This window comes from Frigoribacterium sp. CF331 (genome assembly GCF_057787905.1).
Genome location: NZ_CM173545.1, coordinates 1,190,563 through 1,303,973, shown reverse-complemented (window position 1 = coordinate 1,303,973; position 113,411 = coordinate 1,190,563). Strand labels below are relative to the sequence as shown.

Below are 113,411 nucleotides of genomic sequence, written 5' to 3'. Positions count from 1 at the left end.
CGCCCCAGCCGGTACTGCGAGTCCGACACCCTCAGCCCGACGGCCCGAGCCGAGTTCGGCGGCCTCGAGGGGCGCGAGCTGCTGGCGGCGGTCGCGACCTGGGTCGGTTCGCACCTCGCCTACGTGCCCGGGGCGAGCGCGCCGACCGACGGTGCCGTGCAGACCCTGCTGGACCGGCAGGGCGTCTGTCGCGACTACGCCCACCTCGTGATCGCCCTGCTGCGGGGGCTCGACGTGCCCGCCCGGCTCGTCAGCGTCTACGCGCCGGGGCTGTCGCCGATGGACTTCCACGCCGTGGCCGAGGCCTTCGTCGACGGCGCCTGGCACGTGGTCGACGCCACCGGGCTGGCCCCGCGCCAGACGTTGCTGCGCATCGCGACCGGCCGGGACGCCTCCGACACCGCGTTCCTGTCGAGCCACGGCGGCCGCGTCACGGTCGCGGGGATGCAGGTCGGCGCCGTCGCCGACGTGCTGCCGCGCGACGACGTCACCACCTTCATCAGCCTGGGCTGAGCGCCCGCCGGCGCCGCGCCTCCTGCGCTCGCCTCGTGACCTCGCCGCCGCGGCTATGTCGCCACGATGTACACAACCCGCCACACGATTGCGTGGCGGGCTGTGTACTTCGTGGCGGCGTGGCGGCGTGGCGGCGCGCCTCAGTCCTCGCGGTGGGCCAGCTTCGCGCCTTCGCGGGCGCGCACGGCCGGTTCGTTCTGGTGCACGCCGGCCGGCCACGACGTCGGCCCGGCCGACCCCGCCGGGTACTCGTCGATGGCGACGTCGCCCAACGTCCAGGCCTTGACCACCGGGGCGACGATGCGCCACCCCTCTTCCGCCGAGTCGCCGCGCACCGACAGCGTCGGGTCGTCGTCGAGGATGCCCTCGAGCACCTCGCCGTACGCCGTCAGGTCGGCCGCGCCGAAGTCGGCGTGCAGGGAGGCGCGGGACAGGTCGTACGAGTCGCCCGGCCCGTTGACGTTGAGTTCGAGCGACATCTCGTCGGGCGAGATGGCGATGCGCAGCCGGTCGGGGGTGCCCCCGCCGACGAACTCCTTCGGCACGTGGGTCGGCGGGCGGAACGTGATGACGATCTCGCGGCGACGCGAGGCGAGGGCCTTGCCCGACCGCAACAAGATCGGCACCCCGGCCCAGCGCCAGTTCGCCACCTCGACGACGACCTCGGCGAGGGTCTCGGTCTCGAGCGACGGGTCGACGCCGTCCTCGTCGACGTAGGCGGGCAGGGTGCGGCCGTCGACCTTCCCCTTCGTGTAGCGGGCGCGACGGGTGTTGGCGACCGCGTCGTCGTCCCAGACGTGGGTGGCGCGCAGCACGAGCTCTTTCTCGTCGCGCAGGTCGGCGGGGCCGAGCGTCGCCGGGGCGTTCATCGTGAGCACGGCCATCACCTGCAGCAGGTGGCTCTGGATCATGTCGACCATCGCACCGGCGTGGTCGTAGTAGCGGGCGCGGTTCTCGAGGCCGAGCTCCTCGTCGTAGACGATCTCGATGCTCTCGACGTGCTGGTTGTTGAGCATCGGCTCGATGAGGCGGTTCGCGAACCGCAGGCCGAGCAGGTTCAGCACGGTCGACCGACCCAGGAAGTGGTCGACGCGGTGCACCTGGTCCTCGGGCACGAGCTCGAGCACCTCGCGGTTGAGCTTCTTCGCACTGGCGAGGTCGGTGCCGAACGGCTTCTCGAGGGCGAGCGCGGTGCCCTCGGGCAGGTCGACCTCGCGCAGGGCGGTGCAGGCCTTCTCGGTGATGGCGGGCGGCAGGGCGAAGTAGATCGACGGAGGCGCGTCACAGGCCTCGACGAGGCTGCGGAGGCCGTCGGCCCCCGTCACGTCGGCCGTGACGTACGTCGTCGACTCGAGCAGCGCGTCGACGGCGGGCCCGCTCGCGTGGACGCTGTCGAACGACGTCTTCACGCGGTCCTTCCACTCGGCGTCGGTGTACTCCTCGACGCCGGCGCCGATCAGCTGGACGCGGCGCTTCGGCTCGAGCGCCAGCAGGCCGCCGAGGCCGGGCATGAGGAGGCGCGCGGCGAGGTCCCCGCTCGCTCCGAGGATCAACAGGGTCGCGGGTGCGGGAGCCTTCTTCGCCGTCATGCCGTGCACGGTAGTGGCTCGGCTCCGGCCGTGCCCGGGGGAGGGCGCACACCGCCGGGAGCCGCCGCGGCGTAGCGTCCACGCCATGAGCGACCAGACCTACACCGCCCGCTTCGTCGGCCACGACGAGACCACCACCGAAGAACTCACCCTCATCGACGGCCTGCCGCAGAAGAGCGTCACCCGCCCCGGGGCCTCCGACGGCGAGGACCTCATGTGGGAGCTCGACGACGACGCCAGCGAGGGCGGCGAGTACGTCTACCGCTCGCTCGGCGTCTCGGGCCACGACTACAGCTAGATCCCACCACGGCCGGATCCCACCGCCGGGCCGGTCAGGCTCGGCGGGTGGGGCGCACCGAGACGACCTCGGCCGTCGCCCCGTGCGGCAGGTCGACCACGAGGCGCACGGCGTCCGCGACCGACCCCGGCTCGAGGTAGAGCGACGCGTCGTAGGTGCCCCCCTCGGCCGTGACCAGTTCGTGCTGCATGTCGGTGTCGACGCGGCCCGGGTGGACCGAGCTGACCCGGACCCCGTGCGGGCGCTCCTCCTCGCGCAGCGCGTCGGTGAGGGCCCGCAGCGCGAACTTGCTCGCGGCGTAGGTGCTGCCCTTCGGCCCGGCGGTGAAGCCCGAACCGCTGTTGATCGCGACGACCGTGCCCTGGGCGGCCCGGAGCGCGGGCAGCAGCTGGCGGGTGACCTCGGCCACGGCGAACACGTTGACCTCGAACACGCGGCGCCAGTCGTCGCGCGACGTGTCGGCGACGGCCCGGCCGCCGATCACGCCGGCGGCGTGCACCAGCACGTCGAGCCCGTCGAGCGGCGGCACCGTGAGGGCCGGGCCCGAGAGGTCGGCGGCCCACGCCGTCGCGGACGGGAGGTCCGCGGTGATCGCCCGCAGCGCCTCCTCGTCCCGGCCGTGGACGATGACGTGGTGCGTGCGGGCGAGGTCGCGGACGACGGCGAGGCCGATGCCCCGCGAGCCCCCGGTGACGAGTGCGGTCTTCATCACCCCAGTCTGCCGCTCGACGGGCGCCCTCAGGCCAGCGGGTCGTGGCCCCAGTTCATCAGCGACCAGCGCCACTTCGTGTCGGTGACGTCGCCCGAGGGGCGTTGCTTCGAGTGACGCGCGACGTAGCCGTGGACCTTCTCCATGTGCTGCCAGTCGGCGTCGGTCAGGTCGGCCTTCTTCTTCTCGAGGATGCGCACGATGTGCCGACCGCTCTCGTGCCCGACGGACTCGCCGCCGTCCTTCTGCCCCACCTCGCGTGACTCGTCGGTGTCGAGCCACTCCTTGAGCGTCGAGGCCGTCATGTTCACGTCGTCGTGGAACTCGTCCCAGGTCTGCTGCCGGTCGTCGTCTGCCATGGGACGAGCCAAGCACGCCCGCCCTCGTCGAGCCCGGGAGCCGCGGGTCGCGGCCTCGCGCCCGGCGCGTCCTCGGGCGCCTCGCCTCGGCACCACGGCCCGCCCGGATCGGCGAAGATGGCACGGTGCGCACCCTGACCGCCGGCACCGCCGCCCTGTTGCTCACCGCCTCGCTCGCGGTCACGCTGACCTCGTGCTCGGCCGACGGCACGAACCCGACGGTGGCCCCGCAGGCGAAGGTCCCCGCCGGGCTGGCCGTCGAGGGCTACGCCATCGCCTCGCCCGACGCGACGACCGCCGCGGTCGACGCCTTCGACCGCAGCGAGGCGGCGATCGACACCGTCGGCGTCTCGGGCGTCGCGATCACGACCGGCGGGGCCGGGGTCGCCCCGAGCGACGAGTCGGCCAACTCGCTGCGTGAGGCCGCGCAGTCGGCGGGCAAGAAGGCCGAGCTGCTGGTCGTCAACGCCGGGCAGGACGGGTTCAGCGGCGAGCTCGCGACGCAGCTGCTGTCGAGTCAGGCGAACCGCGAGTTCGTCGTGTCGGGCCTCACGGGCGAGGTGGTCAACGGCGGCTGGGACGGCGTGCAGGTCGACTTCGAGTCGCTGGCGGCGGGCGACGCCCCGGGGCTGGTCGACTTCGCCGCCGAGCTGCGCGACGCCCTGCCCGACGACGCCACGATCTCGATGGCCGTGCAGCCCAGCACGGACGAGGCCGGATACCTCGACCTCGGCTACGACCTCGCCGCCCTGTCGGACTCGGTCGACCGCTTCGTGCTCATGGCGTACGACCAGCACGGCGTCGGCTTCAGCGAGCCCGGGCCGGTCGGCGGCCTGCCCTGGGTCGGCGAGGTGCTCGACGCGGCGCTCGGGCTCGTCCCGGCCGACCGGCTCGACCTCGGCGTGGCCGGCTACGGCTACCGGTGGACGGGCGAGGGCACCGCAGGAGGCGCGGTGTCGGTCGGCGAGGCCCGCACCGCCGCTCGGTCCACCGGTTCGTGGGACGCCGACCAGGCCGAGTACACCGCGTCACCCGGCGACGGCTCGACCCTCTGGTGGTCGGACGGCCGGTCCATCACGGCCCGGGCCGAGCTGGCCGAGTCGAAGGGGCTGCACGGGGTCGCGATCTGGCAGCTGACGACCGGCGACCCGATCCGCCGCGGCTGATGCGGTTCGCCCGCCGCCGCGGCTGACGCGGTTCACCCGCCGCAGCAGCGCACCGCGTTTCGTGCAGTGCGACCCGACTAGTCGGGGTGCGCTGCACGAAACGCGGTGCAGAGGCTGCCGCTAGGGCTGGACGACGCCGATCGGGCCGGTCAGCTGCGGGATGTCGCGGTCGCTCAGCAGCCAGTGCTCGCCGCCGCCGGTGATCAAGAACGCGAGGGGGCCCGGCCGGCAGACGACGAGTGCGCCGCCGTCTTGGTGCAGCACGCCGTCGAGTGCGCCGCCGAGGTCGCGGTCGTCCTCGGAACCGGTGGCCGACAGGACCGCGCAGCGGCCCTCGGCCCCCATCGCCTGCAGCAGGCGGCGCATGCCCTCGGGGTCGCTGCGGTCGGGACCGAGGGGATGCGCGACGGCCATGTCGACCCACTCGACCGAGCCGGTCAGGTCGGCGAGGGTGTGTTCGGCCGGACCCGACGGGTCGACGGCGAGTTCGTGCACGGACTGCTTGCGATCCGGCGCGGCGAAGGCCTCGAGCGCGGTGATCACGGAAGGGGGGAGCGACGCCACGGGGGTTCTCCTGTCGAGCGGTTCCGACCATCCTCCCACCCGGGGTGCCCTTGCAGGTCCGTCCCCGGGCGGAGAACCGAGCGGGCGTCGGGTGCAGTCGCCGCACTACGCTGCCGGAGAGCCGCGCCTCGCGCGCCACCCCGACCCGGACCGACACCCATCACGACGACGACGGAGACACCGTGAGCGACGCCCCCGGCCAGCAGCCCTGGCAGAACCCGCAGCACCCGCAGCAGCCCCAGCCCCCGCATGGCCAGCCGCCCCACCCGCAGCACGGCCAGCAGCCGTACCCGCAGCAGGGCCAGCAGCCGTACCCGCAGCACGGCCAGCAGCCGTACCCCGGCCCCGGCGGGCACTCCGACCCCCTCAAGAACACCAACCCGGGCCTCGGCACGTCGACCCCGTTCATCTGGGTGATCGCCGTCGCTCCGCTGCTGAGCCTGATCGGCCTCACGTTCTTCGACCTCGGGGACTACCTCGAGCGCATGGCGACGATCACCCCCGGCGTCTACCAGTCGCCCTTCACCCCCGGTTACGCGGCCTACATGGGCTTCTCGTTCGCGGTGTACGCCCTGACGGTCGTGTTCGCCTGGCTCGACCACCGCGCCCTGACGGCCCGCGGCCTCGTCCGGCCGTTCCCGTGGCCGTGGGCGTTCCTCAGCATCGTCTACGTCATCGGCCGTTCGGTCGTCGTGAAGCGGCGGACCGGCGGGGGGCTCGCACCGTTGTGGGTCTTCGTCGCCGCCTACGTGGTGACCGTGGTCGTCGCGTTCGCGGTGTTCGTCTCGGCGTTCGCCCAGTTCGTGCAGTCGATGCCCTCGCTGCCGACCGCGCCGTAGCCGTCCCGACTGCGAGGATGGACCCGTGACCTCCTCCACCGCACCCCGCCTCGGCCTGCTGCTCGACGTCGACGGCCCGATCGCCAGCCCCGTGACCCGCAGCATCGCGCTGCCCGAGATCACCCGCGACCTCGTGGCGCTCGCCGCGCTCGGCATCCCGATCGTGTTCAACACCGGCCGCTCGGATGCCTTCATCCGTGACGAGGTCGTCGCTCCGCTGCTCGCGGCCGGCCTGCCCGAGGGGGCCCGCGTGCACGGCGTCTGCGAGAAGGGCGCCGTCTGGTTCACGATCGGCCCCGAGCACGGTGCCGACGGCGTCGGCCCGATCGAGGTCGACCGGTCGCTCGCCATGCCCGCGGACTTCGGCGACGAGATGCGGGCTCTGGTGGCGGACGAGTACGCCGACCTGGTGTTCTACGACACCACGAAGCACGCCATGGTCTCGATCGAGCAGCTCACCAGCGTCGAGTCGTCGACCTACCTGGCGCGGCAGCGCGCCCTCGACGAGCGGGCGATCGAGGCCCTCGTCCGGCGCGGCTTCGGCGTGCGGCGCCTCGACGACGTGCGGCCCGACGCGTCCGGCGACGTGCAGTGGCGCGTCGACCCGACGATCATCTCGACCGACATCGAGTCGGTGCGGCTCGGCAAGGACCTCGGCGCCGAGCGGGCCCTCGAGCTGCTGGCGACCGACGGCGAGCCCCCGCTCGCCTGGCGGACGGTGGGCGACTCGCGCAGCGACTACGCGATGGCCGACTGGCTGCACGCCCGGGGGCACGCGGTCGCCCACGTCGACGTCCGGCCCGCCGACGGCGTCCCGACGACGCCCTACCCCGTCCTGACGAGCGCCACGGGCGCGATCCACGACGAGGCCGGTGCCGAGTTCCTCGCCGCGTGGCTGGCCGACCTGACCGCCTAGGCCGGGTGACCGTTCCGACACGCCCGACCCGCGCCTCCTGGTCGGGCGTGTCGCGCCCCTCGGCGTGGCCCCCGGACGGGTGATACGGGTGAGCCTGCGCCGCGGACGGGTGTCACCTGCCCGCTGACCGAGCGGGTTGTGACCCGTTCGAGGGGACGCACCCCCCGAACGGGTGTCGCGGTGGAGCCGGATCGACCCTGTACTGTTCCACACGTCCCCGGAACGGTCCCCCGAAAGGCCCACACCGGTGACGAGCCCGTCGATCGAGACGACTGACCCCTCTCGCAGTCGACGGACCCGAACAGGGAGACCCTGGCTCCCACCCGACCGCCGCCCACCCCGGCGCGTCACTCGAGTCGCCGCTGTCGCCGACGCCCCTCCGGACGTCCGACGGCGGCTCTCACCGCCTGCCGGCGTCCGGTCGTCTCTCAGACCCGAACCCGGAGAGAACACGCATGTCCCGAACCATGCGCGTCCGCGACAGCGACGCCGAGAACCGACACACCCCCGGTGCACCCGACACCGGCCCCGCCCTCGACGCGGCACCCCGCTCGCGAAGCGAATTGAGGCGCCTGGCACAGCGCGACGAGGAGCGGGGCGCGCGTGCGCGCCCCTCGACCCGCATGACGAGCGACCACCACGCGTCGGTCGTCTCGCGGACCGAGGGGCGTGCCCACTCGCCGTTCATGGTGCTGCTGGTGCTCGCCTGCACCATGGGCATCCTGCTCTACGGGCAGTTCCTGCTGAACCCGGCGAACCGCGGCGACCTGCTGCCCTACGTCGCCGTGATCATCGCCGAGGCCGTCCTGGTCCTCCAGGCGCTGCTGGCCATGTGGACGATCCTCTCGGGCGGCCAGAACCCCCGCGACTTCGACTTCCACTCGACCCAGGACACCCTCTACGACGAAGAGGCCATCGACCGCCTCGGCGTGCGCGACCAGCCGCACCTGTGGCCGATCGTCGTCGACGGCAAGCCCGTGGTGGTCGACGTCTTCGTCACCGTCTACGGCGAGGAGCTGTCGAAGATCGCGATGACGGTGCAGGCAGCGCTCGCGATGCAGGGCGAGCACCGCACCTGGGTGCTGGACGACGGTCGCAGCGACGAGGTCAAGGACCTCGCGGCGACGCTCGGCGCCCGGTACATCCGCCGGTTGACCAGCAACGGCGCCAAGGCCGGCAACGTCAACTACGCCCTGTCGGTGGCGAAGGGCGACTACTTCGCCATCTTCGACGCGGACTTCGTGCCCAAGCCGATGTTCTTGCACGAGACGGTGCCGTTCTTCATCGACGAGAAGGTCGCCTTCGTGCAGACCCCGCAGTCGTACGGCAACCTCGTCAGCATCGTCAGCCGCGGCGCCGGCTACATGCAGGCCGTCTTCTACCGGTACATCCAGCCCGGCCGCAACCGCTTCAACGCGGCGTTCTGCGTCGGCACCAACGTGATCTTCCGTCGAGCGGCGATCGACGAGGTCGGCGGCATCGACACGGACTCGAAGTCCGAGGACGTCTGGACCAGCCTGTTCCTGCACGAGGCCGGCTGGCGCTCGATCTACATCCCGATGACGCTCGCGATCGGCGACGCCCCCGAGACCATCGAGGCCTACAGCAAGCAGCAGCTGCGCTGGGCGACCGGCGGCTTCGAGATCCTCTTCCGGCACAACCCGCTGAGCCCCCGTCGCACCCTCACGATGGACCAGCGCTTCCAGTACACGCTGACGGCGACGCACTACCTGACGGGCATCGCCCCGCTGCTGCTGATCATGGTGCCGCCGATGGAGATCTTCTTCGACCTGCGCCCGATGAACCTGCACATCTCGGTGCTGCAGTGGCTGCTGTTCTACTCGGGCTTCTACCTGCTGCAGATCGCCCTGGCCTTCTTCACGCTCGGGTCGTTCCGGTGGGAGGTCCTGATGCTGGCGTCCGTGTCGTTCCCGATCTACGTCAAGGCGCTCTGGAACGTGCTGAGCGGCAAGGACACCGCCTGGCACGTGACCGGCGGCGGCAAGGCGGCGAGCCCGTTCAACGTGCTCGTGCCCCAGGTGCTGTTCTGGCTCTTCCTGACGCTGACCTCGCTCGTGGCCATCTGGCGCGACTGGGACAACCGGGTGCTCACCCTGGCCACGGTCTGGAACCTGATCAACACCGCCGTGCTGTCCGCCTTCCTGCTGGCGGCGCTGCGCGAGGCCCGCGCGATCAAGCGGGCGGCCCGCACCGGGTCGAGCGCCCGCACGACGATGACGGGTCCGATCGGCACCGCGTCCGTGCCGGACCGCACGCTCCGCACCCAGGTCGCCCGGCCGTTGCCGCGCAGCCACGACGAGTTCCTCGAGCTGTCGGCCGAGCAGCGTGCCGAGCAGCTGCGCCGCGACGACGAACGGCGCCACCTGCTCGAGGCCGAGCTGGCGATGGTCGACGAGCACCACGTCGACGAGCACCACGTCGACGAGCACCTAGCCGACGAGCGCCACGCCGACGAGGCGGGGCACCACGCCGCCGCCCCCCGACCCGACCGACACGACACGAACGACCGAGAGAAGGTGGTCTCATGACCTGGGGCAACAGGATCAAGATGACCGTGGGCATCCTCGTGGTGCTCGCCCTCGTGGCCGTCTTCACCGTGATCTTCACGCAGCGGCAGGCGCAGGTCATCAGCACGAGCGCCGCCATCGCCAGCCAGGACTTCCCGGTCGGCACCGACTACAGCGGCACGGTCACCTCGACCGACGCCGAGGTCGGCGACGTCGTCTCGAAGGGCGACGTGCTGTTCGCGCTGCAGAGCCCCTCGCTGCAGAAGGACCTCGCGGACGACGTGGTCGTCCCCGACACCGAGGCGTACACCGTGGCGGACGACGGCACGATCACCTTCCTGGCCACGGTCGACGGCACCCTGTCGCGCATGGACGTCCGCGAGGGCGGGTTCCTCGGGTCGGGCACGTCCGTCGCCACCATCGAGAAGGCCGGCACGCTGTTCGTGGACGCCGACTTCACCCTGACCCCCCGCGACTACGAGCGCATCCAGGACGGCGCGACCGTCGACGTCATGCTGCCGAACCAGGTGGTGGTCGAGGGCAGCGTCGACCTGGTCAGCGTGCAGACGAAGGACGGCGCGGCCGCGGCCACCGTCCGCGTCGTCAGCGACCAGCTCACCGAGGGCTCGTACAACGGGCTGGTCGCGAGCGGCACGCCCGTCGAGGCCACCATGCACCTGCGCGACGACGGCATCCTCGCCGGGCCGGTGGACACCATGCAGGACTTCCTGCGCCAGATCGGGGTCTGACGATCCGCGGCGCAGCGCGAGAGACGACGGGTCGGTCCGGCCGACGGCATCGTTCGGGATCACCGATCGACGCCGGGCCGGCCCGTCACCCCCGGGAGGCGCGGGTCGGCATCCGACGCGCCCCGCGCCTCCCGGCCCTCCGCCGCCTCGTCGCCGGGGTCGCCCTCGGCACGGCCGGCGCGCTCGTGCTGGCCGGCTGCACCGGCGGCTCGGGCACGGACGGCGACGGCGACACGACCGGGCGACCCGACGCCGCGGGCGACGTGCTGCCCGCCTCGCAGGTCGACCCCCTGGTCGCCGCCCTGCCGCAGGAGTCGGTCGGCGCCGTGCCGACCACGCGCCTCGCCGACGGGCTCGTCCCGCCGACCAACACCTGGTTCTCGGGGCTCGCGTTCGGCGACGAGCCGCAACCGGTGTTCCCGTTCCCGATCTCGTTCCAGCTGACCGACGGCGGCTTCGCGGCGGGGCTGCCCACGCCCGTGGCCTCGGAGAAGGCGATCGTCGGGCCCGCCCTGCCCGACGTCACCCTCGACGTCGGCGCCACCGCGACCGAGGTCAGCGCCTACGACAAGGTCTCGGTGACCGTCGCCCACCTCGACGGCGACACGGTGCTCGGTCACACGACCGTCGCCGAAGGGTCGCCGCTCGTCTCTTACACCGCCGCCACGGCGCAGGCCGACACCCTCGGCATCGCCGTGACGAGCGTCGGCGAGGGGCGCGGCACGCTGACGGTCGGCGACGCGACCTGGGGCGTCGTCGTCACGGGCGGCGACCTCGACGGCACGGCCGTCCGACTCGACGAGGGCGGTTCGGTCGTGCTCGTGCCGGTGCCCGACGGAGCCGACGCCGACCAGGTGGGGACGGTGCTCGACGCGGCCGCCTCGCCGCTGGTGTCGGTGACCACCGGGCACCGCGCCTCCGGGTCCGGGTCGTCGGCGGTCTCGACCACCGAGCTCGGCTACGAGACCGCGGCCGGCGGCGACACCCTGCTGGTGTCGGCGCCGCACATGGGCGACTCGGCGACGGGCGGCGACACCGGGCTGAGCTACGAGACGATCTACGGCACCGTGCCGGTGGCGGTCGGCACGTCGCTCTCGTTCGACGCGCCCGTCACGACGGCCTCGCCCGAACTCGACCTCTCGGGCCTGAGCGACGACCAGCGGCAGCAGCTCGGCGACCAGGTGAAGGCCGACGTCTCCTCGACGACGGAGCCCGCGGCCGACACCTACTTCGGCGGCAAGGCGCTGTACCGGTCGGCCATGCTGATGCAGCTCGCCGAGCAGCTCGGCGACGACGCCTCGGCCGACACCCTCCGCGCGTCGATCGTCGACCGGCTCGACACCTGGACCGACCCCTCGGGCTGCGAGACGCGCGATCAGGAGTGCTTCGTCTACGACCCCGCCGTTAAGGGCGTCGTCGGCAAGGTCGCGTCGTTCGGCTCGGACGAGTTCAACGACCACTACTTCCACTACGGGTACTTCCTCTACGCGGCCGGCGTGGTCGCCGCCGACGACCCCCAGCTGGCCGAGCGGTGGCAGCCCGTGATGGACCTGCTGGCGGCCGACATCGGCTCGGGCTCGGGCAACGGGTCGTTCCCCGACCAGCGGGCGTTCGACCCGTACTGGTCGCACAGCTGGGCCTCGGGCTACGCGCCGTTCGCCGACGGCAACAACCAGGAGTCGTCGTCCGAGGCGGTCACCGCCTACGCCGGGCTGTCGCTCTGGGCGGCCGCGACGGGCGACGAGGCACTCGGCGGCGAGGCGTCGTGGTTGCTCAGCAGCGAGGCGTCGTCGGCGCTCGCCTACTGGCTGAACCCCGACCTGAGCGGCCCGACGGCGGACGGGTACGACCACGCCATCGTGTCGCTGACCTGGGGTGGCAAGCGCGACTACGGCACCTGGTTCTCGGCCGAACCGTCGGCGATCGCCGGCATCCAGTTGATCCCGCTCAGCCCGTCCTCGGTGTCGTACCTGACGTCGTCGGCCGCCGGCGGTGCCGAGCAGATCGCCGCCGTCGTCGACGAGGCCGCGGCGTCGGGCTTCGACGCGCCCCTCGGCGACTACGTGCTGATGTACTCGGCCCTCCAGGGGCCCGACCAGGCGACGGCGGCCCTGGCGGCACTGGCCGACCTGCCCGAGTCGGGCATCGACGACGGCAACTCGCGGGCCTACGCGATGGCCTACGTCATGAGCGCCGAGGCCCGGTAGCCGGAGCCCGGCAGGCAGAGGAGGCGCGGGTCCGGTCACGACGACACCGCCGAGTGGACGAGGCACCGCGGCACGCGGCGGTGCCCTGTCCGCTCCGCGGCGTCGGAGCGGCGTGGCCTCAGCCGACCTCGCGCACCGGGTCGACCAGCCGCACCGGGTCGACGAGCCGTCGCACGCTGCCGTCCGGCTGGTTCGCCACCAGCACGCCGCCCCAGAAGCCGAGCTGGTCGCTCTCGCTGTCGAGCTGCCACAGGCGGTGGCCGTCGGCGAGGTCGAACGCCGTGACGACGGAGGTGCGGCCGCCCGACGGCGAGGTCGTGGCGTAGCCGGTGGTCCGGCCGACGAGCGCGATCTGCGACTCGCCCGGAACGGCCGCGCGGGCGACCTCGTCACCGGTCGTCGCGTCGAGCAGCCGGACGGTGCGCTCGTCCGCCTCGTCCGACGTGAGGTCGCCGGACGCCGCCGCCGCGCCTCCCGGCTCGAAGGTCTGCGCGAACACGAGCGAGCCGCGGTCGCCGGCCGGGTCGGTCGTCACGCGGGCGAGGCCGTGGCGCCGGTCGCGTGGCGGGGTGGTCCAGAGCTCGGCTCCCGTGCGTCGGTCGACGCAGACCACCCCCGGCGTGGTCGAGAAGACGAGGCAGGCGTCCGTCGGCTGCACGCCGCGGTCCTGGCGGTAGCCGTGTCGCCACCGTTCGGTCCCGTCGAGCGAGAGGGCGACCACGGTGCCGTCGGTGTCGCCGGTCGAGGTGGGGATCGCGGGGTCGAGGCCGACCACGACGAGGCCGCCGTCGACGGTGAGCGTCGTGGCCGTGGGCAGGTCGGGGCCCCACGGCGTGGTCTCGCCGGTCCGCCCGTCGACCGCGGTGATCACGCCGTCGTCGAGGAGCAGCAGGCCGTCGGGCGTGAGCGCCTCGTCCTGGCGGCCCGACGTCTCGCCCGTCCAGACCGGGGTGTCGAGGTCGTCGGCGCGGTAGAGCGCGAACTCGCCCGTGCCGGGCTCGGAGTCGTAGTACACCGCCGAGTCCTGGTACGAGAACTCGGGGTCGCTCGAGACGAGCACCCAGGAGGCGGTGGCGTCGGTCAGGCGGGCGCGCCCGTTCGCCGACGTGGTCACGTCGGTCAGCTCGCCCGTCGCGAGGTCGAGGCGGCCGTAGCCCGAGGCGAAGCCGTCCTCGCCGAAGCCGAGCGACGAGACGAGCGTCGTGCCCGTGGCGTCGTCGGCCGGCCAGACCTGGACGAACCCGCTACCCGCGTCGAGCTCGGCGCCGAGGTCGACCCACCAGCGGACCGTGCCGTCGACGGGGTCGACGCGCGCCAACCGGCTCGAGGTCTGCGCCGTGCCGCCGAAGCCGCCGTCGAAGCGGCACCCCGCGTCGCTCGCGGCACCGGTGGCGGCGCCGTCGTCCGTGCCGTCACCGCTCGCGCTGACCAGCACGTCGCCGCCGAGCACGTCGGGGCCCACGCGGGGCTCGGCCTGCCAGAGCAGGCACTCGGCCCGGTCGTCGGGCACCCCGACGTCGGCGGGGGTGAGCGTCCACGACGCGGCCACGGGCTCGTGCCGCAGGTCGTCGCCGTCGACGCCGTCGAGCGCGACGGCCGACGGGTACCGGGGTGCCTCGACGAGGCCGACGGTCGTGACCAGCGCCGCGGTCACGACGACCGCGGCGGTCACGAGCGCGAGGCGACGGGCCCGGGAGGCGCGGTGCCAGGCGGCCGCGGAGCTCCGGCGGGCGCGCGCGAGCGGCGGGTCGCTCGGCGAGGCCTGGTCCGTCACCCGGCCATGCTACGAGTCGGGTGCGCGCCCGGGCCGTGAGGTCGCCCGGGGCCCGACCCGCGCCTCCTCGGCCCTCGGGGCCGCCCGTTAGGCTGATGCGGGTCGTCCCGCCCCCGCCCCGCCCATGAAGGAGCCGCGCCATCGAAGCCGTCGTCATCTCGATACTCGCCCTGGCGATCGTCGTGCTCGTGGTGGTCCAGGTGATCTACCGTCGCCGCGTGCTGCAGCGCCGCGAGGCCTCGGGGCAGCGCGTCGTCGGCCGCGGCAGCTACGTCGTGTTCGCCGTTATGGCGGCGTTCCTGCTCTTCGCGGTGTTCGTGTTCCCGCTGCTCGTGCGGGGGTAGCGCGATGCGCCCCGGTGCGGCGGCCGACGTCGAGGCGTGCGTGGCGGTGTGGGTCGCGGCGTGTGCCGCCCGCGACGGACGCGCCGTCGGCGGGGTCGCCGAGAGGGCCCGGCCGAAGTTCGACGCGGCCGTCGTCTGGCTGGTCGCCGACGGCTCGGACGGTTCCGACGGCATCGACGGCTTCGTCCTGGCGACGCGTCCCGGCAGCGGTCTGACCGGCGACCCCGCCGACGCAGCGGTCCTCGGTCTGCTGGCGACGAGCCCCGGGGTCCAGTCCCGGGGGCTCGGGCGCTCCCTGCTGAGGGCGGCGACGCGAGAGCTCGCCGCTCGTGGGCACGAGCGTGTCGTGCTGCATGCGCTGCTCGACGACGTCGGGGCCGTCCGGCTCTACGAGAGCGAGGGGTGGACGCCCGCGGGCGTGCCGTTCGAGCACTCGCTGCTGGAGAGGCCCGTGCAGCGGTTCGAGCGGGTGCTCTGACTCAGTCGCCGCCGGTGCGGGCGAAGCCGGAGCGGAACGCGAAGACGGCCGCCTGGACGCGAACGGTGCCGCGGTGCCTCCGCCGCACAGCACCACGTCCTGGACACAGCACCACGACCAGTCGTGGTGTCGTGCCCACCTCGGGGTGTCGTGCCCACCTCGTGGTGTCGTGCCCGCCCGCGCCGCGCCGTCACCCGCGGTCGGCCACCGCCGTCGGGTCGTCGAGGCGGTGGACGACGCCGTCCTGCCCCGTGACCACCAGGTGCGGACCCCAGAAGCCGACGTCGATCGCGTCGGCGGGGGAGGTGCGCCAGAGCTCGCGGTGGCTGTGCCCGTCGAAGGCGACGACGGACGTCCGGCCGTCGACGCCGAACGCGAGGTGGTAGGTGGTCGTGCGCCCCTGGGCCAGCGGCACCGAGTACCCCGGCAGTGTCGCCGTGAAGGCCACGTGCCCGTCGTCGGCGTCGAAGGTCGTGACGGTCGAGCTCTCGTCCGCGAAGCTGCTCGAGGGCGAGACGGACACCTGCACCTGGTCGAACGCCGAGTCCGGCAGGGGGTTCCAGCCCGACTGCACGGTCTGACCGCTGCGGACCGGGACGGTCGTCGTCCAGCGGGCCTCGCCGGTCGAGGGTGACAGGCAGGTGACCGAGACCCGGCCGACGGGGTCGTCCGCGTCGCCGGCGTCACCCGGGCCCCGGGGCCCCTCGACGACGGGGTCGCCACTGGCCACGGTGGCCGTGACCGTGACGCAGCGGTCCGACACGATCAGCGAGGCGTCCCCCGGCAGGTCGGCCGACCAGTCGATCGTGCCGGGGTCGTCCTGCGAGAACGCGACGAGGCGCTGTCCGTCGATCGCCGCGAACGCGACGAGCACGTGGTCGCCCGCCTGCTCGGGCCAGCCGTACGTGTCGTCGTCGATCGGCACGGCGTGCTCGGCGCCGGTCGTGGCGTCGATCACCCGCGGCCCCTCGCCCGCCGTCGTCAGCACGTACAGCTCGTCGTCGAACAGGGTGACGGTCGCCTGGGCCGCTTCGTCCCCCCGCCACGACACCGTGTCGAGGTCGTCGAGCGGGCGCAGCTCGAACTCCGTCCGGTCGCCGTCGTCCGTCGTCGGACCCGTGCCGTCGGCCCCGAAGCGCGAGCGCGGCTGGTGCGAGACGAGGACGCTCGACGACGAGACGCCCTCGACGCGCGTGACCTGGTCGGCGTCGGTCGACTCGACGGCCGCGGACCGGTCGGTCACCTCTCCCGTGGCCAGGTCCAGCCGGGCGAGGGTCGAACCGGTCTCGACGTCGACGGTCAGGGTGGCCGCCCGGCCGTCGCCGTCGAGCGTCACCGACACCGAGCGCACCGCCCGGCCGAGGGCCGTCGCCACGTTCGTGCTCCAGGTCACGTCGCCGGTCTCGCCGTCGACCCGGGCCAGGCGCCCGCCCGCCCCGCCGCACCGGTCGGACAGCTCGGCCGACTGCGCCGCCATGATCGCGTCGTCACCGACCCCGCCGACCCGCAGGTAGTAGGCGCAGCCGTCGGGCGTGCCCGGCGTCAGCTCGGCGGTCAGGTCGGTGCTCCAGACCGTCGTGGTCGGCTCGCCGCGCAGGTCGTCGACCAGCATCGCGGGCCGCGCCGGCTCGTCGTACCGCGGCTGGACCGCGAAGCCCGCTCCCGCGACGACCGCGGTCACGGCGGCGACGGCGCCGACCGTCAGTGCCAGGCGACGAGCCCGGGAGGCGCGGGTCCAGACCCGGCGCAGCGCGCCCGGCACCCGCCCGCCCGGCGCCTGCCGTGGCGACCGCCGTCCACGCCGGCCTGCTCCGGTCGTCTCCCTGCCGTCGCGATCGTCGTCGTGGTGGTCGTGACCGTCGAGGACGGTCGCGCGGTCACCGGGGTGACCGGGCACCGAGGCGGGCAGCCTCGGGGAGCCGGCCCGCGCCTCCCAGGCCGTCGGCGGGCGCTCGGGACGCACCGGCTGCCACGACCGTCCGCTCATGCCGACCCCCTCAGGTCGCCATGCTACGAGACGGGACCGGTCCACCGGTATGCTGGCGCGTCGTCCCCCGAGGAGGGGGCCTCACCCCGCCCGCACGACCCCGGGGCGCCACCCCGCCCGCACCACCCAGGAGGCAGCATGAGCACCGTCCCCAAGGCCCGGGGTCTCGGCACCCTGTGGCGCACCAAGTCGGTCGAGTCGTCGCTCGCCGACTCGACCGGGCCCGAGAACGGGCTGAAGCGCTCGCTCGGCGTCACCGACCTGACGCTCATGGGCATCGCCGTCGCGGTCGGGGCCGGCATCTTCTCGGTCGGCGCCAACGCCGCGGCGAACTTCGCGGGCCCGGGCGTCACCCTGTCGTTCCTGCTGGCCGCCGTCACCTGCGGTCTGGCGATCATGTGCTACGCCGAGTTCGCCTCGACGATCCCCGTGGCGGGCAGCGCGTACACCTTCACCTACGCCACCCTCGGCGAGTTCCTGGCCTGGATCATCGGCTGGGACCTCATCCTCGAGACCCTCACCGGCGCCGCGGTGCTCGCCAAGTACTGGGGCATCTACCTCAGCACGGTGTTCGAGGGCTTCGGGCTCGACGTGCCCGCCACCCTGTCGATCGGGCCGCTCGAGCTCAGCTGGGCTCCGTTCGTCATCGTCGCCTTCTTCACCGTGCTGCTCGTCCTCGGCACGCAGCTCAGCTCTCGCGTGGGCAGCGTCTTCACCGTCGTCAAGGTGGCGATCGTGCTGTTCGTCATCGTGGTCGGCTTCTTCTTCGTCAAGGCGTCGAACTACACGCCGTTCGTGCCCGAGTCGCAGCCCCGCCCGGCCGGCGAGGGCGACGTCTGGACGCAGTCCCTCTTCTCGTTCGTCTCGGGTGCCGAGCCGGCGCAGTACGGCGTCTTCGGGCTGCTCGCCGGCGCCTCGCTCGTCTTCTTCGCCTTCATCGGCTTCGACGTCGTCGCGACCAGCGCCGAGGAGGTCAAGGACCCTCAGAAGACCATGCCGCGCGGCATCTTCCTCGGCCTCGCCATCGTCACCGTGTTGTACGTGCTCGTGTCGATCGTGCTGACCGGCATGGTGTCGTACCGCGACCTCGCCTCGGTCGAGGCCCCGACGCTGGCGACCGCGTTCGACCTCGTCGGCGTGGGCTGGGCCGCCCAGGTGATCGCGATCGGCGCCCTGATCGGCCTGACCACGGTCATCATGGTGCTGCTGCTCGGCCTCGCCCGCATCGTCTTCTCGATGGCACGCGACGGCCTGCTGCCCCGCTGGCTCGCGAAGACCTCGGCCGTCCGCAAGACGCCCGTGCGCGTCCAGGTCATCGCCGGCGTGCTCGTCGCCCTGATCGCCGGGTTCACCGACGTCGGCGTCCTCGAAGAGATGATCAACATCGGCACCCTGTCGGCCTTCGTGCTGGTCAGCGTCGGCGTCATCGTGCTGCGCCGGACGCGCCCCGACCTGCCGCGCGCCTTCCGGGTGCCGCTGTCGCCCGTGCTGCCGATCCTGTCGGCCGTGCTCTGCGTGTGGCTCATGTTCAACCTGACGACGCTGACCTGGGCACGGTTCGCGATCTGGCTCGTCATCGGCGTGGTCGTGTACCTCGCCTACGGGCGTCGCCACTCGCGCGTCGGGCTCGGCGAGGACGCCGCGGCACCGGCGCCGGCCGTCGACGCCGGTGGCCCGCCGCGCTGAGCGGCACGGCCGATCGACGACGGACCCCGTTCGCGACGACGGACCCCGCACACTCGGGGTTCGTCGTCGTGGCCGGGGTCCTTCGCCGTGTGCCCGGCGCAGCGAGGTGACCGGCGCTGCCGGGCCGAGCGCGCCTCCTCGGGGTCGGGAGGCGCGCGAGGGTCAGGAGGCGCGGGGCACGTCGAGCGCGTCCACCGCGGCCACGACGTCGTCGACCTCGGTGCGCGTGGTGTAGTCGACGTGGACGTCGGCGAAGACGACCTTGCCGTCACGGTCGACGACGAGGACCGTCGGGAACGGCACGTCGGCGGTGGCGTCGGCGTTGCTGTCGGCGACGTCGAAGCCGAGCCCGCTGTGCACCTCGCGGGCGGCCGCGACCGGCTCGGTCTGGATGCCCAGCGCGCGGACGAGCACGTTGCCCGGGTCGGACAGCACGGGGAACTCGAGCCCGCCGTTCGCGACCGACCGTTCGCTGGCCTCCGGCGTCTGCGGGCTCACGGCCACGAGGGCGACCCCGCGCTCGCGCAGGCGGGGCAGCAGTTCGGCCTGGTACGTCTGGAGGGTCAGGTTGCAGTACGGGCACCAGGCGCCGCGGTAGAAGACGAGCACGGCGACCGACTCGCCCACCGTCTCGGACAGCGACACCTCGGCGCCCGACGTGTCGACGAGGGTGGCGTCGACGATCGTGTCTCCGAGCCGGACGGCCGAGGCCGGGACGCCCGCGTCACGCAGGCCGGACTGCTCGTCGTCGAACACCTTCGCGGCGTCGGAACCGATCCGGGCGTTGAAGCCCTCGGTGAACTCGCTCACCTGGTCGGCGATGGAGGTCGCGGCGCTGGCGTCGTGGGTCGACATGGGGTCCTCTCGGCGGGGCGGTGGCTCGTCGGGTGCGTGCCCTGGGCGACCGGCCCGCGGCGGCACCCCGGGAGGTTCGGCGCGAGGGGGGACGTGCGGTCACGTCCGGTCGCCGGGGTCGATCGTAGACGGTGCGAGGGGTGACGTCCGTCCCGGGCCGGGTGACGTTCGCATTCGTCCCCGGGCCGGTGGCGGTGGGGTGGGCCGGGGGACGCGCGCCGGGACGGGCGTGTTGGCTGGTCGCATGCAGACGTTCCTCCCGTACGCCGACCTGCGAGCCAGCGTCGAGGTGCTCGACGACCGCCGACTGGGCAAGCAACGGGTCGAGACGTTGCAGGTCATGCGGGCGCTCGTCGTCCCCGGCTACGGCTGGCAGAACCACCCGGTCACGGCGATGTGGCGCGGCTACCGTCCGGCCCTGATGGCATACCAGGTCGAGACCTGTGCGGCGTGGGCCTCCCGCGGGTTCGCGGACACCTGCCTCGAGAAGACGCTCGCCACCCTCGACGAGGTGCCGGCCGACGCCGCCGCCTTCCGGGCGGGCGACTACGACCTGCCACCGTGGTTCGGCCGTGACGACGTCCATCGCTCGCACCGCTCGAAGCTGCTCGCGAAGGCCCCGGAGTCGTACGCCGAGTCCTTCGGCGACGAACCCGCCGACCTCGACTACGTCTGGCCGGTCTCGACGGCGCACGGCACGCCGACCTGACCGGGGCCGCGGTACGGGCCGGTCGGGTCGCGTGCCGACGAGCGCAGGCCGCGTGCTGAGCGCTCGGGCCGCGCGCCGACGCGCTCGGGCCGCGCGCCGACGCGCTCGGGCCACGTGCCGACGCGAGCGGACCGCCTGCCGACGCGCTCGGGCCGCGCGCCGACGCGCTCAGGCCGCGCGCGCCTCCAGCAGGTCGAGGGCGGCGACGATCTCGTCGACCTCGGTGCGGGTGGTGTAGTCGGTGTGGACGTCGGCGAACACCACGGTGCCGTCGTGGTCGATCACGAGCACGGTCGGGAAGGGGATCTCGCCGGTCGCGTCGGCGTTGCTGTCGGCGACGTCGAAGCCGAGCTGCGTGTGCACGGCCCGGGCGTCGGTGCTGGGCTCGGTGCGGATGCCCAGGGCACCGCTCAGCACGTTGCCGGGGTCGGACAGCACGGGGAACTCGAGCGCGCCGTTCGCCACCGACGCCTCGGACCCCTCGGGCGTCTGCGGGCTGATCGCGACGAGGGCGACCCCGCGCTCGCGCAGGCGGGGCAGCAACTCGGCCTGATAGGTCTTGAGGGTCAGGTTGCAGTAGGGGCACCACGAGCCCCGGTAGAACACCAGCACGGCGGGCCCCTCGCCGACCGTCTCGGCGAGCGAGACCTCGTCGCCGCGGGGCGTCAGCAGGGTCGCCTCGACGAGGGTGTCGCCGGGGGCGACGGCGCCGTCGGGCACGCCGGCCTCGCGCAAGGCACTCTGCTCGTCGGCGAACACCTTCGAGAAGTCGGGGCCGATCTGGGCCGTGAAGCCCTCGTCGAACTCGGCGACCTGGTCGGCGATGCGGCGGTCGGGGGTGGGGGTGCTGGCGTTCGACATGGTCGTCCTCTCGCGGTGACGGGCTCGCCGGGTACGGCCGTCGGGTGCCGACGATCGTAGGCACGTCGCCCGGTGCCGAGCCGGTGCGTCGTCACGCAGCGTCACACGCCGAAGCCGACCCCGACGCGGACGCCGAGGCGGAGGTGGCCGGTGATCAGCTCTGGCAGTGCGGGCACCAGTACGTGTCGCGCAGCTCGAGCTCGCTCTCGCCGAGCTCGCCGCGGACGATCTTCGTGCCGCACCGCAGGCAGGGCTTGCCCGCCCGGCCGTAGACCCAGTCGGTCGTGCCCCGCAGGTTGCCCGTGGTGGTGCGGTCGACGCGGTCCTTGTTGGCCTGGATGAGCCGGTGGGCCAGGTCGATCATCTTCGGTCGGTTCTCGACCTCGCCGACGGGTCGCGTGGGCAACACGCCCCGCAAGAAGCACAGTTCGTTGCGGTACACGTTGCCGACCCCGGCGAGCACCCGCTGGTCGAGCAGCGCGAGCCCGACCTCGCGGGTCGGGTCGGCCTCGAGGTTCGCGAGGGCGCGGCCGGCGTCCCAGTCGGGGCCGAGCAGGTCGGGGCCGAGGTACGACACGACGCTGTCGTCGTCGTCACGGGCCACCAGTTCGACGATCCCCAGGTCGAAGCCGACGGCCACCCAGTCGGCGGTCTCGAGCACGACGCGGGCCTGGTAGGCCGGGCGCTTCCACTTCGTGCCGTGACGGTAGACGTGCCACGACCCCTCCATCTTGAGGTGCGTGTGCAGCGTCAGGTCGCCGATGTGGTGCAGCAGGTGCTTGCCCCGGGCGACGACGTCGTCGACGACCTCGCCGGTCAGGTCGACCGTGGCGAACGCCGGCACCCGGAAGTCGCTGGCCGTGAGCGTCTGGCCGTGCAGCACCGCGTCGAGGTTCTTCGCGGCACGGTAGACGGTGTCTCCTTCGGGCATCGGTCAGGACCTCAACCGGATGCCGCTCGGCGTGGGCGCGAAGCCGGCGTCGAGCAGCGCGTCGCCGAGCGGGGTGCCCAGGACGAACTCGCCGTCGACCCGCTCGACGGCGAGCTTGCCGATGCGGTTGCGGACGGTCGCGGCGAGCGACGCGGCCGCGAGGGCGAGCTCTCGGTCGTCGGGATCGCCGAAGGTCAGCACGGTCTTGCCGCCCCGCTCGACGTAGACGACGAGTCGGCCGTCGACGAGCACCACGAGCGACCCGGCCTTGCGGCCGGGCCGGTGCCCGGACTTCTTCTTGCCGCCGGTGGCCCCGTCGGCCGTCTCGGCGTGGGCGGACCCCGAGGAGGCGCGGGTCGAGCCCGCCGCGGAGCCAGCCTCGTCGCGCGTCCCGGCCCCGGTCGCCGTGCTCGCCGCCGCGGAGGTGGCGGCTCGTGCCGCCGCGCTCGTCACGGCCGCGGCCTCGTCTGCGGGTGCGCCGTCGAGCGTCTGGCCCGGCCACGGGAGGGCGGCGCCGTAGGGGTTGGCCGGGTCGGTCGCGGCCAGCGTGACCACGGGCACGTCGCGTTGACGGCCCGCGGCGACCAAGGCGTCGTCGTCGCGTCGGTCGCCCTCGTCGCGGACGAACGACCGCAGTCGGTCGACGGTCGGCCCGGTGGCGAACTGGGCCGCGCCGAGCCCCTCGACGAAGTAGCCGCGGCGCGCCCGGCCGGTCTCTTCGAAGCCGCTCAACACCTTGTAGGCCGTCGAGAAGCCACCGCGGACGCCTTCGTTGACGACCGCGCCGCGCGTGACGACGCCGTGCCGCTCGAGCAGGATCTCGGCCGTCGCGGCGGCGCGCACCGTGCCGTCGGGTTCGGCGAGGGGCAGCAGCGACCACCGCCCGCCCACCGTCGGGGGACCGGCCTGGCGGGGCATGGCCACACGACCGCGACTGCGGTACGACGAGCGGGAGCGCGTGGGCGTGCGCGGCTTCGACGTGCGGCCGCCGCCGACCTGGGTGCGCAGCGGCGCGAACGTGTCGTTCGTGATCTGGCCGGCCCAGACGAGTTGCCAGACGGCCGTGACCAGCGAGTCGTCGTCGGTGCTGCCGACGGCGTCGGAGAGCTGCCGGAAGAAGTACGCACCCCCGCCGGCGAGGGCGGCGAGCACCTCGCGCTGCAGGTCGTCGGTCTCGGCTCCGGACGGTTCGGGCAGCGTCACCTGGGCGCCGTCGGCGAGGTGCAGGCTGACCCAGCCGTCGTGGCCGGGGAGGGTGCCGGTGCCCGACCAGATGACGTCGCCGGTCGCCGTGAGCTCGTCGAGCATCGAGGGGTTGTAGTCGGTCACGCGCGCCGGCAGGATCAGGGACTCCCACGCCGAGGCGGGCAGCGAGACGCCGCTGAGCTGGTCGACGACCTGCACGACGCCGTCGAGCCCTCGCAGGCCCGAGCCCTTCTGCCCGGTGGCGACGTGCTGCCACGCGGGCAGGAAGCGACCGAGGGTCTCGGGGGCGACGGGCTCGACCTCGTGCCGCAGGGCGGCGAGCGACTTGCCGCGCAGCCGACGCAGCACCTCGGAGTCGCACCACTCGCTGCCCTGCTGACGCGGCCGGAACTCGCCCTCGACGACGCGGCGCTGGGTGGCGAGCTTGCGCAGGGTGTCCAGGACGACGGCGGTGCCGAGGCCCAGCCGCTCGGCGACCATCGTGGGGGTGAACGGCCCGTGGGTGCGGGCGAACCGGCCGATCAGGTCGCCCAGGGGGTCGTCGACGGGTTCGACGAACGCGGTGGGCACGCCGATCGGCAGGGCGACCCCGAGGGCGTCGCGGAGGCGCGAGGCGTCTTCGATGCCGGCCCAGCGCACCGTGCCGGCGTGCGTGAAGCGCAGCACGCGGTTCGACCACGCGAGGTCGGTCAGGGCGGTCTCGAGCGACCGGTGGGCGTCGTCGCGAGCGGCGACGTCACCGGTCACGAGGGTGGCGGCGAGCCAGCTGCGGTCGATGATCTCGTCGGTGGTCAGCGGGCCGAGCAGCCGCAGCAGGTCGACGACGCCCTCGATGTCGCGGGCCCGACGGTCGGGGGCGAGACGCTGCAGCTCGAGTTCGTGCTGGTCGATGACGTCGGCGTCGAGCAGCTCACGCAGCTCGGCGCGGCCCAACAGCTCTTGCAGCAGGCTCGAGTCGAGCGACAGGGCGGCGGCCCGACGTTCGGCGAGCGGCGAGTCGCCCTCGTACATGAAGGCCGCCACGTAGCCGAACAGCAGCGATCGCGCGAAGGGCGACGGCACCTCGGTCTCGGTCTCGACGATGCGGACGGTACGGCTGGCGAGGTCGCGGGTGAGGCTCATCAGGGCCGGCAGGTCGTACACGTCTTGCAGCACCTCGCGCACGGCCTCGAGCACGATCGGGAACTGCGGGTACTTGCGGGCGACGTCGAGCAGCTGCGACGACCGTTGGCGCTGCTGCCAGAGCGGGGAACGCTTGCCGGGGTTGTACCGGGGCAGCAGCAGCGCTCGGGCGGCGCACTCGCGGAAGCGCGACGAGAACAGCGCCGAGCCGCCGACCTCTTCGGTGACGATCTCGTCGAGGTCGTCGAGTTCGAACGAGAACAGCTCGGCCCCGGGCGGCTCGGCGTCGGTGTCGGGGATGCGCACGACGATGCCGTCGTCGGCCGCCATCGCACCGCCGTCGACCCCGAGCTGGTCGCGGATCCGCGCCGAGACGGCCAGGGCCCACGGGGCGTGGACCTGCATGCCGTAGGGCGAGTGCAGGATGAGCCGCCAGTCGCCGAGCTCGTCGCGGAAGCGCTCGACGACGAGGGTGGTGTCGGTCGGCACGTACGCGGTGGCGGCCTTCTGTTCGGCGAGGAAGGCGATCAGGTTGCGGGCGGCGCGTTCGTCGAGGCCCCCGGCCGCGACGCGGGTCGTGGCGTCGGCCTCGTTCGAGTTCGACAGCTCGCGGACGTAGCCGCCGATCGCCTTGCCGAGCTCGGCGGGCCGCCCGATGCCGTCGCCCTTCCAGAAGGGGACGCGCCCCGGCTGGCCGTACGCAGGCGAGACGAGCACGCGGTCGTGGGTGATGTCCTCGATGCGCCAGCTCGTCGCCCCGAGGGCGAACACGTCGCCGACCCGCGACTCGTAGACCATCTCTTCGTCGAGCTCTCCGACGCGGGCGGCCTTCTCGCCGACCATGAAGACGCCGAACAAGCCGCGGTCGGGGATCGTGCCACCGCTGGTGACGGCAAGGCGCTGGGCGCCGGGTCGACCGGTCAGCGTGCCGTGCACGCGGTCCCAGACGATGCGGGGCCGCAACTCGGCGAACTCGTCGGACGGGTACTTGCCGCTGAGCAGGTCGAGGGTGGCGTCGAAGGCCGACCGGGGCAGCGTCGCGAACGGCGCGCTGCGCCGGACGGTGTCGAACCAGGCGTCGGCGTCGAGCTCGTCGAGGGCGACGGCGGCCACCGTCTGCTGCGCCAGCACGTCGAGGGGGTTGGTCGGCACGCGGAGCTCTTCGATCAGCCCGGCCACCATCCGTTCGGCGGCGACGGCGGAGTGGATGAGGTCGGCCCGGTGCTTCGGGAACAGCACGCCGCGTGAGGTCTCGCCGACCTGGTGCCCGGCCCGCCCCACGCGCTGCAGGCCGCTGGCGACCGAGGGCGGCGACTCGACCTGGATGACCAGGTCGACCGCACCCATGTCGATGCCGAGCTCGAGCGAGCTCGTCGCGACGACGCAGCGCAGGCGGCCGCTCTTGAGGTCGTCCTCGATGAGGGCGCGTTGGTCTTTCGACACCGATCCGTGGTGGGCGCGGGCGAGCAGGGGCTCGCTGCCCGCGGTCTGGCCCGAGCCGCCCATCAGCTGGGCGGGGGCGCCGCCGCCCACGGCCGCGTTGCGCTGTGGTGCGGGGGCCGGTGCGAACGGGTCGACGGTGTCACCGGCCGGGCCGTCGCCGACGCGACCGGCCGCGACCAGCTCGCCCCGCGCCTCCTGGTCGTCGTCACCGGCGTCGCCGTCCGCCGAGGCGGCGCGGGTCGCCGAGGCGCCGGACCGTGCGTCCTCGGTGGCCCGCACGGCGGCCTCGAGGTCGCCGCCCTGGCGTTCGATCCAGATGTCGTTGAGCCGGGCCGTCAGGCGTTCGGCCAGGCGGCGCGAGTTCGAGAAGACGATGGTCGACCGGTGCGCCGCGATCAGGTCGACGATGCCCTCTTCGACGTGGGGCCAGATCGAGCCCTGCGGCGCCGCGCCGGCCGCCGAGCCCTCGAGCGGCGCGGCAGTGCCTAGTTCGGTCATGTCGTCGACGGGGACGACGACCCGCAGGTCGAACTTCTTGTCGGCGCGCGGGTTGACGATCGTGACCGGGGCCGGGCCGGCGAGGAATCGTGCGACCTCTTCGGGCGGTCGCACGGTGGCGCTGAGCCCGATGCGCTGGGCGGGCTTCTCGAGCAGGGCGTCGAGGCGCTCGAGCGAGAGGGCCAGGTGGGCGCCGCGCTTGGTGGACGCCACGGCGTGCACCTCGTCGACGATGACGGTCTGCACGCCCTTGAGGGTCTCGCGCGCCTGGGACGTGAGCATCAGGTAGAGGGACTCGGGCGTGGTGATGAGGATGTCGGTCGGAGTGCGGGCCAGCCGACCGCGGTCGCTCGAGCTGGTGTCGCCCGACCGGACCCCGACCGTGATGTCGGGTGCCTCGGTGCCCAGCCGCCTGGCGGTCTGGGTGATGCCCACGAGCGGCGAGCGGAGGTTGCGCTCGACGTCGACGCCGAGCGCCTTGAGGGGCGAGATGTAGAGCACGCGGGTGCGGTGCAGCTTCTCGTCGGGCGGCGGCGACGAGGCCAGCGAGTCGATCGACCAGAGGAACGACGCGAGCGTCTTGCCCGAGCCGGTGGGCGCGATGACGAGGGCGTGGTCGCCCTGGCTGATGGCCGTCCAGGCACCCTCTTGCGCCCGCGTCGGCGCGGCGAAGGCCCCCCGGAACCACTCGCGGGTCGCGGGGGAGAAGCGGTCGAGAACGTCGGTCATCGGTGCCATCCTGCTCTGCACCACCGACATTCCGCCGGGGGTTCAGCTGAGCACGGTGGCCTCGCCCCGGCGTCCGGACCGTGCCGCGAAGGCGTCGAGGGCCGAGAGGACCTCGTCGGCCCGCCAGATGGTCCCCAGCTTGTACTCGGCCTTCTGCTTCAGGACGCCCGACTCGACCAAGCGACGGAGCAGCGGGTAGACGTTGCTCGGGGCGAGCGACAGACGCGCGGCCGCGGTCGCGGCGTCGAGGACGGGCTGGTGGACGAGCAGGTCGAGCAGGCGCCAGACCGACGAGTCGCGACGTGCCGTCACCCGGGTCGTCCACGACGCCCGTACCTCGTGGAGGTCGTCCACGAGCCTGCGGGCGTTCGCGACCGCGCGCAGGGACGCTTCGGCCGTCAGCCGCACGATCGGGTCGAGCTCGCCCGCTCGGTAGGCGGTCAAGGCCCGGTGGTACGCGTCGACGTCCGTCAGCAGGCCGGCCGAGACCGGCACCGTCACGGATCGAGTGACCCCTTTGGAGCGCAGCATCGCCTGGGTCAACGATCGCCCCGTCCTGCCGTTGCCGTCCGTGAAGGGGTGGATCGTCTCGAACTGGGCGTGGGTCACGGCGGTCTGGACGAGGACGGGTAGATCGTCGCGTCGTGCGAAGGTCAGGCAGTCGTCGAGCAGGCCCGGGACCCGTTCGCTGACGGGGGCGACGAATTCGGCGCCGACGGGGCTGGCGCTGCTGCGGCCGATCCAGACCTGCTCGCTCCGGAGGGCACCCGGCGTGTGTCGCACGTCCGACGCCATCAGCGTGGCGTGCATCGTCAGGACGGAGGCGGGGGTCAACTCGTCGGCCAGGTCGATCGCCGCCGACATGGCCCGCGTGTTCGCCGCGATCAGGGTCGCGTTGCGCTTGCGTTCGTCCCCGAGTTCGGCCGAGAACACGGATCGGGCGTTCGCGGTCAGGTTCTCGATGCGCGACGAGGCGACGGCCTCGCTGCGCAGCAGGAGCGGGGCGAAGGCCGCCACCTCGCCGCCGAGGGTGGCATCGAAGCGGGTCAGTTCGAGAGAGGCGTCCTCGGCGAGAGCGGCGACCTCGGGCGACGGAGCGGGGTCGAGAGCGCCGATCAGCGGGGGCACCGCCGCACGGAACACGGCCGGGCGGAACGGCTCGGTGCGCAGCCCGGCCGTCGGGCGCCCGGACGGCACCCACGCGACCTGCTCGTGGTCGAGGGGAGGCCAGATGGCGGTCACGACACCTCACAAGTCAGAATCCGGTCCGTTCGTTTTATGACTTGCAACACTAAGTCATAATCGCTGTGCCGAGAACGTCATTCGTCACCCGGCGGCGCGACCATCGGCCGACGGCGTCGGCGGCCCCGGCTACGGTGGGCGCATGCCGAACCTGCTGCACCTCGACTCGTCCGCCGACCTCGCGACGAGCCGTTCGCGTGCGATCACCGCGGCGTTCGCCGACGCCTGGCGCGCCCTCGGCGACGACCACACCGTCACCCGTCGCGACCTGCACGTCGACCCCCTGCCGCACCTGAGCGACAGCTCGCTGCACTGGCCGCCGCGCCTCCGTCAGCCGGGCGACGCCCCCGACCCCGCGCACGAGGCGCTGCAGCAGGCGCTGATCGCCGAGCTCGTCACCGCCGACGTCGTGGTGATCGGAGCCCCGCTCTACAACTACTCGCTGCCCTCGACGCTGAAGGCCTGGGTCGACAACGTCCACCTGCCCGGGGTCACCGCCCCGTTCGACGGCGACGACCAGCAGCCGATGCTCGGGCGTGCTGCGGTCGTCGTGACCAGCCGCGGCGGCTCGTACGACCCCGGCACCCCGACGGCCGGCCGGGACCACGCCGTCCCGGTGCTCGAGATCGTCCTGGGCGCGACCCTCGGCATGCGCGTCGAGACCATCACGACGAACCTCACGCTCAGCGACCGGTTGCCCATGCCCGACGAGGCGCGCGAGCGTGCCGTCCGCGAGCTCGGCGAGGCGATCGAGGCGGCGGTCGCCTCGGCCCGTCGCCTCGGTTGACCGTGTCGTCGCGCGCCCGGGGCGGTCGTCGGGCCGGTGCCGTGCGTCGCGTGAAGTCCGTCGTCGCTCGGGTCTTCGGCATGCTGGCGGCCGCGCTCGCCGTCATCGGGCTCGTCCGGCTGCTGCAGGGGCAGGCCGGGTTCGGTGCCGCGTTCCTGTTCGCCGCCTTCGTCTCTGTCGTCGTGTCGTACGCCCTCGTCCGCAGCGTGAACGCGTCCCGAAGTCGTCCCGACGGCCGGCGCCGGCCCGACGGGCCAGGTCGTCCCGACGGGCGGCGCCGGCCCGACGGGCAGCCTGGGCGGGGCGGCGACCGTCGTCGCTAGGCTCGGAGGCATGCAGAGCCGCACCCTCGGAACCCGTTCATCCTTCCTCGCCGACCGACCCGTCTCGGTCGTCGGCCTCGGCACCTGGCAGCTCGGTGCCGACTGGGGCGACGTCTCCGAGAGCGACGCGCTCGACGTGCTGGGCGCCTCCGTCGAGTCGGGGGTGACCTTCTTCGACACGGCCGACGTCTACGGTGACGGCCGCAGCGAGCAGATCATCGGGCGCTTCCGCGCGTCGAACCCCGACCTGCCGTTGACCGTCGCCACCAAGATGGGTCGCCGCCTCGACCAGGTGCCGTCGAACTACGTCCGTGAGAACTTCGTCGCCTGGACCGACCGCTCGCGTCGCAACCTCGGCGTCGACACGCTCGACCTGGTGCAGCTGCACTGTCCGCCGACTCCCGTGTTCGAGAGCGACGCCGTCTACGACGCCCTCGACGAGCTGGTCGAGGCCGGGGCGATCCGCGCCTACGGCGTCAGCGTCGAGGAGACCGCCCAGGCCCTGACGGCCATCGCCCGGCCGAACCTGGCGACCGTGCAGATCATCCTCAACGCCTTCCGGCTCAAGCCCCTCGACGAGGTGCTGCCCGCCGCGCAGGGTGCCGGTGTCGGCATCATCGCCCGTGTTCCCCTGGCCAGCGGCCTGCTGTCGGGCAAGTACACGACCGAGACGACGTTCGCCGAGAACGACCACCGCACCTACAACCGTCACGGCGAGGCCTTCGACCAGGGCGAGACCTTCAGCGGCGTCGACTTCGAGAAGGGCGTCGCCGCCGCTCAGGAGTTCGCCGCGGCCGTCCCCGACGGCGTCACCGTGCCGCAGGCGGCCCTCGCCTGGATCGTCGAGCAGCCCGGGGTCAGCACGGTCATCCCCGGCGCGCGCAACGTCGCCCAGGCGACCGCGAACGCCGCGGCGGGCAGCGTGGGCGACCTCGACGACGGGCTCGACAGCGAGGTCGTCCGCATCTACGACCAGTACTTCCGCGAGGCCGTGCACGGCCGCTGGTAGCCCCGGCACGACGCCGGGCACCGCGCGACGGGTCGGATCAGCGCGGGCCCGGGGTCGCCACGAGGCGGCCGAGCAACGCCACGCCCGAGCCGATGATCAGCCCGCCGACGACGTCGGACGTCCAGTGCGCCCCCACGTGGAGGCGCGACCACGAGACCGCGCCGGCCAGCGGCACGAGGGCTGCCGCAGCCCCCGGCGACTCGATCGCGACGCCCGTCACGAAGCCGGCCGCACACGCCGCGTGGCCGGACGGGAACGAGGCCGACAGAGGCTGGCTGCGCAGCCGTCGCTCGATCGGGACGTCGTCGATCAGCGGACGGTTGCCGCCGAAGATGCGCTTGCCGACGATGTTCGCCATGGCGCTGGCGAAGCCGAGCGACAGTGCTCCGCGGACGGCGGCCCGGCGCTGGCCGACGAGGGCGAGACCCGTCGCGACGGCCGCCCAGAGCAATCCGTGGTCGGCGAAGTGGCTGAGGCGGCTGAGATTCCGGTCGACGACGGGCACGCCGCGGACGGCGTTGATGCGCGTCGCGGCCCGACGGTCGGCGCGCAGCACCCAGGCGGGCAGGACCTGACGGGGCGTCTCGGAGGGCAAGGGGAGCAGGGGCACCGGTCCACCGTATCTTTCCTCGGGGACCGTGCCCGCGCCTCCTCGGGGCCGCGCCCCGCGTCCCCGGGGCCGACGCACGAGGTCGCGGCCGCGCCGAGGGGTACAAGCTGGCCGGTCCGCGACGGGCGCCGCGTACACCGGGGACATGGCAGACAACATGTACACCCCCCAGAACCCCGTCACCCAGTACCCGCAGCCGCCGTTCGAGCACCAGCAGCAGAGTGCGCCCGGCGACGTCCACGCCATGAAGCCCGAGCCTGACCACGGCGAGACCAGCTACGTCGGCAGCGGCCGCCTCGCCGGCCGCAAGGCCCTCGTCACCGGTGCCGACAGCGGCATCGGTCGCGCCACCGCGATCGCCTTCGCCCGTGAGGGCGCCGACGTCGCGTTGAGCTACCTCGCCGACGAGCAGTCGCAGGCCGAGGAGGTCGCCGCCCTCGTCCGCGAGGCCGGACGCACGGCCGTCCTGCTGCCGGGCGACCTGCAGGTCGAGCAGACCAACGTCGACGTCGTCGAGAAGACGGTCGCCGAGCTCGGCGGCCTCGACATCCTCGCGATCATCGCCGGCGTCATGCCGACCGTCAGCAGCATCGACGACTTCGAGACCGAGACCCTCGACCACGTGCTCAAGGCCAACATCTACCCGCTCTTCTGGCTGACGAAGGCCGCCTCGGCGCACTTGAAGCCGGGGGCGTCGATCATCACGACGTCGTCGATCCAGGGCTTCCAGCCGTCGCCCGACCTCGCCGAGTACGCCGTGTCGAAGGCGGGCATCGCCAACTGGACCCGTGCCATGGCGCAGCAGCTCGCCGAGCGCGGCATCCGCGTCAACGGCGTCGCGCCCGGCCCCGTCTGGACGCCCCTGCAGCCGGCCTTCGTGCCGAACGAGAAGATCGAGAGCTTCGGCTCGGAGGCCGCCTACGGCCGCCCCGGCCAGGCCGTCGAGCTGGCCCCGTCGTTCGTGTTCCTGGCCAGCCAGGAGTCGAGCTACATCAGCGGCGAGACCATCGCCGTCACGGGTGGCACGCCGATCCACTAGGTCGGCACCACACCTCGAGGACGCCGTCGGGGGGACCGGTGCGTCGACCTGCTGATTGCGCCGCCGTCGTGTGGACTGCGCCGACCTGCTGATTGCGCCGCCGTCGTGTGGACTGCGCGCCGCCGTGTGCCGCGGTGCCGTGTCCACTCGGCGGCGTCTTCGTGCGCTGGCCAGGCCAGCCGCGTGCCGAGCGGACTCGGCCTCGCACTCAGACCCCGTCGCCCTCTCGTCGTCAAGCCCTTGCTGCCACATTCCCTGTGCGCCGCCATGTTGACCGTGCGCCGCCGCCTACTGCCGTGTCGAGTCCACACGGCGGTGTCTCGCGCCGCGGCGTGCGCACGCAGACACACCGGGCGGTCGCGGGGCGGGCCCGGCACGGACGGGCCGAACGGGCCGGGACGGTGAGGCGGGGTCAGGGGTGCCGGACGCCCTCGCCCGCGATCACGGCGCGGTACCCCTCACGGTAGGTCGGGTGCGCGAACGCGAACCCGGTGCCGCGCAGGCGAGCGTTCGACAGTTGCTTGTCGCCTCCGGCCTGACGGCCCCGAGGAGGCGCGCTCGGCGGCACGGGCACGCCCAGTTCGCCGGCCACGAACGTCAGCACGTCGTCGAGTCTCGACGGCTCGTCGTCGACTCCGACGTACAGGTCGTCGGTCAGGCCCGGGGTCGTCGTGAGGTGGACGATCGCGGCGGCCGCGTCGTCGCGGTGGATGCGGTTCGTGTGCGGCGAGCTGCCGGCCGGCTCGGCCAACCGGGCCTCGCCCCCTCGCACCTGCTCGATCAGCCGTTCGCGGCCGGGCCCGTAGATGCCGCCGAGCCGGAACACGATGCCGTCGGGTCGGCGCTCGTGCAGCAACGTCTCGGCCTCGAGGATCACCTCGGCCGTGGGCGAGGCCCCGGTCGCCGGGGTCGCCTCGTCGACGACGCTGCCGTCGTCGACGTCGTACACGGCGGTGGACGAGACGAACAGCACGCGGGCGTCGGCGGCACCCGCCTCGTCGAGCGCGTCGAGGACGTTCCGCAGACCGTCGACGTACGACGCCCGGTAGGTGTCGACGTCACGCGACCCCGCCGAGAGGGCGACGACGACGACCTCGGTGTCGGAGGGAAGCGTGGGCCGGGTCGTGCTCAGGTCGATCGAGACCCCCTCGACGGCGTCGGGCAGCAGGTCGGCGGACCGACGGAGCCCGATCACCCGGTGCCCGAGCGACGCGAACCGCAGCGCGGCCTCGGTGCCGAGGTCGCCGCAGCCGGCCAGGACGACCGTCATCGGGTGGCCTCGTCGGTGGAGCCGGCGAACCGGTCGGTCGCCGTGATCAGCGCGTCGAGGATGCCCGGCTCGTCGAACGCGTGACCGGCGTCGTCGACCAGGACGAACTCGGCGTCGGGCAGCGCGGCGTGCAGGTCGAAGGCCGTGGTCGCGGGCGTGCACAGGTCGTAGCGGCCCTGCACGATCACCGTGGGGATGTGCGCCACGAGGTGCGCGTCACGGATCAGCTGCCCCTCGTCGACGAAGCCCCGGTTGACGAAGTAGTGGTTCTCGATGCGGGCGAAGGCCAGCGCGAAGGCGGGGTCGGAGTAGCGCTCGACGAGGTCGGGTCGGGGCAGCAGCGTGATCGCCGAGGCCTCCCACGTCGACCAGGCCACGGCGGCCGGCCCGTGCACGGCCGGATCGGGATCGGCGAGCAGGCGCGAGTAGGCCTCGATCAACCCGCCGGGACGGCGCTCGCGGACCGGCACCGGGGCGAGGTACCCCTGCCATCGGTCGGGCAGCACGTTCGAGGCGGCACCTTCGTAGAACCAGTCGAGTTCGCTCTGCCGCAGGGTGAAGATGCCGCGCAGCACGAGCTCGGTGACCCGGTCGGGGTGCGTCTCGGCGTAGGCCAGCGCCAGGGTCGACCCCCACGAGCCGCCGAACACCTGCCAGCGGTCGATGCCGAGGTGTTCGCGGAGCATCTCGAGGTCGGCGACGAGGTGCTGGGTCGTGTTCGTCGACAGATCGGTGCCGAACGTGCCCGCGTGCGGCGTGCTGCGGCCCGCCCCGCGCTGATCGAGCAGCACGATGCGGTACCGCGCAGGGTCGAAGAGTCGTCGGTGGACCGGCGACGAGCCGCTGCCGGGCCCGCCGTGCAGGAAGACGACGGGCTTGCCGTCGGGATCGCCGCATTCTTCCCACCAGACGTGCTGGCCGTCGCCGACGTCGAGCAGGCCGGAGTCGTACGGTTCGATCTCGGGGTAGAGCGGAGGCATGTCGACGAGCGTAGCCGGGGGCACCGGCGCCGACAGGTGAGGTGACGGGCCTGTGGGCGGTGGGCCGCGCCTCCCGGGGTGGGGGCGAGACGACCGGGGCCGTCCCGCCGTCAGGCTCGGAGGCGGGCGAGCGTCAGGTCGTCCTCGTCGCCGCCGAACCAGCGGTCCAGCACGGCGCGGAACACCCGTTCGGACGGGTCGGCCCGCCCGAACAACGTCATCGACGAGCGCAGCTTGACGGCGTCGATCCCGCCCATCAGGTCGTCCGCACTCGTGGCGGGTGCCTCGAGGACGACGCCCGCGGCCTCGCGCAGTCGGGCTCCGAGCACGGGATGCCCGAGGTAGGCCCGGGCCTCGTCGAGCGACCGGATCGCGTAGGTGCGGTCCATGCCGCTGTGCCCGAGACCGGTGATCTGGGGCAGGACGAACCACATCCAGTGCGACGACTTGCGTCCCCGGCGTAGCTCGCCGAGGGCCCGGTCGTGCGTGCCGCCGGCGTCCTGGGCGCGGACGTACCGGTCGAGGTCGAAGGGGTCGGTCACCGACCCGTTCTACGCCGCGCCCGCCGGACCGGGCCGGGTCAGGCGACGAAGTCGGCGCTGACCTCGGCGGTGACCTCGATGTCGTCGGGGTGCAGGTCGAACGTGGTGGGGCCGCCCGTCGAGAACGTCGCGGCGGCGCGGGTGAGGCCGAACGGGCCGCCACCGCCCGAGGCCCCCGGCCGCAGCCCCGGCTCGAAGACCGACTGCAGCGTCGGTTGCCCGAGCCCGAGCGCCTCGGCGTAGTCGCCGGCGCGGCCGACGGCGTCCGCGATCGCGGCGACCCGGACGGCCTTCTCGACCTCGGGGCGTCGGGCGTGGCTGAGCGACCACTCGATCCACTCGACGGTGACCCCGGGCTCGACCGCGACGTCGCCGACCCAGGCCGCCAGGGCGTCGAAGTCGCTGAACCGCACGTCGACGGCCGCCCGGGTGCGGAACCGCACCACCGAGGAGGCGCGGGTCGCGTCGGACCCGTCGCCGCGGTCGGTCGCCGCCTCGGTCACGACCGCGACCGTGACGCTCTGGGCGCTCCACCAGGTCGCGGCCTCCTGTCGGCGCCAGGCCGTGGCCTGCTCGCTGAGGCGTGCGTGCACCGCGGCGGTGTCGCGGACGACCTGCTCACGGTCGTCGCCGTCGAAGCCCACGGTGAGGTGGACGACGCCGCGCTCGGCACGGTGGCGGTGGGTGGCGGAACCGGACACCGAGAGCGTCGCCATCGCGCGCCTCCTTCGTCTCGACGGGTGCTGCAGGGTCGTTCGGGGGTGCGGGCGAGAGGTCGCGGGCAGTCGACCCGACGCGCACCCGACGGGGTCGGTCAGTCGGTCGGATCGGTCGCCGTCACGGACGCACCGGCCTCGACGACGGGTGCCGCCGTGACCCGGCCGATGAACGCGTTGAGGTCGTCGAGCTCTTCTTGCGAGACCCCGTGCGCCAGCCCGGGGTAGACCGTCTGCTCGGCGTCGGCGTGCGACTCGAGCCAGGCCTGGGTGCGCTCGACCGCGTCGACCGGGATCACCTGGTCGACGTCGCCGCGACCGAAGAACACCAAGGGGCGCACGGCGGCCAGGGCCTGGTCGCGGGTGGCTGCACGCTCGAGCGCGTCGTCGTCGCCCGCGGCGGGGACCACGAAGCCGGCGAGCACGGCGGCGAACGCGAACCGTTCGGGTGCGTGCCGCAGCAGCTGCAGCGACAGCGAGCCGCCCTGCGAGAAGCCGAGCAGGCTGACGCTCGGGTGGGCGTCGGGCAGGGTGTCGAGCCAGGCGAGGACGGCCTCGGCCGCGTCGTCGACGGCCCCGGGGTCGGGTGCGCCGGGCGTCGAGAGCGGGTACCACGAGAAGCCGTCGCCGTGGGGCAGCGGAGCCCGCAGCGAGGCGGCCACGAACTGCTGCGGGAGGTAGGGGGTGAGGCCGATCAGGTCGCCCTCGTGCGAGCCCACGCCGTGCAGCAGGACGAGCAGCGGTCGCCCCTCGCGCTCGGCCTCGACGGCGGACCACTGGACGAGGGACGGGTCGATCTGCACCATGGGCCGAGCCTAGCGACGGGTGCCGACATCGGGGCCGGTGCTGTTCGCCCGTAGCGTCACGCCCCACGATCGCCCCGCGGGACCGGTAAGAATGGCGCATGAGTTCCGTGCGGACACCCGACCCCGACCCCAATCCCGGCTGGCTCTCGGAGGACGAGCTCTTCCACGCGCGGCAGCACCTGCCGATCCTCTACGTCGAGGCCGTGCCCGTGCGGACCGACGGCATGGGGGTCGTGACCGAGGTCGGGGTGCTGCTCCGCGCCTCCGACGAGGGGTCGATCTCGCGCATGCTCGTCTCGGGCCGCGTGATGTACGGCGAGAGCCTGCGCACCGCGCTCTTCCGTCACCTCGAGAAAGACCTCGGGCCGATGGCCTTCCCGCAGCTGCCGCCGTCGCCCGTGCCGTTCCAGGTGGCCGAGTACTTCCCGCTGCCCGGCTCGTCGGTGTACACCGACCCGCGCCAGCACGCGGTCTCGCTCGCCTACGTGGTGCCCGTCACGGGCACCTGCGACCCGCGGCAGGACGCCCTCGAGCTGACCTGGCTCACGCCTCACCAGGCGGCCTCCGACGAGGTCGCCGCCGAGATGGAGGGCGGCCGCGGCTCCCTGCTGCGCAGCGCCCTCGCCTCGGTCGGCGCCCTGCACTAGGCGCTCGGACCCTAGGAAGTCGCTCAGACCCGTGTGCGCGAGCCGGGGTGTCGGCGACTTCCTGGGGTCTCGGGCGGTTGTCCACAGGCCGGCGGCTGCGCGAGGCGCGCGTCGCGACGATCGGTCAGGCTCGAGTCCGTGCCCACCTCCGACGACGACCTCATCCGACGGACGACCTGGCTGCGCGGTGGTCGTGACGACCACGAGCTCCGCCGCCGTGCTCGCGTCGGCGAACTCGTGCGAGTCGCGCCCGGGGCCTTCGTCCCCGCGTCGACCTGGGCCGGGGCCGACCCTCGTCAGCGACATGCCCTGCGGGTCCGGGGCGTCGTCGGCCGGCTCACGTCGGACGTCGTCGTCTCGCACGAATCGGCACTCGCCCTGCACGGGTTCCCCCTGCTCGGGCGGTGGCCCGAGCGCGTGCACGTCGTCGATCGGCGACGAGCCCGCACCCTCACGTCGTCCACGCTCGTCCGTCACGCCGCCGACCTCCCCGCCGCGGACCTGACGAGCAGATGGGGCATGCCATCCCTCGTCCCCGTCCGTGCCGCCCTCGACGTCTCGCGGACCCGCGACCTCCGTGGCGGACTCGTGGTGATCGACCACGGGCTCCGATCGAGGTCGTTCCGTCGAGCGGACGCGCGGACGTACCTCGAGGCCCGCGCGACCTACAGAGGGACGCGCGTGGCGGCTCTGGCCCTGGCTCTCGCCGACCCGCTCTCGGAGTCGACGGGTGAATCACTCAGCCGGGCAGGCATGTACGAGGCCGGACTCGCCCGACCGGTCCTGCAGAAGAGGTTCCACGACGGCGACGGATACATCGGCCGGGTCGACTACTGGTGGCCGTGCTGCGGGGTCGTCGGAGAGTTCGACGGCCTCGTCAAATACCTCGGCCGCACCGAACGTGGCGGCAGGACGCCCGAACAGGTCGTGGTCGACGAGAAGCTCCGCGAGGACCGCATCCGTGCCGTGCCCGGGGTCCGTGGTTTCGCCCGATGGACGTGGGACGAGGCGCTCAAGCAGCGGCCCATGATCGACAAGCTGTCCGCTGCCGGCCTGGCCCGCTGTTCGCACGGGCCGTGGATCGCCGAGACCCCAGAAAACGGCTGAGACCCCCGCGCGCGCACGGGGGTCTCAGCGGTTTCGTGGGGTCTGACGGGGGCCGCTACTGCTCGATGTCGGAGAAGAGCGCCGTCAGGCCGGCCTCGCCGAGGGCGAAGACGGTCGGGAAGAACTCGGCGGCGTCGGGGCCCGCGACGGCGGCGCTCGCGGCGTCGTAGTCGGCGAAGTACAGGTCGAGCGTGCGGTAGGCGGGCGTCTCGGTGCCGTCCTCCTTCGGCCAGACCTTGGCGGACTCGACGCGCTCGAGGCCGGGCAGCTTCCGGGCCAGCGCGAGCGACGCGGGGTAGTCGGCCTCGAACGCGGCGGGGTCGGTCGGGTTGTCGTAGACGATCGTGATCTTGGTGGGCACGGGTCGGCCTTTCGTCGAAGGATGGCGCGGACCGTCGGCGGTCCGATCGTCACCCAACCGGCCGAGTCTGTGCGCAGGCTGCACCTGTCCACGAAACGAACGACCCCGGTCCGGGCGCCGCGACCCGAGCGTTCGGGTGCGTCGTCCGGACCGGGGTCGGTCCGTGTGTCAGAGCTCAGGAGGCGCGGGTCGTCCCGTCAGGACGGCCCACCCCACCGGCACGGTCGCCTCAGCGGCCGCCGCGCTGGCCGCCGCCGGTGCGGGCCTTGCCGCCGACGAGGCCGCCCACCTTGAGCGAGCCGGGACGACCGCCCTCGGAGGAGGCGCGGCGTCCGCCGGAGCGCTGGCCGCCACCGCGCTGGTCGCCGTCGCGCGAGCCGCCGAGCGACGCGGCGAACTCCGCCTGGTCGTTGCGGACCGCGTTGGTGCGGCTCTGGCCGCCGTCGCTCTGGGTGCCGCTGCTCTGGGCGCGGCGACCGGTCTGACGGGTGCCCCGGGTCTCGTCGCGAGCACCGTCGCGGCCGCCCCGGGCGTCGTCGCGGACCGGGGTCACGGCACCACGGCCGGACTCGGTCGAGTAGAAGGTCGAGGCGCCACCGCGCGGGGCGGCGTCGCGACGCGCACCGTCACGGCCACCCTGGCGGCCGCCGTCACGCGAGCCCGCCGAGCGACCGGCACCGGCACCGGCGCGACCGGCCTCTGAGCCGCGACCCGCGCCTCCCTGGCCCTGTCGGCCACCGGCGTCGGGACGACCCGAACGGTCCTTGCGGGCGATCGGGGCCCCGGTGCTGTCCTGACGGGCGGCGCGCTTGCGCTGGGCGTTGGCGCCCTGCGAGCGTCCGCCGCCACCCTGCTGCTGCTGGACGGCAGCCTTGGGCGAGGGCTTGACGTACGCGGCGACCTGCCCGACGAGGGCGTCGACCTCGGGGGAGTTCGGCGTCACGGCGGTGATGGTCGGGCGGATGTCGGCCTTCTTCATCAGCTGGGCGACGTCGCGCTTCTGGCTGGGGATGACGAGGGTGACGACGTCGCCCTCGGCTCCGGCGCGGGCGGTGCGGCCCGAGCGGTGCAGGTACGCCTTGTGCTCGGTCGGCGGGTCGACGTGGATGACCAGCTCGATGTCGTCGACGTGCACGCCCCGGGCGGCGACGTCGGTGGCGACGAGCACGCGGGCCGAGCCGTCCTGGAAGGCGGCGAGGTTGCGGTCACGCTGCGGCTGCGAGAGGTTGCCGTGCAGGTCGACCGAGGGGATGCCCGACTCGGTCAGCTTCTTGGCGAGCTTCTTCGCGTGGTGCTTCGTGCGCATGAAGAGGATGCGGCGGCCCTGGCCGCTCGCGAGCTTCTGGATCAGCGCGTTCTTGCTGTCGACGTCGGGCGTCTCGAAGACGTGGTGGGTCATCTTCGCGACGGGCGAGTTGGCCTCGTCGACCGAGTGCAGCACCTCGTCGTGCAGGAACTGCTTGACCAGCTTGTCCACGCCGTTGTCGAGGGTCGCGCTGAAGAGCAGGCGCTGGCCGTCGTTCGGGGTGGCCTTGAGGATGCGCGTGACGCCGGGCAGGAAGCCCAGGTCGGCCATGTGGTCGGCCTCGTCGAGCACGGTGATCTCGATGGCGTCGAGCTTGACGAAGCCCTGCTTCATGAGGTCTTCGAGGCGGCCGGGGCACGCGATGATGATGTCGACGCCGGCCTTGAGTGCCTGCACCTGACGGTTCTGCGAGACGCCGCCGAAGATCGTGGTGGTGCGCATGCCGTAGGCCTCGGCGAGCGGGGCGAGCACGGCGTCGATCTGGGTGGCGAGCTCGCGGGTCGGGGCGAGCACGAGGCCGAGGGGGCGACCGGCGCGGCGGTTGCCGCCGGCCAGCTTGCCGCCGAGGCGCGCGGCCATCGGGATCGAGAAGGCGAGGGTCTTGCCCGAGCCGGTCTTGCCGCGGCCGAGGACGTCGCGGCCGCCGAGGGTGTCGGGCAGCGTGTCGACCTGGATCGGGAACGCGGTGGTCTTGCCTTCGGCGGCGAGGGACTTCACGATCGGGGCGGGCACGCCCAGCGAGCTGAAGGTGACGGCGTCGGCCGTCTCGTCGACGGTCGTGGCGTCGGTGTTCTCGGCGGCGGCGTTCGCCTGGTCGAGGGTGTTCGTTGACATGTGGTGCACCTTTCGGGGCATCGGTGTCGAGCCGGGCCGAGGCTGCCTGACCACCTGGTCGTGCGCTGTCACGTCGGGGACGTGCTCGCACGAGGGGCAGGGCAGTGCCGGGAGAACGGCTGTCGTAGCCGGGCTCGAGGTGTGGCGACGGTGCAGGTGTGCACGATCGTTTCGCCGCAGAGTGAGCTTCGCGCGCCTGCTGTTCTGCCTGGGTGTGTGCCAGGACGGAGAGGCGGTGAGGGGCGTGCTACGACGCAGGGAGCCGATCGGACCGGCTCGCAAGTGACCCCAGCCTAGCGGCTGTGGCCCGAGAACGCGACGGGTGTGGTCTGCACGGGTGTGCAGGGCGCGTCACGCCCGTGTTGCGGACGAGCCGAGGAGGCGCGGGTCGGGCCCTCAGGTCGCCTCGCCGACGCCGAGCCGCGCCACGCCGCAGGGCCGCGGGTGCGCTGTGTGCGACTCCGCGCCTCCCGGCGTCCGTCATCTAGGAGAACAGGCCGCGGATCGCCTTGCCGAGTGCCGTCCGCCGCCGGTGCCAGCCGTGGGCCTCGAGGGTGCGCTTCACCGGGCCGACGACCTCGGCCGAGTTGAAGCGGTACGAGCTGCTGACCGATCCGCTCTGGCGCTGCATCCCGGTCTCGGACCGTTTGTACTCGGACGTCTCAGGGATGAGGGTGATCCGCAGCGAGTACGACTGCTCCCGGCTGCCGAACGGGCCCGAGGCCTTGTCGTAGACCCAGGTGAAGACGATTCGTCCACCCTGGATGCTGGTGGTGAACGGATGCTCGGGTCGCGAACCGAGGTCGAGGAGGGCCTGCGTCACGACCTCGGGGCTCGACGGAGTGGCGGGTGGCGTCGTCGAGGTCATGACTCGACGCTAGTCGACTCCGTCGGGCGGGTCGACCGGTCGGTCTGGGGTGTCACGACGCGGTCGACACGTGGTGACGTCGCGTCGTCGTGCGCCTCAGTGCGCGCGCCCGTACCGTTCGCCGACGGGGATCTCGACCGCGACCGTGTTGCCCGGCTGCGCGAGTGGGCACGCCCAGGCGGGGTCGTAGGCGCAGCTCGGGTTGTAGGCGAAGTTGAAGTCGAGCACGATCGTGCCGGGCTCGCCGCCGGCCCCGAGGTCGGCGCCCTTGACCGAGTCGATCAGGTAGCGCCCGCCACCGTACGTGCCGCCGGGCTTGCCGGCCAGGGCGTCCTTGACCGGGATGAACAGGCCCCCCGCGTACTGCGCCAGCTTCCACACGTCGAGGCGGCCGACGCCGGGCACGTCGACGACGCCGACCAGGTCGAACAGCACGTCGCCGTCGGTGCCGGTCTCGACGACCATCCGGCGCGGCTCGGCGGGCTCGACGGCGACCTCGAAGCGCCAGGCCGGGTCGTAGGGCTTCGTCGGCAGGCCGGTGAAGTCGGGGCGGTCCTCGGGCAGCAGGGGCGTCGACGGGTGCGTCGAGAACAGCTCGTCCCGGGTCCGTCGCCACAGGTCGTGCGCCGCCGCCAGATCGGTCGCCTCGCGCACGTCGCGGTACAACCCGTGGATCGTCCGTCGCCACGACGCGATGTCGAGGGCGCCCTGGGCGGGCGTCGGCACCGTGTTCTCGGCCGTGGTGTCGGCGATGCTGTCGGCGGTGCTGTCGGCGGGAGACGAGGAGGTGCTGGTCGGGTCGGTCACGCCTGCCACCGTACGCAGGCGGTCACCGCCGCGCCCGTGGCTCCCTCACAGGTCGGGCACCCGTCCACAGCCTGGCGTCCCGGCCCCGGGGGTGGGCGACCCCTGGCTACGCTCGCCCCATGACGACCGACACCACGACCACCGACCCCACCGTCACCCCGGCAGACCTGGTGCAGTTGCACCGCGCGATCGAGGTCGCGCAAGATGCCCGCGACCACGGCAACCACCCCTTCGGCTCGCTGCTGCTCACGGCTCGTGGCGACGTCGTCGAGGCCGAGAACACCGTCGTCACCGAGGGCGACCCGACCGGCCATGCCGAGACGAACCTCGTCCGGCTCGTGGCGCAGCGCTTCGACAAGCCGACGCTGAAGGCCGCGACGCTCTACACGAGCACCGAACCGTGCGCGATGTGCGCCGGGGCGATCCACTGGGCCGGCATCGGCCGGGTCGTCTACGCGCTCGCCGAGCAGCAGCTGCTCGGCATGGTGACCGAGCAAGAGGGCGAGTCGACCCTCGACCTGCCCTGCCGCGAGGTCTTCGCCCGGGGCGGAGGCGCGGTGTCGGTGTCCGGCCCGGCCCTGTTCGACGAGGCGTCAGCGGTGCACGCCGGCTTCTGGGGCTGACGTCGGATCGACATGCGGGTCGACGTGCGGGTGACCCTGCCGTTCGGCGCGCACCCCCTGCCTAGGCACATTGCTCGACGCCGCTCGAGGGGGTGTCGAGGGGCCGACCGTGGGTGACCCCTCCGTTCGGCGCGGACCCCCTGCCTAGGCACGTCGTCGGACGCCGCTCGAGGGGGTGTCGAGGGGCCGACCGTGGGTGACCCCTCCGTTCGGCGCGGACCCCCTGCCTAGGCGCATTGCTGGACGCCGCTCGCGGGGGTGGGTGCTGGCCGACGGTCAGGCGTGCTTCGGGTGGGTGGGGGCGCCGCGCCAGGTCGGAGCGAGGGCCTTCATGCGCAGGGCCCTCCACTGCCAGGTCGCCCAGAGTCCCGGCCAGAGCAGCAGGCCCAGCGGGCCGGCGTGGAACTCGAGGCGGTCGCGCAACAGCGTGTGCCCCGCGCCGTCCGGGACGACGGCCATCCGGTGGTTGATGCGCATGCGGGCGAACTGGCCGCTCGTCCCGCGTCCGGTGTCGCGCTGTATCCACGCTCCGTCACGTTCGTGCCAGTCGAGGTCGACGTGCGTGCTGCCGAGCGGCAGGACGCCGAGGATGCTCGCCGACACGGGGTGCGCCTCCTCGGTCCAGCGGTCGGGGAAGCCGGACGGCGACTCGGACCGGTAGACCACGAGCGGCTTCGTCACCGCGACCATCACGCGGGGGTCGCGCAGGGCGTCGGTCGCGACGTCGACGGAACAGGCGAGGCGGAGCTTGAGCTGCACGTGCATGCACCGATCCAACTCCCGCCGCCTGATCGGGGCCACCGCCTCCCTTCGTCACGCAGTAGGCGGGTCGACGTCGCCGGCGGTGGGTCGGCACGTCGGTCCCGTCACGGCGCGTCACGCACTCGCGACGGGGTGGTGGGCCTGCCTAGGCTGGTCAGATGAGTCCGCACGGCCAGCAGAAGTACCAGGTGAGGTTCGACCACGGCGTGGCCGGGGCGGCCCGCGTCGCGTCCGAGGCTCACGTGGTCGTCGTGGTCGACGTCCTCGACGGCCACGGCACGCTCAGCCGTGACGAGACCGTGCGGGCGGTCGCCGACCTGGCCGAGGTCGGCGTCGACGCCGACGTGCTGCTCGTCACCGGGGCGGGCGCCGCCCCCGACGTCGCCCGGCACGTGGTCGGACGTCAGGCCCGTCGAGGTGACCGTGCCCTCGTCGCGATCGTCGCCGCCGGGGCCGTCGAGGCCGACGGGTTCCGGCCCGCCGTCGAGGACCAGCTCGCCGCCGGTGCGGTCGTCGACGCGCTCGCCGCGGCCGGCATCGACTTCTCGTCGCCCGAGGCCGCCGTCGCGTGCGCCGCGGCCGGCGCCCTGGCCCGGGCGTCGTCGCACCTGCTCACGGCGTCGGCCTCGGCGGCCGAGCTGGTGGAGACCGGCCGGGGCGACGTCGTCGAGTCGGCCCGCGCCTCCTCGTCCGGTGGGGGCGCCCTCGTCGTGGCCCGAGTCGGTTCCCCCGAGGAATCAACCCTGCCGGCGTAGCGTTGCAGCGACAGCGACCCTGACGTCGCCCCGACCCGCAGGAGGAATCATGAAGGCAGTGCTCACCGACGGAACCGTCGTCGCCGAGGCCCCTAAAGACGAGCTGATCTCGATCGAGGGCAACTGGTACTTCCCGCCCGCGAGCGTCAACACCGAGCTGCTCACCGAGAGCCCCACCCAGTACCACTGCCCGTGGAAGGGCGACACCCAGTACTTCAGCGTGAAGTCGGGCGACGACCTGCTGCAGGACCGCGCCTGGAGCTACCCCACGCCCATCCCGACGTCGTTCGACCGCGTGGGCAAGGACTACTCGGGCTACGTCGCCTTCTGGAAGGACGTCTCGGTCGTCGACTGACGCTCGACGCTGGACGGCACGCCGCCACGAAGTGAACATCCCGCCACGGCATCTCGTGGCGGGATGTTCAGTTCATGGCGCAGTGGCGCAGGGCAGGGCAGGGCAGGCAGGACAGGGCAGGGTAGGGCCGGGCGGGCCCGGGGGGTGACGTCGACCCACTCGGCGGAGGCCTCAGCCGCGCGCGGCCCGCGCCCGGTGCGCCCGCACCTTCGCCCGGTTGCCGCAGCGCTGCATCGAGCACCACCGGCGGCTGGCCGCCCGCGACTCGTCGTAGAAGACGAGCCCGCACGCCTCGTTCGAGCACCGACGGAGGCGCGAGTCCGGTCCGCCGCCGAACCCCACGGTCGTGAAGAGGGTCACCGCGTCGCGCGCCACCGACGCCATCGCCTGCCCGAGCCGAAGGCGCCCGGCCCCGGCCTGGCGTCGGCCGCCCTCGAGCGACGGCGGGACGTCCGGCAACGCCGCGAACAGGTTGAGCGTGTCGACGTCGTCGGGGTCGCTCGAGGTGCCGTCGGTCGCGGCCACGGCGAGTCGAGCGATCGCGTCGCGCAGGCCCCTGGCGTCGGCGAGTTCGCGGTCTCCGGCCGAACCGGCGATGCCGTCGAAGCGCTCGCGCGTCCAGTCGTCGAGGTCGGCCGGCAGCAGCAGGCCGTCCCACGGGGTCGACCCGTCGGCCGGCAGGTCGAGGCCCGACTCGGGGCCGAAACGGGACCCGGCCCGGAACCCGCCGAGGTACGCGAAGTCGAGGCTGAGTGCTCCCGAGTCGAAGAACCACCGGGTGTCGGTGTCGGATCTGAGCCACTGTCCGGTCTGCACCTGACCACCCTAACCGGTTACGCGCCTCCTGGGGTCTCCGACGGCCCGTCACCGGCCCGGCCGCGACGTCGTGCCAGGAGGCGCGGCGTCAGACCGCGCGCTTGGTCCAGGTGATCAGGTGCGCGGGGTCGTACCTCCGGGAGCAGCGCCCGCAGGCGAGCGGCCGGGCCGGCTGGCGGTACCGGTAGTGCTCGTGCCCCGCGGGGCAGACGCCGACCCACGGGGCGAGCTCGCTCGCGATGGCGCCGTCGTGCAGGCGCGAGCCGACGTAGCCGAGGTCGGTCGCCACGGCCTTCCACCTCGGCCCGTGCCCGGCGCGCGATCCGGCGAGTGCGTGCGCGACCTCGTGCAGCAGCACCTGGTGGATCTCGTCGTCGTCGTAGCGACCGGCGAGGTGCCGCGAGACCGTGATGCGCTTCGTCGTGTAGTTGCACAGGCCCGCGCGGGTCTTGGCGTTGTCGAAGCCGAAGCTCCAGACGGCGGGGTCGAGGTGCAGGTCGATGAGCGCGGCGGCCCAGCGCCGCACCCGGTCGAGGTCGGCCACGTCGAGGTCAGGAGGCGCGGGTCAGCGACGCGGGAACGGCCAGGTGGTGGGCTCGTCGTCGCGCGGCAGGCCGTCGACCACGCCGGTCACCCCGGTGCCCCCGGTGCGGGGTCGGTCGCCGCCGGGGCGTGCGTCGCCGTCGGTCGGACGCTGGGCGGCTCGACGCTCGGCGTCGAACTCGTCGGAGTCGCGGTCGCGGTGACCCGCGGCGCGCTCGGCGAGGTGGCTGATCTTGCCCCAGAGCCCGCCGTCGCGCGGGGCGGCGGGAGCCGTCGCGGCCACCTTCTCGGCCCGGGCGGCCGCGGCCTCGGCGACGGGGGACGCGGCGGCCTCGTCGGGCATCGACTCGGGGTCGAAGCTGATCGCGGCCGTGCGCGCGGGGTCCATGGGCGGACGGGCCGGCACCGCACCGTGGTCGTCGGTGGAGGCGGACGCGGAGTCGGAGTCGGAGTCGGCGGCTGGCTCCGACGACGCGGCGGACGCGGCGGCCGCGGCCGGGGCCTGCGAGCCCCCGTAGAGCCCGGCGATGCCGTCGAAGCGGGGGACCTGGACGCGGCCCTGGGCGGCCTGCGCACGGGGGGCCGGGGCAGGCGGGGACGCGGGGGCGAGCGGTCGGACCGGCACCGGGTTGGTGTCGCCCGCGGCCGGGGCCTCGAGACGGGGCTGGGGACCGGTGTCGCTCAGGTAGGCGCGCATGACGCCCTCGATCGCGACCCGCAGCCCGTCGGTGCGGTCACGCGGGGCACCGGACGCCTCGTAGGCCTCGAGTGCCTTCGCGAGGGTCTCGCGGGCTTCTTCGTTGCGACCGAGGTCGTACAGCGTGTAGCCCTCGAGCTCGGCGGCGGCGGCCTCGAGCTCTCGCCATTCTTCGGTCGCGGAGGTGATGCGACTGGTGTGCAGGTCGTTCAGGGCGCGGTCGAGCTTGCCCTGCTCGCGGAAGATGTGGGCGCGACGGATGCGCGCAGCCGTCGAGTCGGCCCTGTCGCCGGTGAAGTGGGCCAGGCGGAAGGCCTCCTCGGCGATCGCCAGGGCCTCGTCGAGTCGGCCGAGCAGGCGCAGCAGGTCGGCTCGCTCGCCCAGCGCGTCGGTGCTGCGGCTCTGGCCCAGGGCGGCCAGCCGGGCCTCGGCGGCGGGCACGTCGACGGCCGTGCGCAGGCTGATCGGGTCGAATCCGCCGGCGCCTCCGATGCCCCGGACGACGGGCGCGGCGAGACCCGGCGGCACGGTCTGGGGGCGGGCGCTGCCGGGTGCTGTCGTGTCGGGTCGGTCGTGCTGGCTCATCGAGTACGAGGGTAACCGCCCGGCCCCCGAACAGGCCGCGCGGCACGCAGCGTGTGGGGGAGTGTCGGGGCCGATGTGCCGGACCCGACCCGCGTGTCGTGCGCCCACCGTCGCGATCCGCACCCGGACGTCGGGCGCCGGTGCGGTGCGGGAGGCGCGGCGCGGTGGGGGCGGGACGCTACGGCAGGGGGGTGAGGGGGACGCTGACGATGCGGTCGTCGCCGTCGGACGGGGCTCCGCGCCCGTCGGTGTTGTTCGTGACGAGCCAGAGCGTGCCGTCGGGCCCGGGCAGGACGTCGCGGATGCGGCCGAGCGAGTCGGCTCCGGTGAACAGCTCGGTCGGCTGCGCCTCGGAGCCGGGGGCGACCTGGATCTCGAAGAGCTTCTCGCCGCCGAGCCCGGCCAGGTAGAGGGTGGTGCCGACGGCGGTCAGGCCGCTGGGGCTCGCGTCGTCGGTCGACCACTGCAGCACGGGGTTCGAGAAGCCCTCGACCTCGCCCCGGCCCTCGACCTCGGGCCAGCCGTAGTCCGCTCCGGGCTCGAGGGCGTTCAGTTCGTCGTAGGTGTCCTGGCCGAACTCCGCGGCCCAACCGGCGCCGGTCGCGTCCCAGGCGATGCCCTGCGGGTTGCGGTGACCGAGCGTGTAGACCAACGACCCGGGGGTGGGGTTGTCGTCGGGCACGCCGCCGACCGGCGTCGCGCGCAGGATCTTGCCGCCGAGCGAGCCGGGGTCCTGGGCGTTCGGTCGCTGGTTCGCGTCACCCGTCGTCACGTAGAGCAGGCCGTCGGGGCCGAAGGCGATGCGGCCCCCGTCGTGGTTGCGCGCCGCGGGGATGCCCGTGATCACGGCCTGCTGCTCGCCGAGCCCGTACGAGCCGGCCTCGCCCGTGATCGGTGCCCGCACCACGCGGTTGTCGTCCGCGGTCGTGGCGTAGGCGTAGAGGTACGACGGCGACCCGGCCAGGACGGCGAGGCCGAGCAGGCCGCCCTCGCCCTCGTGCACGACCCCGTCGATCGAGCCGACCTCGCGCGTGCCGCCGTCGGCGAGCAGCTCGAGCACCGTGCCGGTGTCGCGCAGGCTGACGAACGACGACCCGGTGTCGAGTCGGACGACGGACCACGGGGCGGCCAGCCCGGTCGCGACGTCGGTGGGCTCGGCGTCGGCCGCGACGGTCACGCCCCCCGTGTCGGTGCCGGCGGCGACCGGGCCGGGGCCCGCGACGGCGGCCGGGTCGGTCGGGGTCTCGGACGCCGGGCGGGTGGCGGCCTGGCCGCCCGAGACCGGGGCGTCGGCCCCGGCGGTGCAGCCGACGAGCAGGACGGCGGTGACCGCCGTCATCGCGCCGACGGCGAGCCGGTGCCGAGTGGTGCGGGGTGTCGTGGTCATGGTCGCGCCTCCTGCCGTCAAGGCAAGCGGACGTTCACGCCGACCGCACCCGTCGTCACCACACCGTGACCGGCTTCGCAGCCCGCGCCCAGACCGGCCGTCGGCGCGGCCCGGCGTCTCGCTACGGTCGGGCGCTGAGCTCGGCGCGCAGCGGCCAGTCCTGGCCCTCGAGGATCAGTTGCGCACCGGCTCCGGTCCGCGAGTTGACGACGATCGGGGCCAGCAGGTTGACCGTCATGCCGGTCGCCGCGGGCGTCGCCACGACGAGCAGCAGGGCCTCGGCGGGGTCGTGCAGGTCGAGGGCGTCGGTCTGCTCGTCGGTCACGACCGGCGAGTAGTCGGGCAGGTGCACCGACGCGTCGAGCACGAAGAGTCGCGTCTCCGAGTCGGCGGCGCGGAGGGCGAACAGGCCGGTCGCACCCTCGATGCGCTCGAGGGAGAAGTCGACGAGCGGTTCGAGGCCGAACGGAGGCGCGGTGAACGAGACGACGGAGCCGCTGACCTCGCGTGCTGCCTGCGCGCTCATCGGAGGAAGTCCATCAGCGAGGGCTGCAGCACCTTGGCGGTGACCGCGAGGGCCGCCTGGTACGACGTGTTCTGCATCTGCAGGTCGAGCACGGCCTGGCCGAGATCGATCTCCATGATGCCGGCGCGGTGCGCCTCGAGCGTGGTCTTGGTGTCCAAGAGGGTGTCCTCGGCTCTCAGGATCTGGGACTGTCGTGCCCCGATGTCGGACTGTACGCCGCGCAGGGACGTCAGCCGGGCGTCGACCTCGGTGAGCCGTGGGCCCACGTCGACGCCGGCGCGGAGGTCGGTGGTGATGCGGTCGAGCAGGCTGAACACCGAGTCGTCGCCGGTCCCGAAGGCCGCGGCGCCGTCGGCGTCGACCCGGACGCTCGTCTCGCTGCCGACCTGCCGGGTGACGGCTGACCCGGGGGTGCCGGTGAAGCTGGCGTCGGCCCGGAAGGCCACGCCCGCGTCCGAGGTGCCGGCGAAGACGCTGCGTCCGGCGTAGGTCGCGTTGGCGCGGGTGAGCAGGTCGGACCTCAGGCCGTCGATCTCGGTGGCGATGGCGTCGAGGGACGCCTGCGACTGGGCACCCGTGTTGGCGCCCTGCACCGTGAGGTCGCGGACGCGCTTCAGCACGTCGTCGGCGGCCGACAGCGCCGAGTCGGCCGTCGAGAGCCACGCGTTGGCGTCGCCGGCGTTGCGGCTCCACTGCACGTTCGCCGCCTGGTCCGCCTTGACCCGCAGGGCCTCGGCGGTGCCGGTCGGGTCGTCGGACGGCTTCGAGATGCGGTCGAGGGTCGAGGCGCGTTCCTGGGCCTCGGACACCCGGGCCTTGCTGACGGTCAGGTGCCGTTGGGCGTCCAGGACGGCCATCTGGTTGGTCGTGCGCGTGATCATCGGTTACCTCCCGACCCGTCCCATGCCGTTGATCAACGTGTCGAGCATCTCGTCGATCGCGGTCATGACGCGGGCGGCGCCCTGGTAGGCGTGCTGATAGGTGAGCAGGTTGACGTTCTCCTCGTCGAGGCTGACCCCGGCCGTCGAGAGCTGCCGGTTCTTCGCCGACGTGGCCGAGAGGTCGGTGAGCGTCGATCGGTCGGACTCGGTCTGCGCGACGGCCCCGACGGTGCTGACGATCGCACCCCAGGCGCGGTCGGGCGAGCCGGTCGAGAGGCCGATCTGGCCGACGGCGCGGGCGACCGAGCCGTCGAGGGCGCCGCCCGTGCCGTTGCCCGAGGCGATCGTCGCGGCACCCGTCGGCACGACGGTCAGTCCGCGGGCCGCGGGGACGCCGGCCGTGAACGCGAAGAACGCGTGACCGGTGGTGCCGTCGGCCGTGGTGCCGGTGGCGTGCACCGCGTTGACCTGGGTCGCGAGCTGGGTCGCGAGGGCGTCGTAGCTGGCGGCCGCCTCGGCGAGGACGCCGCCGGCGCCGCCGGGCTCGGCCGGGGCGAGCACCGACAGCGATCCCGCGATGCTGCCGCCGTCGAGCGAGACGGCGTCGCCGGGACGGTGGGTCCACTCGAGCGACACCCCCGCCGTGGCGGTGCTCAGGGTGTAGTCGCCCGTCACGCGCACCTGGCGGGCCGAGTCGCCCGACACCAGGGCGTTGCCCCCGACGACGACGTCGAGCGTGCCGTCCGCGTTGTCGCGCACCGTGCCTCCGGCGAGCGTGGCGATCTTCTCGGTCAGCACCGAGCGGGCGTCCACCAGCTCGTTGGTGCTGACGCCCTGCTGCTGGGCGGTGCGGATGCGCACGTTCAGGTCGGCGACCTGGGTCGCGGCGGAGTTGAGCTGTGAGGCGAGGCCGTCGAGCTGCTGCCGTTGGGCCGTCCACTGGTCGTCCACCGCCTTGTAGCCGCTCGCGAGCGTGCCCGCGATGGTCTGCGCCTGCCCGAGCAGCACGGCGGCGGGGGCGGCGGCGGAGGGGTTGTTCGAGACGTCCTGCCAGGCCGACCAGAACTTCGTCAGCTGCGTCGCGAGCCCCGTCGTGCTCGGCTCGTTCAGTGACGACTCGAGGGCGGCCGTGACCGAGGCCCGCACGCCCTGGTAGCCGGCAGCACCGGCGGCGCCCCGCACCTGGGCGTCGGCGAACCGGTCGCCGATGCGGGCGATGCCGTCGACCGACGCGCCCTGGCCGGGCTGGACCCCGGTCGAGAAGAGGCCGACCCGTGCGGCGGCCTCGACGGAGGACTGCGTGACGCGCTGCCGTGTGTAACCGTCGGTGTTGACGTTGGCGATGTTCTGCCCGACCACGTCGAGGCCGGTGCGGGCGGCCGTCAGCCCCCGGTACGCCGTGTTGAGGCCGCCGAACGTGCTGCCCACGTCAGAGCCGCCCGTCGAAGAGGTGACCGCCGGAGGCGCGGGCCGAGTCCACGTGGCCGGTCCGGCCGGTCGCGTCGTACGTGGCGGTCGCGGGGCCGGTCGACGCGGTGGCCAGGGTCTCCTGGGTGGCCCGGGCGGCGGCTCGGAGGAACCGCTCGTTCTCGTCGCGCAGCTGGGCGATGCGTCCGGTCAGCTCGGTCATGGCCCGTAGGTGGGCGCTGAAGATGTCGCCCCACGGGCCGGCCGGGGCGGCCGAGACGATCTCGCGCAGCGGGGCGTCCTCGTCGGTTCCCCACTCGCGGGCGACGGCCGACACCTCGACGCTGCGCTCGAGACCTGCCGAGCGCAGGCGACCGAGCACCTGTTCGACCTCGCGGGTGGCGTGGTCGACCCAGCGGCTGCGGCCCGCGGTGAGCAGCAGCTGCTCCTCCTCGAGCTTGAAGGTCAGCAGCTCGAGCAGCTCGCGCTCTCGCCAGAGCAGCGCGGAGAGTTCGTTCGCGCCCATGGGGGCCTCCTCGGTCGGGGCATCGGGTGGTCGGTGTACGGCAGGTCGTCGGCGAGGAGTGCCTGACGTCCTCTGCACCGGTGACTATCGGCGGAGGCGCGGTGGGCGTTAGCGGCCGACCCGAGCGTCCTCACGGCGGCGCCTAGCCTGAACCACCGCTCGAAGGAAGGGGCGTTCCGACCCAGTACGGGGGTGGAGGTGCGGGACGTGCCCCCCGAAGGGATGACGGCCGTTCCCCCGCACTGGGGGCACCCCCGACCTGCCGCTGCCCCCCTGCTCATCGATAGCGTTGCAGAGCAGCGACGGGCCCCCGACGGGCCGCCGCGGCAGCACCACCCGCGGTCCCGCCGTCTCCTACGCACGGCGACCCGCGCCTCCTCGGCGAACCCTGTCGACGTGCCCTGATCAGAGGGCACTTCGTCGCGCCCGGAGTCACGATCACCGGACCCGAGAGGTCCCCTTCGCACTGGGAGTCGCGATGAACCGCACCGAACGAAACGCAATGGTGGTGGAGAACCTGCCGCTGGTCGGCTACCTCGTCTCCGAGGTCTGCGCCCGCGCCACGCACCTGTCGCGTGACGACCTCGCGTCGGTCGGTGCCGTCGCCCTCGTCCAGGCCGCGGACGCCTTCGACCCCACCCTCGGCATCCCGTTCGGCGCCTACGCCCGCACCCGCATCGTCGGCGCCTTCGCCGACGACATGCGTTCGGGCGACTGGGCCAGCCGTGGCACCCGCAAGCGCATCAAGGAGACGCTCGCCGTGCAGGAGGCGCTGACCGCCTCGCTCGGGCGCACCCCCAGCGTCGACGAGGTCGCCGGCGCCCTCGGCGTCGACCGCCAGACCGCGGCGGACGCGCTCACCGACGCGGCCCGCACCGTCTCGGCCCTCGACGACACCGTCGCCGACCACCTGGCCGCCGACCTGCCCCTGCCCGAGGAGAACCTGCTCGTCTCGGAGCGCAGCCGCTACGTGGCCGCCGCCGTCCAGGCCCTGCCCGAGCGCATGCGCCTCATCGTCGAGGGCGTCTACTTCGGCGACCGGACCGTCACCGAGATCGCCGACGAGCTCGGCATCACCCACTCGGCCGTGTCGCAGCAGCGCACCGAGGCCGTCCGCCTGCTGCGCGACGCCCTCGAGGCGCACTACGCCGACGACCCCGACGTCGAGTTCACCCCGGTCTCGAAGACGGCTCCCGCCCGTCGCAGCGCGTACCTGTCGCGCGTCGCGACCAACGCCGCCGTCGGCATCGCCCGGGCCATGCGCGAGCCCGAGGCGACCACGGTCGCCACCGCGGTCTGAGACCGCCGAAAAAACTTCTGCGGCTGACTAACAGCCGCGGTCGGCCGGCCGACAGTAGCCGGTGTCAGCCCACGGACGGGCAGACGAACACCACCCAGTCACGGAGGAGAACACCATGGGTATGCAGATCAACACCAACCTCGCGGCCAACAACACGTACCGCAACCTGAACGCCACGCAGAACGACCTGTCGAAGAGCCTCGAGAAGCTCTCGTCGGGCCTCCGCATCAACCGTGCCGCTGACGACGCGGCCGGCCTCTCGATCTCCGAGGGCCTGCGCTCGCAGGTCGGCGGACTGACGGTGGCCGCGCGCAACGCCCAGGACGGCATCTCGGTCGTGCAGACCGCTGAAGGTGGCCTCACCGAGACCCACTCGATCCTCCAGCGCATGCGTGACCTCGCCGTGCAGGCCGGCAACGACTCGAACAACGCCGACTCGCGCAAGGCCATCACCACCGAGGTCTCGGCCCTGCAGAAGGAACTGACGCGCATCTCGGCGTCGACGAACTTCAACGGCACGAACCTGCTCGACGGCAGCAAGAGCTCGCTGAAGTTCCAGGTCGGCGCCAACAGCGGCACCGACAGCCAGATCAGCGTCGACCTGTCGAAGGCCAACGTCTCGGCCATCGCGAACAACCTGTCGGGTGGCGACCTCGCCAAGACCGGCTCGTCGTTCGACATCGCCGACATCGCGGCCGTCGCCGGCAAGCAGACCTTCAGCGTCACCAACGGCAACGAGACCAAGACGATCACGACGGCCGACCTCGGTGCCGCCGGGACGTTCGACAGCGTGCAGGGCTTCGCCGACGCGCTGACGAAGGACGCCGACTTCTCGGCCAACTTCTCGGTCTCGGTGACCAAGGACGCCAACGGTGCCGGCACCGGCATCGTCGTCACCGCCAACAACGGAGGCGCGGTCAGCGTCGCCGACGACGCCGGAACGGGTGTCGTCGCGGGTGCCGCCGGTGCCACCGTCACCGGTGGCCTGAAGTTCGACACCGCCGAGAACGCCCAGGCGTCGATCAAGCTGCTCGACGCTCAGATCCAGACGGTCTCGACCGCCCGGTCCGAGCTGGGTGCCGTCCAGAACCGCTTCGAGCACGCCATCAACGTGACGAACGTGGCGAAGGAGAACCTGACGGCGGCCGAGTCGCGCATCCGCGACACCGACATGGCGGAGGAGATGGTCAAGTACACCCGCTCGAACATCCTCAGCCAGGCCGGCACCGCGATGCTCGCCCAGGCGAACCAGAGCACCCAGGGCGTCCTGTCGCTCCTCCGCTAGTCGGAGAGCGTCCCGGCGACCGCTCCCAGCGGTCGCCGGGCGACACCCGGGCCTGACGCGTGACCGGCACGCGGCGAGTCGAGAGCTGATCCTCTCGCTCGCCGCGTGCCGGCCGCGTCGCTCGTCCCCGCCGTCCCTCGACACCCGACCCGCGACAGGAGCACGACATGGCCACCCTCGGCATCGACGGCCTCGCGAGCGGGCTCGACACCACGACCCTGATCAACAACCTGATCTCGATCGAGGCGACGCCCCAGACCCTCCTGAAGAACAAGGTCTCGGCCGCGAGTGCCTTCATCACGTCGATGCAGACGCTGAACGCCCAGGTCTCGGCCCTCGCCGACACCGCCAAGACCGCGGCCAAGCCCGCCTCGCTGCAGGCCTTCACCGCGACGAGCAGTGCCACCTCCGTCACGGCGTCGGCCGGGGCCACGGCCGCCGCCGGCTCGATCGAGTTCGTCGTCGGCACCACGGCCCAGGCGAAGACCGCGGTCACCGCCGCGATGACCGCCTGGCCCTCCGAACCCGCCGTCCTCACCTTCACCTCGGCCGCCGGCAAGGCCGTCGAGGTCACCGCCGCCTCCGGCTCGCTCGACGACGTCGTCAGCGCCGTCAACGCCTCGGCCGCCGGCGTCACCGCCCTGAAGGTCGCCTCGGGCAAGGACGCCTCGGGCGCCGTGCAGTACCGGCTCCAGCTCACCTCGACCGCGACCGGAGCGACCGGCGACTTCTCGGTGCACCGCGGCACGGCCGCCGAGGTCGCCGCCGGGACCGCCCCCGACCTGCTGACCGAGCCGGGTGCCGCCGTCGTCAAGACCGCCCGCGACGCCTCGCTCACCCTCTACGCCGGCACCACCGCCGAGCAGGTCGTGACCAGCTCGTCGAACACCTTCGCCGACCTCCTGCCCGGCGTCTCGGTGACCGTCTCGGCCGCCGCGGCGACGGCGACCCCGGTGACCGTCACGGTGGCGCGCGACACGGCGACCTCCGGCAAGGTCGCCTCGGGGCTCGTGTCGAGCCTCAACGCGGTGCTCTCGGCCATCTCGAGCGGGCAGGCGACGACGACCAGCACGAGCGCGACCGGTGCCACGACGGTCAAGGGCGGTGCGTACACCGGCGAGTCGTCGGTGCGGGCCGCGCAGACGGCACTGCAGTCGGCGGCCTCGGCCCCGATCGACGGCCGGTCGCCCTCGTCGATCGGCATCAGCATCTCGCGGGACGGCACCTTCGCCTACGACGCCGACAAGTTCCAGGCCGCCCTGGCCGCCGACCCGGTCGGCACGCAGTCGATGATGAGCACCCTCGCCGACCGGATCGCGGCCGCCGCGACGAGCGCCTCCGACAAGACGACCGGCACCCTGACCCAGGTGATCACCGGCCAGCAGTCGGTCGTGAAGGACCTCGGCGTCCGCATCGCCGACTGGGACCTGCGCCTCACCGCGAGGCGGGCGACACTCCAGACCACCTACAACAACCTCGAGGTCAAGCTGCAGTCGTTGCAGGCGCAGTCGACCTGGCTCAGCAGCCAGATCACCTCCCTGACCGCATCGACGAGCAGCTGACCATGAACGCACAAGGATTCGCCGCCTTCGCCGCGGCGAGCGGCTCCGCCGCCACCGCCCAGCGCCAGCGGGCGCAGTACACCTCGGACGCCGTGCTCTCGGCCACGCCGGTGCAGCTCGTCACGATGCTCTACGACCGTCTCATGCTCGACCTCTCGCGCGCCGAGGCCGCCCAGGTCGCGGGTTCGTGGCTCGTCGCCGGCGAGCAGCTCGTGCACGCGCAGGCGATCGTCGCCGAGCTGTCGTCGTCGCTCAAGATCGACGTCTGGGACGGCGGCGAGGGCCTGCTGGCGCTCTACGGCTACGCGTCGACCGCCCTGGTCAACGCGAACGTCCACCGCGACGTGGCGCTCACGCGCGAGGTCGCCGGCCTGCTCGAGCCGCTCCGCCAGGCGTGGCACGAGGCGGGTGCCTCGTTGCAGACCACGACGGTCGCCCCGACCGGAGCCCTCGGTGTCGCCTAGGACCGAGCACACGCACGCCGCGTGGCGTGCCGCCCTGGACGAGCTGGAGGCGCTGGTCGCCGAGGCGGACGTGTCGCCCTCCGCAGGCGGCCCCGCGACGGCAGCCGGGCCGACGTCGACGTCGACACCTCGATGGACGCCCCCGACCGGGCTGGGTCCGTTGCCGCAGGAGCTCGCTACCCGCGCCTCCTCGTTGGCGGAACGCCAGGGCCGCGTGCTCGACCGACTCGAGGCCGCCCGCGCCGCCGTGCTGCAACACCTCGGTGCCGTGCGCTCGGTCGAGGCGTCGCACGAGCCCTCGCGCCCGGTCTACCTCGACGCGACCGGCTGAGACCGAGCGCGGACCGGCCGGCACCGGCACCCGGCCCTGGCCCCGGCACCGCGACCGGCACCGGCGCCGGCACCGGCTTCAGCCGAAGGGGATGACCCCGACGAGCACCGCCACCACGAGCATCACGACCGAGACGACGGCCGCCCGCCAGAGCACCTTCTTGTGGTGGTCGCCGAGGTTGACGTTCGCCAGGCTCACGAGCAGCAGGATCGCCGGCACGAGCGGGCTCTGCAGGTGCACCGGCTGGCCGATCACCGAGGCGCGGGCCATCTCGACCGGGTCGATGCCGAACGCCGAGGCGCTCTGGGCGAGCACGGGCAGGATGCCGAAGTAGAAGGCGTCGTTGCTCATGAAGAAGGTGAGCGGCAGGCTGAGCAGGCCGGTGATGACGGCCAGGTACGGGCCCATCTCGTTCGGGATCACTTGCACGAGCCATTGCGCCATCGCGTCCACCATGCCCGTGCCGTTGAGCACGCCGATGAGGACGCCTGCGGCGAAGACCATCGAGACGACGCCGACGATGCTCGGCGCGTGGGCCACGATCTCGGCGGACTGCTGCTTCACCTTCGGGAAGTTGACCAGCAGGGCGACCGCGACGCCGACCATGAACACGTAGGCGAGCGGGAAGAGGTCGAGCACGAGCAGCACCATGACGACGACGGTCAGCGCGAAGTTGAACCAGATCAGCTTCGGCCGCAGCGTCTCGCGCGTCGGGTCGAGCATGGTGTCGGCCATCGTGCCGGTCGTGGGGGTGCCGTTCGCGCTGGTGCCGGTGACGGGGTTGTCGACCGCGCGCTCGCCGGGGGCGTCGGCCCGGCTGCCGTCGGCGCGACCGCCGCGGAGGCCGAGCGCGACCGTGGGGCTGGTGAACATCGAGACGCCGACGCCGGCCTTGCCCGGGCCGCCGCCGCGGGCGGCCGTGGCCAGTTCGCGCGACAGGGGCGACATCTTCTCGGCTGCCGCGGCGAGCACCGAGCCGCCGAGCTCGACGGTGCCGAGGCGGCGGCGCTCGCGCAGGCCCATCAGCCAGGCGAAGGCGAACACGATCACGAGGCCGACGACCAGCGACGGCACGAGCGGCACGAAGATGTCGGACGGCGCCACGTTGAGCGCGGCCGCGGCGCGGACGGTCGGCCCACCCCAGGGCACGATGTTGAGCGTGCCGTTGGCGAGGCCGGCGACGCAGGTCAGCACGACCGGGCTCATGCCGAGCTTGAGGTAGATCGGCAGCATCGCGGCGGTCGTCACGATGAACGTGGTCGACCCGTCGCCGTCGAGCGAGACCGCCCCGGCCAGCAGCGCCGTGCCGAGCACGATCTTCGCGGGGTCGTTGCCCGTGACGCGCAGGATGAACCGCACGAGCGGGTCGAAGAGGCCGACGTCGATCATCAGGCCGAAGTACATGATCGCGAACATCAGCAGCGCCGCGGTCGGGGCCAGGTCGCCGATCGCCTCGATCACCATGTCGCCGATGCCGAGCCCGGCCCCTGCGAACAGGCCGAAGATGGTCGGCACCATGATCAGGGCGAGCATCGGCGAGAGCCGCTTGGTCATGATCAGCACCATGAAGGTGGCGATCATCAGATAGCCGAGGATGACGAGCATCAGGACTCCTTCGTCCAGTTCGTGTGTCCGGGCACGCTAGCGGCGCCTCCGGGCCCCCGTCGCGCTTGTGCGCATTGGCCGACTATCGCGCGTTCGGGGCGTTCTGCGCGTTCTGCTCGGGGGAGCCGCGCCTCCTCATCCGTCGCCTGCCGACCAGACCCGCCCACACGCACCTGGCCCCGGCACGACACCGCGTTTCGTGCACCGCACCCCGTCTAGTCGGGGTGCGGTGCACGAAAGGCGGTGCAGTGGTGGCGGGACGTCACCCGGCGGGCGGCCCTGCGGCCCGGCGGGCCCGCTTCCGCACCACGAGGGCACAGGCCCCGAACGCGGCCGCGCCGAGCGCCAGCAGCGTCAGGCCGACCACGAGCATCCACGGGGCGCCTCCCGAGACGATCCGGGCGAGTGTCAGACCGAGCCCGACCGCGACGATGGTGAAGACGACGGCCATGACCGGCTCCGACCAGGTCTGGCCGACGAGGTCACGCCGCTCGACCGGGAGGCCGTCGTCCTGTCGGCGGGCGGCGAGCTGCCACCGATCCCGGATCTCGAGGCCGATGACGGGCCCCCACATGATCGCCCCGCTGCTGCCGGTCTCGAGCACGATCGCCACGCCCAGCGTGACGAGCGTCCCGGCCAGGAACCACCACGGGAACACCGTGCGCAGCGGGACGACACGTCTCACCCGGCCGCCCCGGGTCTGGTGCGGCTGCGGCTGCGGCTGCGGCTGCGGCTCGGTCGGCATGGCCCGAGCCTAGGCAGCGTCCGGCCGATGCGCCCACGGCACCGCGTTCCGTGCACCGCACCCCGTCTAGTCGGGGTGCGGTGCACGAAAGGCGGCGCGGTGGCGGCGGATCGGGTCGGTCGGCGCGCGGCCGGCGGGCGAACGCGGACCCGAGGAGGCGCGGGTCGGGTCCGTCGCGCCCGGTACCCTGGCGGGCGTGACCGACGACAGCTCACCCCGGCGACGCCGCACGGCCGCGCGGCGTCGGACGGGTGCGGGGCGCGAGGCGGGGACGGGAGCGGCACCGCGCCTCCGTAAGCGACGGTTCGCCACCGAGGTGCTGCTGCTGCAGCTCGCCGTCGTCACCGCCATCGTGCTGTTGACCAGTGCCGTGTTCGCGGCCATCGCCGTGCAGCGGCTGGCGCGCGAGGCCGAGGCGACGGCGCTCGCGGTGGCGCAGAGCGTCGCGAGCGACGCCGACGTCCGCGACGAGGTCGCCCGGCTGAGCGTGGACGGCACCGAGATCGACCAGGAGGCGCTGGCCGGGGGAGCCCTGCAGCGCACCGCGGTCGCGGCCCGGCAGCGCACCGGGGCGCTCTTCGTCGTCGTGACCGACGACCGCGGGGTGCGGTTGGCCCACCCCGACCCCTCGCGCATCGGCGAGCGCGTCAGCACCAGCCCCGACGCCGCCCTGCGCGGGGAGGAGGTCGTCGCCTGGGAGCGCGGCACGCTCGGCGACTCGGCCCGGGCGAAGGTGCCGGTGTACGCGCCCGGGGCCTCCGTCGGAGGCGCATCGGACGTCGTCGGCGAGGTCAGCGTCGGCTACGCCCCGGCGCGGGTCTACGACACCCTCGTCCGGGACGCCCTGCCCGTCGTCGGGGTCGCCGTGCTCGCGCTCGTGCTCGGCGTCGTCGCGTCGGTGCTGATCCGCCGCCGGCTCGACCGGGCGACCCTCGGGCTGCAACCCGAGGAGCTGACGACCCTGGTCCAGAACCAGCAGGCCGTGCTCGGCGGGGTCGGCGAGGGGGTGCTCGCGGTGTCCGGCGACGGCGTGGTGACGGTGTGCAACGACCAGGCCGCCCGACTGCTCGGGCTCGATGCGGGTGCCGTGGTGGGGCAGCCGCTCGCCGGGCTCGACCTGCCCGAGCGGCTCGTCGCGCTGCTCGGCTCGAGCGGTCGGCGCGACGACGTCGACGAGGCCCCGGCCGGCACCACGACCGACACGACGCTCGTGGTCGCCCACCACGTGCTGCTGGTCGACGTGCGCCCGGTCTCGCGCGACGGGGTCGACCTCGGCCGGGTCGCGGTGGTGCGCGACCGCACGGCCGTCGAGGCGCTCACCCGTCGGCTCGACGCGGTCGGGGCGATGACCACGGCCCTCCGCGCGCAGCGACACGAGTTCGCCAACCGGTTGCACGCCCTGTCGGGGATGCTCGAGCTCGGTCGGGCCGAGCAGGCCCGCGCCTACCTGGCCGACGTGCTCGACCACGGGCCCCTGCGCTACCCCGTCGCCCACGCCGACCGGCTGACCGAGCCGTACCTGCAGGCGTTCCTCGGAGCGAAGGGCGTCGAGGCCGCCGAGCGCGGGGTGCTGCTGAAGCTCGGGCCCGAGACCTTCGTCACGGGGTCGGTCGTCGAGCCCGGCGACGTGACGACGGTGCTCGGCAACCTGGTCGACAACGCGGTGCGGGCCGCGGTCGCCGGGCGGGTCACCCCGGCCTGGATCGAGGTGGAGGTGCTCGACGACGGCACCGACCTGCACCTGTCGGTGATGGACTCGGGTGACGGCGTCGCCGACGCCGGGCTGCTCTTCGACCGCGGGCCGCACGACCCCGACGGCGACCCGGCCGACGACCTCGACCCCGCACGCGTGCACGGCCTGGGCTTCGGGCTGCCGCTGTCGCGCGACATCGCCAGACGCCGGGGTGGCGACGTGTGGCTCGGTTCGCCGGGTGGCGACGGGCACGGCGCCGTGTTCTGCGCGAGGCTCGTGGGCGCGGTCTCGGGCGAGGCGGTGGCGACGGGCGGGTCCGGGCCGGCCCGCGCCTCCTCGTCCAGAGATGCGTCAGACGACCGGCACGAGCCGCACACCGGCGGCGACCCCCGCGATTCCGAGAGGACCACCCCGTGACGACCGAACTCACCGTGCTCGTGGTCGACGACGACTTCTACGTCGCCGACCTGCACCGTCGCCAGGTCGAGCAGTTGCCCGGCCTGCGCGCGCTGCCGGCCGTCGGGACGGTCGCCGAGGTGCGCCGCGTCCTCGTGGAGCAACCCGTCGACCTGCTGCTGCTCGACGTGCACCTGCCCGACGGCAACGGCCTCGACCTGCTGCGCGAGGTCGACGTCGACGCGTTCGTGCTCAGCGCCGCGTCGGACGCCACGACCGTGCGTCGGGCCCTGCGGCGCGGGGCCCTGGGCTACCTGATCAAGCCGTTCGCGTCGGGCACGCTCGTCGACCGGTTGCGCGCGTACCAGCGGTACCGCAACGTCCTCGACGAGCGGACGACCGTGGACCAGGAGGCGCTCGAACGGGCCCTGCGCATCCTCCATTCCGGCGACGCGGCGAAGGCGGCCTCGCCCTCGCGGTCGGCGACCGAGCAGGCGGTGCTCGAGCAGTTCGGCGCGGAGGCCGGTGCCGGTGCCGGTGCTGCTGGTGGAGCAGAGGTCGGTCCGCTCGAGCTCTCGGCGGCCGACGTCGCCGCCCGGGTCGGGGTCTCGCGCGCGACGGCCCAGCGCTACCTCGCGGCGCTCGCCGCCGACGGCCTCGTCACGATGAAGCTCAGCTACGGCACCACCGGCCGCCCCGAGCACCGCTACTCGCGCCCCTGACGCGACCCGCGCCTCCTGCCCGTCGCCCCTCTGCCGCATCGCACCGCCGACTGGACATCGCACCGCCCACTTCGGCGGTGCGACGTCCAGTCGGCGGTGCGACTGCGCCTCCTTGTCAGGCGCGCATCCGAGGAGGCGCGACTCGGCTCAGTCCGCGGGTGCGGTCTCGACGACCGGGCCGTTCACCTGGACGTCGATCAGGCGGTTGACGGAGCTGTCGGGTCCTGGAGGCCGTCGAGCAGTTCCGTGGCGACCGTGCGGGTCTCTTCGATGGACAGTCCGTCGTCCGCATCGTGAGGCCCGGTCGTGCCAGTGCTGCATGCCGTGAGGAGCGCGAGGCCCAACACGACGACGCAGAGCGCGCGGCGGTCACCCAGGGAGGAACGTCACGTCGCTGCGTCACCATCGGTCTCGACGGTCGGGCCCGTCACGGCGAGCGACAGGACGGCGGGTGCCGAGCCGTCGTCGCCGGCCTGCAGGCGGATCTGGTACCCCTCGTCGGCGTCCCGTGTCAGTTCCACCCATCGGCCTCCCGCGCCGGTCGTCTCACCGTCGTAGACGACCTTCCAGCCCGACGACCCCAACTCGTCCACTGCGTGGTCGGTCAGCTGCAACTGGTTCGCCGGCTCCCGCAGCGAGATGGTGCGTTGTACGTGCCACTCGACGACACTCGAATCGGCATCGACGTCGCCACCGAGCAGCGAGCCCGCGCTGTCGTCGACGACCTCGACCGACGTGACCTGGTCGCTGGGGATGAGAGCTTGTACGGCATCGGCGATCTCGTTGGCCTTGATCTGCGTCTGGTCGATGGTCACGGTGTCCTCCTGGGACGAGCGGGTGGGGGAGGCATCAGGCGCAGGCGAGCCCGACGTGCAGGCCGTGACGAAGGCGAGCAGGACGACGCCCGTCAGTGCGCCGGCAGCGTGGAGGGACCTCATCACCCCTGCCCCGTCTCGACAGCGATCGTCCGGCGTCGGTAATGGTCCTGCATGATCGGGAGGTCGTCGACCCCGACGTCCCACTTGTGGCTCTCGCCCTCGGGGTCCTCGACGAAGGGTTAGACGTCACCGCCGGTGAGGACACCCATGACCTGCCGGAAGGCGGACGACTTGGTTGACCACCAGTTGAAGTGTCCTCGCATCGGTCCGCTCTCCTGCCCTGCGGAGGCATCGTTGAAGCCCGTCTCGAGCCGGGTCACTCCTGTCGACGACAGTGACGGATGCTCTGTTGTCCGCCCGCTGCCCCGAGCGCTGCTCGTTCATCGTGCCACAGGGCCCCGGCGGACGACACCGGCGGAGGGCTGTCAGCCGACGAACCACCAGAGTGACGCGATCTCGGCGGGCTGTCGCCGGAGGCCGATCCACAAGCCGACCGGCCACAGCAGCAGGGGCAGCACGACCCCGAGGCCCGACAGCCGTCGGCCGTTCTCGTCCATGCGTGCGCCTCCGTCCCCCGGTCCTGGGCGCACGCCAGCAGCAGCCGGCGTGCGCCCCCAGTACGGGGCAGGCGCCCACCCACCGCTTACGTCACCCCGCGCCCCGCCGATAGAGCGCCGTGAGCACGGATCGCTCGCACACCCCGGCCACGGATCGGCCCCCCGCACTCCACCGACCCCACCGGGACAGGCATGCCACTCGAATCCGTGACGCAAGCGGCGCTGCAGAGCGCCCTCGACGGTCTCTCGCTGCGCCAGAAGACGATCGCCGCGAACATCGCGAACGTCAACACCCCGAACTACACCGCCAAGCGGGTGCAGTTCGAGGAGGCGCTGGGCCGGTCGGTCGCGGCCGGCAGCGGAGCGGTCCAGGCGTCCACGTCGCGCAGCCTCGAGCCCACGCGCCTCGACGGCAACAACGTGAACCTCGACACCGAGACGCTGTCGAACGTCGACACCGTGCTGCGGTACCAGTTCGCCACGCAGGCCATGAACTCCGAGCTGACGGCCGTGCGCGCCGCGTTCAGGACGAACTCGTGACCGCCTTCGACGCGATCGGCATCGCGAGCACCGGCCTGACCGTGCACCGCAAGTGGCTCGACGCCGTCTCGGACAACATCGCCAACGTCAACACCGTCAAGTCGATGGACGACACCGCCTTCCAGGCCCGCTACGTCGAGGTGCAGGAGGGCGCCGGCACCTCGGGCGTCTTCGTCAAGGCCGACCGGTACGGCAGCGAGGCCGGCCGCGTCACGTACCTCCCCGACCACCCGCTCGCCGACGCCGAGGGGTACGTGCGCATGCCCGACATCGACCTCGGCGCCCAGATGGGCGACCTGATCATGGCGCAGCGTGGCTACCAGGCCAACGCCGCCGTGGTCGACCGTGCCAAGACGGCCTACGAGGCCGCACTCCAGATCGGACGTGGCTGATGCCCATCGCAGGAATCCAGGCCCTCGGGGCCGTGCAGCAGAGCGGTTACGCCGACGTGGGCTCGCTGATGCAGGCCGGCGGCGCGTCCGACGTGACGGGCGTGACGGGCGCGACCGGCGCCTCCTCGGCCTCGGGCGCGACCTTCGGCGCGACCATGACCGGTGCCGTCGAGGGGCTGCAGCAGCTGCAGTCCGAGGCGAAGACCCTCGCCGTCAAGGCCGTCACCGGTGACCTGACCGACATCCACGACGCGACCATCGCCGCGACGCGTGCGCAGGTCACGCTCGAACTGGTCAGCGCCGTCCGCAACAAGGGCGTCGACGCCTTCAACGAGATCATGAGGATGCAGGCCTGATGCCCACCGCCGTCAAGGGCCAGCTCGCCAAGCTGGGTGCCGCCCTCAAGAGCTTCACGATCGCGCAGCGCACGATCGCCGTCATCCTGCTCGCCGCCCTCGTGCTGGGCGTCGTCGCACTCGTCAGCTGGCTGGGCAAGCCGACCTACACGCCGCTGTTCAGCGGCATCGACCCCACCGACGCGAGCGCCATCGTCGAGCTGCTGCAGGCCGACGGCGTGCCGTACCAGCTGACCGCGGGCGGCGGCACGATCCTCGTGCCCGAGGGCGTCGTCTACGACGAGCGCCTCAAGGCCGCCGCGGCCGGGCTGCCCGCCGCGAGCGCCGACGGCGGCTACTCGCTGCTCGACACCATGGGCGTCACCTCGTCGGAGTTCCAGCAGAACGTCACCTACAAGCGCGCCATCGAGGGCGAGCTCGCCAACACGATCAAGGCCATGGACGGCGTGCAGAACGCCAGCGTCCAGCTCGCCATCCCCGAGGACTCCGTGTTCGTCTCCGAGCAGCGCGACCCCACCGCGTCGGTCTTCGTCGAGACGCGGGCCGGCGCGACGCTGGACTCCAAGCAGGTGCAGGCCATCGTCAACCTGACCAGCGCCTCCGTCGAGGGCATGAAGGCCACCGACGTGGCCGTCACCGACGCCTCGGGCACGGTGCTGTCGGCCGTGGGCAGCGGGGCCGTGGGAGGCGCGGGCGGCGACGCGAGCGACTACGAGTCGAAGGTCCAGGCCTCGGTGCAGGCGATGCTCGACAAGATGGTCGGCCCGGGCAACTCGTCGGTCGTGGTCGCCGCCGACCTCGACCAGAGCTCGGGCACGAAGGTCACCGAGTCGTTCTCGCAGCCCGAGAGCGGCCCGATCGCCCTCAACGAGTCGGGTTCGACCGAGGAGTACGGCTCGGGTGCGAACGGTGCCGGCGGCACCGGCGCGACCGGCGTGCTCGGCCCCGACAACATCGCCGTGCCCACCGGCACCGACGGCACGACCACGGCGGGCACCGGTGCCGACGGTGGTTACACCAACGAGTCGACCACCAAGAACAACGCCGTCGACAAGGTCACCGAGAGCCTGAACGTGCCGGCCGGCGAGGTCAGCCGGCAGACCGTGTCGGTCGCCCTCAACTCGGCCGCGGCCAACGGCGTCAACATGCAGAGCGTGCGCGACCTCGTCAGCGCCGCCGCCGGCATCGACGCGGCCCGCGGCGACACCGTGCAGGTCGCCCAGGTCGACTTCGACACGACGGCCGCGGACGCCGCCGCCGAAGCGCTCAAGGCCGCCGACGCGGCGAGCGCGAGCGAGGCCATGTGGGGCACGATCCGCACCGTGGGCATCGTCGCCGCCGTCGCGATCGCCGCGATCGTGGGCCTCATCGTCTTCGCCCGCCGCAGCCGTCGCCAGGACCGCGAGGACGTCGACCTCGGCGAGCTCGCCCCGCAGAACGGCGCCCAGACCTGGGACGCCACGATGCCGTTGTCGCTCGACGACGCCGTCGCCACCTCGCGCCTGACCCTGCCCGGCATGGGCGAGGCCAAGACCGAGCTGCTCGAGGTCGACGCCCCGACGCCGTCGCCCGAGTTCGTCTCGGCCGAGCGCCGCCGCGCCGAGATCGACGCGATGGCCGAGCGCGACCCGGGCAAGACCGCCGAGCTGCTGCGCGGCCTCATGGACGACCGGCAGCCCGCATGAGCCTCGTCCCCACCGCGTTCGGCGCCCCGGCGGCACCCGGCGTCGGCAAGCCCTTGACCGGGTCGCAGAAGGTCGCCGTCATCCTCATGCAGATGGACCAGGCCCGTGCGGCCGCCGTCATGAAGGAGTTCAGCGAGGTCGAGGCCGAGGAGATCGCGGCCGAGATCGTGCGCCTGCGACGCGTCGACCCGTCGCTCGCCGACGCGACCGTGGCCGAGTTCCACGACCTCAGCGTGAGCGGCCGGTACCAGCGCCGGGGCGGCCACGACGTCGCCGTCGGGCTGCTCGAGGCGTCGTTCGGCTCGGAGCGCGCCGCCGGCGTCATGGAGCGCATGGCGTCGAACATGGCCGGCAAGTCGTTCGAGTTCCTCGACGAGGCCGAGGCCGGCCAGGTGGTGACGTTGCTCGACGGCGAACTGCCGCAGACCATCGCCCTGGTCCTCGCGCACCTGCGCCCCCAGCAGGCGTCGGCCGTGATGTCGGGTCTCGACGTCGAGCTGCGTGCCGACGTCGCCCAGGCCATCGCGACGATGGGCACGGCGACCCCCGAGTCGGTCGGCATCGTCGCGGCCACGCTCAAGGTGCGGGCCGGCGCCGTCGTCGCGCCGCGCGAACAGGTCGAGGTGGTCGGGGGCATCCAGCCGCTGATCGAGATCCTCAACCGCAGCGACGTGGCGACCGAGAAGGCGCTGCTCGAGGGCCTCGACGAACGCGACCCCGAGCTGGCCGAGGAGGTGCGTTCGCGCATGCTCACGTTCGAGGACGTCGTCAAGCTCGAGTCGCGCGACATCCAGCAGGTGCTGCGCGGCATCGACGCGGCGATCCTCGCCACGGCGATGAAGGGTGCGCCGGCCGCGGTGACCGAGGTCATCCGCGGCAACGTGTCCGAGCGCAACCGCGAGCTGCTGGACGACGAGCTGCAGTCGATGGGACCGGTCCGCAAGTCGCAGATCGAGGAGGCGCGGGCGTCGGTCGTGCGCGCCATCCGCGAACTCGAGGCGATGGGCTCCATCACCATGCACCGCTCCGACGACGACGCCCTCGTCGAGTAGCCCGCCCGCCGTCCCGCACCGGTGCGGGACGGCGGCCCCCCTTCGGGGCAAGGGCTAACGCCCACCGGCCGCAGGCCGAGAGTCGCCCCTGAGCACGGATCGCTCACCCCACCCCAGGCCACGGATCGGCCGTCACCCCCGAACGCCGAACGGCCCGTGATGCTCGATTCCGTGATGACCCCCGAGGGCGCTGCCCCGGCCTTCGCGCGCGTCAGCTACCCGTCCGTCTCGCTTCCCGGGTCCGACGCCGCCACCGTCCGTCAGGCGCACGACGCCCGGGCCGAGGCCCGTGGTCACGCCGCCGGGTACGCCGCCGGCCTCCGCGCCGCCGAACTCGAGCTCGCTGCCCGCCGGGCCGTCCTCGAGGCCGAGCACTCCGACCTGCTGCACCGGCTGCAGGCCGCGACCGTGTCCGCGGTCGAGGCCCTGGCCGCGTCGGCCCGGGCGCTCGACGCCCGGGTCGCCCCCGTGCTGGACGACGCCGAGGAGGCGCTGGTCGCCACCGCCTTCGAGCTCGCCGAGGCGGTCCTCGGCTACGAGCTGCGCGCCTCCGAGTCCGTCGACGGCGACCTGCCCGGGGCCGACGCCAGCACCCGGGGCGCGGGCACCGGCGACCCGTCGACCCGCGCCACCGACCCCGCCCCGTCCGGTCCCCGCACCGGGCGGACCGCGCGTGCCGCGGTCGCCCGGGCACTCGCGGTGACCGAACCCGGCGACGTCGTCACCGTCCGCCTGCACCCCGCCGACCTCGCCCAGCTCGGGCCGGCCACGCTCGACTCCGTGGCCGCCGACGTGGCGTTCGTGGCGGACGCCTCCCTCGCCCGCGGCGACGCCGAGGCCGAGCTGCGGATCGGCCAGGTCGACGCGCGCCTCGGCTCGGCGCTCGACCGGGCCCGGACGGCGCTGCTCGGCGACCCGGCGTCGGACGGGGGTGCCTCGTGACCCTCACCGCGCCTCCTGCACTCCTCGCGACGGGCCCCGTCGACCTCGCCACGGCTGAGGTCGCCGGGGACGCGCGTCGGCCCCGCGTGCCCTCCGTGGTCGCCCCCCGCCTGGCCGCCGCCCGCGCCGCGGCCCGCCCGCAGCGCGTCGGCCGGGTCAGCTCGGCCGTCGGCCTCGGCCTCACGGTGCGCGGCCTCGACGCGGCCGTCGGCGAGATCCTCTCGGTCGGCGACGGACGCACCGAGGCCGGCTCGGACCTCGCCGAGGTCGTCGCGACCACCCCGGACGGCGTCCGCTGCATGCCGCTCGGGCGCCTGACCGGCATCACCACCGGCACGCCCGTCCGCTCGACCGGTCGGCCCCTGCTCGTCCCGACCGGCACCGGCCTGTTCGGGCGGGTGCTCGACGGCCTCGGCCGCCCCATCGACGGCAAGGGACCGCTGGTCGGCTCGGACGGCGGTCGCGTCGACCTCGTGCCCCTCGACCACGAGACCCCGTCGGCCATGCACCGCGCCCGCATCGACACGCCCCTCCAGCTCGGCGTGCGCGTGCTCGACACCCTGACCACGGTCGGCAAGGGCCAGCGCGTCGGCCTGTTCGCCGGCTCGGGCGTCGGCAAGTCGTCGCTGCTGTCGATGATCGCCCGCGGCTCGGACGCCCAGGTCAGCGTCATCGCCCTCGTCGGCGAGCGCGGCCGCGAGGTGCGCGAGTTCCTCGAGGACGACCTCGGGCCCGAGGGCCTCGCCCGGTCGATCGTCGTCGTGTCGACGAGCGACGAGCCCGCCCTCATGCGCCTGCGCGCCGCCTTCGTCGCGACCCGCATCGCCGAGTCGTTCCGCGACCAGGGCGCCGACGTCGTGCTGATGATGGACTCGCTCACGCGCGTGGCGATGGCCCAGCGCGAGATCGGTCTCTCGGTCGGCGAACCGCCCGCGACCCGCGGCTACCCGCCGTCGACGTTCTCGGTGCTCGCCGGCCTGCTCGAGCGCGCCGGGACGGACCGCGTCGGCTCGGTGACCGGCCTCTACACGGTGCTGGTCGACGGAGACGACCACAACGAGCCGATCGCCGACGCCGCCCGCAGCATCCTCGACGGGCACGTCGTGCTCGATCGGAAGCTCGCCGTGACCGGGCACTTCCCGTCGGTCGACGCGCTCGGCTCGGTGTCGCGCGTGGCGTCGAAGGTGACCAGCCCGCCCCAGCGCGCCGCGGCGACCACGCTGCGCAAGGTCATGGCCGCGCGTCGCGCCGCCCAGGACCTGCTCGACGTCGGTGCCTACCAGCGCGGCACGAACCCGCTCGTCGACGCGGCCGTCGACCACCAGGGCGCCATCGACGCGTTCCTGCAGCAGGGCATGGACGACCGTGCGGCCTCGGCCGACTCGTGGAACGCCCTGGCCTCGCTGACCTCGCGTTTCGGAGGGATCTGATGGCCCGCCCGTTCTCGCTGCTCGGCCTGCTGAGGCTGCGGCACGCCCAGCAGGACCAGGCCGGGGCCGTCCTCGCCGATGCCAACGAGCGCCTCCGCGAGGCCGCCGACGAGCGCATGCGCGCCAAGCGCACCCTCGCCGACGAGCCGTCCGAGGTCACCGACGCGGCGATGCTGAGCGCCCTGGCGGCGTCGCGGGCCTCGTCTCGCGGCATGCTCGCCGAGCTCGACGCGGTCACGCAGCGACGCCAGGCCGACGCCGACGCCGCGCAGGCCGCCTTCAACGAGGCGCGCCGTGCCGCGATCGGCCTCGAGAAGCTCGAGGCCAAGCACGCGACGGCCGAGGCGGCCGCCGACCTCCGCGACGAGCAGATCTCGCTCGACGAGATCGCCTCGCGCCCCCGGCCCGACGGCTCGCCGTCCGGCACCGACCCCGAGAACCCAGGAGGCGCGGCGTGAGCCCCGTGACCGAGGTCCTGTCACGAATCCAGGACATCCAGGCGACCATCGCCCAGCTGCGCGCGGGAGCGACCGGTGCGGCGACGACCGCGACGGCCACCGCCGCGTCCACGACGTCGGCCACGGCGTTCGCCGACGCCCTCGCCGGGACCTCCGGCACGGGCGCGACGGCGACCAGCGCCTCCGTGGACGCCGTGGCCGGCTCGGTCGCCGGCGGCAGCGGGGCCGACGGCTCGGACGTCGTCGAGGCCGCCAAGAAGTACCTCGGCGTGCCCTACGTGTTCGGCGGAGAGGACCGCACGGGCATGGACTGCTCGGGCCTCGTGCAGACCGTGTTCAAGGACCTCGGCGTCAGCATGCCGCGCGTCGTCCCCGACCAGGCGAAGATGGGCGCCGAGGTGTCGTCGCTCGCCGAGGCGAAGCCGGGCGATCTGCTCGTGCCCAAGGGCGAGGGGCACATCGTGATCTACCTCGGCGACGGCAAGGTGCTGCACGCACCCCGCCCGGGCAAGGACGTGCAGATCGTCGACAACTGGTACGAGGACTCCGACCTCAGCACGATCCGGCGCATCGTGCCGGCCGAGGGGGCTGCGGGTGCCGCGACGTCGTCGTCCGCGTCGTCGGCGCTGTCGGGGCTCTCTGGCCTGTCGGGTCTCTCGGGGCTGTCGGGTCTGTCGGGCCTCTCGGGTCTCACGGGTCCTGCCGGCGGGACGGGTTCGACCTCGTCGTCGGGGACCGACCTGATGACGGCCGCCCTGCAGAAGATGATGAGCGCGGGGGTGGCCTCGTGAGCCTGTCCCGCGCGCTGCTGTTCGCGCCTCCCGCCCTGTCCGACGCGTCGTCGCTGCGCGCCCCCGCCGGGTCGCGCGCGGCGGGGACCGGCGTCGCCCGCGACGCCGACCGGGCCGCGGCCGGCTTCGGAGCCGCCATGCGCGACGAGCACGCGTCGACCCGGGCCGCCGTCCGGCGTGACGCCGGGCCCGCGGAGCGTGACGCCCGCACGGTCGACGGGAACGCCGACCCGGACCCCGCCCGAGACGTCGCCCGTCCTGCCGACCGGCACGCCCCGGGGGCCTCGACCCCCGTCTCGGACGAGTCCGTCGCATCGTCCTCGCTCGACCCCACGTCCGTCTCGCCGTGGCGCCGACCGTTCGCCGACGCGACCTCGGCACCGGCTCCCGAAGCCGGCGAGCCCGGAACCGCGACCGCAGCAGCCGGGTCCACCCCGACGACGGACGGCGCGTCCGCCGGGACGACGGTCGCCGACGGCGAGACGCTCCCGGCGACTGCCCCCGGTCCCGCCGCCGCCCTCGCGGCACCGGCCCTGGTCACTCCGGCCCTGGCCACCCCGGCCGCGACGTCCCCGGCCGTGCTCTCGGCCCGCCCCTCCGCCTTCGGCGATCCGGCCCGCAGCGGAGCGTCCGATTCCGGTGACGCCTCGGCCGAGTCCGGCGATGCGGTCCGTGTCGGCTCGGCCGTGTCCGTGGCCGTGGCCGCCGCCGACCCCACCTCCGCCTCCGCCTCCGAGGCGCCCGGGACGGAAGCGGTGCCCGACCCGTCCGTCGCCGACTCGGGCCCCACGTCGCCGTCCGCCGTCACCTCGACCGGAGTCGCTGCCGTCGCCACGGTTGCGGCCACCGCCGGATTCGCCCTGGCCGCCGCCGCCGCGTCCGTGCCCACCGCCCCTGCGACCGGTGCCTCCGTGCCCGCCGCTTCCGCGACCGCCGCGTCGGCCTCCGGCGCGTCCGCCCCGGTCGCGCCGACGACCACCGCCACCGCGTCCGCGTCCGCGTCCGCCGCGCAGGGTGCCTCGCTCGCGACCGTCGGCACGGGGTCAACGAGCACGGGTGCAGTCGGCACTCCTGCCGGGTCGGCTCCGGCCGGCCCGCTCGCTCCGGCCCGCGGCGGATCGGCCGTGCGTCCCGACGCGTTCGCCGTCACCGGTGATCCGGTCCCTGCCGGATCAGCGGTCGGGAGCCCCGCCTCGTCGTCGGACGCTCGCCTCCTCTCGTCGTCGGCCACCCTCACGTCCGGCGCGACCACCGCGACCGGCGCATCCGGCACGTCCGGTCCCGCGAGTCCGTCGCCGACGGCACCCGGTGCCGCCACCGTCTCGGCGCCCACCCCGGCGACCGCACCCGCCGACCCGATCGTGCTCGCCGTGCCCGGGGCCGCCGCGACGTCCGCGGCCCCCGCGACCAGCGCCTCCTCGTCCGCGACCCCGGCGCCGGCCGCCGCACCGCCCGCTCCGCTCACGCAGCAGCTCGCGCGCCCGCTCTTCACGCTGGCGGCCGCGGGCCCCGGCGTGCACGTGGTCACCGTCGACGTCGCGCCCGAGGCGCTCGGCCCGGTCACGGTGCGCGCGCACGTCTCGGCGCACGGCCTGCACGTCGAGATGTTCGCGGCGTCGGACGCCGGTCGCGACGCCGTCCGGGCGATCCTCGGCGACCTGCGCCGCGACCTCGCGACCGCGGCGGGCCCCGGACAAGGAGGCGCGGGTCAGCAGACCAGCGTCGACCTCTCGTCGCAGAACCAGCCGTCCGACCCCCGGGGCGACCGCTCCGGCCAGGGCGGACCGGCCGGCGCGCAGACCGGTGCCGACGGCGGCGCCGACCGTCAGGCCCGCGACGCCGCCGTCGCACGCACCGCCGACGCCCGTGCCGCCCGTGCGCTGCGCGACGCCACCGACCCCCTGGACGCGACGGGTGCGGTCGACCGTGCCCGCGCCTCCTCGTCCCTCTCGACGTCGATCGACGTCCTGGCCTGAACCGGAGACCCCATGCCCTCGATCGACCAGATATCGGGAACCGTCGACGTCGCGACGCAGATCGCCGCCGCGAACGCCGCGAAGGGCGGCTCGAGCCGTTCGACCTCGAACACGATGGACAGCGAGATGTTCATGAAGCTGCTGGTGACGCAGCTGAAGAACCAGGACCCGTCGACCCCGATGGACACCAACGCCATGATGTCGCAGACCACCCAGCTGGCGATGATGGAGCAGGTCACGGCCCAGACGACGACGGCCAACGAGAACTTCTCGCTGCAGATGCGCATCGCCGCGTCGAACCTCGTCGGTCGCGAGGTCAGCTACACGGGCGCGGACGGCGTCGAGGTGACGGGCACGGCCTCGAGCGTGTCGTTCGCCGAAGCCGTCCCGAAGGTGACGGTCGGCGGGAAGGAGGTCGCGTTGGATCTCGTCTCGGGCATCGCCGCCACGAAGGCGTGACACGACCCGCACCACCGCACCACCCGCAGGACCAGCACCACCCGCAGCACCCCTCGAACCACACCGGGAGCAGGACGCGACCGGACCCACCCGCGCAGGACGCGCCTCCAGAGTTCTCCCCAGCTGAAAGGCAGCACCCATGCTCCGCTCCCTCTACTCCGGCATCTCGGGCCTTCGTTCGCACCAGACGATGCTCGACGTCACCGGCAACAACATCGCCAACGTCAACACCGCCGGCTTCAAGTCGTCGACCACGCAGTTCCAGGACACGCTGTCGCAGATCACGCAGGGCGCCGGCGGCCCGCAGACCGGCATCGGCGGCACGAACCCGGCCCAGATCGGCCTCGGCGTGCAGGTCGCCGGCATCTCGACCAACTTCTCGCAGGGCTCGGCGCAGGCCACCGGCAAGGCGACCGACCTGATGATCTCGGGCGACGGGTTCTTCGTCACGCGCCTCGGCAACGACACCGTCTACACGCGGGCCGGCGCCTTCGACTTCGACGCCGACGGCCGCCTCGTCTCGGGCGACGGCAAGATCGTCCAGGGCTACTCGGCGACCAACGGCGTCATCAACGACGGAGGCGCGCTCGGCGACATCACACTGCCCCTGAACGCGGCCGCCCCGGCCTCGGCGACCTCGAGCGCGACCGTCGGCGGCAACCTGCCGAGCGAGTCCGCGGTCGGCGACAAGATCGTCCGCGACACCAAGGTCTTCGACGCCAACGGCCTCGAGCGCACCCTGACGCTGACCTTCACCCGCACGACCGGCGGCTGGGACGCGAGCGCGACCGACGGCAACGGCGGCGCCACGACCTCGCTCGCCTTCACCGACGGCAAGCAGACCGGCGCGGCGTCGCTCGCCCTCAACGGCGTGACCGTCGACCTGTCGGGCGTCACCGGCTTCGCGGCCCTCAACACGACCTCGATCACCGACCAGAACGGCCGTGCGGCCGGCACCCTGCAGGGATTCTCGCTCGCCAAGGACGGCACCCTGATGGGTCAGTTCAGCAACGGGTCGACCGTCGCGCTCGGCCGTGTCGCGCTCGCCACGTTCGCCAACCCGGGCGGCCTCGAGAAGGAGGGCAACTCGGGTTACCGGGCGACCGCCAACTCGGGTGCCGCGACGGTGGGCGCCCCCGGATCGCCCGGCATCGGCTCGCTGGCCAGCGGCTCGCTCGAGATGTCGAACGTCGACCTCTCGCAGGAGTTCACCAACCTGATCGTCGCCCAGCGCGGCTTCCAGGCCAACGCCCGCATCATCACGACCTCGGACGAGGTGCTGCAAGAGCTCACCAACCTCAAGCGCTAGTCGCCGGCTGCCGCACCCTTCGCACCGCGTTTCGTGCACCTCACCCGATCTAGACCGGGTGTGCCGCACGAAACGCGGTGCGTTCGTCGTCCGGAGGCGCAGCGTCGCCCAGGAGGCGCGGTGCGCGTCACCGGGGGACGCGCGCGAACGCGGCGCGCAGCCGGGCCCCGCGCTCGGGGTTGAGCTGTTCGACCCAGCCGATCCGCCCCCACAGCTGCGCGGCGAAGTCCGGGTGCCCGGACCGGTTCTGCGCCTCGAGGCCGGTGCGGGCGGCGTTGTGCAGCACGGCCCGCAGCCGGTCGTACTCGGAGCGCACCGTGTTCGTGCCCTGGTTGACCACCACGCCGGTGACGACCTGACGCGTGGCCGCACCGCGCACCCGGGTCTTCGACGCGTTCAGCTCGTGCCCCTCGTCGCCGACGATGCGTCCGACGCCCCGCACGAACGCGTCGGCCCGAGACGCGAGCGCCGCGTCGCCGCTGAAGGCGAGGTCGTCGGCATAGCGCGTGTAGGTCGCCCCTGCGGCCCGGGCGTAGCCGTCGAGCCGGGAGTCGAGGCGTCGCAGGGCCACGTTCGCGAGCGCCGGAGAGGTCGGCGCCCCCTGGGCGAGGTGGGCGACCGAGAGCGCGTGGCGCAGCGCGAAGCGCTGCTCGGGGTCGCCTCCGTCGGGCATGCCCGACAGGACGCCCGGCGGCACCGAGTTCGTGCACAGCCCGGTGAGCACGTGGGCCACGGCGTCGGTCAGCCCCTCGCGACGCAGCGCGCCGAACACCTGCCCGGCGGTGACCCGGGCGAAGAACGAGGTCAGGTCGAGGGCGACGACGACCTTTCGGCCGACGTGCCGGCGGGCGCCGCTGACCGCGCTGCGGCCCGGGACGAACCCGTGCGCGGCGTCGTGCAGCGGCACGGCGGCAAGCACCTCGTCGAGCACGACGCGCTGCAGGTCGCGCAGCCGGAAGCCGGGAACCTCGAGCAGCCGTGGCGTGCGTCCGGGTCGGGCCCGCCATTCGTACCGGTGGTGCTGCAGGGGCCCACGCTCGACGCGGCGGTTCCAGCGCCCGGGGTCGGCGAACCAGTCGAGCTCGCCGACGGTCAGGCGCAGCAGGCGGGCGACGTCGGCCACGGTGCCCAAGCGCAGGAGGCGCGGGTCGGCCGAGCGCGCCTCCTGCGTCACGGGCACGTGGTGGACGATGCGCAGCGGACGGCCGTGCGCCCTCGCCTCGGCCACCGCGTCGCCGAAGGCCGGGTCGCGTCCGATCAGGGCGACGAGGGTGCGGGGGTCGTCGTGCGGTGCGCGGGGCAGGGCGCGGACGAGGCCCCGGGCCAGGGGGCGCCAGAACCGCGTCGGCCCGTCGATCGCCTCGCCCGCGGCGGCGGCCAAGCCCCGGACCGTCCACTCGGCGGCGAGCAGGGCGTCGGCGAGGGCGACGGCGACGGCGTCGGGCCCCGGGTCGGGATCGCGGGCCAGGGTCGCCGACGCGGGGGAGGGGCCGGTCACCCGGTCGCCGTCCGCGCGACGGTTGCCCGTCCGGCTGCCGCTCGCCGGTCTGCGGTGCGGCGGCCGGTGGCGCGGCCGGCGGCGTGGGGAACGACGGGGTCGGGGTGGCTGCGGCGGTGCCTCGGCGACTCGTGCATCGGTGCGGGCCCCTCGCCGCGCGGAGCGCGGTCTCGGGCCTGCGGAGCGGTGCCGTGGTCGATCTGCGTGCCCCGGGGTAGCCCCGGAGAGGAGGGCACGACGCGCGTGCCGCCCACCTCGCCGAGACACCGTCGCATGCGGTCACGCTAACGGAGGCCGCCGACGCCCGCGATCCCCCGCGAGGGTGAGCCCGTCACGGGTCGTGGGTTGCTCCCCCAGGACGCGGAGGAGGCGCGGTGCCTGCTCTGCAGACACCGCGCCTCCTCGGCTGTCCGGCTGCGATGCCGGGTCGATCGACCTAGTAGGTCGTCGGCATCGAGTTCATGATCGCGGGCAGGACCACGGCGATGTAGATGATGCCGAAGATGATCGACACGATGCTGATGATGACGCCGGCGATGGCGAGTCCGCGGCCGCGCTCGCCGGTCTTCTTGATCTTCGACAGCGCGATCAGGCTGACGACGAGCCCGGCGATGTTGAAGACGAAGGCCAGGATGAAGCCGACGATCGCGAGGACGTTGTAGCCCGCGGCGGTGCCGGCGGACTGGGGCATGGCGGTGTTGGACATGAGGACTCCTAGGTGTGGTGACGTCGGGTGACGTGAGGCAAGACGAGAAAGACCGCTTTGAAACGAGATTGCCTCAATCAGAACGGTCTTGCCCGGAAGTCTGACAGAAAGTTGTGATCACGTGTGGCCGACATACCGGCCGGCCTTGTGGTTCATCGCCAGCACGAGGTTGAGCACGACGGCGCCGAGGGCCGAGAGCAGCACGATCCACGGTGAGACGACGGTCAGCGAGGCCAGCACGATGAGGACGTCGAAGCCCATCTGCACGTACCCGGCGCGCAGGCCGGCCCGCTCTTGCAGCACCAGGGCGAGGATGTTGATGCCGCCGAGGCTGGCTCCGTGGCGGAAGAGGATCAGCAGGCCGACGCCGACGAGCAGGTTGCCCGAGAGGGTGCCGTAGACGGGGTTCACGGCGTCGATGTCGAACACGAGCGGGTGCAGGTACGAGAAGGCCGAGAGCATGACGACGGTGAGGATCGTCCGCAGCGTGAACGGCCAGCCCTTCTTCCAGACGGCGAGCGCGAAGAACGGCACGTTGACCAGGACGAACAGCACGCCGAAGGTCCAGCCCGTGGCGTAGCTCGTCAGCAGGGCCAGGCCCGCCGTGCCGCCCGAGACCGCCCCGCTGGCCTTCAGCAGGAAGAGCCCGAACGACGCGAGGAACACCCCGGTCACGACGCCCATCACGTTCTCGGCGAGCGTGTGCTTCGTGGTGTCGACGGTCTCGATCGAGCCGGTCAGGGCGGGGTCGTCGATGCCGTGGCGGGCCGGGGCCGCGGCGTCGGGCGTGGCGGCGTCCGGCAGGCCGGCGGGCGACGACTCGAGGGCGGGGGAGGAGGCGGTGGTGACGTCGTCGGCGCGGGCGGCGGGGGTGGTGCCGGGGCGCGACTCGTCGCGGGGTTCGTGGGTCACCGGCACATCCTGCCAGCCCCTCGTTTCGCGCACGTGACGCGCCGCGCCCTGCCTGCGGCTCAGCCGTTGCCCGCCACCACGATGGCGATTGGCACGATGACGGCGAGCAAGGCGGCGACCGTCACGAGCGCGCAGAGCACTGGGCGTCGAGTGGTGATCGGAACGACGCCCGGCACGATCCGGGCGGCGTTCTTGCCAGAGAAGACCTGATCGGCGGGCATGATCGTGAGCCGTGCATGCTGGGCGATCGCGAGCAGCTGTTCTCCGGGCCAATTGGCCTCGGTGAGGACGAGGCGGCGGCCAGCGCCGTTCCGCACGGCGAGGTAGGCAAGGTTCTGCACACCCAGGTTGAGCGTGCACAGGATGCCGCGCTGTGAGCCGTCGAGTTCGACCGTCGTGGCGCGTCCCCACCGGCGCCTGGTCACGACGGTGTCGGACACGGTGACGGTGGTGGTCCGCAAGTAAAGCCACAGGCCGATGCCGCCGAGGGCCATTATCGCCAGGACGGCCGGTATGAAAGCCTCACCCAGACGGTAACCACCGAGGAGGAATGCCAGCGGGATGCAGATCAGCCTTCCCTTGGCCTTCGACCAGAAGTGCGGCCAGTCCGGGCGGTAGGTGACGGTGGACATGAGTGGATTGCTGGTCATGGTGCTGCTTTCTTCAGGTAGGTGTCTGCGGGAGGGTCGTCGTCGGAAGACCATGAGAGCCCCCGCGCGAGTTCGTCCATGAGAGCGACGGCGTCGGAGAACGGGTGCGGATAGGGAGCTTCGGAGATCAAGGCGAGACGGGTCGATGTGTCTGCCTGCTGCCACGTCCAGGTCACCTGGCCCACGGCGGCCGGCCGCGAGAGTCCCGCCAGTGGCACGAGTCGGATCGCCTGTATCCGATGGGCGCTGCCGAGCTGCGTCTCGCGGGTCATGACTGACGGTGGCGCCAGGCATGTCGAGCTCGCAGCCAGGGCTTCTATCAATGGGCCCTCTCGTGCTGAGTGGTCACCTTCGACGACGTGCAGGGCGGCCCAGGCCATCGGGCCATGACGCCCGTGAGCCACGAATGCGGCTGTCGCTCCTTCGTCCTCCAGGGTCGTCCGGAGGTTGGCGTCCTGATGCGAGTCACTGGGGGGCAATCGACCCGCTACGCCGAAGAGTGGGCGCCAGACAGATGAGTGATGGATGGTCAAGGTGACGACTCGGTCGGACGTCATGCGCATGCCACCGGGACGTCCGGGGGACCCCAGAGGGCCCAGATGGCGATGCCCAGAAGGACTGCAGCGACGATCGTCAGGGTGACGATGGCACCGAGAGCTGCCCAGGGATGTCGTTGCAGGGGCGAGAGCATTCCTGGTGCCAGGGCGTCCGCCTCAGCAGGGCTCAGCAGGCCGTTGCTGTTGGAGTACCTGAATGAGAAGTGGTGCGAGATCCGTTCCAGATCGGGGGTGGCCCAATAGGCTCCGGTCAGCCGCATGATGGGCCGCCTGCCCCGTCCCAGGATGAGCCGGAGAACGGGCCGAGGGCCGTCCACGTTCGCGAGGATGCCCGCTGTCGGTCGAGTCCTGGGAACATGACGGGTCAGGAAGAAGCGCGAGTAGCTCAAACCGTCGTCATGCAGAACGACGCGCGTAGTGATCATGTAGAGGCTGATGCCGCCGAGGATGAAGACCAGGACGGTCACGGCGAGGGCCCACCCCGCCGTCGAGTCCCGGATGGTGAACGGGATGAGGCTCGTGGATCCGACCGAGATGACAGCGTTTCGTGCATAGTGTCGCCACCGTGGCCTTAGGACGCATGACGTCGACCGGCTCACGACTTCCCCCGGACGTGAGCTGCGGAGGACGGCGCTCGGGTCGCGGAAGGCATGGTCCAACGGAAAGCACGGACGATGTCGTCGGCGTGGACGAGCTGCGCCGAGAGGAGAGTCCCGCCCGTCGCGATGAACGTCATGACGAGAACGCAATCGCTGCGCTCCGGAACGTCGACGATGTACTGGACGCGTCCTGTCTCGAGATGCCCCTCGGGTGCTATGCGTTGCTCGGGTGCACAGTCTGTCGCGGCAGCAAGTCCCAGCCGCTCGAGGGCGAGTTCCGTTGTCCTGGCCCACTGAGCGGCGCTTTCGACCCGCCGATCCACCACCCGAGAGACGTCACCCTGGGCCGTGGCCAGGGTGCTGAGAAGGCTTTCGGGCCGGGCGAGAGTCCGGGTCACCTCGGCATTCAGGGAGTACCCGGGGCGAGCTTCGTTCGACACCACGGGGAGCACGGACAAGCACATCGGGCCGAGGGGCGGACGCCCAGCCGGAGTGAAGACGAAGAGGTCGATGATGCCTTCGCGCCGAGCGTGGAGGCAGAGCGCGAGAGTGAGCTCCCTGGCGCGGCGGCGGGTCAGGACCGTCGTCCGCGAGTCTCGCTCGCGTGCAAAAGCGGCCACGTCGTCGAGGAAGTGATCCACTTGCTCGGCCAGGTCTCTCCGAAGGTCGACGCGACGCCAGCCGTGTGGAAGGGCGAATGCATATCCTGGCGACTTCACAACGCCCCCACGTGGATCATCGTCTTCTCGGTCCAGTAGGTACCTGCTGCGACCTGGCCCAGTTGCTGCGCGATCGAGATCGTGGCCTGAAGGTTCTGGACCGCACCTGACAATCCGTCTGTCAACGCCGACACCACGCCAGGCACGAAGAGCTCACGACCCCTCGGCCCACCTGCGGCAAGGCGTCGCATCGCGAACATCTCCGCAGCTCCTCCGAGCAACAGGTTGTCGAGACCGGTGACGACCGCTGAACTCCTCACGGCGTCGAGACGCTCGACGATCGCCTGCCGCTCCGCGATCCTCGTCTGCTTCACTGCTTTGGTGGGCACCCCGGCGAGGGCGCGAGCGCTCACCGAATCGATGATCGAGCGGCGCATGCCCGACGTCGCCACCAGTGCTCCTTTGGCGGCTCCCAGGCCGACGATCGACAGCCCGACGCCGAGCAGCTCGGCCACGACGTCGGCCGGGCTCGCATCACCAGCAGCCGCTTGCGCGAGGGTGATCGCCAGCCAGCACGCTGCGGCGACCATCCCGATGACGAGTGCGATGGGACCGATGCCAGGCACGAAGCTCAGCACCGCCAGCACCGGCCCGAGCGCGTTCAGCACGTCCTTGATCACCCCGAGCACCCCGCGCGCGTCGTGCACCACCTGCTTCACCCCGTCCCACCAGGTGTCGCGCAGCTCGTCGTCGCCGGCCAGGCGGACGGCCGCGATCGCCCGGTCGTTGAGGGCTCCGTACTCGCCCGAGGCGTCGCCCCCGCTGCCGACCAGGCGGGTGATGACCGCCTTCGCGTCGGCGAGGTCGGCGTCGGCGAGGTCGACGGCCCGCGTCCGGGCCGCTTCTTGCCGCTCGACCTCGAACGGGTCGGTCTCGCCGGGGACGACGAACCTGTCGGCCGTGCGCCGCGCCTCCTTCGCGTCGTCGGCGTCGAGGCGGGCTCGATCGGCCTGCCGCTGCAGGTCGTCGAGGCCGTCCGCGTACGTGTCGAGCGCGGCGGCGAGATCGAGGTAGCGCTGCTTCGCCTGGTCGATCGCGTCGGCGAGGGGTTCGGCCGACGTCGTGAAGGTGCGGCCGGACTCGGAGTCCCACCCGTCGGCCCTCGCCGACCGCCGCAACCGTCGCGACTGCGTCTCGATCGACCTGCCCGTGGCCCGAGCCGCGGTCGCCGACGACCGGATCTCGGTCGGGTCGCCGGGGACGGGGTCGGAGGCCAGGTCGAGGGGGCTCCAGTCCCACGGGCGACTCACGGCGCACCCGCCGCGTCCGACGGCGCGAGGGCCCGGGCCAGGTCGCCGTCGACCTGCGTGAAGGTCGTGCCCGCCGCCTCGGCCATGGCACCGACCGCCGCGATCGATTCGAGCATGCGCCCGCGGGCGATCGCCCAGTCGTCGGAGAAGGCCTGGACGGCCGACCGCAGTCGTGGCGAGCCGATGCCGTCGCATCGGGCGCCGGCGGTGCCGGACGACAGGTCGGAGTGCAGGGTCTGGAGGTCGCGTGACAACGCGGCCAGCGCCTCCAGATCGATGTCGATGTACCGCGCCACGGCGGCTCCCCTCGTCGATATGAGCAATGCCACACACCATACCGAACGTGATGGCTGTCGAGGCCGCCCTGTGGACAACCGGCCGCATTCCCGCCGACGCCGCACCTAACGCTCCGCCACCCCTGGCCGATAGTGCTCCGTAGCCGCTCAGGACGAGCAGCGACACCTGCCCCACGGACGGCGGCAGGAGACACAGACCTAGGACGGGCCGATGATCGTCGTCACGCGACTCAACGACAGCAGATTCGCTGTCAACCCTGACCTCATCGAGCGCATCCACGAGACGCCCGACACGGTCCTGATCATGGTCGACGGCGCCAAGTACGTCGTCACCGAGCCGATGGCCGAGGTCATCGAGATGATCGCCCGCTACCGGGCCCGCATCGTCTCGCTCGCCTACGACGAGCCCTCCGCCACCGCACCGGCCAGCCAGGCGCTCGGCAACCGCACCTCGACCGGTCCGCAGCTCGGCATCGTCCGGGGCTCGTCCGGCACGGGAGGCGCGGGTCGCGTCACCGAGTTCCGTCCCCCCGTGCAGGCTCCCGCCGTGCACGCCCCGGCGGCGCACGCCCCGTCCGACACCACGCAGGGACGCTGACCGTGGATCCCGCAACGATCATCGGCATCGTCCTCGCGCTGGGCGCCCTGTTCGGCATGATCCAGCTCGAGGGCGTCAGCATCGCCGGGCTGCTGCTGCCCGCGCCGATCATCCTCGTCTTCGGCGCCACGATCGGCGTCGGCATCGCCGGCACGACGATCAAGGACGCCATCCTCAGCTTCAAGAAGATCCCCCGCGCGTTCACCGGCAAGGTCGTCCCGCCGCAGTCGGTCATCGACGGCGTCGTCTCGCTCGCCGAGAAGGCCCGCAGCGAAGGCCTGCTGTCGCTCGAGCAGGAGGCCGAGAAGCTCGACGACCCCTTCATGAAGGGCGCCCTGCAGAACATCGCCGACGGCACCGACGGCGAAGAGCTGCGCATCCTGCTCGAGGACGAGATGGAGTCCCGCCTCGCGGCCGACCGCACCGCCAGCAAGTTCTTCATGAGCCTCGGCGGGTACGCCCCGACGGTCGGCATCGTCGGCACGGTCGTCAGCCTCACGCACGTGCTCGAGAACCTCGCCGAGCCCGACGAGCTCGGCCACATGATCGCCGCGGCGTTCGTCGCGACCCTGTGGGGCCTGCTGACGGCGAACTTCCTCTGGCTGCCGCTCGGCGCCCGCCTGAAGAAGCTGGCCGACCTCGACGAGGCCCGCATGACCCTGCTGCTCGAGGGCGTGCTGGCCGTCCAGGCGGGAAGCCAGCCGCGCCTCCTCGGCGAACGCCTCAAGGCCATGGTGCCGACGCACGCGCTCGAGGGCGCGGCCGGCAAGGGCGGCAAGGCGAAGGTCGGGGCGGGCAAGCCCGGCGACGACCAGGGGCTGGCCGCATGAGCGGCTCGCGCGGCGCCCGGAAGAAGAAGGGGCACGCCGAGGACGAGCACCCCGACGAGCGCTGGATGGCCTCGTACATGGACATGATCACCGTGCTCATGTGCATGTTCATCGTGCTCTACGCGATGTCGACCGTCGACCAGGACAAGTACATGGCCCTCCGCAACTCGCTCGCGACCGGCTTCGGCCAGACCGAGGTCGGCAAGATCGACACCGCCTCGGGCACGGTCGTCGCCGCCGACGACGTCACGCCCGACGGGGCGGGCTACTCGACCGGCACCGAGACCGACATGAGCAAGACGGCCGCGTCGGGCGAGGCGCAGACCGCCGAGCAGGCCGCCGCGGCATCGACCGCGGCGCAGGCCGAGCTCGACGACCTCGAGGCGATCAAGGCGGCCGTCGCGGCGAACCTCGAGGGCTCGGGCCTGAGCGGCGACGTGCAGTTCGCCGTCGACGCCCGCGGGCTGACGATCCGCCTGATCGGCTCCGAGACGTTCTTCGGCACGAACAGCGCCGACCTCAGCGGCACCGCCGTCAGCGTGATGAACGCGATCGGCCCGGTCCTCAAGACCGCCGGGCACGACGTGTCGGTCGAGGGCCACGCCGACCAGCGCAGCTCGACCGCCCCCTACGCCACCAACTGGGAGCTCTCGTCCGCCCGCGCCACCCAGGTGCTGCGCGACCTGGTCGAGCGGGGCGGCATGGCCGCCGACCACATCCAGTCCGTCGGCTACGGCTCGTCCCGGCCGCTCAGCGCCGGCTCGACCGACGCCGACCTCGCCGCGAACCGCCGCGTCGACATCGTCGTCCTGTCGAACCAGTCCGACGCGGTCAGCGCCCTGCTGCCGCAGCTCGAACAGGCGGCGGCCGCCGCGGGAGGCGCGGTGACCGACGGCCGCAACCCCACCGTCCAGCAGGCGGCCGACACCTCGACCACGGCCGAGGCTCCCGCCGAGGAGAAGCCGAAGGCCGAGAAGGAGGAGCACGCGACCGAGGAGGAGGACTCCTCAGGGCACTGACTCCGACGACCCAGTACGGGGGGTACGCGTGATGCTGGGCTAACGCTCAGGTGGGGTGGGCCGATAGCTCCGTCCGTGACACTCCTCGACGCCCCGACGGGCAGCACCGCGACGACCGTGACGGTCGGTGCGTCGGCGCGCCCGCAGAAGACCGTCGAGGTCTACGACTTCCGTCGCCCGACCACCCTCGCCCGCGAGCACTCGCGCGTCCTCGAGCTGGCCTTCGACACCTTCGCCCGGCAGTGGGGCACGCAGCTCACCGCCAAGGTGCGGGTGCTGTCGTCGGTCACCTGCGAGCAGGTGCAGATGCTCACGTACGACGAGTACGCCTCGTCGCTGCCGGCGACCACCGCGATGGTGCTCTGCGCGCTCGAGGGCGTCTCGGCGAAGGCCGTCATCCAGTTCCCGTCGTCGGCCGCCCTGACCTGGGTCAGCCACATGCTCGGCGCGGTGAAGCCCACGGCGCTGCCCGAGCGCACCTTCACCCCCGTCGAGCAGGCCCTCGTCCGCCGCCTGATGGACGACGCCCTCGACGACCTGCGCTACTCGTTCGGCACGATGCTCGCCGACCCGATCAGCGTCGGCGGGTTCCAGTACAACTCGCAGTTCGCCCAGGCCGCGCAGAAGTCCGACCTGATGATCGTGGCCTCGTTCGAGATCCGCGTCGGCGAGCGCGTCGCGCCCGGCACGGTCGCGATCCCCGCCGACGTGTTGCTGTCGCAGCTCGGCGAGTCCAACCCGACGATCGACGCCGCCGACGCCCGCGACCTGCTCGGCGCCCAGCTCGCCTCCGTGCCGGTCGGCGTCTCGCTGACCTTCGCCCCCGCCGCGGTGCTGCCGAGCGTCGTGCTCGGGCTGGCCGTCGGCGACCTGCTGCCGCTGCCGCACCCGCAGCACCGGCCCCTCGAGATCAGCGTCGACGGTCAGGCCGTCGGGCGTGCCGCCGTCGGAGCCGCGGGCTCGCGGCTGGCCGGCATCGTCGTCTCCACCTCCCTGACCGGCACCGAAGAAGGAACCTCATGACCGGCACGACCATCACCCTGCACACCGCGGCGGCCGAGGCGCTGGTCGCCCAGCTGCCGACCCCCACGCCGCTGCGTGCCGTGGCCGTCGACGCGGCGTCCGCCTCCGGTCTTCGTGCCGCGGGCCCGTCGGTCGTCGTCACGTCGTTCGTCGGCTCGGTCTCGGCCGACACGGCGGTCGTCCTGGCCGACATGGACCAGCTCGCCGCCGCCGCGGGGACCGACAACCCCCTGGTGTCGGTCTCGGACGTGCTGCGCCCCGCCCTCGAGGCGGCGACCGGCGTGCTCGGCACCGGCGTGCTCGGCGAGAGCCGTCGCGAGTCGGCCGACGCCCTGCTCGCCGACCCCGAGACGGTCGTCTTCGAGCTGACGGCCGCGGGTCAGCCCGCCGGCTGGTTCGCCCTGCGCCTGCGCGAGACCGGCACGATCGCCGGACCGTCGTCGGCGGTGCCGAGCGCGGGTGCGGTGTCGACCGGCAACCTCGGCCGCATCAACAACGTCGAGATGGCGCTCACCGTCGAGATCGGTCGCACCCGCATGTCGGTCCGCGACGTCCTCGGCCTCGAGCCCGGCGCCGTCATCGAGCTCGACCGCTCGGCCGGTGCGCCCGCCGACGTGCTGCTCAACGGCCGCCTGATCGCGCACGGCGAGGTCGTCGTCGTCGACCAGGACTACGCCGTCCGCATCACCAAGATCCTCGACGTCGCCGACGGCATCGCCTGATCGTGGACACCGTCGTCGTCGGCCTGCGGGTCGTCCTCTCGTTGGGCGTGGTCCTCGCCCTGCTCTGGGTGCTGCAGAAGCGCCTGGTGAAGGGCGGTCGCGCGGGCACCCGCGCCACGTCGCAGGTCTCGGTCGTCGCCCGTCAGGGCGTCGGGGCGAAGGCGAGCGTCGTCGTCGTCGACGTCGAGGGCGAGCGCCTCGTGCTCGGCGTCACCGAGTCGTCGGTGACCGTGCTGGCCGCGGCCGACCGTCCGGTCGACGCCGGAGCCCTCACGCTCGTCCCCGAGCCGCGCACCGACGAGGTCGTGCCCGGGGCCCAGGAGGCGCGGGTCACCCCGATCGCGCCCGTCGCCTTCGCGTCCGTCCTGTCGGCCGAGGGTGCCGCGGCCCGCGACGGGCTGCCGGCCCGTCCCGTCGACACGACCCCCGCCGACGCCGTCCTCGCCGAGACCACCCCCGCCGAGTTGCTCCGCCCCCGCGGCGCCGCCCGTCGGGCCGCCGCCTCGCGGCCCCGGGACCTCGCCGAGCGTCGCGGCGGTCGCGGTCGCACCGCGAAGTCGATCGAGGGCTCGATCCTGGCCCCCGACACGTGGCGCCAGGCGGCAGCGGCCCTCCGCAGCGGACGAGCCGGATGACCGGCCGTCGGTCGTCCGCCCCCTCGACCCGCCCCTCCTTCGTCCTCGCCCTCGGTCAGCTCGTCCGCCCGACCGTGCGCGACGGCCTGCACGGCGCCCCCCTCGGGCGCTCGGTGGTCGGTGCGGCCCCGGTCCGCTTCGCCGACACCCGCTTCGCGCGGGCGGTCGTCGTGACGCTGCTCGCGCTCGTCATGGCGTCGGCCCTCGTCATGCTGATCGGTCAGCAGGCCAACGCCGCGCCGGTCGCCCCGACGGCCCCCACCGCACCCACGGCCCCGGCCACCGACGGCACCGGCACCGAGGGCACCACCGGGACGACGCCCACCGACTTCACCCAGACCGACCAGACGACGTCCGACGGCACGGGCACCGGTGGCCTGAACATCGACATCAACGGCCCCGACGGGGCACCGAGCCAGGCCGTCGTGACGCTGATCGGCATCACGCTGCTGAGCGTCGCCCCGGCGCTGCTGCTCATGATGACGTCGTTCACGAAGATCTTCGTGGTGCTGGCGATGACCCGCAACGCGCTCGCGCTGCCGTCGATCCCGCCGAACCAGGTGCTCGCCGGGCTGGCCCTGTTCCTGAGCCTGTTCATCATGGCTCCGATCCTGACCCACATCAACACGGACGCCGTGCAGCCCTACCTCGACGGCCGCCTCGACCTGCAGGGCGCGATCGACGCCGGCATCGCGCCGCTGCGCGAGTTCATGCTCGCCCACACCCGCGAGGAGGACCTCGCGCTGATGACGCGGTCGGCGGGCCAGCCGAACCCCGACAGCCAGGCCGACGTGCCCATGCTGACGCTCATCCCGTCGTTCATGATCAGCGAGCTGCGCGCCGCCTTCATCATCGGCTTCGTCATCTTCATCCCCTTCCTCGTCATCGACCTCGTCGTCAGCGCCGCCCTCATGTCGATGGGCATGATGATGCTGCCGCCGGTGATGATCTCGCTGCCGTTCAAGATCCTGCTGTTCGTCCTCGTCGACGGCTGGGGCCTGATCATCAAGAGCCTCATCGAGAGCTACCAGGTGGGTGCCTGATGGATTCCAACGCCGTCCTCGACCTCTCGATGCAGGCCCTGATCATCACGGGCAAGCTCGCCGCGCCCGTGCTGATCACCTCGCTCGTGGTGGGTTTCGCGATCTCGCTGCTGCAGTCGATCACCCAGATCCAGGAGGTCACGCTCTCGTTCGTGCCGAAGGCCGTCGCCGTCGGCATCGCGCTCGTCGTCACCGGCCACTGGATGATCAGCGAGATGGTGTCGTTCACCACCATGGTGTTCGACCGCATCCCCCAGCTGCTCAGCGGCGGGTAGGGGCGACCGTGTCGTTCGACCTGAGCTGGCTCGAGGCCACGCTGCTCGCCGCGGTCCGCATGACCGCGTTCATCGTCATCGCGCCTCCGTTCTCGTACCGGGCGTTCCCGGCGCGGGTGAAGGCGATGCTCGGCATCGGCCTGGCGCTCGCCGTCGCGCCTCGCGTGGCACCCGGCTACGTCTCGCTCGAGACGGGCCCCTTCGTCATGGCGCTCGTCCTCGAGATCGTCGTCGGCGCCGTCCTGGGCTTCCTGGTGTTCGTCGCCTTCGCCGCGGTGCAGGCGGCCGGCAGCCTGATCGACCTCTTCGGCGGCTTCACGCTCGCCCAGGCGTTCGACCCGCAGTCGATGGTCAACGGCGCGCAGTTCACCCGCCTGTTCCAGATGACCGCGCTGGCGCTGATGTTCGCGACCGGGGGCTACCAGCTGATCATCGGCGGGCTCACCCGCTCGTTCGACGCCGTCCCGCTCGGCCTCGGCATGGACCTCACCCACCCGGTCGAGCTGCTCACCACGGGCGTCAGCCAGCTCTTCCTCTCGACCATCCAGATCGCCGGGCCGCTCTGCGTCGTGCTGTTCCTCGCCGACGTCGGCCTCGGCCTGCTCTCGCGCGTCGCGCCCGCCCTCAACGCCTACGCGATGGGGTTCCCGCTCAAGATCCTCATGACGGTCATGCTGGCCGGCGGCGTGTTCCTCGCGCTGCCCGGCGTCGTGGCCTCGCTGACCGGCGACGCCGCCGACATGCTGCTGGGGGTGGGCTGACATGGCGGACGATTCCGGCGAGCGTTCGGAGGCCGCGACCGACAAGCGCATGAAGGAGGTCCACTCGAAGGGCCAGCTGTCCCGGTCGCAGGACCTCAGCGCCTGGGTGGGCGTCGGCGCGGCTGCCGTGATGATCCCGTCCACCATCGAGCGGGCCTCGTCGGCCGGCGTCGACCAGATCTTCTCCATCCGTCAGGCGATCGCGCACCCCGACTCGTCGACGGTCGTCACCGAGCTGATGCAGGGCGCCGGGTCGATGGCCGCCACCATCGGTCCGATGCTCGCCGTGGTCGGCGTGGCCGTGCTGGCCACCGCGATCGTGCAGGGCGGCGTCCACATCAAGCGCATGACCGGCAACTACGAGCAGTTCAACCTGCTCAACGGCCTGAAGAACACCTTCGGCACGCAGGCGCTCTGGAACGGCGCGAAGGCCCTCATCAAGACGACCGTCGTCGGCCTCGTGCTCTGGTTCGCGATCCAGGGCCTGATGCCCGTGCTGACGAGCGGCGGCGGTCTCAGCGTCTCGGCCGTGCTCGAGGAGGCCGAGGCCGGCACCGGCATCCTGATCAAGGCGGCGATCGCGGCCGGCCTGCTGCTGGCCTTCGCCGACGTCTTCGTCGTCATGCGTCGCAACCGCAAGAAGACGCGCATGACCAAGAAAGAGGTCAAGGACGAGAACAAGTCGAGCGACGGCGACCCCCTGGTCAAGTCGCAACGGCGGTCCCGTCAGCTCGCGATGAGCCGCAACCGCATGATCGGGGCCATCGCCGACGCCGACGTCGTCATGGTCAACCCGACCGACTACGCCGTCGCCGTGAAGTACGAGCCCGGCAAGTCGGCGCCGCGCGTCGTCGCGAAGGGCGCCGGCACCGTCGCGGCCCGCATCCGCGAGCAGGCCAGCGCAGACGGCGTGCCGCTCGTCGTCGACGTGCCGCTGACCCGGGCCCTGCACGCCGCCTGCGGGCTCGGCGACGAGATCCCCGTCGACCTCTACACGCCGGTCGCCCGCGTGCTCACCTTCGTCATGGCGCTCAAGGCCCGCGGCACGCTGACCGGCACGCACACCCCGCCTCGCGTCACGACCGCCGACGAGGTCGCCGGCGTCCTCGCCCCCGAGTCGCTCGAGGCCGACGCCGTGCCCCGCCGCATCCGCATCGCCCGCGAGGTCGCGACCGCCGCGACCGCCGCGGGCTCCGCGACCTCCCGCACCGCGCCTCCCGCGCCCTCCCGCTCCGTCCGCCCCGCCACCTCTGGAGGCACCCGATGAAGTCCACCCTGCCCAAGCTCGCCGTCCCGGTCGGCATCGTCGGCATCGTGCTGCTGCTCGTCGTGCCGGTGCCCGCGCCGCTGCTCGACGTGCTGATCATCCTCAACATCCTGTTGGCGCTGGTGATCCTGCTGACGACGCTGTTCGTCAAGAAGCCGCTCGACTTCTCGGTGTTCCCGTCGCTGCTGCTCGTCGCCACGCTGTTCCGCCTCGGGCTGAACGTCGCGTCGACCCGGCTCGTCCTGGGCGACGGCTACGCGGGCGACGTCATCGCGGCGTTCGGACACGTCGCCGTGAGCGGCTCGATCATCATCGGCTCGGTGATCTTCCTGATCCTGGTCGTGATCCAGTTCGTGGTCGTCACGAAGGGCGCCGAGCGCGTGGCCGAGGTGGGCGCGCGGTTCACCCTCGACGCCATGCCCGGCAAGCAGATGGCGATCGACGCCGACCTCAACGCCGGCCTGATCACCGACGAGGTCGCCAAGCAGCGCCGCGCCGACGTCAGCGCCGAGGCCGACTTCTACGGCGCGATGGACGGAGCCTCGAAGTTCGTCAAGGGCGACGCCATCGCCGGCATCATCATCATCATCATCAACCTGGTCGGCGGCATCGCGATCGGCGCCCTGCAGAACGGCATGGCCATCGGCGACGCCCTGTCGCACTACGGCCTGCTCACCATCGGCGACGGCCTCACCACCCAGATCCCCGCCCTGCTGATGGCCGTCTCGACCGGCATGATCGTCACCCGCTCCGGAGCCGACACCGAGATGGGCGCCCAGGCCGCGTCGCAGCTCGGGCAGTCGCGCATCGCGCTCGCCGTCGCGGGCGTCGCCGCGATCGGCATGGGGTTCATCCCCGGCATGCCGATCGTCGCCTTCCTCCTGATCGGCGGCGCCCTGCTCGTCGTCGCCTACCGGCTCGGCGTCGCCGCGAAGGCCGAGGAGGCGCGCGCGGCCCTCGCAGAACAGCAGGCGGCGGTCGTCGCCCCCACCGACACGACCGACGACCTGCTCGAGCAGATGCGGGTGCACGCCCTCGAGATCCTGCTGGCGCCCGACCTGGTCGACATGGTCGGCGGCGGCTCGGACGACCTGCTCGGCCGGGTCAAGGCGCTGCGGCGCAAGATCGCCGTCGACCTCGGCATCGTCGTGCCGCCGGTCCGCACCCGCGACAGCGTCGACCTGCCGCCCGCGACGTACTCGATCCGCATCGCGGGCGTCGAGGCGGGCCGCGGCCAGGCCCCGGCCCGCTCGGTGCTCGCCCTCGGCGACCAGCTCGACGGCCTGCCCGGCACCGCCACGGTCGAGCCCGTCTTCGGCCTGGCCGGCAAGTGGGTGCCCGCCGAGATGCGGCACAGCGCCGAGATGACCGGCGCGACCGTGATCGACCGCGTCTCGGTGCTCGTCACCCACCTGTCGTCGATCATCGCCGACAACGCCGCCCGCCTGCTCACCCGCGAGGACGTCCGCGTGCTCACCGAGGGCGTCAAGCAGGTCAACGCACCCGCCGTCGACGACCTCGTGCCGAGCATGCTCTCGCTCGCCGAGCTGCAGCGCGTGCTGCAGGGGCTGCTCGCCGAGCGCATCCCGATCAACGACCTCGCCCGCATCTGCGAAGGGCTGACGCTGCGGGCGAAGGTGTCGACCGACCCGGAGGGACTCGTCGAGGCGGCCCGCGCCTCCCTGGGCCCCGCGCTCACGGCGCAGTACCTCGACGGGCGCGTGCTGCGGGTCATCATGATCGACCCCACGCTCGAGCAGTCGATGCTCGAGGGGCTGCGGCCGAGCGACCAGGGCACCCAGATCCTGCTCGACGGCCACCGGGTCGAGCAGGTGCTCGGGTCGCTGCGCGAGGCCGTGCAGGCGGTCGAGGCGCAGGGGCTCGGCGCGGTGCTCGTCTGCGCGCCGGCGCTGCGACCGGCGATCCACCGGCTCGTCTCGGCCCAGCAGAACGGCCTGCCCGTGCTCTCGTACCAGGAGGCCACCGCCGCCGGGTCGACCATCGAGACCGTCGGCGTCGTCCGCGCGACCGACTCGATCGTGGCCTGAGATGGCGACCACGATCGTCATGACCGGCGACTCGCTCGACGAGCTGCGCCGCGAGGTGCGGGCGACCCACGGCGCCTCGGCGCGCATCGTCGCCGCCCAGAAGGTCACCGTCGGGGGAGTCGCGGGCTTCTTCGCCCGCAAGCACTACGAGGTCACCGTCGAGGTGCCCGACCCCGCGATCGACCTGCCCGTCGCCCGTGTGCGCATCACGACGCCGGTGCCGGCCGAGCGGGCGGGCATCGCGGCGCTGCTGGCCTCGGCCGACGAGGCCGAGGACGCCCTGCGCGCGGGGACGCCCGCGCCCCGGGCCGCGTGGTCGGCGTCGATGGCCCCGGGTGACGCGGCCGCGTCGAGCGCCCCCGTGCGCGACGGGTTCGACGACGTGCTGACCGGGTCGGCCACGCCGGTGAGCCCCCGCCGTGCCGCTCGGGCGGCCGCCGCCGCGGGCGGGGCGTCCAGCCCTGCCGCGGCGTCGACCGACTCGACCCCGGGAGGTGCGGTGCCGGTCTCGCCCCCGGCCGACGTGTCGACGCGAACCGACGCCTTCGCCTCGATCATGGACGACCTCACCTTCAACGGCATCGCGCCGGCGGCCGGTGCTGCCGCAGCTGCCGGTGCCGCAGCCGCGGGCACCGGTGCCGCCGCCCCGGCCGACGGTGACGCCGCCGACCCCGACGCGCCGCACGGGGCCGCTCCCCGGCGCACGGCCGCCTCGCTCGCGGCCGCCGCCGACGCCCTCGCCGCGCAGGCCCGGGCCGTCGCCACCCCGGGTGTGCCGGCCGCCCCCGACGTGTCGCGCGGGGCAGGCGACCTCGTCGTCGTGGTCGGCCGCCCCGGCGATGCGTTCCGCGTGGCCGCCCAGATGGCGTCGACGTTCGGGCTGCGCTCGGTCGACGTGTCCGACCGCCGCAGCGGCATCCTGGCCCGGGCGACCGGCGTGCACGAGAACTCGGCCGTCGTGACCGCGCTCGCCTGGGACGCCGCCGCCCCCGCCGCCCTCGAGGCGATCGCGGCCGACCAGGTGTGGGTCGCGGTCGACGTCGGACGCAAGCACGACGACACGGCCCGCTGGGTCGAGGCCGTCCGAGCGGTCGCGCCCGTGGTCGCGGCCGCGGTGGTCGGCGAGGACGACACGGCGACCCCGGGCACGGTGCACCTGCTCGGCGTGCCGGTGGGCTGGCGCGAAGGAGGCGCGGGCCGCTGAGCCGCGCCTCCCGCGGTCGTCGTCCTGCCGCGGTGGTGCCCCGTGGCCGACGCGTCCCCCGGCGGCCGACCCGCGCCTCCTGCCTGTCGTCGTCACCGACGGCCGCCCGCTCGGTAAGCTGGCCCGATGCTGGTGCTGACACGCAAGGTCGGAGAACGCATCGTGATCGGCGACGACATCGTCATCACGGTGCTCGACTCCCGTGGCGACGGCGTGCGCATCGGCATCGACGCACCGCGCGGGGTCAAGATCCAGCGCGAAGAGGTCATCAAGGCCGTGACCGAGGCCAACGTCGAGGCGGCCAAGGCCCCCGACGACGCCGAGGCCCGCCTGCGCGCCGCCCTCGGCGCCCCCGCGCCCCGCGCCGACCAGTAGGCCCGCGCCCGTCGCCCGTCGCCCGGCCCCGTGCGGTGGCGGTCAGCGCGCCCCGAACACGCTCCGCGACGGCTCGGGCGAGGGAACGGCCGTCGCGTCGGTGACGACGGGCGCCCCGGCGACGAAGTCGCGCAGCTCGCGGCCGTGGACGACCTTCGCCGGCAGCGGGTCCGACGAGTAGAGCCGGGGCATGCGATCGGTCGGCAGCGGTGAGTGCGAGCCGATCAGCACGACGTTGCCGAAGCGGCGACCCTTGAGCGTGGCGGGGTCGGCGACCGCGACGACGTGGTCGAAGACGGTCGCGAGCGTCGACGCCTGCCCCCGGGCGAAGGCCAGCCCCGCGCCGTCGGCCGAGTTGACGATCAGCATGCCGGTCGGCGACAGGAACTCGGCCGCCGCCGCGTAGAACTCGAGCGAGGTCACGTGCGCCGGGATCTGCGACCCGCCGAACACGTCGACGATCAGCAGGTCGACCGTGCCGCGGAGCCCCGCGGGCAGCTTGACCATCACCTCGCGGGCGTCGCCGTAGCGCACCCGGATCGACGCGCCGCGCGGCAGCGGCAGGGTCTCGCGCACCAGGGCCACGAGGTCGGCCTCGAGCTCGATCACCTGCTGGCGCGAGCCCGGTCGGGTGGCCTCGACGTAGCGGGGCAGGGTGAGGGCACCCGCCCCGAGGTGGAGCGCCGTGACCGGCCCCTCGGGCAGCAAGTCGACGGCGTGGCCGATCCGTCGGACGTACTCGAACGCCAGGTGCGTCGGGTCGTCGAGGTCGACGTGCGACTGGGGCGTGCCGTCGACGACGAGCGTGTACGAGCCCGGGCGGTGCCGGTCCTCGTCCACGCGGGCGAGGCCCGCCCCGATCGAGATCTCGACGGGCGGTTCGTCGTGCTGTGCGGCCATGCCTCCAGCCTCCCATCACCGGGACCAGGAGGCGCGCGCGGCCCACGATCCCGGGGATCGCCTGTGCATGCGCCCGGGTTATACCGAAGCTCGAGCGAAAGGTCAACGACAGGGCTTGCCAGGCGTGTCCGGGGCGACCTAGTATGGACCTTTGCGCTCCCCGTGCGTCCTGTCGTCATATTGCGGTCGACAACGTCTCGAGACACCCACCCCCGAATATGACGGCGGGGTGGATGGTGTCCGCCGGGTAGGGCCGTTCACACACTCACCACATACTGTCCGACAGTGATGACCCGACGGGGTCCACGGAGGTTACTTCCTTGGCTGCTGCGAACAACGCATCCACCAATTCACCCAAGAACGGTCGCAACGCATCGCGGCTCTCGTTCGCCAAGATCACCGACACGCTGACGGTCCCCGACCTCCTGGCGCTGCAGACCGAGAGCTTCGACTGGCTCGTCGGCAACGACATCTGGAAGGACCGCCTCGCCGAGGCGACCGAGCAGGGTCGCACCGACCTGGCCCTCCACTCGGGCCTGGAAGAGATCTTCGAGGAGATCTCGCCGATCGAGGACCTCGGCGAGACCATGCAGCTCTCGTTCACGGCTCCCGAGCTCGAAGAGCCCAAGTACACGATCGACGAGTGCAAAGAGCGTGGCAAGACCTACGCCGCGCCCCTCTACGTGAACGCCGAGTTCATGAACCACCTCACCGGTGAGATCAAGACCCAGACGGTCTTCATGGGCGACTTCCCCCTCATGACCGAGCGGGGCACGTTCATCATCAACGGCACCGAGCGCGTCGTCGTCTCGCAGCTCGTCCGCAGCCCGGGCGTCTACTTCGAGCGCGCGTCCGACAAGACCAGCGACAAGGACATCTACTCGGCACGCGTCATCCCGAGCCGTGGTGCCTGGCTCGAGTTCGAGATCGACAAGCGCGACCAGGTCGGCGTGCGCATCGACCGCAAGCGCAAGCAGAGCGTCACCGTCTTCCTCAAGGCCCTGGGCCTGACGAGCGAAGAGATCATGGAGGAGTTCAAGGGCTTCGCCTCGATCGAGGCGACCCTCGAGAAGGACGCCATCCTCACGAAGGAAGAGGCGCTCAAGGACATCTACCGCAAGCTGCGTCCGGGCGAGCAGGTCGCCGCCGAGGCCGCGCGTGCGCTCCTCGACAACTTCTACTTCAACCACAAGCGCTACGACCTGGCGAAGGTGGGTCGCTACAAGATCAACCGCAAGCTGGGCATCGACGCGCCGCTCGGCGACTCGGTCCTGACCGTCGACGACATCGTCGCGACGATCAAGTACCTGGTCTCGCTGCACGCCGAAGAGAAGACGATGAACGGCACGCGCGACGGCGAGCCCGTCCAGCTGCGCCTCGACGTCGACGACATCGACCACTTCGGCAACCGTCGCATCCGCGCGGTCGGCGAACTGATCCAGAACCAGGTCCGCACCGGTCTGTCGCGCATGGAGCGCGTCGTCCGCGAGCGCATGACCACGCAGGACATCGAGGCGATCACGCCGCAGACCCTGATCAACGTGCGCCCCGTCGTCGCCGCGATCAAGGAGTTCTTCGGCACCTCGCAGCTGTCGCAGTTCATGGACCAGAACAACCCGCTCTCGGGTCTGACGCATAAGCGTCGCCTCAGCGCGCTCGGCCCCGGTGGTCTGTCGCGTGAGCGTGCCGGCGTCGAGGTCCGCGACGTCCACCCCTCGCACTACGGCCGCATGTGCCCGATCGAGACCCCTGAAGGCCCGAACATCGGTCTGATCGGTTCGCTGGCGTCCTTCGCCCGCATCAACTCGTTCGGCTTCATCGAGACGCCGTACCGTCGCGTGAACAAGGGCAACGTCACCACGACGATCGACTACCTCACCGCCTCCGAAGAGGACGACTACGTCGTCGCCCAGGCGAACGCGCCCCTGAACGACTCCTTCGACTTCGTCGACGACAAGGTGCTCGTCCGCAAGAAGGGCGGCGAGGTCGAGCTCGTCGACAAGGCCGAGGTCGACTACATGGACGTCTCGCCGCGCCAGATGGTGTCGGTGGCCACGTCGCTGATCCCGTTCCTCGAGCACGACGACGCGAACCGCGCCCTCATGGGTGCCAACATGCAGCGTCAGGCCGTCCCGCTCGTCCGCAGCGAGAGCCCCCTCGTCGGCACCGGCATGGAGGGCTACACCGCGATCGACGCCGGTGACGTCGTCACCGCCGACGCCGCGGGCGTGGTCTCCGAGGTGTCGGCCGACGTCGTCACCGTGCAGCTCGACGACGGCGGCACGCAGGACTACTACCTGCGCAAGTTCGACCGCTCGAACCAGGGCGCCAGCTACAACCACCGCGTGATCGTCGACGCCGGCCAGCGCGTCGAGGTCGGCGAGGTCATCGCCGACGGTCCCGCGACCGAGAACGGCGAGCTCGCGCTCGGCAAGAACCTGCTCGTCGCGTTCATGCCGTGGGAGGGCTACAACTACGAGGACGCGATGATCCTGTCGCAGAACCTCGTGAAGGACGACACGCTCTCCTCGATCCACATCGAAGAGTACGAAGTCGACGCCCGCGACACGAAGCTCGGCAAGGAGGAAATCACCCGTGACCTCCCCAACGTCAGCCCCGACCTGCTGGCCGACCTCGACGAGCGCGGCATCATCCGCATCGGTGCCGAGGTGCGCCCCGGCGACATCCTCGTGGGCAAGGTCACGCCGAAGGGCGAGACCGAGCTCAGCGCCGAAGAGCGCCTGCTGCGCGCGATCTTCAACGAGAAGAGCCGCGAGGTCCGCGACACGTCCCTGAAGGTGCCCCACGGCGAGCAGGGAACGGTCATCGGCGTCAAGGTGTTCGACTCGCAGGACGGCGACGACGAGCTCGGCTCGGGCGTCAACCAGCGCGTGGTCGTGTTCATCGCCCAGAAGCGCAAGATCACCGCGGGTGACAAGCTCGCCGGTCGTCACGGCAACAAGGGCGTCATCTCGACGATCCTCCCCGTCGAGGACATGCCCTTCCTCGCCGACGGCACCCCCGTCGACATCATCCTCAACCCGCTCGGCGTGCCCGGCCGCATGAACTTCGGCCAGGTGCTCGAGATCCACCTCGGGTGGATCGCCGCGCAGGGCTGGAACGTCGAGGGCATCCAGGAGTGGGCGAAGAACCTGCCGGAAGAGGCGCTCAGCGCCGCTCCCGGCACGAAGGTCGCCACCCCGGTGTTCGACGGTGCCGCCGAGCGCGAGATCGAGGGTCTGCTCGACTCGACCCTGCCGACCCGCGACGGCGAGCGCCTGATCGGTTCGTCCGGCAAGGCGCGACTGTTCGACGGTCGCTCGGGTGAGCCGTTCCCCAACCCGATCTCGGTCGGTTACATGTACATCCTGAAGCTGCACCACCTCGTCGACGACAAGATCCACGCTCGTTCGACGGGCCCGTACTCGATGATCACGCAGCAGCCGCTGGGTGGGAAGGCGCAGTTCGGTGGCCAGCGCTTCGGCGAGATGGAGGTCTGGGCCCTCGAGGCCTACGGCGCCGCGTACGCGCTGCAAGAGCTCCTGACCATCAAGTCGGACGACATCCTCGGCCGCGTGAAGGTGTACGAAGCCATCGTCAAGGGCGAGAACATCCAGGAGCCCGGCATCCCCGAGAGCTTCAAGGTCCTCATCAAAGAGATGCAGTCGCTCTGCCTGAACGTCGAGGTCCTCTCGGCCGACGGCCAGACGGTCAGCCTGCGCGACACGGACGACGAGGTCTTCCGTGCCGCCGAAGAGCTCGGCATCAACATCTCCTCCCGCTTCGAATCGTCGAACGTCGACGAGATCTAAGCCCCCTTCCCACAACGACACGTCGATACATCTGACAAGGGATTAAATTTTGATCGAAGCAACAACTTTCGATGAGCTGCGGATCGGCCTCGCCACTGCCGAGAACATCCGCGCCTGGTCGCACGGTGAGGTCAAGAAGCCGGAGACCATCAACTACCGCACGCTGAAGCCCGAGAAGGACGGCCTCTTCGGAGAGCAGATCTTCGGGCCCTCGCGTGACTGGGAGTGCGCGTGCGGCAAGTACAAGCGCGTCCGTTTCAAGGGCATCGTCTGCGAGCGCTGCGGCGTCGAGGTCACGAAGTCGTCCGTGCGTCGTGAGCGCATGGGCCACATCGAGCTCGCCGCCCCCGTCACGCACATCTGGTACTTCAAGGGTGTCCCCTCGCGCTTGGGCTACCTGCTCGACATGGCCCCGAAAGACCTGGAGAAGGTCATCTACTTCGCGGCCTACATGGTCATCTCGATCGACGAAGAGGGCCGTCACGCCGACATGCCCGGGCTCGAGAACGAGCTCCGTCTCGAGATCAAGCAGCTCGAGTCGCAGCGCGACACGCGCATCGCCGACCGCCTGAAGAAGCTCGAGGACGACCTGGCCGTCCTCGAGGAGGAAGGCGCGAAGAGCGACCAGAAGCGTCGTGCGAAGGACGGCGCCGAGAAGGAGATGTCGCAGACCCGCAAGTCGTTCGACGAGGACATCAACCGCCTCGAGCGCGTGTGGGAGGACTTCCGCAACCTCAAGGTCGGCGACCTCAAGCCCGAGGACGCCGTCTTCCACGAGCTGCAGGACCGCTTCGGCATCTACTTCGAGGCCCACATGGGCGCCGAGGCGATCAAGAAGCGCCTCGAGGCCTTCGACCTCACCACCGAGGCCGAGAACCTCCACCTGCAGATCTCCGAGGGCAAGGGTCAGAAGAAGATCCGCGCCATCAAGCGCCTGCGCGTCGTCAGCTCGTTCCTGGCCACCGGCAACTCGCCGGCCGCCATGGTCCTCGACGTCGTCCCGGTCATCCCGCCCGAGCTGCGCCCGATGGTGCAGCTCGACGGTGGCCGCTTCGCGACCAGCGACCTGAACGACCTCTACCGTCGCGTGATCAACCGGAACAACCGCCTCCGTCGCCTGCTCGACCTCGGTGCCCCCGAGATCATCGTGAACAACGAGAAGCGCATGCTGCAAGAGGCCGTCGACGCCCTGTTCGACAACGGCCGTCGTGGTCGCCCCGTCACCGGCACCGGCAACCGCGCCCTGAAGTCCCTGAGCGACATGCTCAAGGGAAAGCAGGGTCGCTTCCGCCAGAACCTGCTCGGCAAGCGCGTCGACTACTCGGGTCGCTCGGTCATCATCGTCGGCCCGACGCTCAAGCTGCACCAGTGCGGTCTGCCCAAGCAGATGGCCCTCGAGCTGTTCAAGCCGTTCGTCATCAAGCGCCTGATCGACCTGAGCCACGCTCAGAACATCAAGTCGGCCAAGCGCATGGTCGAGCGTTCGCGCCCGCAGGTCTGGGACGTCCTCGAAGAGATCATCCGCGAGCGCCCCGTGCTGCTGAACCGTGCGCCCACGCTGCACCGTCTCGGCATCCAGGCGTTCGAGCCCCAGCTGGTCGAGGGCAAGGCCATCCAGCTGCACCCGCTCGTCTGCGCGGCGTTCAACGCCGACTTCGACGGTGACCAGATGGCCGTGCACCTGCCGCTGTCCGTCGAGGCCCAGGCCGAGGCGCGCATCCTGATGCTCGCGTCGAACAACATCCTGAAGCCGTCCGACGGTCGCCCGGTGACCCTGCCCGCGCAGGACATGATCATCGGCCTGCACTACCTCACGACGGTCACCGAGGGTGCCGAGGGCGAAGGCCGTGCCTTCTCGTCGGTCGCCGAGGCGATCCTCGCGAAGGACCAGGGCTCGCTCGACCTCAACGCGATGGTCAAGATCCGCATGAACGGCGTGCACTTCGCCGAGGGCGAGGCTCCCGAGGGCTACGAGGTCGGGCAGGACATCCTGCTCGAGACGACCCTCGGTCGCGCGCTCTTCAACGAGAACCTGCCGGCGGACTACCCGTTCGTGCAGCAGGTGACCGACAAGGGCATGCTCTCGACGATCGTCAACGACCTCGCCGAGCGCTACCCGAAGGTCGCCGTCGCGGCCGCCCTCGACAACATCAAGGACGCGGGCTTCTACTGGGCCTCGCGTTCGGGTGTCACCGTGGCGCTGTCCGACGTGCTCACGCCTCCCCGCAAGCCCGAGATCGTCGCGGGCTACGAGAAGCAGGCCGCGGCGGTGCAGTCCGAGTTCGACAAGGGCCTCATCTCCGACGCCGAGCGTCGTGCCGACCTGATCAAGATCTGGACGGAGGCCACGAACGAGGTCGCCGCCGAGATGCGGTCGAACTTCCCGGTCGACAACACCATCAACCGCATGGTGACGTCGGGTGCTCGTGGTAACTGGCTGCAGGTGCGCAACATCGCCGGCATGCGAGGCCTGGTGAACAACCCGAAGGGTGACATCATCCCCCGCCCGATCATCTCGTCGTACCGCGAGGGTCTGTCGGTGGCCGAGTACTTCATCGCGACGCACGGTGCCCGCAAGGGCCTGGCCGACACGGCCCTCCGTACGGCCGACTCGGGGTACCTGACCCGTCGTCTCGTCGACGTGTCGCAGGACGTCATCATCCGTGAGGACGACTGTGGCACCTCGCGTGGACTCGAGATGCCGATCGCCGCACCCGACGCCAACGGCGTCATGGTGCGCGACGCGACCGTCGAGAACACCGTGTTCGCCCGGTCGCTCGCGGCCGCCGCGGTCGACGCCCAGGGCACGGTGCTGGCCGAGGCCGGCGCCGACGTCGGAGACGTGCTGATCGACGAGCTCGTGGCGGCCGGGGTCGAGACCATCAAGGTCCGCTCCGTCCTCACCTGCGAGGCCGCGGTCGGCGTCTGCGCGCAGTGCTACGGCCGTTCGCTGGCCACCGGCAACCTGGTCGACATCGGTGAGGCCGTCGGCATCATCGCGGCCCAGTCGATCGGTGAGCCCGGCACGCAGCTGACGATGCGCACCTTCCACACCGGTGGTTCGGCCTCGGCCGACGACATCACGCAGGGTCTGCCCCGCGTGACCGAGCTGTTCGAGGCCCGCACGCCCAAGGGTGCGTCCCCGATCGCCGACTCGGCCGGTCGCATCACGATCGAGGACACCGACAAGGCCCGCCGCGTCATCCTGCAGCCCGACAACGGCGACGAAGAAGTGATCTACCCCGTGCTCAAGCGCTCGACCCTCCTCGTCGAGGACGGTCAGCACGTCGAGCTCGGTGAGCAGATCATCGCCGGTGCGGTCGACCCGAAGGAGGTCCTTCGCGTGAAGGGCGTCCGTGCGGTGCAGCAGCACCTCGTGGGCGGCGTCCAGGACGTCTACCGCTCGCAGGGCGTGCCGATCCATGACAAGCACATCGAGGTCATCGTCCGTCAGATGCTCCGCAAGGTCACCGTCGTCGACCACGCCGACACCGACCTGCTGCCCGGTGAGCTCGTCGACCGGTCGAAGTACAACGAGATCAACCGTGCGGCACTGACCGAGGGCAAGCGGACCGCGTCCGCTCGTCAAGAGGTCATGGGCATCACGAAGGCCTCGCTGGCGACCGAGTCGTGGCTGTCGGCCGCGTCCTTCCAGGAGACGACCCGCGTCCTGACGCAGGCGGCGATGGAGGGCAAGAGCGACCCGCTGGTCGGTCTGAAGGAGAACGTCATCATCGGAAAGCTCATCCCCGCGGGCACCGGCCTGTCGCGTTACCGCGACGTGTCGGTCGAGGCGACCGAGGAGGCGAAGGCCGAGCGGTACCCCAACCGCGTCTTCACCGATGACGCGTCGTTCAACGAGGCGGACCTGAGCTTCGTCGACTTCGACTCGTTCTCGTCGGACGACTTCACGCCCGGCACCTACAACTGAGCGACTGACGGAGGTGCGGTGAGGGTCTGACCCGCACCGCGCCTCCCGAAGGCCTCACCTCGAAGGGCCCCGTCCCGCACCTCGTGCGGACCGGGGCCCTTCGTCGTCGTGGGACCCGTGCCCCGTGCCGGTCGACGACATCGCTCCGCCGTCCGGCTGAGGCGACGAGGGCGTCCGGCCCGGCAGGATGGACGGATGCCTGACGACCAGCCGACCGAGACCGCTGCCGCCGAGATCGCTGCTGCCGGGGCACCGACCACCTCGACCCCGGTGGTCGTCGCCCGGGGTGAGGCCGCCGACGGCGTCGCCGTCGGCTCGGCCGACCGGCCCGTCCGAGAACGGGTGACGGCACCCGCCCGGGTGGCACCGCCCGAGTCCGTCGCGGGCGTCACCTGGCGGCCGCTGACCCTCGACGACCTCGTGCCCCTGCACGCGCTCTGCGCCCGCATCGGTGCCGTCGACCACCCCGACCGGGGCCGCTCGCTCGAGGTCGTGCGCGACGACCTCACCTCGCCCGGCATCGACCTCGGGCGTGACAGCATCGTCGGGGTCGACGTCGACGGGCAGTTCGTCGCCTGGGGCCTCAGCCACCTCTCCCCGACCCGGATCAGCCTCGCGCGGGTGGGGGTCGTCGGCGGTGTCGACCCCCGACGTCGTGGTGAGGGCCTCGGCCGTCGGCTGCTCGACTGGCAGCGGTCCCGGGGCGAGCAGCACCTGGCCACCTGCGACGAGGTGCTGCCGGCCGGTCTCGTGACCGACGTCGAGGAGGACGCCCGTGCCTCGCGGGCGGCGTTCCGCCGAGCCGGCTACGACGAGGTGCGGTGGTGGACCGAGCTGCGACGCGACCTCGCCGAACCGATCGTCGACGTCACGCTCGACCCGGCCGTCCGCCTGGTCACGATGACCGACGACCTGATCGAGGCGACGCGTCAGGCCCGCAACGACGCGTTCCGCGACCACTGGGGCAGCCAGCCGACGAGTGAGGAGCGTTGGGGCCGCATGGTCGACGCCAGCACGTTCCGGCAGGACCTCTCCCTGCTCGCCGTGGCGCGTCCGCTCGACGACCCCCGGGCCGACGAGCAGGTGGTCGCGTTCGTGCTGAGCGACGTCGACCCCGAGGACTGGGCCGCCCTCGGTCGGCCGTGCGCGTACGTCGAGTACGTCGGCGTCCGACGCGCCTGGCGGGGGCGGCACCTCGCGCAGTCCCTGCTCGCGTCGACCCTGAGGGCCCACGTCGCCGAGGGGCTCGAGGTGGCCGTGCTCGACGTCGACTCGGCGAGCCCGACGGGCGCCCTGGGCCTCTACGACCGGGCCGGGTTCGTGGCCGCGAGGCGATCCGCCACGGTGGTCCGCGCCTACTGAGGTCGACCCGACCCGACCCGACCCGACCCGACCCGCCCCGACGCGCCCCCGCGATCCGACCACCCCGCCCCGCCCGCAGTCGACCGTCGACCGGCGCACCCCTTCGAGGGGCACCCGCTCTGGGACGTGTCGGCGACGACGCCCCGGCCGTAGCGTGAGGCAAGCTCGGTCCCGACCCCGAGCGTCGAACGGCCTCGTCGTCCTACCCCCGAGGCCCTGTACTTCCGAGGAGGTACGCGTGGCTTCCATGACCGAGATCCTGATCTTGCACGGGCTGTTGCCGATCGAGCAGCTCGACGTGATCCCGCGCGGCCCGGCCGAAGAGGAGGCGTCCATCCGCGACCTGCTGTCGCGAGGGGTCGTCACCGAGATGCAGGTGGCCCGTGCCCGGGCGACCGCCGCCGACCTCGACTTCGTCGAGCTGATCGACTACCCGGTCGACCGGTCGGCCGTGACGATGGTGCCCGCGGCCGTCTGCCGCCGCCACAAGGTGCTGCCGATCGGGGTGCGCGACGGGGCGCTGATCCTGGCCATGGAGGACCCCGGCGACGTGTTCGCCATCGACGACGTCCGCGCGGGCCTGCGCATGGGCGTCGACCCCGTCGTCGCCGAGAAGAACGACCTGCGGGCCGCGATCGACCGGTACCTGCGAGCCGACGACGAGCTCAACGACCTCACGTCGACCCTCGAGGAGGAGAAGGCCCACGAGGCGACGGCCGACATCACGGACGGCCCGGACGACGACGTGCCGATCGTGCGGTTCGTCAACCTGCTCGTCAGCCAGGCCATCACCGACCACGCCTCGGACATCCACATCGAGCCGTCCGAGACCGACGTGCGCATCCGCTACCGCATCGACGGCGTGCTGCACGAGATGCAGCCGGCACCGAAGGCGATCCAGAACGGCGTCATCTCGCGTCTCAAGATCATGAGCGAGATCGACATCGCCGAGCGACGCAAGCCGCAGGACGGTCGCATGTCGGTGCGCCACGGCGGCCGTCAGATCGACCTGCGGGTGGCGACGCTGCCGACCGTGTGGGGCGAGAAGGTCGTCATGCGGATCCTCGACAACTCGAACACGTCGATGAGCCTGCGCGACCTCAACCTGCTCGAGCGCAACTTCGACGTCTACGCCGAGTCGTACTCGAAGCCCTACGGCATGATCCTCGTCACCGGCCCCACGGGGTCGGGCAAGTCGACGACGCTGTACACGACGCTCAACGCCGTGGCGCGTCCCGAGATCAACGTCATCACGGTCGAGGACCCGGTCGAGTACCGCATGAAGGGCATCAACCAGGTGCAGGTCAACCCCAAGGCGGGCCTGACCTTCGCGAGCGCGCTGCGCAGCATCCTGCGGTCCGACCCCGACGTCGTGCTGCTGGGCGAGATCCGCGACCACGAGACGGCGCAGATCGCCATCGAGGCGTCCCTCACCGGCCACCTCGTGTTGAGCACCCTGCACACCAACGACGCACCGAGCGCCATCACGCGGCTCACCGAGATGGGCATCGAGCCGTTCCTGGTCGGGTCGGCGATCGACTGCGTGGTCGCCCAACGCCTCGCGCGCCGGCTCTGCGACCGGTGCAAGACGCCCACGGCCTACTCGCCGCTGCAGCTCGCGCACCTGAAGTTCCGGGTCGAGCCCGACGAGAACCCGACGGTGTACCAGCCCGTCGGCTGCCAGCAGTGCTCCAACACCGGGTACCGCGGCCGCATCGCCCTGCACGAGGTGATGAGCGTCTCCGAGGACATCGAGCGGCTCGCGGTGAGCCGCGCGTCCAGTGCCGAGATCGGCCGGGTCGCCCGCGAGCAGGGCATGTTGAGCCTGCGTCAGGACGGCTGGGAGAAGGCCAAGCTCGGCCTCACCAGCGTCGAAGAGATCCTGCGGGTCGTCGCGTGACGCCCGCCTCCGGCCGAGTCCGGACCGACCACGAGGGGGCCCTCCGATGAGCGCTTCGATCTACGACATCCCCGACGACGCGGCCGCCGAGGCCGCCGCCCTGGCGGGCTGGACGCCCGGCCGCCCGGGCAACGAGGTCCGGTCGACGACGACGACCACGTCCGCCGCGGCCGCGTCCGCCGCCTCGTCGCCGTTCCCGCCGGCCCCCGCCTCGCCCGCGCCCGGTGCCGTGACCCCGTCGCCCGTCTACAGCCTCGACGGCGGTCAGGACCCGGTCATGGGCTGGACGCCCACCCGCGCGCCGTCGAGCCGACGTGCCGCCCGCCTGGCCGAGGCGTTGGTCGACAAGGCCGCGCTCGCCGACCAGGAGGCCCTGCTCGTCCCCGACACCGGCCCCTCGCCCGTCCTGCCCCGGTCGGCGGCGGCCCCGTCGTCCGTCGCCGCCCCGTCCTCGGTGACGGCCCCGGCGCCGCTCAGCCCACCGCCCGCCGGCCACGTGCTGCCCTCGGCGTCGCGACCGGGCTGGGTCGACCCCCGCTTCGACGAGCCGATCCGCGCCTCCCGGGCCCAGACCGCCCCGCAGGAGGCGCGGGCCGGCTCCGCGACGGACCTCGCGCCCACGGCGTCCACCGTCGCGCTCCCGGCGACGTCCGGCTCGGCCGCCTCGCCGTTCGCCGCCGAGGGGGTCGTCTTCCCGTCGGCCGAACCCGTCCCGGCCAGCCCGACGGGTGCCTCCGCCTGGGACGCCCCGGCCCCGCAGCACGTCGCCGCCGACGCGCCGACCGCGACCCTCTCGACGCCCGAGCACACCGCCGACTTCCACGGCATCGAGCTGCACCGCCACCCGCGCGACCACGCGCACGCCGGCCTCGTCTCGGCGCTCATCCAGGTGGTGCTGCAGAACGCCTCCGACCTGCACGTCACGACCGACGCGATGCCGACGATCCGGGTCGACGGCGACCTGCGGCCCGCCCTGACCGGTGGCGCCGTGTGGGACGCGGCGATCGTCCGCACGGCACTCGAGAGCCTGCTCACGCCCGAGCAGCAGCAGCGGTTCGACGACGAGCTCGAGCTCGACTTCGCGTACTCGCTCTCGGACGAGTCGCGGTTCCGCGTGAACTTCTACCAGCAGCGCGGCTCGCTGGGGGCGGCGTTCCGGCTCATCCCGACCGAGATCAAGCAGCTCGGCGACCTGGGCGTGCCCGAGTCGGTGTCGACCTTCGCCAAGTTGCCGCGTGGCCTCGTGCTCGTCACGGGCCCGACCGGGTCGGGCAAGTCGACGACCCTCGCCGCGCTGATCGACCTGGTGAACCGCACGCGGGCCGACCACATCGTGACGGTCGAGGACCCGATCGAGTTCATGCACCAGCACAAGAAGTCGCTCGTCAACCAGCGCGAGGTCGGGCACGACACGCACAGCTTCGCGGCGGCGCTCAAGCACGTGCTGCGCCAGGACCCCGACGTGATCCTGATCGGCGAGCTGCGCGACCTCGAGACCATCTCGGTCGCGCTGACCGCCGCCGAGACCGGCCACCTCGTGTTCGCGACCCTGCACACGCAGAGCGCGGCCCAGACCATCGACCGCGTCATCGACGTGTTCCCGCCGTACCAGCAGGACCAGGTGCGGACGCAGCTCGCCTCGACGCTGCAGGGCGTCGTCTGCCAGACGCTGCTGCCCAAGGCGAGCGGCCGCGGCCGGGTCGTGGCGACCGAGATCATGATGATGACCCCGGCCATCGGCAACCTCGTGCGCGAGGGCAAGACCTACCAGATCGCGTCGTCGATGCAGGCCGGTCGCGACCTCGGCATGCACACCATGGACCAGAAGCTCGCCGACCTGGTGAACACCGGCGTCGTGACGCACAAGGCCGCCATGGAGAAGGTGCACGACCGTGAAGGGTTCGACCGCCTCGTGACGCGCGTGATCAACAAGTCCGAGAGCCAGGGCCTCGACAGCGGCATCGACTTCGGCGACTCGTTCTCGGGCGGGGCCGCCTGATGGCCGGGGCGGTGGCGTACGCCTACAAGGGGCGCGACGGGGCCGGCAAGGTCGTCAAGGGCAAGGTCGACGCCTCGAGCGAGGGTGCCGTCATCACGCGCCTGCGCACGATGGGCGTGCAGCCGATCTCGATCAGCGAGGCCGGCGCCGGCACGGGCCTGCAGCGCGAGGTGTCGATCCCCGGCCTCGGCGACCGCGCGGTCAAGATGAAGGACATCGCCGTCATGTCGCGCCAGATGGCGACCATGATCGGCTCGGGCCTGTCGCTGCTGCGCACCCTGACGATCCTCGCCGACCAGGTCGACAACAAGCGGCTCGCGAAGATCATGGCCGAGGTGCGCGACGACGTCGAGACCGGCGTCTCCTTCTCGGACGCGGTCGGCAAGCACGACAAGGACTTCCCGCCGCTGATGATCAACATGATCAAGGCGGGGGAGACCGGCGGGTTCCTCGACAAGGCGCTCGAGTCGACGGCCGAGAACTTCGAGAAGGAGGTGGCGCTGCGGTCGACGATCAAGTCGGCCATGACCTACCCGGTCGTCGTGCTCGTCATGTCGCTCGTCGCCGTCGTCGTGATGCTGCTGTTCATCGTGCCGATCTTCCAGGACATGTTCACGAACCTCGGCGGGCAGCTGCCGCTGCCGACGATGATGCTCGTCTACGCCTCGCGGGCGATGCCGATCGTCGTGCCGATCGCCGCGGTCCTGGGCATCGCGTTCTCGATCTGGTGGCGGACGAACAAGAACTCGGTCAAGGTGCGGGCGTTCCTCGACCCTCTGAAGCTCCGGTTGCCCGTCTTCGGCGCGCTGTTCCGCAAGATCGCGATCGCCCGCTTCAGCCGCAACTTCTCGAACATGATCGGGGCCGGCGTGCCGATCCTCACCGCCCTGCGGATCGTGGGCGAGGTCTCGGGCAACTACGTGCTCGAGGAGGCGCTGGTCAAGGTGGCAGAGTCGGTGCGGCAGGGCGAGTCCATCGCCGGTCCGTTGACCGAGTCGGGCGTGTTCCCGTCGATGGTCACGCAGATGATCTCGGTCGGCGAGGACTCGGGCTCGCTGCAGACGATGCTCGAGAAGGTCGCCGACTTCTACGACCAAGAGGTCAAGTCGACCACCGAGTCGTTGACGGCCCTGATCGAGCCCCTGCTGATCGCCTTCCTGGGCGTCGTCGTCGGCGGCATGATCGTGGCGCTGTACCTGCCCATCTTCCAGATCACGTCGCTCATCAAGTAGCGCGCCAGGCGACCCCGCAGGAGGCGCGGGCCGGCTCACGAGGCCGGCTCGCGCCTCCTTCGCGTGTCCGGCGTCCGGCGACGACCCGGTCTACCCACGAACGGGTGCTGACCGGCCCTTTTCGGCCTTTCGGGGGATACCCGAACTGGGGCCGTGTCGCAGCCGAAAACCCCCCTTCCAAGGGATTCTGGGGCACTTTCCCAGGTGGCACCATCGATCTCGGCGGAGCTCAGTGACCGCCCACCCGATCACCGAGACAACCACTCCCGCACCCGACCGAACAGGACCAGCGACATGTACTTCACCCTCATGGGCAAGCTCAGCGCCCGCCGCCAGAACCTCACCGACGACGAGGACAAGGGCTTCACCCTGATCGAGCTCCTCGTCGTCGTCATCATCATCGGCATCCTCGCCGCGATCGCCATCCCGGTGTACCTCGGCGTGCAGAACAACGCCAAGGACTCGTCGGTGAAGAGCGACGTGACGAACCTCAAGACAGCCGTCATCAGCCTGCAGACGAACGCCACGAGCAACCTCCCCGCGGCCGTGACCTTCTCGCAGACGGCGAAGCCCGCCGCGGGCACGTCGACGACCCCCGACTGGGCCGGTGCGGGTGCGACGATCAGCGACAGCACGACGAGCCTCCAGTTCGGCAAGTCCTCCACGGCCGCCGACTCGTTCTGCATCATCGGCACGAGCTCGACGAACAAGAAGTTCTACGCGACCGGCAACTCCGGTGTCAGCGAGACCGCCTGCACCATCGCCAGCTGACCCTGGCCTTCCCCCCGAGGGGTGCGGTGGCGTCTCGCCGCCGCACCCCTCGGCCACAGACCCCGCACACCCTCGACCCGACCGGGAGGTGACCCACCGTGTTCCAACGCCTCAGCGCCCGTCTGCGACCCCTCGACCCCGAGGCCCGCGACGCCGGGCTGTCGATCGTCGAGGTGGTCGTCGCCCTCCTGGTCTTCGCCATCATCACCGTCGGCTCGATCGTCGCGGTCGGCACCACGCTGACCATGTCGAGCGACAACCGCAGCCGCGAGGTCGCCGCCAACCTGGCGTCCCAGGCCGTCGACGTCGCCCGCAGCGTCACCGACGTGGTCGCGGTCGCGTCGCGCACGACGACGACCGTCGTCAACGGCACCACCTTCACCGTCGCCCAGACCGCCGCGTGGATCACCACCACGGGCGTCGACGCCACCTGCACCCCGGCCGCCGCCTCGGGCAACGGTTCGCTCTTCTACAAGCGCCTTCAGGTGTCCGTCACCTGGTCGGGCATGCGTTCGACGACCGCTCCGGTGCGCAGCGACACGATCCTCGCGCCGAACAGCCGCCTCAACGACCAGGACACCGGCACCATCGTCGTCGGCGTCAAGGACACGAAGGGCGCGCCCGTCCCCGGCGTCCTCGTGACCGTCGAACCCGACTCGGCGTCGAGCGCCCCGGGCAAGGCGCTCACCTCGGGGTCGAAGCCCGCACCGACGAACGCCGACGGCTGCTCGGTCGCCATCAAGGTGTTGCCCGGCGTGTACAAGGTGACCATCTCGCGGGCCGACGGTGCGCCCTACCGCGACGCCCGTCAGCAGTCCGCCCCGGTGAAGACCGGCATCTCGGTCGTCAAGGGCGACACCGCCGGCGTCCCCTTCACGTACGAGCTCGGCGACGACTTCGTCCTCGACTACGCGTCGACCTACACGGGCAGCACCGTCGCCCTGCCGAACGACCTCAAGACGACCATCCTCGGTGGTCCAGAGCCCTACGTGCTCACCGGTCCCGACAGCGACGCCTACCTCTTCCCGCTCGCGACCGGCTACCAGATGATCGCCGGCACCTACCTGCCGGCCGGTACGTCCGGGGGCAGCTGCCTCTCGCCCGACCCGGCCGCCTGGCCGGCCAACGCCAAGGGCAAGACGGCGGCCCGGCAGCCGTTCGTCGCCGCCTCGGACAAGACCGCGGCCTACCCGCTGCCGATGGGCGTCACGACGATCAAGCTGGCCTCGGGCAGCGACACGATCGTCCAGGCGAAGTCGACCACGGCACTCAACGGCGACCCCGGCTGCGCGGCGACCCAGACCTACACGTTCACGGTCAAGAACAAGACCTCCGCGAACGAGATGACGATCGCCCTGCCCTACGGCACCTGGGTCATCACGTCGGGCACGTCGACGAACAACCTCCGGTCGCTGACCATCAGCGGGCTGGTCGGCAGCATCATCGGCGCCATCTTCGGCGGTGGTGGCGGGGTCGCCAACGTGGTCACCCTCGACCCGAGGCCCGCCTCGTGAGCGCGCTGCGACGTGTCATCGCCCGACGTGACGACGACGGCGTGAGCCTCGCCGAACTCATCGTCGCCATCATGGTGTTCGGCATCGTCGTCACCATCGTCTCGACGACCTTCGTGTCGCTGACGAAGGCCACGGCCCAAGCACGTGGCGTCGACGGCAACACCCGGGTCGCCTCCAACGTCATGAACGACCTGGCCCGCACGATCCGGGCCGCCCGCACCATCCCACGGGCCGACGGCACCCAGGCCGCGTCGTTCACGGCCGCGTCGACCGAGAGCATGACCCTGTCGTCCGCGGTGAACGTGACGGACGCGGCGACCACGGTGCCCCGCCAGGTGACCTTCCGGGTCGCGGCCGACCGTTCCCTCACCTCCAGCAGCATCGTCGCCACGACCGTGACCGGGGGCTTTTACCAGTTCACCTCCCCGGCGACCACCCGGACGGTCGGCGGCTCGGTCGTCACCCCCGCGAGCAACGGCACACCGCTCTTCGCCTACCTCGACTTCGCGGGCACCGCCCTCGTCCCCGACGCGTCGGGGGCACTGACCACGACGCAGCTGTCGTCGATCGCGGCGGTGACGATCACCCTCACCATCGACCGCACCAGCACGCCCTCGAGCCAGGCGGTCACCCTGCAGAACACCGTCTCGCTCTCGAACCTCGCCGGAGGCGTGACCACATGACCACCCTGCGCACCCGTCTCGGCCTCCGCGGTCCCTCATCCGAGAGCGGCATGGCGATGGCCATCACCCTGATCTTCGGCATGGTCCTCGTGATCATGGCCGCGACGGCGTTGACCGTCGCGACCAGCGGCTTGAAGAAGGCCGGCACCGACCAGAACTGGAACGCCGCGCTCGCCGCGGCCTACGCCGGCGTCGAGGAGTACCAGTCGCGTCTGGCGAACGACAACAGCTACCAGCAGTACGGCGACGCGAACGCCCCCTTCAGCAAGGCCAGCGGCAGCGCCCTGACCCTGCCGACGGGCACCCAGGCCAACAAGGCCTTCGGCTACGGCACCTCGGGCACGTGGGCGTCGGTCCCCGGCAGCTCGGACCTGGCCCAGTACCGCTACGAGGTCGACAACTCGAAGTACGTCGGCTCGGGCGACCTGCGCATCCGGGTCACCGGCAAGGTCGGCACGTCCACCCGCTCGGTCATCGCGGACCTGCGCCAGAAGGGGTTCATCGACTACCTCTACTTCACGGACATCGAGTCGCAGGACCCCACGCTGTCGCGGAGCACGAACCCCGCCTGCTCGAAGCACGCGTGGGAGGGCCGCACCTTCGGCGACGACTGCGGCGAGATCTCGTTCAGCGGCGGCGACACGATCTACGGCCCCGCCCACTCGAACGACACGATGCGCATCTGCCAGGCCACCTTCAAGGAGGTCGTGACGACGGCCGACCCCACCGTGGGCAAGGCGTACGCGAAGGTCGACTCGAACAACAACGCCTGCTCGGGTCAGTTCTTCGGCAAGGGAGCACCCGGTCAGGTCGCCACCGTGCAGATGCCCGACACGAACAGCGACAAGGTGCGCGAGACCCGCACCGACCTGCCCACCGAGGTGCCCCGCCCGGGCTGCCTCTACACGGGACCCACCGACATCGTCTTCACCGCCGACGGCAGGATGACCGTCAAGTCGCCGTACACGGTCATGACGCGCATCGCGAACGCGGACGCCACCGCCGGCAGCGCACCGTCCGAGTGCGGCACCCCCGGCACCAAGGCCGGTCAGCTCGGCTCGCCCGGCGGGGCCACGATCCCCGTGCCGACCAACAACCTGATCTACGTCCAGAACATCCCCGCCCTGCCCGCCGGGAACGCCACGCCCAACGTGAACGCCCGGGCCTCGACCGGCGACCTGACCGAGACGTCCTGCTCGGACAACCACGTCGGTT

General features: G+C 72.4%; 107 protein-coding genes (2 of these 107 only partly in view). 63 read left to right on the top strand and 44 right to left on the bottom strand.

The window, feature by feature from the left end:
- Positions 1-513, top strand: partial view of a transglutaminase-like domain-containing protein gene (locus tag AC3CCI_RS06080; protein ID WP_488628408.1) — the 3' portion only. The gene continues 348 nt to the left of window position 1, outside the view; the window shows 513 of its 861 coding nt (coding positions 349-861); its start codon lies beyond the left edge, outside the window; its stop codon occupies positions 511-513.
- A gap of 140 nt (positions 514-653) precedes the next feature.
- On the opposite strand, the gene AC3CCI_RS06075 is transcribed toward AC3CCI_RS06080, so the two are convergent.
- Positions 654-2,102 carry a glucose-6-phosphate dehydrogenase gene (locus AC3CCI_RS06075; RefSeq protein WP_488628407.1) on the bottom strand — a complete coding sequence of 483 codons (1,449 nt, stop codon included), beginning with the start codon at positions 2,100-2,102 and terminating at the stop codon, positions 654-656.
- An 85-nt stretch (positions 2,103-2,187) separates the two neighbouring features.
- On the opposite strand from AC3CCI_RS06075, the gene AC3CCI_RS06070 reads away from it, so the two are divergent.
- Positions 2,188-2,400: a hypothetical protein gene (locus tag AC3CCI_RS06070; protein ID WP_043596779.1), complete on the top strand. Its 213-nt coding sequence runs from the start codon at positions 2,188-2,190 to the stop codon at positions 2,398-2,400.
- Between the two features lie 34 nt (positions 2,401-2,434).
- Here AC3CCI_RS06070 and AC3CCI_RS06065 read toward each other — a convergent pair whose 3' ends face one another.
- Both AC3CCI_RS06065 and AC3CCI_RS06060 read right to left on the bottom strand, forming a co-directional pair.
- Entirely contained in the window at positions 2,435-3,109 is a 675-nt protein-coding gene (locus AC3CCI_RS06065) for an SDR family oxidoreductase (protein ID WP_488628406.1), read from the bottom strand.
- A 29-nt stretch (positions 3,110-3,138) separates the two neighbouring features.
- Entirely contained in the window at positions 3,139-3,468 is a 330-nt protein-coding gene (locus AC3CCI_RS06060; protein WP_488628405.1) for a DUF3140 domain-containing protein, read from the bottom strand.
- Between the two features lie 125 nt (positions 3,469-3,593).
- On the opposite strand from AC3CCI_RS06060, the gene AC3CCI_RS06055 reads away from it, so the two are divergent.
- Positions 3,594-4,634: a glycosyl hydrolase family 18 protein gene (locus AC3CCI_RS06055; RefSeq protein WP_488628404.1), complete on the top strand. Its 1,041-nt coding sequence runs from the start codon at positions 3,594-3,596 to the stop codon at positions 4,632-4,634.
- A gap of 120 nt (positions 4,635-4,754) precedes the next feature.
- On the opposite strand, the gene AC3CCI_RS06050 is transcribed toward AC3CCI_RS06055, so the two are convergent.
- Positions 4,755-5,198 carry a hypothetical protein gene (locus AC3CCI_RS06050; protein WP_354594393.1) on the bottom strand — a complete coding sequence of 148 codons (444 nt, stop codon included), beginning with the start codon at positions 5,196-5,198 and terminating at the stop codon, positions 4,755-4,757.
- Positions 5,199-5,380: 182 nt separating this feature from the next.
- Here AC3CCI_RS06050 and AC3CCI_RS06045 point away from each other — a divergent pair, with 182 nt between their 5' ends.
- From AC3CCI_RS06045 to AC3CCI_RS06025, 5 genes are all read left to right on the top strand, one after another.
- Complete coding sequence (locus AC3CCI_RS06045) at positions 5,381-6,037, top strand: DUF2510 domain-containing protein (RefSeq protein WP_488628403.1); 657 nt, start codon at positions 5,381-5,383, stop codon at positions 6,035-6,037.
- A gap of 25 nt (positions 6,038-6,062) precedes the next feature.
- On the top strand, positions 6,063-6,953 hold the full coding sequence (locus AC3CCI_RS06040; protein ID WP_488628402.1) for a hypothetical protein: 891 nt from the start codon (positions 6,063-6,065) through the stop codon (positions 6,951-6,953).
- 455 nt (positions 6,954-7,408) lie between these two features.
- Entirely contained in the window at positions 7,409-9,502 is a 2,094-nt protein-coding gene (locus tag AC3CCI_RS06035; RefSeq protein ID WP_488628401.1) for a glycosyltransferase family 2 protein, read from the top strand.
- A complete protein-coding gene (locus tag AC3CCI_RS06030; RefSeq protein WP_354594389.1) occupies positions 9,499-10,230 on the top strand; it encodes an efflux RND transporter periplasmic adaptor subunit in 732 nt (243 codons plus the stop codon). The genes AC3CCI_RS06035 and AC3CCI_RS06030 overlap by 4 nt, the downstream gene beginning before the upstream one ends.
- 185 nt (positions 10,231-10,415) lie before the next feature.
- Entirely contained in the window at positions 10,416-12,437 is a 2,022-nt protein-coding gene (locus tag AC3CCI_RS06025) for a glycosyl hydrolase (protein WP_488628400.1), read from the top strand.
- Between the two features lie 118 nt (positions 12,438-12,555).
- Here the strand turns inward: AC3CCI_RS06025 and AC3CCI_RS06020 are convergent, their stop codons facing one another.
- Positions 12,556-14,211: an outer membrane protein assembly factor BamB family protein gene (locus AC3CCI_RS06020; RefSeq protein WP_488628399.1), complete on the bottom strand. Its 1,656-nt coding sequence runs from the start codon at positions 14,209-14,211 to the stop codon at positions 12,556-12,558.
- A 188-nt stretch (positions 14,212-14,399) separates the two neighbouring features.
- Here AC3CCI_RS06020 and AC3CCI_RS06015 point away from each other — a divergent pair, with 188 nt between their 5' ends.
- Positions 14,400-14,555 carry a hypothetical protein gene (locus AC3CCI_RS06015; protein ID WP_488628398.1) on the top strand — a complete coding sequence of 52 codons (156 nt, stop codon included), beginning with the start codon at positions 14,400-14,402 and terminating at the stop codon, positions 14,553-14,555.
- A gap of 4 nt (positions 14,556-14,559) precedes the next feature.
- Positions 14,560-15,033 (top strand): GNAT family N-acetyltransferase, encoded by a 474-nt coding sequence (locus AC3CCI_RS06010; RefSeq protein ID WP_488628397.1) that lies wholly within the window; start codon positions 14,560-14,562, stop codon positions 15,031-15,033.
- Positions 15,034-15,223: 190 nt separating this feature from the next.
- Here the strand turns inward: AC3CCI_RS06010 and AC3CCI_RS06005 are convergent, their stop codons facing one another.
- Positions 15,224-17,020, bottom strand: coding sequence for a hypothetical protein (locus AC3CCI_RS06005; protein WP_488628396.1), 1,797 nt, complete (start codon positions 17,018-17,020; stop codon positions 15,224-15,226).
- A gap of 138 nt (positions 17,021-17,158) precedes the next feature.
- On the opposite strand from AC3CCI_RS06005, the gene AC3CCI_RS06000 reads away from it, so the two are divergent.
- Positions 17,159-18,706 carry an APC family permease gene (locus tag AC3CCI_RS06000; RefSeq protein WP_488628395.1) on the top strand — a complete coding sequence of 516 codons (1,548 nt, stop codon included), beginning with the start codon at positions 17,159-17,161 and terminating at the stop codon, positions 18,704-18,706.
- A gap of 162 nt (positions 18,707-18,868) precedes the next feature.
- Here the strand turns inward: AC3CCI_RS06000 and AC3CCI_RS05995 are convergent, their stop codons facing one another.
- Positions 18,869-19,561 (bottom strand): peroxiredoxin-like family protein, encoded by a 693-nt coding sequence (locus tag AC3CCI_RS05995; protein WP_488628394.1) that lies wholly within the window; start codon positions 19,559-19,561, stop codon positions 18,869-18,871.
- A gap of 244 nt (positions 19,562-19,805) precedes the next feature.
- Between AC3CCI_RS05995 and AC3CCI_RS05990 the strand changes: the two genes are divergently transcribed.
- The gene (locus AC3CCI_RS05990) at positions 19,806-20,270 is read left to right on the top strand and encodes an MSMEG_6728 family protein (RefSeq protein WP_488628393.1); all 465 of its coding nucleotides are present in this window, start codon (positions 19,806-19,808) and stop codon (positions 20,268-20,270) included.
- A gap of 168 nt (positions 20,271-20,438) precedes the next feature.
- On the opposite strand, the gene AC3CCI_RS05985 is transcribed toward AC3CCI_RS05990, so the two are convergent.
- The 4 genes from AC3CCI_RS05985 to AC3CCI_RS05970 form a co-directional block, all read right to left on the bottom strand.
- Positions 20,439-21,131 carry a peroxiredoxin-like family protein gene (locus AC3CCI_RS05985; RefSeq protein WP_488628392.1) on the bottom strand — a complete coding sequence of 231 codons (693 nt, stop codon included), beginning with the start codon at positions 21,129-21,131 and terminating at the stop codon, positions 20,439-20,441.
- A 154-nt stretch (positions 21,132-21,285) separates the two neighbouring features.
- Positions 21,286-22,062: an Fpg/Nei family DNA glycosylase gene (locus AC3CCI_RS05980; RefSeq protein ID WP_488628391.1), complete on the bottom strand. Its 777-nt coding sequence runs from the start codon at positions 22,060-22,062 to the stop codon at positions 21,286-21,288.
- A gap of 3 nt (positions 22,063-22,065) precedes the next feature.
- On the bottom strand, positions 22,066-27,060 hold the full coding sequence (locus AC3CCI_RS05975; RefSeq protein WP_488628390.1) for an Lhr family ATP-dependent helicase: 4,995 nt from the start codon (positions 27,058-27,060) through the stop codon (positions 22,066-22,068).
- Positions 27,061-27,102: 42 nt separating this feature from the next.
- On the bottom strand, positions 27,103-28,302 hold the full coding sequence (locus tag AC3CCI_RS05970; RefSeq protein ID WP_354594376.1) for a Fic family protein: 1,200 nt from the start codon (positions 28,300-28,302) through the stop codon (positions 27,103-27,105).
- A gap of 142 nt (positions 28,303-28,444) precedes the next feature.
- Between AC3CCI_RS05970 and AC3CCI_RS05965 the strand changes: the two genes are divergently transcribed.
- From AC3CCI_RS05965 to AC3CCI_RS05955, 3 genes are read left to right on the top strand one after another with little or no spacing between them, the layout of a single operon-like run.
- Positions 28,445-29,089, top strand: coding sequence for an FMN-dependent NADH-azoreductase (locus AC3CCI_RS05965; RefSeq protein WP_488628389.1), 645 nt, complete (start codon positions 28,445-28,447; stop codon positions 29,087-29,089).
- Positions 29,090-29,139: 50 nt separating this feature from the next.
- Complete coding sequence (locus AC3CCI_RS05960) at positions 29,140-29,412, top strand: hypothetical protein (protein ID WP_354594374.1); 273 nt, start codon at positions 29,140-29,142, stop codon at positions 29,410-29,412.
- 10 nt (positions 29,413-29,422) lie between these two features.
- On the top strand, positions 29,423-30,421 hold the full coding sequence (locus tag AC3CCI_RS05955; RefSeq protein WP_488628388.1) for an aldo/keto reductase: 999 nt from the start codon (positions 29,423-29,425) through the stop codon (positions 30,419-30,421).
- 37 nt (positions 30,422-30,458) lie between these two features.
- Here AC3CCI_RS05955 and AC3CCI_RS05950 read toward each other — a convergent pair whose 3' ends face one another.
- A complete protein-coding gene (locus tag AC3CCI_RS05950; RefSeq protein ID WP_354594372.1) occupies positions 30,459-31,031 on the bottom strand; it encodes a phosphatase PAP2 family protein in 573 nt (190 codons plus the stop codon).
- Positions 31,032-31,176: 145 nt separating this feature from the next.
- On the opposite strand from AC3CCI_RS05950, the gene AC3CCI_RS05945 reads away from it, so the two are divergent.
- Complete coding sequence (locus tag AC3CCI_RS05945) at positions 31,177-32,070, top strand: SDR family oxidoreductase (RefSeq protein ID WP_488628387.1); 894 nt, start codon at positions 31,177-31,179, stop codon at positions 32,068-32,070.
- Between the two features lie 412 nt (positions 32,071-32,482).
- Here AC3CCI_RS05945 and AC3CCI_RS05940 read toward each other — a convergent pair whose 3' ends face one another.
- The 5 genes from AC3CCI_RS05940 to AC3CCI_RS05920 all read right to left on the bottom strand — a co-directional run bounded on the left by AC3CCI_RS05940 (position 32,483) and on the right by AC3CCI_RS05920 (position 36,384).
- On the bottom strand, positions 32,483-33,340 hold the full coding sequence (locus AC3CCI_RS05940) for an NAD-dependent epimerase/dehydratase family protein (RefSeq protein ID WP_488628386.1): 858 nt from the start codon (positions 33,338-33,340) through the stop codon (positions 32,483-32,485).
- Positions 33,337-34,320 carry a prolyl aminopeptidase gene (pip, locus tag AC3CCI_RS05935; RefSeq protein ID WP_488628385.1) on the bottom strand — a complete coding sequence of 328 codons (984 nt, stop codon included), beginning with the start codon at positions 34,318-34,320 and terminating at the stop codon, positions 33,337-33,339. The genes AC3CCI_RS05940 and pip overlap by 4 nt, the downstream gene beginning before the upstream one ends.
- 110 nt (positions 34,321-34,430) lie before the next feature.
- Positions 34,431-34,862 carry a DUF1810 domain-containing protein gene (locus AC3CCI_RS05930; RefSeq protein ID WP_488628384.1) on the bottom strand — a complete coding sequence of 144 codons (432 nt, stop codon included), beginning with the start codon at positions 34,860-34,862 and terminating at the stop codon, positions 34,431-34,433.
- A gap of 38 nt (positions 34,863-34,900) precedes the next feature.
- Entirely contained in the window at positions 34,901-35,578 is a 678-nt protein-coding gene (locus AC3CCI_RS05925) for an SIMPL domain-containing protein (RefSeq protein WP_488628383.1), read from the bottom strand.
- Positions 35,579-35,676: 98 nt separating this feature from the next.
- Positions 35,677-36,384 carry an alpha/beta hydrolase gene (locus AC3CCI_RS05920; RefSeq protein ID WP_488628382.1) on the bottom strand — a complete coding sequence of 236 codons (708 nt, stop codon included), beginning with the start codon at positions 36,382-36,384 and terminating at the stop codon, positions 35,677-35,679.
- A gap of 98 nt (positions 36,385-36,482) precedes the next feature.
- Between AC3CCI_RS05920 and AC3CCI_RS05915 the strand changes: the two genes are divergently transcribed.
- Complete coding sequence (locus AC3CCI_RS05915; protein ID WP_354594365.1) at positions 36,483-37,031, top strand: NUDIX hydrolase family protein; 549 nt, start codon at positions 36,483-36,485, stop codon at positions 37,029-37,031.
- 138 nt (positions 37,032-37,169) lie between these two features.
- Entirely contained in the window at positions 37,170-38,138 is a 969-nt protein-coding gene (locus tag AC3CCI_RS05910) for a type IV toxin-antitoxin system AbiEi family antitoxin domain-containing protein (protein WP_488628381.1), read from the top strand.
- Positions 38,139-38,193: 55 nt separating this feature from the next.
- Here AC3CCI_RS05910 and AC3CCI_RS05905 read toward each other — a convergent pair whose 3' ends face one another.
- From AC3CCI_RS05905 to AC3CCI_RS05890, 4 genes are all read right to left on the bottom strand, one after another.
- Positions 38,194-38,499: an EthD family reductase gene (locus tag AC3CCI_RS05905; RefSeq protein WP_488628380.1), complete on the bottom strand. Its 306-nt coding sequence runs from the start codon at positions 38,497-38,499 to the stop codon at positions 38,194-38,196.
- A gap of 229 nt (positions 38,500-38,728) precedes the next feature.
- Positions 38,729-40,639 carry a DEAD/DEAH box helicase gene (locus AC3CCI_RS05900; RefSeq protein WP_354594362.1) on the bottom strand — a complete coding sequence of 637 codons (1,911 nt, stop codon included), beginning with the start codon at positions 40,637-40,639 and terminating at the stop codon, positions 38,729-38,731.
- Between the two features lie 484 nt (positions 40,640-41,123).
- A complete protein-coding gene (locus tag AC3CCI_RS05895) occupies positions 41,124-41,507 on the bottom strand; it encodes a hypothetical protein (protein ID WP_488628379.1) in 384 nt (127 codons plus the stop codon).
- 96 nt (positions 41,508-41,603) lie between these two features.
- Positions 41,604-42,260: a DUF1684 domain-containing protein gene (locus AC3CCI_RS05890; RefSeq protein WP_488628666.1), complete on the bottom strand. Its 657-nt coding sequence runs from the start codon at positions 42,258-42,260 to the stop codon at positions 41,604-41,606.
- 173 nt (positions 42,261-42,433) lie between these two features.
- Here AC3CCI_RS05890 and AC3CCI_RS05885 point away from each other — a divergent pair, with 173 nt between their 5' ends.
- Positions 42,434-42,937 carry a nucleoside deaminase gene (locus AC3CCI_RS05885; protein ID WP_056259843.1) on the top strand — a complete coding sequence of 168 codons (504 nt, stop codon included), beginning with the start codon at positions 42,434-42,436 and terminating at the stop codon, positions 42,935-42,937.
- Between the two features lie 276 nt (positions 42,938-43,213).
- Here AC3CCI_RS05885 and AC3CCI_RS05880 read toward each other — a convergent pair whose 3' ends face one another.
- A complete protein-coding gene (locus AC3CCI_RS05880) occupies positions 43,214-43,702 on the bottom strand; it encodes a hypothetical protein (RefSeq protein WP_354594360.1) in 489 nt (162 codons plus the stop codon).
- 155 nt (positions 43,703-43,857) lie between these two features.
- Between AC3CCI_RS05880 and AC3CCI_RS05875 the strand changes: the two genes are divergently transcribed.
- Positions 43,858-44,454 (top strand): hypothetical protein, encoded by a 597-nt coding sequence (locus AC3CCI_RS05875; protein ID WP_354594359.1) that lies wholly within the window; start codon positions 43,858-43,860, stop codon positions 44,452-44,454.
- A 49-nt stretch (positions 44,455-44,503) separates the two neighbouring features.
- The gene (locus tag AC3CCI_RS05870) at positions 44,504-44,809 is read left to right on the top strand and encodes a DUF427 domain-containing protein (protein ID WP_354594358.1); all 306 of its coding nucleotides are present in this window, start codon (positions 44,504-44,506) and stop codon (positions 44,807-44,809) included.
- A 171-nt stretch (positions 44,810-44,980) separates the two neighbouring features.
- Here the strand turns inward: AC3CCI_RS05870 and AC3CCI_RS05865 are convergent, their stop codons facing one another.
- The 8 genes from AC3CCI_RS05865 to AC3CCI_RS05830 form a co-directional block, all read right to left on the bottom strand.
- Positions 44,981-45,625, bottom strand: coding sequence for a CGNR zinc finger domain-containing protein (locus AC3CCI_RS05865; protein ID WP_354594357.1), 645 nt, complete (start codon positions 45,623-45,625; stop codon positions 44,981-44,983).
- 88 nt (positions 45,626-45,713) lie between these two features.
- On the bottom strand, positions 45,714-46,169 hold the full coding sequence (locus tag AC3CCI_RS05860) for a SprT-like domain-containing protein (protein WP_354594356.1): 456 nt from the start codon (positions 46,167-46,169) through the stop codon (positions 45,714-45,716).
- A 21-nt stretch (positions 46,170-46,190) separates the two neighbouring features.
- Positions 46,191-47,450, bottom strand: a complete 1,260-nt coding sequence (locus tag AC3CCI_RS05855) for a hypothetical protein (RefSeq protein WP_488628378.1) — start codon at positions 47,448-47,450, stop codon at positions 46,191-46,193.
- Positions 47,451-47,628: 178 nt separating this feature from the next.
- A complete protein-coding gene (locus tag AC3CCI_RS05850; protein ID WP_354594354.1) occupies positions 47,629-48,837 on the bottom strand; it encodes a PQQ-dependent sugar dehydrogenase in 1,209 nt (402 codons plus the stop codon).
- 121 nt (positions 48,838-48,958) lie between these two features.
- Positions 48,959-49,363 carry a flagellar assembly protein FliW gene (locus AC3CCI_RS05845; protein ID WP_488628377.1) on the bottom strand — a complete coding sequence of 135 codons (405 nt, stop codon included), beginning with the start codon at positions 49,361-49,363 and terminating at the stop codon, positions 48,959-48,961.
- Positions 49,360-50,244, bottom strand: coding sequence for a flagellar hook-associated protein FlgL (flgL, locus tag AC3CCI_RS05840; RefSeq protein WP_488628376.1), 885 nt, complete (start codon positions 50,242-50,244; stop codon positions 49,360-49,362). Before flgL ends, AC3CCI_RS05845 begins: the two co-directional genes overlap by 4 nt.
- 3 nt (positions 50,245-50,247) lie before the next feature.
- On the bottom strand, positions 50,248-51,672 hold the full coding sequence (gene flgK / locus AC3CCI_RS05835; RefSeq protein WP_354594351.1) for a flagellar hook-associated protein FlgK: 1,425 nt from the start codon (positions 51,670-51,672) through the stop codon (positions 50,248-50,250).
- 1 nt (position 51,673) lies between these two features.
- Positions 51,674-52,177 carry a flagellar protein FlgN gene (locus AC3CCI_RS05830; RefSeq protein WP_354594350.1) on the bottom strand — a complete coding sequence of 168 codons (504 nt, stop codon included), beginning with the start codon at positions 52,175-52,177 and terminating at the stop codon, positions 51,674-51,676.
- A 478-nt stretch (positions 52,178-52,655) separates the two neighbouring features.
- On the opposite strand from AC3CCI_RS05830, the gene AC3CCI_RS05825 reads away from it, so the two are divergent.
- The 5 genes from AC3CCI_RS05825 to AC3CCI_RS05805 all read left to right on the top strand — a co-directional run bounded on the left by AC3CCI_RS05825 (position 52,656) and on the right by AC3CCI_RS05805 (position 57,119).
- On the top strand, positions 52,656-53,477 hold the full coding sequence (locus AC3CCI_RS05825) for a sigma-70 family RNA polymerase sigma factor (RefSeq protein ID WP_354594349.1): 822 nt from the start codon (positions 52,656-52,658) through the stop codon (positions 53,475-53,477).
- Positions 53,478-53,592: 115 nt separating this feature from the next.
- Positions 53,593-54,762, top strand: coding sequence for a flagellin N-terminal helical domain-containing protein (locus tag AC3CCI_RS05820; RefSeq protein WP_354594348.1), 1,170 nt, complete (start codon positions 53,593-53,595; stop codon positions 54,760-54,762).
- Between the two features lie 167 nt (positions 54,763-54,929).
- Positions 54,930-56,324 carry a flagellar filament capping protein FliD gene (gene fliD, locus AC3CCI_RS05815; protein WP_354594347.1) on the top strand — a complete coding sequence of 465 codons (1,395 nt, stop codon included), beginning with the start codon at positions 54,930-54,932 and terminating at the stop codon, positions 56,322-56,324.
- A gap of 2 nt (positions 56,325-56,326) precedes the next feature.
- Positions 56,327-56,788 carry a flagellar export chaperone FliS gene (gene fliS, locus AC3CCI_RS05810; protein WP_354594346.1) on the top strand — a complete coding sequence of 154 codons (462 nt, stop codon included), beginning with the start codon at positions 56,327-56,329 and terminating at the stop codon, positions 56,786-56,788.
- Entirely contained in the window at positions 56,778-57,119 is a 342-nt protein-coding gene (locus AC3CCI_RS05805; RefSeq protein WP_354594345.1) for a hypothetical protein, read from the top strand. Before fliS ends, AC3CCI_RS05805 begins: the two co-directional genes overlap by 11 nt.
- 78 nt (positions 57,120-57,197) lie before the next feature.
- Here AC3CCI_RS05805 and AC3CCI_RS05800 read toward each other — a convergent pair whose 3' ends face one another.
- Positions 57,198-58,724: a CitMHS family transporter gene (locus AC3CCI_RS05800; RefSeq protein ID WP_354594344.1), complete on the bottom strand. Its 1,527-nt coding sequence runs from the start codon at positions 58,722-58,724 to the stop codon at positions 57,198-57,200.
- Positions 58,725-58,986: 262 nt separating this feature from the next.
- Entirely contained in the window at positions 58,987-59,469 is a 483-nt protein-coding gene (locus AC3CCI_RS05795) for a hypothetical protein (protein WP_354594343.1), read from the bottom strand.
- 196 nt (positions 59,470-59,665) lie between these two features.
- Here AC3CCI_RS05795 and AC3CCI_RS05790 point away from each other — a divergent pair, with 196 nt between their 5' ends.
- Both AC3CCI_RS05790 and AC3CCI_RS05785 read left to right on the top strand, forming a co-directional pair.
- On the top strand, positions 59,666-61,579 hold the full coding sequence (locus AC3CCI_RS05790) for a sensor histidine kinase (protein WP_488628375.1): 1,914 nt from the start codon (positions 59,666-59,668) through the stop codon (positions 61,577-61,579).
- Entirely contained in the window at positions 61,576-62,280 is a 705-nt protein-coding gene (locus tag AC3CCI_RS05785) for a response regulator (protein WP_488628374.1), read from the top strand. The genes AC3CCI_RS05790 and AC3CCI_RS05785 overlap by 4 nt, the downstream gene beginning before the upstream one ends.
- Before the next feature lie 386 nt (positions 62,281-62,666).
- On the opposite strand, the gene AC3CCI_RS05780 is transcribed toward AC3CCI_RS05785, so the two are convergent.
- Both AC3CCI_RS05780 and AC3CCI_RS05775 read right to left on the bottom strand, forming a co-directional pair.
- A complete protein-coding gene (locus tag AC3CCI_RS05780; protein WP_488628373.1) occupies positions 62,667-63,095 on the bottom strand; it encodes a hypothetical protein in 429 nt (142 codons plus the stop codon).
- Between the two features lie 488 nt (positions 63,096-63,583).
- Positions 63,584-63,715 (bottom strand): hypothetical protein, encoded by a 132-nt coding sequence (locus AC3CCI_RS05775; protein ID WP_488628372.1) that lies wholly within the window; start codon positions 63,713-63,715, stop codon positions 63,584-63,586.
- A 192-nt stretch (positions 63,716-63,907) separates the two neighbouring features.
- On the opposite strand from AC3CCI_RS05775, the gene AC3CCI_RS05770 reads away from it, so the two are divergent.
- The 12 genes from AC3CCI_RS05770 to AC3CCI_RS05715 all read left to right on the top strand — a co-directional run bounded on the left by AC3CCI_RS05770 (position 63,908) and on the right by AC3CCI_RS05715 (position 75,105).
- Complete coding sequence (locus tag AC3CCI_RS05770) at positions 63,908-64,255, top strand: flagellar basal body rod protein FlgB (RefSeq protein WP_056259808.1); 348 nt, start codon at positions 63,908-63,910, stop codon at positions 64,253-64,255.
- A complete protein-coding gene (locus AC3CCI_RS05765; RefSeq protein WP_043596823.1) occupies positions 64,252-64,647 on the top strand; it encodes a flagellar basal body rod protein FlgC in 396 nt (131 codons plus the stop codon). The genes AC3CCI_RS05770 and AC3CCI_RS05765 overlap by 4 nt, the downstream gene beginning before the upstream one ends.
- Positions 64,647-65,003, top strand: a complete 357-nt coding sequence (fliE, locus tag AC3CCI_RS05760; RefSeq protein WP_354594959.1) for a flagellar hook-basal body complex protein FliE — start codon at positions 64,647-64,649, stop codon at positions 65,001-65,003. The genes AC3CCI_RS05765 and fliE overlap by 1 nt, the downstream gene beginning before the upstream one ends.
- A complete protein-coding gene (fliF, locus tag AC3CCI_RS05755) occupies positions 65,003-66,688 on the top strand; it encodes a flagellar basal-body MS-ring/collar protein FliF (RefSeq protein WP_354594958.1) in 1,686 nt (561 codons plus the stop codon). The genes fliE and fliF overlap by 1 nt, the downstream gene beginning before the upstream one ends.
- The gene (gene fliG, locus AC3CCI_RS05750; RefSeq protein ID WP_354594957.1) at positions 66,685-67,740 is read left to right on the top strand and encodes a flagellar motor switch protein FliG; all 1,056 of its coding nucleotides are present in this window, start codon (positions 66,685-66,687) and stop codon (positions 67,738-67,740) included. Before fliF ends, fliG begins: the two co-directional genes overlap by 4 nt.
- Before the next feature lie 171 nt (positions 67,741-67,911).
- The gene (locus AC3CCI_RS05745; protein WP_488628371.1) at positions 67,912-68,682 is read left to right on the top strand and encodes a FliH/SctL family protein; all 771 of its coding nucleotides are present in this window, start codon (positions 67,912-67,914) and stop codon (positions 68,680-68,682) included.
- 86 nt (positions 68,683-68,768) lie between these two features.
- On the top strand, positions 68,769-70,112 hold the full coding sequence (locus tag AC3CCI_RS05740) for a FliI/YscN family ATPase (RefSeq protein WP_488628665.1): 1,344 nt from the start codon (positions 68,769-68,771) through the stop codon (positions 70,110-70,112).
- Positions 70,112-70,570: a flagellar FliJ family protein gene (locus tag AC3CCI_RS05735; RefSeq protein ID WP_354594955.1), complete on the top strand. Its 459-nt coding sequence runs from the start codon at positions 70,112-70,114 to the stop codon at positions 70,568-70,570. The genes AC3CCI_RS05740 and AC3CCI_RS05735 overlap by 1 nt, the downstream gene beginning before the upstream one ends.
- Positions 70,567-71,361, top strand: a complete 795-nt coding sequence (locus AC3CCI_RS05730; protein ID WP_354594954.1) for a C40 family peptidase — start codon at positions 70,567-70,569, stop codon at positions 71,359-71,361. The genes AC3CCI_RS05735 and AC3CCI_RS05730 overlap by 4 nt, the downstream gene beginning before the upstream one ends.
- Positions 71,358-73,337, top strand: a complete 1,980-nt coding sequence (locus tag AC3CCI_RS05725) for a flagellar hook-length control protein FliK (protein WP_488628370.1) — start codon at positions 71,358-71,360, stop codon at positions 73,335-73,337. Before AC3CCI_RS05730 ends, AC3CCI_RS05725 begins: the two co-directional genes overlap by 4 nt.
- 12 nt (positions 73,338-73,349) lie before the next feature.
- Positions 73,350-73,796 (top strand): flagellar hook assembly protein FlgD, encoded by a 447-nt coding sequence (locus AC3CCI_RS05720; protein ID WP_354594952.1) that lies wholly within the window; start codon positions 73,350-73,352, stop codon positions 73,794-73,796.
- Between the two features lie 139 nt (positions 73,797-73,935).
- Positions 73,936-75,105, top strand: coding sequence for a flagellar hook protein FlgE (locus AC3CCI_RS05715; RefSeq protein WP_354594951.1), 1,170 nt, complete (start codon positions 73,936-73,938; stop codon positions 75,103-75,105).
- A 127-nt stretch (positions 75,106-75,232) separates the two neighbouring features.
- Here the strand turns inward: AC3CCI_RS05715 and AC3CCI_RS05710 are convergent, their stop codons facing one another.
- The 9 genes from AC3CCI_RS05710 to AC3CCI_RS05670 form a co-directional block, all read right to left on the bottom strand.
- Positions 75,233-76,603: a reverse transcriptase family protein gene (locus tag AC3CCI_RS05710; RefSeq protein WP_488628369.1), complete on the bottom strand. Its 1,371-nt coding sequence runs from the start codon at positions 76,601-76,603 to the stop codon at positions 75,233-75,235.
- Positions 76,604-77,039: 436 nt separating this feature from the next.
- Positions 77,040-77,309, bottom strand: a complete 270-nt coding sequence (locus tag AC3CCI_RS05705; protein ID WP_354594949.1) for a DUF4190 domain-containing protein — start codon at positions 77,307-77,309, stop codon at positions 77,040-77,042.
- Positions 77,310-77,426: 117 nt separating this feature from the next.
- Positions 77,427-78,065: a YitT family protein gene (locus AC3CCI_RS05700; protein ID WP_488628664.1), complete on the bottom strand. Its 639-nt coding sequence runs from the start codon at positions 78,063-78,065 to the stop codon at positions 77,427-77,429.
- Between the two features lie 215 nt (positions 78,066-78,280).
- Positions 78,281-78,853, bottom strand: coding sequence for a hypothetical protein (locus tag AC3CCI_RS05695; protein ID WP_488628368.1), 573 nt, complete (start codon positions 78,851-78,853; stop codon positions 78,281-78,283).
- 14 nt (positions 78,854-78,867) lie between these two features.
- Positions 78,868-79,143 (bottom strand): hypothetical protein, encoded by a 276-nt coding sequence (locus AC3CCI_RS05690; protein WP_488628367.1) that lies wholly within the window; start codon positions 79,141-79,143, stop codon positions 78,868-78,870.
- A 281-nt stretch (positions 79,144-79,424) separates the two neighbouring features.
- Complete coding sequence (locus AC3CCI_RS05685; RefSeq protein ID WP_488628366.1) at positions 79,425-79,895, bottom strand: hypothetical protein; 471 nt, start codon at positions 79,893-79,895, stop codon at positions 79,425-79,427.
- A gap of 128 nt (positions 79,896-80,023) precedes the next feature.
- Entirely contained in the window at positions 80,024-80,668 is a 645-nt protein-coding gene (locus tag AC3CCI_RS05680; protein WP_488628365.1) for a hypothetical protein, read from the bottom strand.
- Positions 80,669-80,742: 74 nt separating this feature from the next.
- Positions 80,743-81,996 (bottom strand): hypothetical protein, encoded by a 1,254-nt coding sequence (locus tag AC3CCI_RS05675; protein WP_488628364.1) that lies wholly within the window; start codon positions 81,994-81,996, stop codon positions 80,743-80,745.
- The gene (locus AC3CCI_RS05670) at positions 81,993-82,292 is read right to left on the bottom strand and encodes a hypothetical protein (RefSeq protein WP_488628363.1); all 300 of its coding nucleotides are present in this window, start codon (positions 82,290-82,292) and stop codon (positions 81,993-81,995) included. The genes AC3CCI_RS05675 and AC3CCI_RS05670 overlap by 4 nt, the downstream gene beginning before the upstream one ends.
- 211 nt (positions 82,293-82,503) lie before the next feature.
- On the opposite strand from AC3CCI_RS05670, the gene AC3CCI_RS05665 reads away from it, so the two are divergent.
- The 13 genes from AC3CCI_RS05665 to csrA all read left to right on the top strand — a co-directional run bounded on the left by AC3CCI_RS05665 (position 82,504) and on the right by csrA (position 94,092).
- Positions 82,504-82,890 carry a flagellar FlbD family protein gene (locus AC3CCI_RS05665; RefSeq protein WP_354594941.1) on the top strand — a complete coding sequence of 129 codons (387 nt, stop codon included), beginning with the start codon at positions 82,504-82,506 and terminating at the stop codon, positions 82,888-82,890.
- Positions 82,891-82,892: 2 nt separating this feature from the next.
- On the top strand, positions 82,893-83,720 hold the full coding sequence (locus AC3CCI_RS05660) for a motility protein A (RefSeq protein ID WP_354594940.1): 828 nt from the start codon (positions 82,893-82,895) through the stop codon (positions 83,718-83,720).
- Positions 83,717-84,739, top strand: coding sequence for an OmpA/MotB family protein (locus tag AC3CCI_RS05655; RefSeq protein ID WP_488628362.1), 1,023 nt, complete (start codon positions 83,717-83,719; stop codon positions 84,737-84,739). Before AC3CCI_RS05660 ends, AC3CCI_RS05655 begins: the two co-directional genes overlap by 4 nt.
- Positions 84,740-84,814: 75 nt before the next feature.
- Positions 84,815-85,762 carry a FliM/FliN family flagellar motor switch protein gene (locus tag AC3CCI_RS05650; RefSeq protein WP_235491442.1) on the top strand — a complete coding sequence of 316 codons (948 nt, stop codon included), beginning with the start codon at positions 84,815-84,817 and terminating at the stop codon, positions 85,760-85,762.
- Positions 85,759-86,484: a flagellar motor switch protein FliN gene (fliN, locus tag AC3CCI_RS05645; RefSeq protein ID WP_354594937.1), complete on the top strand. Its 726-nt coding sequence runs from the start codon at positions 85,759-85,761 to the stop codon at positions 86,482-86,484. The genes AC3CCI_RS05650 and fliN overlap by 4 nt, the downstream gene beginning before the upstream one ends.
- 2 nt (positions 86,485-86,486) lie before the next feature.
- The gene (locus AC3CCI_RS05640) at positions 86,487-87,119 is read left to right on the top strand and encodes a FliO/MopB family protein (protein WP_488628361.1); all 633 of its coding nucleotides are present in this window, start codon (positions 86,487-86,489) and stop codon (positions 87,117-87,119) included.
- 191 nt (positions 87,120-87,310) lie between these two features.
- Complete coding sequence (gene fliP, locus AC3CCI_RS05635; RefSeq protein ID WP_488628663.1) at positions 87,311-88,162, top strand: flagellar type III secretion system pore protein FliP; 852 nt, start codon at positions 87,311-87,313, stop codon at positions 88,160-88,162.
- Complete coding sequence (gene fliQ, locus AC3CCI_RS05630; RefSeq protein WP_123519563.1) at positions 88,162-88,437, top strand: flagellar biosynthesis protein FliQ; 276 nt, start codon at positions 88,162-88,164, stop codon at positions 88,435-88,437. Before fliP ends, fliQ begins: the two co-directional genes overlap by 1 nt.
- Positions 88,438-88,445: 8 nt before the next feature.
- Entirely contained in the window at positions 88,446-89,198 is a 753-nt protein-coding gene (locus AC3CCI_RS05625; protein WP_354594934.1) for a flagellar biosynthetic protein FliR, read from the top strand.
- 1 nt (position 89,199) lies between these two features.
- Positions 89,200-90,465: an EscU/YscU/HrcU family type III secretion system export apparatus switch protein gene (locus AC3CCI_RS05620; protein WP_488628360.1), complete on the top strand. Its 1,266-nt coding sequence runs from the start codon at positions 89,200-89,202 to the stop codon at positions 90,463-90,465.
- Positions 90,462-92,513, top strand: a complete 2,052-nt coding sequence (locus AC3CCI_RS05615; RefSeq protein ID WP_354594932.1) for a flagellar biosynthesis protein FlhA — start codon at positions 90,462-90,464, stop codon at positions 92,511-92,513. Before AC3CCI_RS05620 ends, AC3CCI_RS05615 begins: the two co-directional genes overlap by 4 nt.
- A 1-nt stretch (position 92,514) precedes the next feature.
- Positions 92,515-93,717 (top strand): hypothetical protein, encoded by a 1,203-nt coding sequence (locus AC3CCI_RS05610; RefSeq protein WP_488628359.1) that lies wholly within the window; start codon positions 92,515-92,517, stop codon positions 93,715-93,717.
- A gap of 126 nt (positions 93,718-93,843) precedes the next feature.
- Complete coding sequence (csrA, locus tag AC3CCI_RS05605) at positions 93,844-94,092, top strand: carbon storage regulator CsrA (protein ID WP_043596512.1); 249 nt, start codon at positions 93,844-93,846, stop codon at positions 94,090-94,092.
- A 42-nt stretch (positions 94,093-94,134) separates the two neighbouring features.
- On the opposite strand, the gene AC3CCI_RS05600 is transcribed toward csrA, so the two are convergent.
- Positions 94,135-94,992, bottom strand: coding sequence for a spermidine synthase (locus tag AC3CCI_RS05600; protein WP_354594930.1), 858 nt, complete (start codon positions 94,990-94,992; stop codon positions 94,135-94,137).
- A 320-nt stretch (positions 94,993-95,312) separates the two neighbouring features.
- Here AC3CCI_RS05600 and rpoB point away from each other — a divergent pair, with 320 nt between their 5' ends.
- From rpoB to AC3CCI_RS05550, 10 genes are all read left to right on the top strand, one after another.
- Positions 95,313-98,804 carry a DNA-directed RNA polymerase subunit beta gene (gene rpoB, locus AC3CCI_RS05595; RefSeq protein ID WP_354594929.1) on the top strand — a complete coding sequence of 1,164 codons (3,492 nt, stop codon included), beginning with the start codon at positions 95,313-95,315 and terminating at the stop codon, positions 98,802-98,804.
- A 49-nt stretch (positions 98,805-98,853) separates the two neighbouring features.
- Entirely contained in the window at positions 98,854-102,735 is a 3,882-nt protein-coding gene (locus tag AC3CCI_RS05590) for a DNA-directed RNA polymerase subunit beta' (RefSeq protein ID WP_354594928.1), read from the top strand.
- Positions 102,736-102,930: 195 nt separating this feature from the next.
- Positions 102,931-104,097 carry a GNAT family N-acetyltransferase gene (locus AC3CCI_RS05585; RefSeq protein WP_488628358.1) on the top strand — a complete coding sequence of 389 codons (1,167 nt, stop codon included), beginning with the start codon at positions 102,931-102,933 and terminating at the stop codon, positions 104,095-104,097.
- A 238-nt stretch (positions 104,098-104,335) separates the two neighbouring features.
- Positions 104,336-105,997, top strand: coding sequence for a GspE/PulE family protein (locus AC3CCI_RS05580; protein ID WP_354594926.1), 1,662 nt, complete (start codon positions 104,336-104,338; stop codon positions 105,995-105,997).
- A gap of 46 nt (positions 105,998-106,043) precedes the next feature.
- Positions 106,044-107,996, top strand: a complete 1,953-nt coding sequence (locus tag AC3CCI_RS05575; protein WP_354594925.1) for a type IV pilus twitching motility protein PilT — start codon at positions 106,044-106,046, stop codon at positions 107,994-107,996.
- On the top strand, positions 107,996-109,228 hold the full coding sequence (locus AC3CCI_RS05570) for a type II secretion system F family protein (RefSeq protein ID WP_354594924.1): 1,233 nt from the start codon (positions 107,996-107,998) through the stop codon (positions 109,226-109,228). The genes AC3CCI_RS05575 and AC3CCI_RS05570 overlap by 1 nt, the downstream gene beginning before the upstream one ends.
- A gap of 294 nt (positions 109,229-109,522) precedes the next feature.
- Positions 109,523-109,999 (top strand): type II secretion system protein, encoded by a 477-nt coding sequence (locus AC3CCI_RS05565; RefSeq protein ID WP_488628357.1) that lies wholly within the window; start codon positions 109,523-109,525, stop codon positions 109,997-109,999.
- A gap of 98 nt (positions 110,000-110,097) precedes the next feature.
- Positions 110,098-111,513, top strand: coding sequence for a hypothetical protein (locus AC3CCI_RS05560; RefSeq protein WP_488628356.1), 1,416 nt, complete (start codon positions 110,098-110,100; stop codon positions 111,511-111,513).
- Positions 111,510-112,196, top strand: coding sequence for a type IV pilus modification PilV family protein (locus AC3CCI_RS05555; RefSeq protein WP_488628355.1), 687 nt, complete (start codon positions 111,510-111,512; stop codon positions 112,194-112,196). The genes AC3CCI_RS05560 and AC3CCI_RS05555 overlap by 4 nt, the downstream gene beginning before the upstream one ends.
- Positions 112,193-113,411, top strand: the 5' portion of a protein-coding gene (locus tag AC3CCI_RS05550; RefSeq protein ID WP_488628354.1) for a hypothetical protein. It continues 563 nt past the right edge of the window; only the first 1,219 of its 1,782 coding nucleotides appear in the window; its start codon is at positions 112,193-112,195; its stop codon lies off the right edge, out of view. The genes AC3CCI_RS05555 and AC3CCI_RS05550 overlap by 4 nt, the downstream gene beginning before the upstream one ends.

Coding starts and splice junctions, on each gene's coding strand:
- AC3CCI_RS05825 (WP_354594349.1), top strand. CDS start 52,656: ATGAACCGCACCGAACGAAACGCAATGGTGGTGGAGAACCTGCCGCTG.
- AC3CCI_RS06035 (WP_488628401.1), top strand. CDS start 7,409: ATGTCCCGAACCATGCGCGTCCGCGACAGCGACGCCGAGAACCGACAC.
- AC3CCI_RS05820 (WP_354594348.1), top strand. CDS start 53,593: ATGGGTATGCAGATCAACACCAACCTCGCGGCCAACAACACGTACCGC.
- AC3CCI_RS06010 (WP_488628397.1), top strand. CDS start 14,560: ATGCGCCCCGGTGCGGCGGCCGACGTCGAGGCGTGCGTGGCGGTGTGG.
- AC3CCI_RS05775 (WP_488628372.1), bottom strand. CDS start 63,715: ATGGACGAGAACGGCCGACGGCTGTCGGGCCTCGGGGTCGTGCTGCCC.
- AC3CCI_RS05845 (WP_488628377.1), bottom strand. CDS start 49,363: ATGAGCGCGCAGGCAGCACGCGAGGTCAGCGGCTCCGTCGTCTCGTTC.
- AC3CCI_RS05880 (WP_354594360.1), bottom strand. CDS start 43,702: ATGCACGTGCAGCTCAAGCTCCGCCTCGCCTGTTCCGTCGACGTCGCG.
- csrA (WP_043596512.1), top strand. CDS start 93,844: ATGCTGGTGCTGACACGCAAGGTCGGAGAACGCATCGTGATCGGCGAC.
- AC3CCI_RS06065 (WP_488628406.1), bottom strand. CDS start 3,109: ATGAAGACCGCACTCGTCACCGGGGGCTCGCGGGGCATCGGCCTCGCC.
- AC3CCI_RS05940 (WP_488628386.1), bottom strand. CDS start 33,340: ATGACGGTCGTCCTGGCCGGCTGCGGCGACCTCGGCACCGAGGCCGCG.
- fliP (WP_488628663.1), top strand. CDS start 87,311: ATGGCGTCGGCCCTCGTCATGCTGATCGGTCAGCAGGCCAACGCCGCG.
- AC3CCI_RS05965 (WP_488628389.1), top strand. CDS start 28,445: ATGCCGAACCTGCTGCACCTCGACTCGTCCGCCGACCTCGCGACGAGC.
- AC3CCI_RS05870 (WP_354594358.1), top strand. CDS start 44,504: ATGAAGGCAGTGCTCACCGACGGAACCGTCGTCGCCGAGGCCCCTAAA.
- AC3CCI_RS05655 (WP_488628362.1), top strand. CDS start 83,717: ATGAGCGGCTCGCGCGGCGCCCGGAAGAAGAAGGGGCACGCCGAGGAC.
- AC3CCI_RS05945 (WP_488628387.1), top strand. CDS start 31,177: ATGGCAGACAACATGTACACCCCCCAGAACCCCGTCACCCAGTACCCG.
- flgL (WP_488628376.1), bottom strand. CDS start 50,244: ATGATCACGCGCACGACCAACCAGATGGCCGTCCTGGACGCCCAACGG.
- AC3CCI_RS05985 (WP_488628392.1), bottom strand. CDS start 21,131: ATGTCGAACGCCAGCACCCCCACCCCCGACCGCCGCATCGCCGACCAG.
- AC3CCI_RS06030 (WP_354594389.1), top strand. CDS start 9,499: ATGACCTGGGGCAACAGGATCAAGATGACCGTGGGCATCCTCGTGGTG.
- AC3CCI_RS06075 (WP_488628407.1), bottom strand. CDS start 2,102: ATGACGGCGAAGAAGGCTCCCGCACCCGCGACCCTGTTGATCCTCGGA.
- fliQ (WP_123519563.1), top strand. CDS start 88,162: ATGGATTCCAACGCCGTCCTCGACCTCTCGATGCAGGCCCTGATCATC.
- AC3CCI_RS05955 (WP_488628388.1), top strand. CDS start 29,423: ATGCAGAGCCGCACCCTCGGAACCCGTTCATCCTTCCTCGCCGACCGA.
- AC3CCI_RS05830 (WP_354594350.1), bottom strand. CDS start 52,177: ATGGGCGCGAACGAACTCTCCGCGCTGCTCTGGCGAGAGCGCGAGCTG.
- AC3CCI_RS05875 (WP_354594359.1), top strand. CDS start 43,858: ATGAGTCCGCACGGCCAGCAGAAGTACCAGGTGAGGTTCGACCACGGC.
- AC3CCI_RS05995 (WP_488628394.1), bottom strand. CDS start 19,561: ATGTCGACCCACGACGCCAGCGCCGCGACCTCCATCGCCGACCAGGTG.
- AC3CCI_RS05615 (WP_354594932.1), top strand. CDS start 90,462: ATGAAGTCCACCCTGCCCAAGCTCGCCGTCCCGGTCGGCATCGTCGGC.
- AC3CCI_RS06000 (WP_488628395.1), top strand. CDS start 17,159: ATGAGCACCGTCCCCAAGGCCCGGGGTCTCGGCACCCTGTGGCGCACC.
- AC3CCI_RS05720 (WP_354594952.1), top strand. CDS start 73,350: ATGCCCTCGATCGACCAGATATCGGGAACCGTCGACGTCGCGACGCAG.
- pip (WP_488628385.1), bottom strand. CDS start 34,320: ATGCCTCCGCTCTACCCCGAGATCGAACCGTACGACTCCGGCCTGCTC.
- AC3CCI_RS05885 (WP_056259843.1), top strand. CDS start 42,434: ATGACGACCGACACCACGACCACCGACCCCACCGTCACCCCGGCAGAC.
- AC3CCI_RS05980 (WP_488628391.1), bottom strand. CDS start 22,062: ATGCCCGAAGGAGACACCGTCTACCGTGCCGCGAAGAACCTCGACGCG.
- AC3CCI_RS05735 (WP_354594955.1), top strand. CDS start 70,112: ATGGCCCGCCCGTTCTCGCTGCTCGGCCTGCTGAGGCTGCGGCACGCC.
- AC3CCI_RS05925 (WP_488628383.1), bottom strand. CDS start 35,578: ATGGCGACGCTCTCGGTGTCCGGTTCCGCCACCCACCGCCACCGTGCC.
- fliD (WP_354594347.1), top strand. CDS start 54,930: ATGGCCACCCTCGGCATCGACGGCCTCGCGAGCGGGCTCGACACCACG.
- AC3CCI_RS05585 (WP_488628358.1), top strand. CDS start 102,931: ATGCCTGACGACCAGCCGACCGAGACCGCTGCCGCCGAGATCGCTGCT.
- AC3CCI_RS05800 (WP_354594344.1), bottom strand. CDS start 58,724: ATGCTCGTCATCCTCGGCTATCTGATGATCGCCACCTTCATGGTGCTG.
- fliE (WP_354594959.1), top strand. CDS start 64,647: ATGCCCATCGCAGGAATCCAGGCCCTCGGGGCCGTGCAGCAGAGCGGT.
- AC3CCI_RS05620 (WP_488628360.1), top strand. CDS start 89,200: ATGGCGGACGATTCCGGCGAGCGTTCGGAGGCCGCGACCGACAAGCGC.
- AC3CCI_RS05855 (WP_488628378.1), bottom strand. CDS start 47,450: ATGAGCCAGCACGACCGACCCGACACGACAGCACCCGGCAGCGCCCGC.
- AC3CCI_RS05600 (WP_354594930.1), bottom strand. CDS start 94,992: ATGGCCGCACAGCACGACGAACCGCCCGTCGAGATCTCGATCGGGGCG.
- AC3CCI_RS05565 (WP_488628357.1), top strand. CDS start 109,523: ATGTACTTCACCCTCATGGGCAAGCTCAGCGCCCGCCGCCAGAACCTC.
- AC3CCI_RS05770 (WP_056259808.1), top strand. CDS start 63,908: ATGCCACTCGAATCCGTGACGCAAGCGGCGCTGCAGAGCGCCCTCGAC.
- fliG (WP_354594957.1), top strand. CDS start 66,685: ATGAGCCTCGTCCCCACCGCGTTCGGCGCCCCGGCGGCACCCGGCGTC.
- AC3CCI_RS05610 (WP_488628359.1), top strand. CDS start 92,515: ATGGCGACCACGATCGTCATGACCGGCGACTCGCTCGACGAGCTGCGC.
- AC3CCI_RS05990 (WP_488628393.1), top strand. CDS start 19,806: ATGCAGACGTTCCTCCCGTACGCCGACCTGCGAGCCAGCGTCGAGGTG.
- AC3CCI_RS05850 (WP_354594354.1), bottom strand. CDS start 48,837: ATGACCACGACACCCCGCACCACTCGGCACCGGCTCGCCGTCGGCGCG.
- fliF (WP_354594958.1), top strand. CDS start 65,003: ATGCCCACCGCCGTCAAGGGCCAGCTCGCCAAGCTGGGTGCCGCCCTC.
- fliN (WP_354594937.1), top strand. CDS start 85,759: ATGACCGGCACGACCATCACCCTGCACACCGCGGCGGCCGAGGCGCTG.
- AC3CCI_RS05665 (WP_354594941.1), top strand. CDS start 82,504: ATGATCGTCGTCACGCGACTCAACGACAGCAGATTCGCTGTCAACCCT.
- AC3CCI_RS06070 (WP_043596779.1), top strand. CDS start 2,188: ATGAGCGACCAGACCTACACCGCCCGCTTCGTCGGCCACGACGAGACC.
- AC3CCI_RS05705 (WP_354594949.1), bottom strand. CDS start 77,309: ATGTCCAACACCGCCATGCCCCAGTCCGCCGGCACCGCCGCGGGCTAC.
- AC3CCI_RS06060 (WP_488628405.1), bottom strand. CDS start 3,468: ATGGCAGACGACGACCGGCAGCAGACCTGGGACGAGTTCCACGACGAC.
- fliS (WP_354594346.1), top strand. CDS start 56,327: ATGAACGCACAAGGATTCGCCGCCTTCGCCGCGGCGAGCGGCTCCGCC.
- AC3CCI_RS05570 (WP_354594924.1), top strand. CDS start 107,996: ATGGCCGGGGCGGTGGCGTACGCCTACAAGGGGCGCGACGGGGCCGGC.
- AC3CCI_RS05915 (WP_354594365.1), top strand. CDS start 36,483: ATGAGTTCCGTGCGGACACCCGACCCCGACCCCAATCCCGGCTGGCTC.
- AC3CCI_RS05920 (WP_488628382.1), bottom strand. CDS start 36,384: ATGGTGCAGATCGACCCGTCCCTCGTCCAGTGGTCCGCCGTCGAGGCC.
- AC3CCI_RS05575 (WP_354594925.1), top strand. CDS start 106,044: ATGAGCGCTTCGATCTACGACATCCCCGACGACGCGGCCGCCGAGGCC.
- AC3CCI_RS05795 (WP_354594343.1), bottom strand. CDS start 59,469: ATGCCGACCGAGCCGCAGCCGCAGCCGCAGCCGCAGCCGCACCAGACC.
- AC3CCI_RS05715 (WP_354594951.1), top strand. CDS start 73,936: ATGCTCCGCTCCCTCTACTCCGGCATCTCGGGCCTTCGTTCGCACCAG.
- AC3CCI_RS05900 (WP_354594362.1), bottom strand. CDS start 40,639: ATGTCAACGAACACCCTCGACCAGGCGAACGCCGCCGCCGAGAACACC.
- AC3CCI_RS05690 (WP_488628367.1), bottom strand. CDS start 79,143: ATGACCCGCGAGACGCAGCTCGGCAGCGCCCATCGGATACAGGCGATC.
- AC3CCI_RS05975 (WP_488628390.1), bottom strand. CDS start 27,060: ATGACCGACGTTCTCGACCGCTTCTCCCCCGCGACCCGCGAGTGGTTC.
- AC3CCI_RS06005 (WP_488628396.1), bottom strand. CDS start 17,020: ATGAGCGGACGGTCGTGGCAGCCGGTGCGTCCCGAGCGCCCGCCGACG.
- AC3CCI_RS05695 (WP_488628368.1), bottom strand. CDS start 78,853: ATGTCCACCGTCACCTACCGCCCGGACTGGCCGCACTTCTGGTCGAAG.
- AC3CCI_RS05895 (WP_488628379.1), bottom strand. CDS start 41,507: ATGACCTCGACGACGCCACCCGCCACTCCGTCGAGCCCCGAGGTCGTG.